Origin of the sequence: Streptomyces sp. NPDC057623 (assembly GCF_042800355.1) — a bacterium.
Taxonomy (GTDB): domain Bacteria; phylum Actinomycetota; class Actinomycetes; order Streptomycetales; family Streptomycetaceae; genus Streptomyces.
Genome location: NZ_JBHVGZ010000019.1, coordinates 52,063 through 150,708, shown reverse-complemented (window position 1 = coordinate 150,708; position 98,646 = coordinate 52,063). Strand labels below are relative to the sequence as shown.

Annotated in this window: 84 protein-coding genes, 1 pseudogene and 1 riboswitch; of the genes and pseudogenes, 50 read left to right on the top strand and 35 right to left on the bottom strand. The window is 71.2% G+C overall.

Features of this window, described 5'->3' with window-relative positions; genetic code table 11:
* Positions 1-95: 95 nt before the first annotated feature.
* Positions 96-638 carry a hypothetical protein gene (locus ACFU95_RS21545; protein ID WP_030048834.1) on the bottom strand — a complete coding sequence of 181 codons (543 nt, stop codon included), beginning with the start codon at positions 636-638 and terminating at the stop codon, positions 96-98.
* A gap of 309 nt (positions 639-947) precedes the next feature.
* On the opposite strand from ACFU95_RS21545, the gene fmt reads away from it, so the two are divergent.
* Both fmt and ACFU95_RS21535 read left to right on the top strand, forming a co-directional pair.
* Positions 948-1,880, top strand: coding sequence for a methionyl-tRNA formyltransferase (gene fmt, locus ACFU95_RS21540; protein ID WP_383829844.1), 933 nt, complete (start codon positions 948-950; stop codon positions 1,878-1,880).
* A 114-nt stretch (positions 1,881-1,994) separates the two neighbouring features.
* Positions 1,995-3,413, top strand: coding sequence for an RsmB/NOP family class I SAM-dependent RNA methyltransferase (locus tag ACFU95_RS21535; protein WP_383829841.1), 1,419 nt, complete (start codon positions 1,995-1,997; stop codon positions 3,411-3,413).
* A 61-nt stretch (positions 3,414-3,474) separates the two neighbouring features.
* Here ACFU95_RS21535 and ACFU95_RS21530 read toward each other — a convergent pair whose 3' ends face one another.
* Entirely contained in the window at positions 3,475-5,658 is a 2,184-nt protein-coding gene (locus ACFU95_RS21530; RefSeq protein WP_383829838.1) for an MMPL family transporter, read from the bottom strand.
* A 134-nt stretch (positions 5,659-5,792) separates the two neighbouring features.
* Between ACFU95_RS21530 and rpe the strand changes: the two genes are divergently transcribed.
* From rpe to ACFU95_RS21510, 4 genes are all read left to right on the top strand, one after another.
* On the top strand, positions 5,793-6,479 hold the full coding sequence (gene rpe, locus ACFU95_RS21525) for a ribulose-phosphate 3-epimerase (protein ID WP_383829835.1): 687 nt from the start codon (positions 5,793-5,795) through the stop codon (positions 6,477-6,479).
* A 78-nt stretch (positions 6,480-6,557) separates the two neighbouring features.
* A complete protein-coding gene (locus tag ACFU95_RS21520; RefSeq protein WP_383829832.1) occupies positions 6,558-7,601 on the top strand; it encodes a sugar-binding transcriptional regulator in 1,044 nt (347 codons plus the stop codon).
* Positions 7,602-7,679: 78 nt separating this feature from the next.
* Positions 7,680-7,991 carry a barstar family protein gene (locus ACFU95_RS21515; RefSeq protein ID WP_383829829.1) on the top strand — a complete coding sequence of 104 codons (312 nt, stop codon included), beginning with the start codon at positions 7,680-7,682 and terminating at the stop codon, positions 7,989-7,991.
* Between the two features lie 131 nt (positions 7,992-8,122).
* Complete coding sequence (locus ACFU95_RS21510) at positions 8,123-9,565, top strand: GuaB1 family IMP dehydrogenase-related protein (RefSeq protein ID WP_383829865.1); 1,443 nt, start codon at positions 8,123-8,125, stop codon at positions 9,563-9,565.
* A gap of 140 nt (positions 9,566-9,705) precedes the next feature.
* Here the strand turns inward: ACFU95_RS21510 and ACFU95_RS21505 are convergent, their stop codons facing one another.
* The gene (locus ACFU95_RS21505; RefSeq protein ID WP_383829868.1) at positions 9,706-9,840 is read right to left on the bottom strand and encodes a hypothetical protein; all 135 of its coding nucleotides are present in this window, start codon (positions 9,838-9,840) and stop codon (positions 9,706-9,708) included.
* Here ACFU95_RS21505 and ACFU95_RS21500 point away from each other — a divergent pair.
* Together ACFU95_RS21500 and ACFU95_RS21495 are read left to right on the top strand one after the other, a co-directional pair.
* A complete protein-coding gene (locus ACFU95_RS21500; RefSeq protein ID WP_383829827.1) occupies positions 9,829-11,316 on the top strand; it encodes an amino acid permease in 1,488 nt (495 codons plus the stop codon). The genes ACFU95_RS21505 and ACFU95_RS21500 overlap by 12 nt on opposite strands.
* A 10-nt stretch (positions 11,317-11,326) precedes the next feature.
* A complete protein-coding gene (locus tag ACFU95_RS21495) occupies positions 11,327-11,779 on the top strand; it encodes an Lrp/AsnC family transcriptional regulator (RefSeq protein WP_048581051.1) in 453 nt (150 codons plus the stop codon).
* Between the two features lie 4 nt (positions 11,780-11,783).
* Here ACFU95_RS21495 and ACFU95_RS21490 read toward each other — a convergent pair whose 3' ends face one another.
* Positions 11,784-12,212 carry a hypothetical protein gene (locus ACFU95_RS21490; protein ID WP_383829823.1) on the bottom strand — a complete coding sequence of 143 codons (429 nt, stop codon included), beginning with the start codon at positions 12,210-12,212 and terminating at the stop codon, positions 11,784-11,786.
* Positions 12,213-12,455: 243 nt separating this feature from the next.
* On the opposite strand from ACFU95_RS21490, the pseudogene ACFU95_RS21485 reads away from it, so the two are divergent.
* Positions 12,456-13,651 (top strand): annotated as a pseudogene (locus ACFU95_RS21485) (MFS transporter).
* Here the strand turns inward: ACFU95_RS21485 and ACFU95_RS21480 are convergent.
* On the bottom strand, positions 13,620-14,159 hold the full coding sequence (locus ACFU95_RS21480; RefSeq protein WP_383829820.1) for a Repetin: 540 nt from the start codon (positions 14,157-14,159) through the stop codon (positions 13,620-13,622). The pseudogene ACFU95_RS21485 and the gene ACFU95_RS21480 sit on opposite strands and share 32 nt — an antisense overlap.
* Positions 14,160-14,468: 309 nt before the next feature.
* On the opposite strand from ACFU95_RS21480, the gene ACFU95_RS21475 reads away from it, so the two are divergent.
* Both ACFU95_RS21475 and ACFU95_RS21470 read left to right on the top strand, forming a co-directional pair.
* Positions 14,469-15,257, top strand: a complete 789-nt coding sequence (locus ACFU95_RS21475; RefSeq protein ID WP_383829817.1) for a carbon-nitrogen hydrolase family protein — start codon at positions 14,469-14,471, stop codon at positions 15,255-15,257.
* 49 nt (positions 15,258-15,306) lie between these two features.
* Positions 15,307-17,019 carry a flavin monoamine oxidase family protein gene (locus ACFU95_RS21470; protein ID WP_383829814.1) on the top strand — a complete coding sequence of 571 codons (1,713 nt, stop codon included), beginning with the start codon at positions 15,307-15,309 and terminating at the stop codon, positions 17,017-17,019.
* Here the strand turns inward: ACFU95_RS21470 and ACFU95_RS21465 are convergent.
* On the bottom strand, positions 16,980-17,909 hold the full coding sequence (locus tag ACFU95_RS21465) for a hypothetical protein (protein ID WP_383829811.1): 930 nt from the start codon (positions 17,907-17,909) through the stop codon (positions 16,980-16,982). The two genes, ACFU95_RS21470 and ACFU95_RS21465, sit on opposite strands and share 40 nt — an antisense overlap.
* A gap of 74 nt (positions 17,910-17,983) precedes the next feature.
* Entirely contained in the window at positions 17,984-18,670 is a 687-nt protein-coding gene (locus ACFU95_RS21460) for a DUF5995 family protein (RefSeq protein ID WP_383829808.1), read from the bottom strand.
* 174 nt (positions 18,671-18,844) lie between these two features.
* Here ACFU95_RS21460 and ACFU95_RS21455 point away from each other — a divergent pair, with 174 nt between their 5' ends.
* Positions 18,845-19,984, top strand: a complete 1,140-nt coding sequence (locus tag ACFU95_RS21455) for a glycoside hydrolase family 6 protein (protein WP_383829862.1) — start codon at positions 18,845-18,847, stop codon at positions 19,982-19,984.
* Here the strand turns inward: ACFU95_RS21455 and ACFU95_RS21450 are convergent.
* A complete protein-coding gene (locus ACFU95_RS21450; RefSeq protein ID WP_383829805.1) occupies positions 19,966-21,375 on the bottom strand; it encodes a uracil-xanthine permease family protein in 1,410 nt (469 codons plus the stop codon). The two genes, ACFU95_RS21455 and ACFU95_RS21450, sit on opposite strands and share 19 nt — an antisense overlap.
* A gap of 111 nt (positions 21,376-21,486) precedes the next feature.
* On the bottom strand, positions 21,487-22,698 hold the full coding sequence (locus ACFU95_RS21445; protein WP_383829802.1) for an MFS transporter: 1,212 nt from the start codon (positions 22,696-22,698) through the stop codon (positions 21,487-21,489).
* Between the two features lie 172 nt (positions 22,699-22,870).
* Here ACFU95_RS21445 and ACFU95_RS21440 point away from each other — a divergent pair, with 172 nt between their 5' ends.
* Positions 22,871-24,166: an ROK family transcriptional regulator gene (locus ACFU95_RS21440; RefSeq protein ID WP_383829799.1), complete on the top strand. Its 1,296-nt coding sequence runs from the start codon at positions 22,871-22,873 to the stop codon at positions 24,164-24,166.
* 81 nt (positions 24,167-24,247) lie between these two features.
* On the opposite strand, the gene ACFU95_RS21435 is transcribed toward ACFU95_RS21440, so the two are convergent.
* The 3 genes from ACFU95_RS21435 to ACFU95_RS21425 all read right to left on the bottom strand — a co-directional run bounded on the left by ACFU95_RS21435 (position 24,248) and on the right by ACFU95_RS21425 (position 28,435).
* A complete protein-coding gene (locus ACFU95_RS21435) occupies positions 24,248-25,003 on the bottom strand; it encodes an SDR family oxidoreductase (RefSeq protein WP_383829796.1) in 756 nt (251 codons plus the stop codon).
* Positions 25,004-25,117: 114 nt separating this feature from the next.
* Positions 25,118-26,005: an RNA polymerase sigma-70 factor gene (locus ACFU95_RS21430; protein WP_383829793.1), complete on the bottom strand. Its 888-nt coding sequence runs from the start codon at positions 26,003-26,005 to the stop codon at positions 25,118-25,120.
* A 93-nt stretch (positions 26,006-26,098) separates the two neighbouring features.
* A complete protein-coding gene (locus tag ACFU95_RS21425) occupies positions 26,099-28,435 on the bottom strand; it encodes a chitinase C-terminal domain-containing protein (protein ID WP_383829791.1) in 2,337 nt (778 codons plus the stop codon).
* Positions 28,436-28,610: 175 nt separating this feature from the next.
* A riboswitch (FMN riboswitch) is annotated at positions 28,611-28,741 on the top strand.
* 147 nt (positions 28,742-28,888) lie between these two features.
* Here ACFU95_RS21425 and ACFU95_RS21420 point away from each other — a divergent pair.
* The 9 genes from ACFU95_RS21420 to ACFU95_RS21380 all read left to right on the top strand — a co-directional run bounded on the left by ACFU95_RS21420 (position 28,889) and on the right by ACFU95_RS21380 (position 36,324).
* The gene (locus ACFU95_RS21420; RefSeq protein ID WP_383829788.1) at positions 28,889-29,506 is read left to right on the top strand and encodes a riboflavin synthase; all 618 of its coding nucleotides are present in this window, start codon (positions 28,889-28,891) and stop codon (positions 29,504-29,506) included.
* Positions 29,503-30,144 (top strand): nicotinamide riboside transporter PnuC, encoded by a 642-nt coding sequence (locus ACFU95_RS21415; protein WP_383829785.1) that lies wholly within the window; start codon positions 29,503-29,505, stop codon positions 30,142-30,144. The genes ACFU95_RS21420 and ACFU95_RS21415 overlap by 4 nt, the downstream gene beginning before the upstream one ends.
* On the top strand, positions 30,141-31,505 hold the full coding sequence (locus tag ACFU95_RS21410; RefSeq protein ID WP_383829783.1) for a bifunctional 3,4-dihydroxy-2-butanone-4-phosphate synthase/GTP cyclohydrolase II: 1,365 nt from the start codon (positions 30,141-30,143) through the stop codon (positions 31,503-31,505). Before ACFU95_RS21415 ends, ACFU95_RS21410 begins: the two co-directional genes overlap by 4 nt.
* Positions 31,506-31,530: 25 nt before the next feature.
* Positions 31,531-32,016, top strand: a complete 486-nt coding sequence (ribH, locus tag ACFU95_RS21405) for a 6,7-dimethyl-8-ribityllumazine synthase (RefSeq protein ID WP_383829780.1) — start codon at positions 31,531-31,533, stop codon at positions 32,014-32,016.
* A 34-nt stretch (positions 32,017-32,050) separates the two neighbouring features.
* A complete protein-coding gene (locus tag ACFU95_RS21400; RefSeq protein ID WP_031486114.1) occupies positions 32,051-32,323 on the top strand; it encodes a phosphoribosyl-ATP diphosphatase in 273 nt (90 codons plus the stop codon).
* A gap of 50 nt (positions 32,324-32,373) precedes the next feature.
* The gene (gene hisG / locus ACFU95_RS21395; RefSeq protein WP_383829777.1) at positions 32,374-33,234 is read left to right on the top strand and encodes an ATP phosphoribosyltransferase; all 861 of its coding nucleotides are present in this window, start codon (positions 32,374-32,376) and stop codon (positions 33,232-33,234) included.
* A gap of 19 nt (positions 33,235-33,253) precedes the next feature.
* Positions 33,254-33,712, top strand: a complete 459-nt coding sequence (locus ACFU95_RS21390) for a PH domain-containing protein (protein ID WP_383829774.1) — start codon at positions 33,254-33,256, stop codon at positions 33,710-33,712.
* A 201-nt stretch (positions 33,713-33,913) separates the two neighbouring features.
* Complete coding sequence (locus ACFU95_RS21385) at positions 33,914-35,239, top strand: hemolysin family protein (protein WP_383829771.1); 1,326 nt, start codon at positions 33,914-33,916, stop codon at positions 35,237-35,239.
* Positions 35,236-36,324, top strand: coding sequence for a hemolysin family protein (locus ACFU95_RS21380; RefSeq protein WP_383829768.1), 1,089 nt, complete (start codon positions 35,236-35,238; stop codon positions 36,322-36,324). The genes ACFU95_RS21385 and ACFU95_RS21380 overlap by 4 nt, the downstream gene beginning before the upstream one ends.
* 25 nt (positions 36,325-36,349) lie before the next feature.
* Here ACFU95_RS21380 and ACFU95_RS21375 read toward each other — a convergent pair whose 3' ends face one another.
* Together ACFU95_RS21375 and ACFU95_RS21370 are read right to left on the bottom strand one after the other, a co-directional pair.
* Positions 36,350-38,206, bottom strand: coding sequence for an AAA family ATPase (locus ACFU95_RS21375; protein ID WP_383829765.1), 1,857 nt, complete (start codon positions 38,204-38,206; stop codon positions 36,350-36,352).
* A gap of 437 nt (positions 38,207-38,643) precedes the next feature.
* The gene (locus tag ACFU95_RS21370) at positions 38,644-39,297 is read right to left on the bottom strand and encodes a uridine kinase (RefSeq protein ID WP_383829762.1); all 654 of its coding nucleotides are present in this window, start codon (positions 39,295-39,297) and stop codon (positions 38,644-38,646) included.
* A gap of 231 nt (positions 39,298-39,528) precedes the next feature.
* Between ACFU95_RS21370 and ACFU95_RS21365 the strand changes: the two genes are divergently transcribed.
* The 5 genes from ACFU95_RS21365 (at position 39,529) to ACFU95_RS21345 (ending at position 44,672) form a co-directional block, all read left to right on the top strand.
* Complete coding sequence (locus ACFU95_RS21365) at positions 39,529-40,482, top strand: hypothetical protein (RefSeq protein WP_383829760.1); 954 nt, start codon at positions 39,529-39,531, stop codon at positions 40,480-40,482.
* 38 nt (positions 40,483-40,520) lie between these two features.
* On the top strand, positions 40,521-42,059 hold the full coding sequence (locus tag ACFU95_RS21360) for an amino acid permease (protein ID WP_383829757.1): 1,539 nt from the start codon (positions 40,521-40,523) through the stop codon (positions 42,057-42,059).
* Between the two features lie 249 nt (positions 42,060-42,308).
* Positions 42,309-43,679: a peptidase C39 family protein gene (locus ACFU95_RS21355; RefSeq protein ID WP_383829754.1), complete on the top strand. Its 1,371-nt coding sequence runs from the start codon at positions 42,309-42,311 to the stop codon at positions 43,677-43,679.
* A gap of 46 nt (positions 43,680-43,725) precedes the next feature.
* Positions 43,726-43,866, top strand: coding sequence for an SCO1431 family membrane protein (locus ACFU95_RS21350; RefSeq protein ID WP_383829751.1), 141 nt, complete (start codon positions 43,726-43,728; stop codon positions 43,864-43,866).
* Between the two features lie 146 nt (positions 43,867-44,012).
* Entirely contained in the window at positions 44,013-44,672 is a 660-nt protein-coding gene (locus ACFU95_RS21345) for a TetR/AcrR family transcriptional regulator (RefSeq protein ID WP_383829748.1), read from the top strand.
* A 90-nt stretch (positions 44,673-44,762) separates the two neighbouring features.
* On the opposite strand, the gene ACFU95_RS21340 is transcribed toward ACFU95_RS21345, so the two are convergent.
* Complete coding sequence (locus ACFU95_RS21340) at positions 44,763-46,007, bottom strand: glycoside hydrolase family 18 protein (RefSeq protein ID WP_383829745.1); 1,245 nt, start codon at positions 46,005-46,007, stop codon at positions 44,763-44,765.
* A 331-nt stretch (positions 46,008-46,338) separates the two neighbouring features.
* Here ACFU95_RS21340 and ACFU95_RS21335 point away from each other — a divergent pair, with 331 nt between their 5' ends.
* Complete coding sequence (locus ACFU95_RS21335; RefSeq protein WP_383829741.1) at positions 46,339-47,511, top strand: acyl-CoA dehydrogenase; 1,173 nt, start codon at positions 46,339-46,341, stop codon at positions 47,509-47,511.
* Here the strand turns inward: ACFU95_RS21335 and ACFU95_RS21330 are convergent.
* Positions 47,474-47,653, bottom strand: coding sequence for a hypothetical protein (locus ACFU95_RS21330; RefSeq protein WP_383829738.1), 180 nt, complete (start codon positions 47,651-47,653; stop codon positions 47,474-47,476). The genes ACFU95_RS21335 and ACFU95_RS21330 overlap by 38 nt on opposite strands.
* A 270-nt stretch (positions 47,654-47,923) precedes the next feature.
* On the opposite strand from ACFU95_RS21330, the gene ACFU95_RS21325 reads away from it, so the two are divergent.
* Both ACFU95_RS21325 and ACFU95_RS21320 read left to right on the top strand, forming a co-directional pair.
* Positions 47,924-48,970, top strand: a complete 1,047-nt coding sequence (locus ACFU95_RS21325) for a hypothetical protein (RefSeq protein ID WP_383829859.1) — start codon at positions 47,924-47,926, stop codon at positions 48,968-48,970.
* Positions 48,971-48,982: 12 nt separating this feature from the next.
* The gene (locus ACFU95_RS21320; RefSeq protein WP_383829735.1) at positions 48,983-50,080 is read left to right on the top strand and encodes a phosphotransferase family protein; all 1,098 of its coding nucleotides are present in this window, start codon (positions 48,983-48,985) and stop codon (positions 50,078-50,080) included.
* Between the two features lie 40 nt (positions 50,081-50,120).
* On the opposite strand, the gene ACFU95_RS21315 is transcribed toward ACFU95_RS21320, so the two are convergent.
* Positions 50,121-50,555 (bottom strand): hypothetical protein, encoded by a 435-nt coding sequence (locus ACFU95_RS21315; RefSeq protein WP_062722519.1) that lies wholly within the window; start codon positions 50,553-50,555, stop codon positions 50,121-50,123.
* Between the two features lie 268 nt (positions 50,556-50,823).
* Between ACFU95_RS21315 and ACFU95_RS21310 the strand changes: the two genes are divergently transcribed.
* From ACFU95_RS21310 to fxsA, 4 genes are all read left to right on the top strand, one after another.
* Positions 50,824-51,264 carry an Lrp/AsnC family transcriptional regulator gene (locus ACFU95_RS21310; protein WP_016434164.1) on the top strand — a complete coding sequence of 147 codons (441 nt, stop codon included), beginning with the start codon at positions 50,824-50,826 and terminating at the stop codon, positions 51,262-51,264.
* Positions 51,265-51,367: 103 nt separating this feature from the next.
* On the top strand, positions 51,368-52,981 hold the full coding sequence (locus tag ACFU95_RS21305) for an amidohydrolase (RefSeq protein WP_383829731.1): 1,614 nt from the start codon (positions 51,368-51,370) through the stop codon (positions 52,979-52,981).
* Between the two features lie 552 nt (positions 52,982-53,533).
* The gene (locus ACFU95_RS21300; protein ID WP_383829728.1) at positions 53,534-54,346 is read left to right on the top strand and encodes a polyprenol monophosphomannose synthase; all 813 of its coding nucleotides are present in this window, start codon (positions 53,534-53,536) and stop codon (positions 54,344-54,346) included.
* Between the two features lie 100 nt (positions 54,347-54,446).
* Positions 54,447-55,001 carry an FxsA family membrane protein gene (fxsA, locus tag ACFU95_RS21295; protein ID WP_383829726.1) on the top strand — a complete coding sequence of 185 codons (555 nt, stop codon included), beginning with the start codon at positions 54,447-54,449 and terminating at the stop codon, positions 54,999-55,001.
* 190 nt (positions 55,002-55,191) lie between these two features.
* Here the strand turns inward: fxsA and ACFU95_RS21290 are convergent, their stop codons facing one another.
* From ACFU95_RS21290 to ACFU95_RS21275, 4 genes are all read right to left on the bottom strand, one after another.
* Positions 55,192-55,566 (bottom strand): RNA polymerase-binding protein RbpA, encoded by a 375-nt coding sequence (locus tag ACFU95_RS21290; RefSeq protein WP_003977404.1) that lies wholly within the window; start codon positions 55,564-55,566, stop codon positions 55,192-55,194.
* Positions 55,567-55,844: 278 nt separating this feature from the next.
* Positions 55,845-57,227 carry an MFS transporter gene (locus tag ACFU95_RS21285; RefSeq protein ID WP_383829721.1) on the bottom strand — a complete coding sequence of 461 codons (1,383 nt, stop codon included), beginning with the start codon at positions 57,225-57,227 and terminating at the stop codon, positions 55,845-55,847.
* A 54-nt stretch (positions 57,228-57,281) separates the two neighbouring features.
* Positions 57,282-58,052, bottom strand: coding sequence for a glycerophosphodiester phosphodiesterase (locus ACFU95_RS21280; protein WP_383829718.1), 771 nt, complete (start codon positions 58,050-58,052; stop codon positions 57,282-57,284).
* Positions 58,049-58,798: a YitT family protein gene (locus tag ACFU95_RS21275; protein ID WP_383829715.1), complete on the bottom strand. Its 750-nt coding sequence runs from the start codon at positions 58,796-58,798 to the stop codon at positions 58,049-58,051. Before ACFU95_RS21275 ends, ACFU95_RS21280 begins: the two co-directional genes overlap by 4 nt.
* 29 nt (positions 58,799-58,827) lie before the next feature.
* Between ACFU95_RS21275 and ACFU95_RS21270 the strand changes: the two genes are divergently transcribed.
* Complete coding sequence (locus ACFU95_RS21270) at positions 58,828-60,327, top strand: PLP-dependent aminotransferase family protein (protein WP_383829712.1); 1,500 nt, start codon at positions 58,828-58,830, stop codon at positions 60,325-60,327.
* A gap of 52 nt (positions 60,328-60,379) precedes the next feature.
* On the opposite strand, the gene ACFU95_RS21265 is transcribed toward ACFU95_RS21270, so the two are convergent.
* Both ACFU95_RS21265 and ACFU95_RS21260 read right to left on the bottom strand, forming a co-directional pair.
* Positions 60,380-62,014 (bottom strand): hypothetical protein, encoded by a 1,635-nt coding sequence (locus tag ACFU95_RS21265; protein ID WP_383829709.1) that lies wholly within the window; start codon positions 62,012-62,014, stop codon positions 60,380-60,382.
* A gap of 40 nt (positions 62,015-62,054) precedes the next feature.
* Positions 62,055-62,249, bottom strand: a complete 195-nt coding sequence (locus ACFU95_RS21260) for a hypothetical protein (protein WP_004002760.1) — start codon at positions 62,247-62,249, stop codon at positions 62,055-62,057.
* Positions 62,250-62,576: 327 nt separating this feature from the next.
* Here ACFU95_RS21260 and ACFU95_RS21255 point away from each other — a divergent pair, with 327 nt between their 5' ends.
* From ACFU95_RS21255 to ACFU95_RS21235, 5 genes are all read left to right on the top strand, one after another.
* Positions 62,577-62,969: an ankyrin repeat domain-containing protein gene (locus tag ACFU95_RS21255; protein ID WP_383829706.1), complete on the top strand. Its 393-nt coding sequence runs from the start codon at positions 62,577-62,579 to the stop codon at positions 62,967-62,969.
* A 301-nt stretch (positions 62,970-63,270) separates the two neighbouring features.
* Positions 63,271-64,689, top strand: coding sequence for a HEAT repeat domain-containing protein (locus ACFU95_RS21250; protein ID WP_383829703.1), 1,419 nt, complete (start codon positions 63,271-63,273; stop codon positions 64,687-64,689).
* A gap of 256 nt (positions 64,690-64,945) precedes the next feature.
* A complete protein-coding gene (locus ACFU95_RS21245) occupies positions 64,946-66,076 on the top strand; it encodes a glycosyltransferase family 4 protein (RefSeq protein ID WP_383829700.1) in 1,131 nt (376 codons plus the stop codon).
* 20 nt (positions 66,077-66,096) lie between these two features.
* Positions 66,097-67,260 carry a glycosyltransferase gene (locus tag ACFU95_RS21240; RefSeq protein ID WP_383829856.1) on the top strand — a complete coding sequence of 388 codons (1,164 nt, stop codon included), beginning with the start codon at positions 66,097-66,099 and terminating at the stop codon, positions 67,258-67,260.
* A complete protein-coding gene (locus ACFU95_RS21235) occupies positions 67,257-68,222 on the top strand; it encodes an SGNH/GDSL hydrolase family protein (protein ID WP_383829697.1) in 966 nt (321 codons plus the stop codon). Before ACFU95_RS21240 ends, ACFU95_RS21235 begins: the two co-directional genes overlap by 4 nt.
* Before the next feature lie 22 nt (positions 68,223-68,244).
* Here the strand turns inward: ACFU95_RS21235 and ACFU95_RS21230 are convergent, their stop codons facing one another.
* From ACFU95_RS21230 to ACFU95_RS21210, 5 genes are all read right to left on the bottom strand, one after another.
* Positions 68,245-69,114 (bottom strand): biotin-dependent carboxyltransferase family protein, encoded by an 870-nt coding sequence (locus ACFU95_RS21230; protein WP_383829695.1) that lies wholly within the window; start codon positions 69,112-69,114, stop codon positions 68,245-68,247.
* Positions 69,111-69,728, bottom strand: a complete 618-nt coding sequence (gene pxpB, locus ACFU95_RS21225) for a 5-oxoprolinase subunit PxpB (protein ID WP_383829692.1) — start codon at positions 69,726-69,728, stop codon at positions 69,111-69,113. Before pxpB ends, ACFU95_RS21230 begins: the two co-directional genes overlap by 4 nt.
* A complete protein-coding gene (locus ACFU95_RS21220; RefSeq protein WP_383829689.1) occupies positions 69,725-70,483 on the bottom strand; it encodes a LamB/YcsF family protein in 759 nt (252 codons plus the stop codon). The genes pxpB and ACFU95_RS21220 overlap by 4 nt, the downstream gene beginning before the upstream one ends.
* An 86-nt stretch (positions 70,484-70,569) precedes the next feature.
* Positions 70,570-71,385 (bottom strand): putative hydro-lyase, encoded by an 816-nt coding sequence (locus ACFU95_RS21215; RefSeq protein WP_383829853.1) that lies wholly within the window; start codon positions 71,383-71,385, stop codon positions 70,570-70,572.
* A 29-nt stretch (positions 71,386-71,414) separates the two neighbouring features.
* Positions 71,415-72,713, bottom strand: a complete 1,299-nt coding sequence (locus ACFU95_RS21210) for an MFS transporter (RefSeq protein WP_383829686.1) — start codon at positions 72,711-72,713, stop codon at positions 71,415-71,417.
* 142 nt (positions 72,714-72,855) lie between these two features.
* Here ACFU95_RS21210 and ACFU95_RS21205 point away from each other — a divergent pair, with 142 nt between their 5' ends.
* From ACFU95_RS21205 to ACFU95_RS21190, 4 genes are all read left to right on the top strand, one after another.
* Positions 72,856-73,548: a GntR family transcriptional regulator gene (locus ACFU95_RS21205; RefSeq protein ID WP_383829683.1), complete on the top strand. Its 693-nt coding sequence runs from the start codon at positions 72,856-72,858 to the stop codon at positions 73,546-73,548.
* Positions 73,549-73,637: 89 nt separating this feature from the next.
* Positions 73,638-75,164: a hypothetical protein gene (locus ACFU95_RS21200; RefSeq protein WP_383829681.1), complete on the top strand. Its 1,527-nt coding sequence runs from the start codon at positions 73,638-73,640 to the stop codon at positions 75,162-75,164.
* Positions 75,165-75,195: 31 nt separating this feature from the next.
* Complete coding sequence (locus tag ACFU95_RS21195; RefSeq protein WP_383829678.1) at positions 75,196-76,077, top strand: hypothetical protein; 882 nt, start codon at positions 75,196-75,198, stop codon at positions 76,075-76,077.
* A 62-nt stretch (positions 76,078-76,139) separates the two neighbouring features.
* Entirely contained in the window at positions 76,140-80,846 is a 4,707-nt protein-coding gene (locus tag ACFU95_RS21190) for a hypothetical protein (RefSeq protein ID WP_383829675.1), read from the top strand.
* Between the two features lie 99 nt (positions 80,847-80,945).
* On the opposite strand, the gene ACFU95_RS21185 is transcribed toward ACFU95_RS21190, so the two are convergent.
* Positions 80,946-82,505: an APC family permease gene (locus ACFU95_RS21185; RefSeq protein WP_383829672.1), complete on the bottom strand. Its 1,560-nt coding sequence runs from the start codon at positions 82,503-82,505 to the stop codon at positions 80,946-80,948.
* A 70-nt stretch (positions 82,506-82,575) separates the two neighbouring features.
* Between ACFU95_RS21185 and ACFU95_RS21180 the strand changes: the two genes are divergently transcribed.
* On the top strand, positions 82,576-82,821 hold the full coding sequence (locus ACFU95_RS21180; protein WP_383829669.1) for a hypothetical protein: 246 nt from the start codon (positions 82,576-82,578) through the stop codon (positions 82,819-82,821).
* A gap of 498 nt (positions 82,822-83,319) precedes the next feature.
* On the opposite strand, the gene ACFU95_RS21175 is transcribed toward ACFU95_RS21180, so the two are convergent.
* Entirely contained in the window at positions 83,320-83,967 is a 648-nt protein-coding gene (locus ACFU95_RS21175) for a hypothetical protein (protein ID WP_383829667.1), read from the bottom strand.
* A 422-nt stretch (positions 83,968-84,389) separates the two neighbouring features.
* On the opposite strand from ACFU95_RS21175, the gene ACFU95_RS21170 reads away from it, so the two are divergent.
* From ACFU95_RS21170 to ACFU95_RS21150, 5 genes are read left to right on the top strand one after another with little or no spacing between them, the layout of a single operon-like run.
* Positions 84,390-87,251 carry a nitrate- and nitrite sensing domain-containing protein gene (locus tag ACFU95_RS21170; protein ID WP_383829664.1) on the top strand — a complete coding sequence of 954 codons (2,862 nt, stop codon included), beginning with the start codon at positions 84,390-84,392 and terminating at the stop codon, positions 87,249-87,251.
* Positions 87,248-87,685, top strand: a complete 438-nt coding sequence (locus ACFU95_RS21165) for a roadblock/LC7 domain-containing protein (protein WP_383829661.1) — start codon at positions 87,248-87,250, stop codon at positions 87,683-87,685. The genes ACFU95_RS21170 and ACFU95_RS21165 overlap by 4 nt, the downstream gene beginning before the upstream one ends.
* Positions 87,686-87,694: 9 nt before the next feature.
* Positions 87,695-88,090, top strand: a complete 396-nt coding sequence (locus ACFU95_RS21160; RefSeq protein WP_383829658.1) for a DUF742 domain-containing protein — start codon at positions 87,695-87,697, stop codon at positions 88,088-88,090.
* Between the two features lie 24 nt (positions 88,091-88,114).
* Positions 88,115-91,765, top strand: a complete 3,651-nt coding sequence (locus tag ACFU95_RS21155) for a hydantoinase B/oxoprolinase family protein (protein WP_383829655.1) — start codon at positions 88,115-88,117, stop codon at positions 91,763-91,765.
* Positions 91,746-92,351, top strand: a complete 606-nt coding sequence (locus ACFU95_RS21150) for an ATP/GTP-binding protein (RefSeq protein ID WP_383829652.1) — start codon at positions 91,746-91,748, stop codon at positions 92,349-92,351. Before ACFU95_RS21155 ends, ACFU95_RS21150 begins: the two co-directional genes overlap by 20 nt.
* 140 nt (positions 92,352-92,491) lie before the next feature.
* On the opposite strand, the gene glpK is transcribed toward ACFU95_RS21150, so the two are convergent.
* From glpK to ACFU95_RS21125, 5 genes are all read right to left on the bottom strand, one after another.
* Positions 92,492-94,003: a glycerol kinase GlpK gene (gene glpK, locus ACFU95_RS21145; RefSeq protein ID WP_383829649.1), complete on the bottom strand. Its 1,512-nt coding sequence runs from the start codon at positions 94,001-94,003 to the stop codon at positions 92,492-92,494.
* Between the two features lie 22 nt (positions 94,004-94,025).
* Complete coding sequence (locus ACFU95_RS21140) at positions 94,026-94,751, bottom strand: MIP/aquaporin family protein (RefSeq protein WP_383829646.1); 726 nt, start codon at positions 94,749-94,751, stop codon at positions 94,026-94,028.
* 480 nt (positions 94,752-95,231) lie between these two features.
* Positions 95,232-96,881, bottom strand: a complete 1,650-nt coding sequence (locus ACFU95_RS21135; protein WP_383829643.1) for an EAL domain-containing protein — start codon at positions 96,879-96,881, stop codon at positions 95,232-95,234.
* Positions 96,882-96,987: 106 nt separating this feature from the next.
* Positions 96,988-98,178 carry a lipid-transfer protein gene (locus ACFU95_RS21130; RefSeq protein WP_383829640.1) on the bottom strand — a complete coding sequence of 397 codons (1,191 nt, stop codon included), beginning with the start codon at positions 98,176-98,178 and terminating at the stop codon, positions 96,988-96,990.
* Positions 98,175-98,600 (bottom strand): Zn-ribbon domain-containing OB-fold protein, encoded by a 426-nt coding sequence (locus ACFU95_RS21125; RefSeq protein ID WP_383829850.1) that lies wholly within the window; start codon positions 98,598-98,600, stop codon positions 98,175-98,177. The genes ACFU95_RS21130 and ACFU95_RS21125 overlap by 4 nt, the downstream gene beginning before the upstream one ends.
* Between the last annotated feature and the right edge of the window lie 46 nt (positions 98,601-98,646).

Here is a 98,646-nt window from a genome sequence, read left to right as displayed (position 1 = left end):
ACCACCCCCCGGGTCATGGTCGACAGGGGGCAAAAGTCATGCCGGGCCAGAAGGCCGGGAGCCCCAAGATCGGGGCCGTCTAGAAGGTAACGGGGTCAGCCGTTGCGAGGGCCGGGGAACGCCGTGGGCCTGGCCTCGTCGCGGAGGCCGGGGCTGCCGGCCGTCGGCTGTGTCGGCATCGAGCGGGCCGCGGGGACCGTCGGCACCGTGGGAAGAGCCGTGGAGACGTTGACCGTCCGGGTGCCCGCGGGCTCGGTCGTCCGCTCGGCCTCGGCCGCCGCCTGGGTGGCGGCGCGGCGCGCGCCGTAGCGGCGATGGACCGCCTGCTTGGTCACGCCGAGGGCGGAACCCACCGCGTCCCAGGAGAAGCCGAGTGAACGGTCGAAGTCCACGGCTGCCGTGACCAGGGTCTCGACACTGTCCCGCAGCTCCTGGGCGAGACGGACCGTCGGGGCGGGGGCGCGTCCGTAGACGACGAAGCCCGTGGAGGGGCCGGAGCGGCGCGGGCGGTAGACGTTGCCCAGCTGGGCGGTGAGCGTACGCAGTGCGTCCACCTGCCGGCGGACCCGCTCGATGTCCCGCACCAGCAAGTGCAGGCTGGCCCGAGCCTGGGCGTCGTGGGTTGCGTGGTCGGCCATGAACAAGCCTCTCGAACCGGCGTTGAAAAGGAGAGGGCCGCGGAGACGGTGTGTGCGGCCCGTTGTGGTCAACTCTTTCTTGACCAACGCGGGAGCGGTCCGCGGGTCACGCAGTGGGGGCGTATGGGCATATGCCTACGCCCCTGCGCGGGGGGCGTGCGCCTCGGCTTTCGTCGGCTGTCGGTTCGTGGCGGGACGAAGTCCGGCCGGTGCGAGCGTTCATGGTGTTCCCCATGTGAGGCCCGTCCCGGGCACCCATAGACTTGTGTGTTGCCCAACCAACCCCGCCCGAGAGGCCCGTGCCCACCCATGAAGCTTGTCTTCGCCGGTACCCCTGAGGTCGCCGTTCCCGCTCTGGACGCTCTGATCGCCTCCGGGCGGCACGAGGTGGCCGCCGTCGTCACGCGGCCGGACGCGCAGGCCGGGCGGGGGCGCCGGATGGTGGCAAGTCCGGTGGCCGAGCGGGCCGAGGAGGCCGGGATCGAGGTGCTCAAGCCGGCCAGGCCGCGCGACCCCGACTTCCTGGAGCGGCTCAGGGAGATCGCGCCCGACTGCTGCCCCGTCGTCGCGTACGGCGCCCTGCTGCCCCGCGTCGCCCTCGACATCCCGGCCCAGGGCTGGGTCAACCTGCACTTCTCGCTGCTGCCCGCCTGGCGTGGGGCCGCGCCCGTGCAGCACGCCATCATGGCGGGCGACGAGATCACCGGGGCCTCCACGTTCCTCATCGAGGAAGGACTCGACTCCGGGCCCGTCTACGGCACCGTCACCGAAGCGATCCGGCACACCGACACCAGCGGCGACCTGCTGACCAGGCTCGCCTTCGCCGGCGCCGGGCTGCTGGCCGCGACCATGGACGGGATCGCGGACGGCACGTTGAAGGCCGTGCCGCAGCCGTCCGAGGGGATCACCCTCGCGCCGAAGGTCAACGTCGAGGACGCCCACGTCGACTGGGCCACCCCTTCCCTGCATGTGGACCGTCTCGTGCGCGGGTGCACCCCTGCCCCGGGTGCCTGGACCATCTTCCGCGGTGAGCGGCTCAAGCTCATCCAGGTGCAGCCCGTGCCCGGGCGCGACGATCTCGCCCCCGGCGCGCTCTCCGTCGGGAAGAACAACGTCTACGTCGGGACCGGCTCGTACGCCGTCGAGTTGCTGTGGGTGCAGGCGCAGGGCAAGAAGCCGATGCGCGCCGCGGACTGGGCGCGTGGCGTGCGGATCGGGGACGGGGAGAGCCTCGGGGGCTGACCGACGGGGTCGGACGACCGCCATGGCCTCGGGGCGTGACCAGCCGTACGCCCGGGCGGCGGTGCGACGTAGGCTGGTCGTACATCTCATCCAGCAATCCGGAGCACCTTTTTCGTGAGCGACACCTCCCGTCGGCCCCGCAAACCCGGCAAGCCCTACCGACGGCCCAAGAAGGACCCCGTCCGCGTCCTCGCCTTCGAGGCGCTGCGTGCCGTGGACGAGCGGGACGCGTACGCCAACCTCGTGCTGCCTCCGCTGCTGCGCAAGGCCCGCGAGAAGGGCGACTTCGACGGGCGGGACGCCGCGCTCGCCACCGAGCTGGTGTACGGGACGCTGCGGTGGCAGGGGACGTACGACTCCGTCATCGCCGCCTGTGTGGACCGGCCGCTGCGTGAGGTCGACCCGCCGGTGCTCGATGTGCTCAGCCTGGGCGCGCATCAGTTGCTCGGGACGCGGATTCCCTCGCACGCCGCCGTTTCCGCGTCCGTGGAGCTCGCGCGGGTCGTGCTGGGGGACGGGCGGGCCAAGTTCGTCAATGCCGTGTTGCGCAAGGTGGCGCAGGACGATCTCGACGGGTGGATCCAGCGGGTCGCCCCGCCCTACGACGACGACCCCGAGGACCATCTCGCCGTCGTGCACTCGCATCCGCGGTGGGTCGTCTCGGCGCTGTGGGACTCGCTCGGCGGTGGGCGGGCCGGGATCGAGCGGTTGCTGGCCGCCGACAACGAGCGGCCCGAGGTGACGCTGGTCGCCCGGCCGGGGCGGGCCACGACCGAGGAGTTGCTCGGCGAGGAGGCCGCGGTGCCGGGGCGGTGGTCGCCGTATGCCGTGCGGTTGGCCGAAGGCGGGGAACCGGGGGCCGTGGAGGCCGTTCGGGAGGGCCGTGCGGGCGTGCAGGACGAGGGGAGCCAGCTGGTCGCCCTCGCCCTGGCCAACGCGCCGCTGGAGGGGCCCGACGCGAAGTGGCTCGACGGGTGTGCCGGGCCCGGCGGCAAGGCTGCGCTGCTCGGCGCGCTGGCCGCCGAGCGGGGAGCCATGCTGCTCGCCTCCGAGAAGCAGCCGCACCGGGCGGGGCTCGTGGCGAAGGCCCTCGACGGCAATCCCGGGCCCTATCAGGTCATCACCGCGGACGGGACGCGGCCGGCTTGGCGGGCCGGGAGCTTCGACCGGGTGCTGATGGATGTTCCGTGTACCGGGCTGGGGGCGTTGCGGCGGCGTCCGGAGGCCCGGTGGCGGCGGCGTCCGGAGGATCTGGACGGGTTCGCTCCGCTCCAGCGCGGGCTGCTGGGGTCAGCTCTTGACTCGGTGCGGGTGGGCGGGGTCGTCGGGTACGCCACGTGCTCGCCTCATCTCGCGGAGACGCGGGCGGTGGTCGAGGACGTGTTGAAGCAGCGGGGTGGGGCCGAGCTGATCGATGCCCGGGCGTTGCTGCCGGGGGTGCCGGATCTGGGGGAGGGGCCCGATGTACAGTTGTGGCCTCATCTGCATGGGACGGATGCGATGTATCTGGCGCTGATTCGGCGGGTGGGCTGAGGGGCCGTGGTGTGCGGCGGCGGGTGGGCCGGCCCCGCTTCGGGCCGAGCGGTCTCGTCTCTCAAGCGCCGGACGGGCTGGAAGGCCCGCCGGGCGGCGTTTCTCCGTCGTCCCGGGCCAGGCGGTGGGGCCACCACACCTTCGCGCCCACGTCCAGGAACAGGGACGTCACGAGGACCGAGCGCACGATGAGGGTGTCCAGGAGGACGCCCAGGGCGACCGCGAAGCCGATTTCCGCGAAGGCGACCATGGGGAGGGTGCCGAGGGCGGCGAAGGTGCCTGCCAGGACCAGGCCGGCGGATGTGATGACCGCGCCGGTGGCGGCCAGCGCTGTGACCACGCCGGTGCGGGTGCCCTGGTGGGTGGCCTCCTCGCGGATGCGGGTGGTCAGGAAGATGTTGTAGTCGATGCCCAGCGCCACCAGGAAGACGAAGACGAAGAGGGGGAAGTCGGTCGACTCGCCCGCGTAGTCGAAGAGGTGGCGGAAGGCGAGGGCGCTGATGCCCAGCGCCGCCGTGAAGGACAGGATCACCGTGCCGATCAGCAGGAGCGGGGCGATCAGCGCGCGGAGCAGGGCGACGAGGATCAGCAGGACCACCAGCAGCACCAGCGGGATGATCAGTATGTTGTCGTGCGTCGTCGCCTCGTCCATGTCCAGCAGGGCCGCCGTACCTCCGCCCACCTGGGCATCCGCGTCCGGCACCGCGTGGACGGCGTCCCGGACCCGTTCGACGGTCTGCTTCGCGGCCTCGCTGTCGGCGGGAGCGGTCATCGTCGCCTCGAAGAGCACCTGGCCCTCGTAGGAGGGCTTCGTGCCCGGTGGCAGGCCCAGTGAGGTGGGGACGACACCCTGTGTCGCGGCGACCGCGCGGCCCACCTGTACGGCCTGGGCCTGATTGCTGATGATGACCAGGGGGTCGCCGCTGCCGGCCGGGAAGTAGCGTTCGGAGATCTCCTGGCCGGTGATGGAGTCCGGTTTGTCGGTGAAGGCGTCGGCGTTGCTCAGGCCCTCGGCGCGCAGTTGGATCAGGCCGAGGGAGCAGACGGCCAGGGCGATCGCCGTGACGGTCCAGACCATGCGGGGGCGGTGCGCGATACGGCGGCCCATGCGGGCCCAGACGCCTCGCTTGTCCGGGTTCTCCGTGCCCAGGTGCGGGATCACCGGCCAGAAGATCCAGCGGCCGAAGATGACCAGGAGGGCGGGGAACAGGGTCATCATCGCGATCAGGGCGACCGCGACTCCGATCGCCGCCACCGGGCCGAGGCCCCTCGTCGAGTTCATCTCGGCCGCCAGCAGGACCAGCATGCTCAGGACGACGGTCGCGCCGGAGGCTATCACCGCCGGGCCCGCGCGGTGCAGGGCCAGGGCCATCGCCTCGTGGCGGTCCTCGTGACGGCGCAGTTCCTCTCTGTAGCGGGCCACGAGCAGGAGCGCGTAGTCCGTGCCCGCGCCGAAGACCAGGACCGTGAGGATGCCGGCACTCTGCCCGTTCACCGTCAGGCCGCCGTGTTCCGCCAGGAGATAGATGAATGCCTGTGCGGTGAACAGGGCGACGATCACGGCGACGAGGGGCACCAGGAGCAGGGTCGGGCTGCGGTAGGTGATCAGGAGCATGACGATGACGACCGCCATCGCCGAGAGGAGGAGTGTGGAGTCGATGCCCTCGAAGGCTTCGGAGAAGTCCGCGGACGTACCGCCGGGACCGGTGATGTGCACGGTGAGCCCGGCGCCGCCGGTTCCGGTGACGTCCCGGATCGAGTCCACCGCGGGCGCGATGCGCTCCCAGCCCTTCTCGTCCATCGTGATCGGGACCTGGACCTGGGCCGCCCGCGGGTCCACCTCGCGGTCGAAGACCGGGCCCCGGGTCTCGGCGCCCCGGATGCCGTGGTCGGTCAGCTGCTTGAGCCGCGCCACGTCCTCGGTGATCGCCGCCCGGTCCTGGAGCGTCAGCCCGCCGTCACGGGCGTAGACGACGATCGCGGGGATCTGCTCCGGCCTGAAGTTCTCGGAGACTTCCAGGACTTGAGTGGATTCCGCGGACCCCGGCAGCCAGGAGGCCGCGTCGTTGTCCTGCGCGTCGGTCAGCTTCTGCGCGAAGGGCGCCGTCAGGAACAGCACCGCCAGCCACAGGACGAGCACCACCCACTTGGCACGTCGCCCGCAGACCAGATGCGCGATGCCCCGCTGCCCCGACCCGGTCGGCCGCGGCCGCTCCGGCCACCGCTTGTCCTGGATCTCCGTCATGGCCACCCCCGCAGCCGCACAACGATCCGGTCGGCCGCCCAGCATGGCACGGGCGAACCGGACACAACATCCGATGAACGTCTCAGGTCTGTACCGGCGCGAACATTCGTGCTCCGGCATGGCAGTCTTGGGTCATGGCCGCGCAGATCAACCCCAGCATCCTGTCCGCCGACTTCGCCCGCCTCGCGGACGAGGCCAAGGCGGTCGAGGGAGCCGACTACCTCCACGTCGACGTCATGGACAACCATTTCGTCCCGAACCTCACGCTCGGCGTGCCGGTCGTAGCGTCTCTGGCCCGTGCGACGGACACCCCGCTGGACTGCCATCTGATGATCGAGGCCCCCGATCGGTGGGCGCCCCAGTACGTGGAAGCGGGGGCCTCTTCCGTCACCTTCCATGTCGAGGCCGCCGCGGCCCCCGTGCGGCTCGCCCGGGAGATCCGGGCCAAGGGCGCCCGTGCCTCCATGGCACTCAGGCCCGCGACCCCCATCGAGCCGTACGAGGATCTCCTCCCCGAGCTCGACATGCTGCTGATCATGACGGTCGAGCCGGGCTTCGGTGGTCAGGCGTTTCTCGACATCATGCTTCCGAAGATTCGCCGGACCCGCGAGTTGATCAGCAAGCACGGCCTTCAGTTGTGGCTCCAGGTCGACGGCGGGGTCTCCGCCTCGACCATCGAGCGGTGCGCCGAGGCGGGCGCCGATGTCTTCGTCGCCGGTTCGGCGGTGTACGGGGCCGAGGACCCCGCCGAAGCGGTCCGTGCGTTGCGTGCGCAGGCGGAGGCGGTCACGAAGACCGCGGCCTGGGCATGCGACCACTGAGCCAAGGGAACGTGAACGGCGCCCATCAGGGCGGATCAAGAGCGCCGGATCTGCAAGGATGAACGGCGAATCCAGAGTGTGAACAGCAGTGAGGAGATCGCCGTGTCGGGTATGTCGGCGGGCCGGTCAGCCATGCGGATGGGACCCGCTGAGCTGGTGCAGGCGGCGGCCATGGCCCGCCGCTTCTACCTCGAGGGCAAATCCAAGATCCAGATCGCGGAGGAGTTCGGCGTCAGCCGCTTCAAGGTGGCCCGGGTCCTGGAGACCGCTCTCGAACGGGATCTGGTGCGCATCGAGATCCGTGTGCCGGCCGAGTTGGACGCGGAGCGCTCGGACGCGCTGCGCGCCCGCTACGGCCTCAGGCACGCCGTCGTGGTGGAGTCCCCGGCCGAGGCCGAGGAGACGCCCGACCCCGAGAACCTGGGAGAAGTGGCCGCCGACCTGCTCGGCGAGCTCGTGAACGAAGGTGATGTGCTGGGCCTGGCCTGGGGCCGGTCCACCATCCACATGGCCGCGGCCCTGGACCGGCTGCCGCCCTGCACGGTGGTGCAGTTGACGGGTGTGTACGACGCCGGGACCGCCGAGCGCGGTTCCGTGGAGGCGGTGCGCCGGGCCGCGCAGGTGTCGGGCGGCGACGCCCACCCCATCTACGCGCCGATGCTGCTGCCGGACGCGGCCACCGCGACGGCGCTGCGCCACCAGACCGGGATCGCCCGGGCCTTCGAGTACTTCGACAAGGTCACGGTCGCCTGTGTCTCCATCGGCTCCTGGGAGCCGGGCATCTCGACGGTGCACGACATGCTCAGCGACGAGGAGCGGGCGCACTACGCCTCGCTCGGCGTCGCCGCCGAGATGTCCGCGCACCTCTTCGACGCCGAGGGACGCCGGGTCGGACGGGACCTCGGGGAGCGGTGCATCACCGTGAAGGCGGACCAGCTCCGCCGTATCCCGGAGGTCGTCGCGATCGCCGGCGGGGCGCGCAAGGCCGCCGCGATCGACGCGGTGCTGCGGTCCGGGCTCGTCACCAGCCTGGTGACGGACACATCGGCGGCGGACGTGCTGATGACGGCGGGGCCGACCCCGAGGTCGACGCTCAACAGGGCTGACCCGGACGGGCAGTGACAGTGTGTCAGGAGGGGGCGGCCCGGTGGCCGTCCCCTTCGTACATCGACGATCCACTAGGGACTTGGCGGTACTGAGATGACCGACCTCGCGGTCACGCTGGACCTCGAGGGGGTCATGGACAAGGCGGGTCTGATGGACCGCTGTGTCCTGACCCTGGAGCTGCCCGACTGGTTCGGCCGCAACTGGGACGCCCTCGCCGACAGCCTCTCCGATCCCTCGGTGTGGCCCAAGGACGCCGCGGACGGACTGCTGGTCGTCGTACGGAACTGGCAGCCGTACGCGAAGGCGCGGCCCGAGGAGTGGGAGATCGCCCAGGAGGTGTTCTCCGCCGCCGCGGACCGGGCGCCGTCGCTCAGCGTGATGCTCGCTCTCGGAGGATCCTCCTAAGGCCCATCTGACCTGCTCGTATGAAGCGACCGTGTATCGCATTCCGGTCAGCATGGGACAATGAAGTACGTGCTCTTCCCCCTGGCTGACCTGTCCGGGGGCCACCTCTGATCGACTGGGATGTGCAGCACGTGCGTTTCCTCAACGACATCCAGCCCGCGTACGACCTGACGTACGACGATGTCTTCATGGTCCCGAGCCGCAGCGCGGTCGGCTCGCGGCAGGGCGTGGACCTCAGCTCCCCGGACGGCACGGGCACCACGATCCCGCTGGTCGTCGCCAACATGACCGCCATCGCGGGCCGCCGTATGGCCGAGACGATGGCCCGGCGCGGCGGCCTGGTGGTCATCCCGCAGGACATCCCGATCGAGGTCGTCACCGAGGTCGTCTCCTGGGTGAAGAGCCGCCACCACGTCCTCGACACCCCGATCGTGCTGGCCCCGCACCAGACCGTCGCCGACGCGCTGGCCCTGCTGCCCAAGCGCGCGCACAACGCCGGTGTGGTCGTCGACGACGACTTCAAGCCGGTCGGCGTGGTCACCGACTCCGACCTGTCCGGCGTGGACCGCTTCACACAGCTCGAAGTGGTCATGTCCCGGGACCTGCTGCTTCTCGACGCGGACCAGGATCCGCGCGAGGCCTTCAACACCCTCGACCACCACAACCGGCGCTACGCCCCCGCCGTCGACAAGGACGGCCGTCTCGCCGGCATCCTGACCCGCAAGGGCGCCCTGCGCGCCACGCTGTACTCGCCGGCCGTCGACGCGAACGGCAAGCTGCGCATCGCGGCCGCCGTCGGCATCAACGGCGATGTGGCGGGCAAGGCCAAGCAGCTCCTCGACGCGGGCGTCGACACGCTGGTCATCGACACGGCGCACGGCCACCAGGAGTCGATGATCGCCGCGATCCGGACGGTACGGGCGCTCGACCCGCAGGTGCCGATCGTCGCGGGCAACATCGTCGCCGCCGAGGGCGTCCGCGACCTCATCGAGGCCGGTGCCGACATCATCAAGGTCGGTGTCGGTCCGGGCGCGATGTGCACCACCCGGATGATGACCGGCGTCGGCCGGCCGCAGTTCTCCGCCGTGCTGGAGTGCGCGGCCGAGGCGAAGAAGTACGGCAAGCACGTGTGGGCCGACGGCGGTGTCCGCCACCCGCGCGACGTCGCCATGGCGCTCGCGGCCGGTGCCTCCAACGTGATGGTCGGATCCTGGTTCGCGGGCACCTACGAGTCGCCGGGCGACCTCCAGCAGGACGCGGGCGGCCGCCTGTACAAGGAGTCGTTCGGCATGGCGTCCGCGCGAGCCGTGCTCAACCGTACGTCCGAGGAGTCGTCCTACGACCGCGCCCGCAAGGCGCTCTTCGAGGAGGGCATCTCCACCTCCCGCATGTTCCTCGACCCGGCCCGCCCCGGCGTGGAGGACCTGATCGACTCGATCATCGCGGGCGTGCGGTCGTCCTGCACCTACGCGGGCGCCGGCTCCCTGGAGGAGTTCGCCGAGAAGGCCGTCGTCGGCATCCAGAGCGCCGCCGGCTACGCGGAGGGCAAGCCGCTGCACGCCAGCTGGAGCTGACGCTCCAACTGCGCGACCGGCCCCCTCGGAGCCGCACCCTGCAACGGTCGAAAGCCACCGCGCAACGAACACCCACCGAGCCCCCAGGAACGCAATGATCTTGCGAGTACACGCAAGGTTGCTGCATTTCACCAGCAACGTCACTCCTCGTAGGCTGTCGCCTCGTACGTGGCGTGGCAGGGACCCCGCTCGGTGGGTTCCTGCTGTCGCAGGGTGCCGACCGTCCCCGCCGCGCCGAGAGGCAGCGACGAAGGAGTCAGCGCGTGCTCGATCAAGGCGCACCCCCGCAGGACCGCACCCAGTCAGGCCCACCGTCCCCGGGTGTCGGCGTGCGCCTCATGCGTCGCAAGCCCGTGGAACACCTGGTCGCAGAGGGTGGCCAGGGTGAGGGAGGGTCCCTGAGACGCTCCCTCGGCATGTGGCAGCTCACCATGATCAGCATCGGTGCCACGCTCGGTACCGGCATCTTCGTCGTCCTCGGCGACGCCGTCCCGGAGGCCGGTCCCGCCGTCACCCTCGCCTTCGTGATCGCCGGCCTCACGGCCCTCTTCTCGGCCCTGTCGTACGCCGAGCTGGCCGGCAGCATTCCCGTCGCCGGCTCCTCCTACTCGTATGCGTACGCAACGATGGGCGAGCTCGTCGCCTGGGTCTGCGGCTGGTGTCTGGTGCTGGAGTACGGCGTCTCGGTGGCCGCCGTGGCCGTCGGCTGGGGCGAGTACCTCAACGAGCTGCTCAACGGGACCATAGGCGTCACCGTGCCGGCCGTGCTGTCCTCGGCTCCCGGTGAGGGCGGCATCATCAACCTGCCCGCGCTGATCGTCGTCCTGCTGGCGATGGTGTTCCTGCTCGGCGGCGTCCGCGAGTCCGCCCGCGCCAACACGATCATGGTCGCGGTCAAGATCGCCGCGCTGGTGCTGTTCTGCGCGGTCGGCTTCACGGGCTTCAAATCCGGCAACTACGAGGACTTCATGCCGCTCGGCATGGCGGGCGTGAGCGCCGCGGGTGCGACGCTCTTCTTCTCGTACATCGGCTTCGACGCCGCCTCCACCGCCGGTGAGGAGGCCAAGGACCCCAAGCGGGACCTGCCGCGGGCGATCATGCTCTCGCTGATCATCGTGACCGCGCTGTACGTGCTCGTCGCGGGTGTCGCCGTCGGCGCCTGGAACTGGACCAAGTTCGAGGGCTCCGAGGCCTCCCTCGCCGCGATCATGAACGACGTCAGCGGCCAGGGCTTCTGGGGCACCCTGCTCGCCCTCGGCGCCGTCATCTCCATCGCGAGCGTCGTGCTCACCGTGCTCTACGGCCAGACCCGCATCCTGTTCGCGATGTCCCGTGACGGACTGGTCCCGAAGGCACTCGGCAAGGTCCACCCGAAGACCGGTGCGCCGCGCCTCAACACGATCATCGTGTCGCTGTTCTGCGGGGCGCTCGCCGCCCTCATCCCGCTGGGCAAGCTCGTCGACGCCACCAGCATCGGCACGCTGTTCGCCTTCGCCCTGGTCAACATCGCGGTGATCGTCCTGCGTTACCGGCGACCCGAGCTCGAGCGCACGTTCAGGGTGCCGTTCGGGCCGGTGCTGCCGGTGCTGGGCTTCCTGTTCTGCGCGTACAACATGTTCAGCCTCGACACCGTCACCTGGGTCGTCTTCGGGTTCTGGATGGCCGCCGGTCTCGTGGTCTACTTCGGGTACGGCTACCGCCGTTCGCGCCTCGCCACAGCGGGCGCCCCAGTCGCACCAGAAGTGAAGTGAACCACCCGCAGTGCTGAACGATCTCGACGAACGCATCGTGCACGCCCTCGCCGAGGACGCCCGCCGCTCCTACGCGGACATCGGGCAGCTCGTCGGCCTGTCCGCGCCCGCCGTGAAACGGCGCGTGGACCGGCTGCGCGCCACCGGGGCCATCACCGGATTCACCGTCCGGGTGGACCCCTCGGCGCTCGGCTGGGAGACCGAGGGATTCGTCGAGATCTACTGCCGGCACAACACCTCGCCGGACACCATCCGGCGGGGCCTGGAGCGCTACCAGGAGGTCGTGGCCGCCTCCACCGTCACCGGGGACGCCGACGCGGTCGTGCAGGTCTTCGCCTCGGACATGCGGCACTTCGAACGGGTCCTGGAACGGATCGCGGGGGAGCCGTTCGTGGAGCGGACCAAGTCGGTGCTGGTGCTCTCGCCCTTGCTGCGGCGGTTCTCGTCCGGGTCGCCGACGTAGTGGATCAGCCGCTGGCCGGTGGGGGCTTGTCGCGCCCCGTGGCGGAGCCGCTTTCCGACACGGCCCCGCGCCCCTCGAGGGCGTCTTCGCCGGCCTTTCTCACCATGCGCCGGACAGCCCATGCGTGGCCGCGCGTTCCGATCACCAGCAGCCGGTAGAGGCGGCCCGTCGCCCCGGGAAACGCGGCCCTGCTCTCGGCCTCAACCCGGGTGCGGTCGGCTCCCGCCTCTTCCAGTCGGAAGACCAGGACGTACGTCGAGAAGCGATGACTTCCGGCGAGGGCCAGCTCCCTGCCCGGCACCGAGGTGACCACATGGAACCCGGGGTGGTCGAAGGTCTCGCCGAGGGCACGCCAGACGGCGTCAGGCGACGCGGCGACGAGCGACGTGTGCGTGTCGATGTACGGCAGGTCGAAGATCTCGGTGGCGTCCATGCAGGGAGTCTGGCGCGCGGGCTCGCGCCTCGGCGTCCTCCCGGGGGCCGACGTCGGTCGCCGCTCGGCGGAGGCGCCCGGCCCGCCGCTCCTCCCTGCCGATGATTTCGGCTGCGCTCCCGCGCCCCGCCCGCCTACCATCGATGCCATGACCTGGCGACATTGATCCACCAGCCGTGCCTCCCGAGGGCCGCCTCGGACGCCGTACCCCCGGTGTCCGAACAGTCCCTGCGGGAAGGCCTCATGACACTCTCACCTGCGCGTGTGCCCACCACCGGTGTCCGGCGGCTCACGGCCACGCTGTACGGCTACTCGTTCCTCGACGACTTCGTCCTGCTCTACCCGGTGTACGCGCTGCTGTTCGCCGACACCGGGCTGTCGCTCTGGCAGATCTCCTCCCTGTTCGCCCTGTGGTCCATCACCGGCGTCGTGCTGGAGGTTCCCTCCGGCGCCTGGGCCGACACGGTCTCGCGACGGCGGCTGTTGTGGCTCGGCCCGCTGCTCACGGCCGTCGGCTTCGGGCTGTGGGTGCTGCTCCCCTCGTACGGGGCCTTCGCCCTCGGCTTCGTCCTGTGGGGTGCCGGCGGAGCGCTCGGTTCCGGTGCGCTGGAGGCGCTGGTCTACGACGAGCTGGACCGCCTGGGTGCCGCCGACCGGTACGCGCGGGTGATGGGCCGCGCCCGGGCCGCGCGACTGGTGGCCACGATGGCCTCCGCCGGCCTCGCCGCACCCGTCGTCGCGCTGGGCGGCTACCCGGCCGTAGGTGCGGCGAGCATCCTGGCCTGTGTGCTGACCGCCGCCACGGCGACCCGCTTCCCGGAGCACCGGGCGCGGCCGGAGAAGGGGGAGGACAGCTGGGCGACGACCCTGCGGACCGGGCTCGCCGAGGTCCGCGCGGACCGTTCCGTGCGCGGTGCGCTGCTGCTGGTCCCCGCCGTCGCCGCCGTGTGGGGCGCACTCGACGAGTACACCCCGCTGCTGGTCCGGGACATCGGCGTCGCCGAGGCCACCGTCCCCTATCTGATCCTGCTGATCTGGGCCGGCGTCACCGCCGGAAGCCTCCTGGCCGGACCGGCCGAACGCCTCGGCACGCGAGGGCTCGCGGCGCTGCTCGCGGGCGCCGCGCTCGCCCTGGCCGTGGGAGCCGCGGCCGGCACACTGGCCGGCATCGCCCTCGTCGGCCTCGCCTTCGGCGGGTTCCAGCTGGCGGAGGTGCTGGCCGACGTCCGTCTCCAGCACCGGATCGACGAGTCCCGCCGGGCCACCCTGACCTCGGTCGCGAGCCTGGGCACCGAGCTGGTCACGGTCGCCACCTTCGGCCTGTACGCGCTGCTCGGCACGGGGCGGCGCACAGCACGGTCTTCGCCGTGCTGGCGATCCCGTACGCGGTGACCGCGCTGGCGCTGGCTAGAAGTCGGGCCGCCAGGGCACGACCGTGAAGCCCCCGGTGCCCTTCCTGACCTTCTCGAAGGGCGCCGAACTCACGCACTTGGGCAGCTCCTTGGTCTCGACGGGGTTGCCCGTCGAAGCCCAGCTGTAGCCCAGCCGGTCGTGCCGGCCGAGGTCGTGGACGGTCACGCCGACCCGTTTGCCCTCGGCGCCCGGCAGGTCGGATTCAGTGATCACACCGGAGACGACGGCCACCTTGCCGCCGGTCAGCAGGCAGTCGACCCTCGCCTTCGCCCGGGCGCCCTCACCGTCCAGGTAGTGGCTGAACTCGAACGTGCCGGTGGCCTTCGTCGGGTCGGCCGTGTCCTTCGCCGCCAGATGCGCGTCGAAGGAGAAGGTGATGTCGTCACCGGCCGAGCGGTACAGCTTGGCGGTGCCGGTGAGGGCCGCGGCCTCCCGCCGGCCCGGTTCATCCGACGCGGTGGCGACGGCCGAGGCGGCCCCGGCGGTGAGCAGCAGTGCGCAGCCCAGCACGACGATCTTCGTACGGCGGTTCATCGCGGTCCTTTCCGCAGGTCAATCGGACACGCACCACTCTCCCGACGCCGCGCCCGCAGTACATCGCGCCGGGGGCGGGACCCCGCCTCCGCCGTCCGGCGGGGATGCCGCCCCGCCCTGCGCCCCCAGGACGAGTGGGCCTACGCCCGCGGTCGCGCAACGAATCGCCGTCCACCCCTCGTCGCACGCAACGAACAGCTCACCGGCGCGCAACGGCTCCTTCTTGTCCGCCCCGCTCGGCCGCCCGTACCGTCTACGTGGCCCCTACACGGCACTCCTGCCCCCCCTTCCTTCCGGTGAGGAACACGCATGCGCACCGCACTGCTCCAGAGCTCCGGCCGCCCCGGCTCCACCGTCGAGAACCTCAAGGTCCTCGACGAGGCCGCGGGCCGTGCCGCCGCCGCGGGCGCCGGGCTGCTGGTCGCGCCGGAGATGTTCCTGACCGGGTACGCGATCGGCGACGACATCGCCCGCCTCGCAGAGCCCGCCGACGGCGAGTGCGCGGACGCGATCGCCGAGAGCGCGACACGGCACGGTCTGGCGATCGCCTACGGCTACCCCGAGCGGGCCGGAGACACCGTCTTCAACTCCGCCCAGCTGATCTCCGCCGACGGCACCCGGCTCGCCAACCACCGCAAGACCCACCTCTTCGGCTGCTTCGAGCGCGACCACTTCACGCCGGGCGACGGGCCGGTCGTCCAGGCCGAGCTCGACGGCCTCCGCGTCGGCATCCTGATCTGCTACGACGTCGAGTTCCCGGAGAACGTCCGCGCCCACGCCCTGGCCGGAACGGACCTCCTGATCGTGCCGACGGCGCAGATGCACCCGTTCCAGTTCGTCGCCGAGTCGATGATCCCGGTGCGCGCCTTCGAGAACCAGATGTACGTGGCGTACGTCAACCGGGTCGGCCGGGAAGGGGAGTTCGAGTTCGTCGGCCTCTCCACCCTCGCCGGACCCGACGGGGTCGCGCGCACCCGTGCCGGGCGCGGGGAGGAACTCGTCCTCGCCGACACCGACCCCGTCTTCCTCGCCGCCTCCCGTGAGGAGAACCCGTATCTGAAGGACCGCCGCCCCGGTCTCTACGGGTCCCTGATCTGAGCCTCCGCCCCCCCCCGCAGCCCCTGTTTGTGCAAGGAGTCCGTACCCCATGACGTCCACGGTGCCCAACGCCGTCCAGCACGCCGACGAGCAGCAGCCGCCGATCACCATGTTCGGCCCGGACTTCCCGTACGCGTACGACGACTTCCTCGCCCACCCGGCGGGGCTCGGCCAGATACCGGCGACCGAGCACGGCACCGAGGTCGCGGTCATCGGCGGCGGGCTGTCCGGCCTCGTGGCCGCGTACGAGCTGATGAAGATGGGCCTCAGGCCCGTCGTCTACGAGGCGGACGAGATCGGCGGCCGACTGCGAACCGTCGGCTTCGAGGGCTGCGACCCGGCCCTGACCGCCGAGATGGGCGCGATGCGCTTCCCGCCGTCCTCCACGGCCCTGCAGCACTACATCGACCTGGTGGGCCTTCGGACCCAGCCCTTCCCGAACCCGCTCGCCGAGGCCACCCCCTCGACCGTCGTGGACCTCAAGGGCGAGTCGCACTACGCCGAGACCGTCGACGACCTGCCCCAGGTCTACCGGGACGTCGCCGCGGCCTGGAACAAGTGCCTGGAAGAGGGCGCCGACTTCTCCGACATGAACCGGGCGATGCGCGAGCGGGACGTGCCGCGCATCCGTGAGATCTGGGCGCAGCTCGTCGAGCGGCTCGACAACCAGACCTTCTACGGCTTCCTCTGCGACTCCGAGGCCTTCAAGTCCTTCCGGCACCGCGAGATCTTCGGTCAGGTCGGCTTCGGCACCGGCGGCTGGGACACCGACTTCCCCAACTCCATCCTGGAGATCCTGCGCGTCGTCTACACCGAGGCCGACGACCACCACCGCGGCATCGTCGGCGGCTCCCAGCAGCTGCCGCTGCGCCTGTGGGAGCGCGAGCCGGAGAAGATCGTCCACTGGGCGTACGGCACCTCGCTCGCCAAGCTCCACGACAACGGCGAGCCCCGCCCGGCCGTGACCCGGCTGCACCGCACGGCGGGCAACCGGATCACCGTGACCGACGCGAACGGCGACATCCACACCTACCAGGCGGCCGTGTTCACCGCCCAGTCCTGGATGCTGCTGTCGAAGATCGCCTGCGACGACTCGCTCTTCCCGATCGACCACTGGACGGCCATCGAGCGGACCCACTACATGGAGAGCTCGAAGCTCTTCGTGCCCGTCGACCGGCCGTTCTGGCTCGACAAGGCCGTCGACGACAGGGGAAACCAGACCGGCCGGGACGTCATGTCGATGACGCTCACCGACCGTATGACGCGCGGGACCTACCTTCTGGACGACGGTCCGGACAAGCCGGCGGTCATCTGCCTCTCGTACACCTGGTGCGACGACAGCCTGAAGTGGCTGCCGCTGTCCGCGGGCGAGCGCATGGAGGTCATGCTGAAGTCGCTCGGCGAGATCTACCCGAAGGTCGACATCCGGAAGCACATCATCGGCAACCCGGTGACCGTGTCGTGGGAGAACGAGCCGTACTTCATGGGCGCGTTCAAGGCCAACCTCCCCGGCCACTACCGCTACCAGCGGCGCCTGTTCACCCACTTCATGCAGGACCGGCTGCCCGAGGACAAGCGGGGCATCTTCCTCGCCGGTGACGACATCTCCTGGACGGCCGGCTGGGCCGAGGGCGCGATCCAGACCGCGCTGAACGCGGTCTGGGGCGTCATGCACCACTTCGGCGGGGCGACCGACGCGACCAACCCGGGGCCGGGTGACGTCTACGACGAGATCGCGCCGGTGGAACTCCCGGAGGACTGACGGGCTCGGGCCGCGCGGGCGGCTCGACCGAGGCGTGAGCGCGCCCGCCGCACCCGCCGCACCGGTCGTGGTGGCGGGCGGCGCCCGACGTCCGGTACCGGATCGGGGGTGTCGGCGTCGTTGTCCCGCCCTTCGGCCGGCGGTCTGCGGCGGATCACCAGGGCGATCGCGGCGGCGATGGCGCTGACGGACACGGCGAGTCCGCCCAGGCCGTTGATCGCCTCGGTCACCTGCCGCCACAGGTCTCTGGCCCACGAGAGCCAGTCGTCGTCCTCGGGCGGCGCCGCGTCCACGCTCCAGATCAGGGGCGGCTTCTCCACCAGCACCGTGTCGGTGTCACGGAAGTAGGAGGTCATGGTGAGCGCGATGCTGAACGTCCCCGCACGCTCGGCCCGCACCTCCCACACCCAGACGGCGACGTCCTCGCGGGTCAGAACGTGTTGGCGTTCCGACGACAGTGGCGTGCACCGCACACCGGCACCGGAGCAGTGCAGCTTCATCCCTATCTGGGTACCCGCGCTGACGACCGCCTGGGACTCGCCGGGGCCGGCGGCGGCCCGGGTGCCCGGAATCTCGACTCGGAACCGGCGTGGTGGAGCACCTGCCACGAGCCCCAGGGCCGGCGGGTTCGTGTGGACGACGGTGACGTCGAAGAGACGGCGACGCTCCCCCTCGATCTGCTCGGCATAGGAGAACTCGTCGGGCGGGGGCGCCTTTCCGGTCGCGGCACTACCGGGCCCGTCCTCGCTTCGCGTGACCACCCCGACGAAGCTCCCCCAGACCAGGGCGAGCAGCAGCCCGAGCGCCATCCAGGACACGCATCCCAGGGCATCGAGGACCAGGAGCACCGAGCTGCGTCGACGAGTCACCCACGCGCGTAATCCGACCATGCGCGCACAGCGTAGTGAACGACCCTGTCACCCCGGCCCGCGTCCGAAGCCGGCGCTCGGGCAGGAGAGCCGGGTCAGCTCGGCAGCGGGGTGAGCAGCATGCGTCCCGCGAACCCCACCGCCGCGTCCAGCCGCTCGGTGAACTCCTCGGCGACATCCGGCAGTCGGCGCAGCGCCCACAGCGCCCGCGCCGCCGACCAGGTGGCGTCCCGGGCCCGCTCCAGGCTCCAGGAACCGAGCAGATGGGTGAGCGGGTCGGCGATCTGGAGCAGGTCGGGGCCCGGCATCAGCTCTTCGCGGATGCGCTCCTCCAGCGAGACGAGGAGATCACCCACCCGATCGAACTCGTCCTCCAGATCGACGGGTTCGCAGCCGAGACTACGGCAGGCGTCCACCACGGCGAGCGCCAGATCGTGGCCGATGTGCGCGTTGATGCCCGCGAGGGCGAACTGCAACGGACGTACGCCGGGATGCCGGCGCATCTGGAACAGGGGCCGCCAGCAGGCGGGCGGGCGCCGCTCGTCCTCGGCTCTCTCCACCGCCGCGAGATACCGCTCCGCGAACCGCACGTCCAGCGCGATCGCCGCCCGCGCGTCCGGGAACCGACCGCCGTCGATGTGCCGGTCGACGGCCTCCGTGACGGTGAGGTAGACGCGGTTGAAGACCGCCACTCCGTCGCGTTCGGGCAGGGTCGCGTGGAGGGCGCGCATACGGGAGATGACGGCGTCCACGGGTGTGGTGAATTGTTCGCATTGCGCCATGGGGGCAGAGTCCCAGCTTTAGGCTGGCACAAGTGTCGGCGGGCCCGGCGCTTCCCCAGAACGGGGGAACGCGCTCGCTGTTGGGGGAGGGGGAGCAGGACCGTGCCAGGCTTACGTGCCCAGCGACTGGCCGCACGCAGGTCCGAGCGCAGGAGGGCGGCCCGGCGCCAAGCCATGGTCGTGGCGGCCTGTGTCGTGGTCGCCGTCGGCGCCGCGACCGGCATGATCTCCGCGCTGGACGACAGAGGACGCTCCGACGAGGCCAGGCCGCCCGAGGTGACGCGCTCGCCGAGCCTTGAGTCCCTGCCGCTCGTGCCCTCGCCGTCCCCCTCGGCCACGAAGTCCCCCTCGCCGACGCCCGCTTCACCGACCCCGAGGAAGAAGGCGGGCCCCTCGAGCCCCACGCCTTCGCCGACCAGGACCGAACAGACCCGGCAGCCGCCCGCTCCGTCCGCGCGTCTGTACCGCCACCCCGACTCCCAGGTGCTGGAGTGGGTCCGCGGCAACTCCGGCGACCCGCGGTACGCCGTCATCGAGGCCCGTATCGCCGCCCAGCCGGCCGCGGTGTGGTTCGCCGACTTCACGCCGGACACCATCACCGCCCGGGTCCGCGCGGTCACTTCGGGCGGGTCGGCGCTGGGGCGGGTGCCGGTGGTCGTGCCGTACGCCATCCCGGACCGGGACTGCGGCGGGTACTCCCAGGGCGGGGCGCCCGACCTCGACGCCTACGACGCCTGGATCGACAGGTTCGCCGCCGGGCTCGGCTCCGGCGACGTCATCGTGATCCTGGAGCCCGACTCCGTCGCCCAGTCCGAGTGCCTCTCCGCCACTGAACGCGCGGACCGCTTCGCCTCGTTGGCCCGCGCGGGCCGCGCCTTCAAGACGGCGAACCCGAAAGCGCGCGTCTACTACGACGCCGGGCACTCCGGCTGGAACGCGCCCGGCAAGCAGGCGGAGTGGCTGCGGCGGGCCGGCGCCGCCTCGGCCGCGTCCTCCGACGGCGTCTTCAGCAACGTCTCCAACTTCCACGCCACCACCGACGAGATCGCCTACGACCGACAGGTCCTCGACGCCCTCGGCGGCCCCGCGAGCCTCGGCGCCGTCATCGACACCAGCCGCAACGGCGCCGGGGCCCCGGCCGACGGCGAGTGGTGCGACCCCGCCGGCCGCAAGCTGGGCCGGGCGCCCACCCTCGGCACGGGGGAGTCGCGGATCGACGGCTACCTGTGGGTGAAGCTGCCGGGGGAGTCGGACGGGTGCAAGGGGCGGCCGGGGACCTTCACGGCGTCGTACGCCTACGACTTGGCGCGCTGAGTCCCGTCGCCGGTGCGGCCCTCCTCGTCGTACGACGACGTGCCCTCGTCGAGCAGCGGGTGCTGCGTCTTGAGGTGGGCCGGGGCGAAGGCCCGCAGCGCGTGGTAGCCGGTGATGACGACGAGGGTGCCCAGCGCGATGCCGCTGAGCTGGAAGGTGTCGGTGAACTCCATGGTGACGTCGCCGACGCCGATGATGATGCCCGCTGCGGCCGGGACGAGGTTGAGCGGATTGCGCAGGTCCACCCCGGCGTTGATCCAGATCTGCGCGCCGAGCAGGCCGATCATGCCGTACAGGATGACGGTGATGCCGCCGAGCACGCCGCCCGGGATGGCGGCCACGACCGCGCCGAACTTGGGGCAGACGCCGAAGAGCAGCGCGAAGCCGGCGGCGGCCCAGTAGGCGGCGGTCGAGTAGACGCGGGTCGCGGCCATCACGCCGATGTTCTCGGAGTAGGTGGTGTTGGGCGGGCCGCCCACCGACGTGGAGAGCATCGAGGCGACGCCGTCCGCGGAGATCGCGGTGCCCAGCTTGTCGTCCAGGTTGTCGCCGGTCATCTCCCCGACCGCCTTGACGTGCCCGGCGTTCTCGGCCACCAGGGCGATGACGACGGGCAGCGCCACCAGGATCGCCGACCACTGGAAGGACGGGCCGTGCAGATCCGGCAGGCCGATCCAGTCGGCCTTGCCGACGCCGGAGAGGTCCAGCCGCCAGTGGTCGGTGAGCTTGCCGCTCGCGTCGACCGAGTGGATCCGGCCGAAGATCCGGTCGAAGGCCCAGGAGATGCCGTAGCCGAAGACCAGGCCGAGGAAGATCGCGATGCGGGACCAGAATCCGCGCAGGCAGACCACCGCCAGACCGGTGAACAGCATCACCAGCAGCGCCGTCCACTGGTCCTGCGGCCAGTAGGTCGAGGCCGTCACCGGGGCGAGGTTGAAGCCGATCAGCATCACGACGGCGCCGGTGACGATCGGGGGCATCGTGAGGTGGATGATCCGCGCGCCGAAGCGCCGCACGGCGAGCCCGACCAGGAACAGCACGGCGCCCACGACCAGGACCGCGCCGGTGACGGTCGCGCTCGTACCGCCGTCGGCCCTGATGACCGCGGCGACACCGACGAAGGACAGGGAGCAGCCGAGGTAGCTGGGCACCCGGCCACGGGTGGCGAGCAGGAAGACGAGCGTCGCGACGCCGGACATCATGATCGCCAGGTTGGGGTCGAGCCCCATCAGGACCGGCGCCACGAAGGAGGCGCCGAACATGGCCACCACATGCTGGGCGCCGAGCCCGACGGTGCGGGGCCACGAGAGCCGTTCGTCGGGGCGGACCACCGCTCCGGGCGCCGGCGTGCGTCCGTCGCCGTGCAGTTTCCAGCGGACGCCGAGATCCATGATGCGGTTTCGCTTTCGTCGTGCCTGTGGGTGACCGGACCATTGTCAGGTACGTGGAGAGTCGTTCCGGCCGGGGCTGACCAGGACCGATCGCGCTGTGGAGCGAGACCTTCAGGGGCGCGGGTCGGCGACCGCCGCGTCCGGGCGGCCGACCTTCGGGCGGTCGCGGTCCCCGGCGCGCAGGACGCGGGCGAACACCACGAGGCCCGAGGACAGCACGGTCACCAGGCAGAAGGACACCAGCAGACTGGTGGCCTGGGCGATTCCACCGATCGCGCTCGGGGCGATCAGCCCCGAGGTGTAGGTGATCGTCGCGACGCCCGCGATGGCCAGTGAGGGGTTGCTGCCGCTGCGGCCCGCGGCGGCGAAGCACAGCGGCACGACCACCGCGATGCCCAGACCCAGCAGCGCGAACCCTGCCATCGCGGGGGCCGGTCGGTCCGACAGCACGATCAGCAGTCCGCCGAGCGTCGCGAGGAAGCCGCTGCACCGGACCGTGCGCACCGCGCCGTAGCGGTCCACCACCCGGTCGCCGACGAACCGGGCGAGCGCCATGGTGAGCGTGAAGCCGGTCGTGCACGCGGCCGCGAGACCGGCCGAGGTGTCCAACTGGTCCCGCAGATAGACCGCCGACCAGTCCAGGCTCGCGCCCTCCGCGAAGACCGCGCAGAACCCGACCGCGCCGATGAGCAGCGCCGACCGGGGCGGCAGCGCGAACCGGGGCGGCGGCTCCTCGTCCTCGGTGGGCTGGAGGTCGAGCACCCACTGACAGGCCACGACGCCGAGGGCGGTGAGGGTCACCGCGGCGAGCGCGTGGTGCAGCCGGGCGTCCGAACCGAGGTGCGCCGCGAACGTGCCGGCGGCCGAGCCGATCAGGGCGCCCGCGCTCCACATGCCGTGCAGCCCGGACATGATCGACCGGCCGAGGCGGTTCTCGACCTCGACGCCGAGCGCGTTCATCGCCACGTCCGCCATGCCCGCCGTGGCGCCGTAGACGAACAGGGCCAGGCACAGCGTCAGCAGGTTGGGGGCGAGGGAGGGCAGGGTCAGGGCGAGTGTCCACAGCGCGATCAGTCCGCGCAGGGCGTTGCGGGCGCCGAAGCGGTGCGTGATGCTGCCCGCCAGCGGCATCGCGACGGAGGCGCCGAGGGCCGGGAAGGCGAGCGCCAGTCCCAGCTGGCCCGCGCCCACCCCGGCGTGGTCCTGGATCCAGGGCACGCGCGTCGCGAACGAGCCGGTGACCGCGCCGTGCACGGCGAAGACGGCCGCCACGGCGTACCGGGCGCGCCGCACCTCGCGCAGTTCGTGGACCACCTCACTCATTGTCCGGCCCCTCCCGGTCTTCGCTGTCCGCTCGTCACTCGCGGGTCGTTCCTCGCCCTGTGCCGACGTCGCTCGGACGCCGCGCGTAAACTATCAGGGTCCCTGCCTGATAGATAGGGGACATCCCGGTCATCCCAACCGCACGGCTCCGCTGATCTGGAAGGATCCCGGCATGCCCGCATCCCCGAGTACCGCCCGGGTCATCAACGACCGGCTCGCCCTGCGACTGCTCCAGCAGGAGGGCCCGTTGACGGCAGGGCAGTTGAAGCAGCTGACCGGCCTGTCCCGGCCGACCGTCGCCGACCTCGTCGAGCGCCTCACCGACGCCGGACTCGTCGCGGTGGTCGGCGAGGCCGGGGAACAGCGGCGCGGGCCGAACGCCAGGCTCTACGGCATCGTCGCCGACCGCGACCATCTGGCGGCGCTGGACGTGCGTACCGAAGGGGTCTCCGTGGTGGTGTCCGACCTGGTCGGGGCCGTGCTCGCCGAGGCGTCGGTGCCGATCGGCGGTGACACGGGGACCGGGCCCGCGGTGGAGCAGGCGGTGACGCTGGTGGAACGGGTCGCGAAGGAGGCTGGGGCGGACCGGCTCCACACGGTGGGTATCGGCGCACCTGGCCTGATCGACCCGGCGACCGGCGAGCTGCGCGACTCCTCCGGCCTGCCCGCATGGCACCGCCGCCTGGTGGCGGCGCTCCAGGAACGGTTCCCCGAGGCCCGCGTCAACGTCGAGAACGAGACCAACCTCGCCGCCCTCGCGGAACAGCGCGACGGAGTGGCCCGGGACCGCGACACCTTCGTGCTGCTGTGGCTCGGCCACGGCACGGGCGCGGCCGTGGTCCTCGACGGCGCGCTGCGCCGGGGAGCCTCCGGCGGAACCGGAGAGATCGGGTTCCTGCCGGTGCCCGGGGCGTCGGGACCACCGTCGGCGGTGGACTGCGCGGGCGGGTTCCACTCACTGGCGGGGTCGGCGGCGATCGTGGAGCTGGCGTGGACGTACGGCCTGACCGTCGAGGGCGCCTCCGTGCACGAACCGCCGGCCGCCGGCGTCGTCAGGGCGGCTGTGGGGCTGGTGACGGAGGCGAGCGCGGCGCACGCCGACGCCGGCAGGGCCTGCGAGGCGTCCGGCGAGCCGTCCCGCCAGGCCGACGGCGTCGTCTCCCCGGGAGCCTGCGGCGACACCGCCTCGGCCGAGCGCTTCCTCGACGCCTTCGCCGACCGCCTCGCCCTCGGGGTCGCCTCCGTCGTCGCCATTCTCGACCCCGGCTGTGTGGTCCTCGGCGGGGAGGTCGGGCGGGCCGGCGGGGAGGTGCTCGCCGGGCGGGTGGAGGAGCGGGTCCGGCGGATGTCGCCGCTGGCGACGGCGGTGCGGCCCACCGCCCTCGGCGGTGGCGCGGTCCTGCGCGGAGCGCTGCTCACCGCGCGGGACGCCGCGCAGGACGAGCTGTTCGCGCCGCCGCAACGGTGACCCGTCCGGCGGCGCCACCTCGCCCGGCTGTCCGTCGCAGGCGCCGTTCGGCCGACGAGGCGGCCTCCCGGAAGCCTCGGGTCAGCGGGCTCCGCCCACCGCGGACCGGCGCTCCAGGTACTCCTCGAACGTCCCCTTGCCCACCGCCTGCTCCGGCGCCAGATGTCCACCCGAGCGGAAGCCGTCGTACGCCTTCCCCCGCAGCGGCACGCGCAGTACGAGCCGCCTGCGCCCGGTTGCCCTGAGATACGCGCGGGCCAGCGAGTCGAAGGTCCGTACCTCGGGGCCGCCCATGTCCTCGACCCGCCCGGCCGGGGCGCTCAGGGCCAGTTCGGCGAGCCGGTCCGCGACCTCGGCGACCTCGACGGGCTGGTCCTTCACATGGGCCGGCAGCAGCACCACAGGTGACCTGGACAGGATCCCCAGCACACGCACCAGCAGATCGTGGAACTGGGTCGCGCGCAGCACCGTCCAGCCGAGCCCCGACTCCTCGACCAGCCGCTCCACCGCGAGCTTGGTCTTGTAGTAGCCGAACGGCACCCGGTCGACGCCGACGATCGAGATGTACACGAGATGCCGTACGCCGCCCCTGCGCGCCGCGGCGATCAGGTGCGCCGCCGCCTCCTCGTCACCGCCGCCCGTCGAGGTCGCGCAGTGCACGACCGTGTCCACGCCGTCCATCGCCGCGTCCAGGACGGGGCCGCCCTTGCGCAGGTCGACGGCGTACGGCTGGGCGTGCCGGCTGAGCACCCGCACCTCGTGCCCGTCCGCCCGCAACCGCTCGGTGACGAGCCTGCCGAGTGTGCCGGTACCGCCGGTCACCAGGATCGTGGTCATGCCGTTCAGCCCCTTCGGACGCCGGGCGCTCCCGACTGGAGCGCCCCTCACCAGCTGGGACCGAGTACCCCACGTGAAATGTGACAGCCGCGGACGGTCTTTCCGGCGACTTCGCTACGCCCGCGCCAGCTGACGGCGTACGAAGTCCAGCTTGTCCGGGTTCACCACGGCCCACGCCCGCGCGACCAGCCCGTCCCGCGCCTCGAACGTCACCACCGAGAGCAGCGCGTCGCCCTCCCACGCGGCCAGCGCGGTCGCTCCATTGATCTCGACCGCCGTGAAGTGCACACCGGTCAGGAACGTCCGCGTCGCACCCGCCAGGAAGCGGAACACCTTGTCCCGGCCCTCGATCGGCCGCCGGGCCGCGCTGACCTTGCCGCCGCCGTCGCTCGACCAGACGACGTCGGCCGCAAGCAGCTTCTCCAGCCCACCGAGATCACCGTCACGGGCCGCCGTGAGGAACGAGCGGACCAGCTCCTCCTGCCGCTCGGGAGTCGACTCGAACCGCGCCCGCTCCTCACCCACCCGCCGGACCGCCCGCCGGTACAGCTGGCGGCAGTTGGCCTCGGCCAGATCCAGCGTCTCGGCGATCTCCCGGTGGCCGTACGCGAACGCCTCCCGCAGCACATACACGGCACGCTCGGTCGGGGTGAGCCGCTCCAGCAGCACCAGCATCGCCATGGACACGGCATCCCGCTGCTCGGCGGATTCCAGCGGCCCGAGCACGCCGTCCGAGGTGACCACGGGCTCCGGCAGCCAGGGCCCGACGTACTGCTCGCGCCGGGCCCTCGCCGAGGTCAACCGGGTGAGGCAGAGGTTGGTGACGACCTTGGCGAGCCAGGCCGCCGGGTACTCGATGGCGGTACGGTCCGCACCGCTGAAGCGCAGATACGCGTCCTGGACGGTGTCCTCGGCCTCCTCGGCCGAGCCCAGCATGCGATAGGCCAGGCCGAACAGCCGGGGGCGATGGGTCTCGAACTCGTCGGCGATCGCGGCGGTCATGCCCTCACCCTGCCAGAACCGCAGGTGGCGGGTTGGGAGACCCGGCGGCGGGCAAGGGCCGTCGTCACCGCCGCCGGGCCGACTGCGCGGGGCTCAGCAGGCTCCGAGGTCCTGCCACACGCCCCACTCGCCGGTGGTGCCGGGCTGCTCGCCCTTCGTCCACCACCTGGCCTTCCACGAGTGCCCCGCATGGGACACCGTGCTACCTCCGCCGTACTCCGTCGTGGCGTTCCAGGCGGAATGCGCGCACCGTCCACTGGAAGAGGTCGGGGAGGGGGACGGGGTTCCCGCGCCCGGCTCCACGACGGTCGTCCCGCGTGCCAGGTCCCCGGCCAGCGCGTACGTCCTCCCGCCGAACGTCACCGTCCAGTTGGACGGCGTCGACACCGGCAGGTAGTACACGAGGTCCAGCTCCACCGACGCCCCGGGAGCCAGCGTCTGCCGGCCCGGCAGCTTCAACGACACACGGTGGTGGTCGCCCTTCAGCCCGCCGACGTTGCTCCCCGAGTGGTCGCTGCGGATCACCGAAGTCCCCCAGCCCGACTGGTCCTTGGCGTTTCCGGGCGCTGAGGTGCCGTAGTCGAACTGGAACTCCGTGCCGCCGGGCAGCGTCGCCGTCGAGTGGTTGGTGATCCTCAGCTTGGGGCTGATGGGGTAGTTGGAGTCGCCGAGCGGGAACTGCCCGAACTCGACGTCGATGTCCAGTGCCTCGGCCGGCAGATCGACCGTCGACCGCTTCGCGCCGTACGGGGAGGCTGACTTGAACTTCTCGTACATCGCGGAGGTCAGCGCCGCCCCGGGCTCGTACTGCCCCTTGCCCGCGTTCCAGCCGTAGTCGCCGGCCAGCTCCCACACCATCGTGCCGCCGATGCCGTGGTCGACGACGTAGTCGGCCTTGGCGTTCACCGACTGCTCGTCCTCGGTGGACAGGAAGACCTTCTTCTCGGCGTTCCACAGCCAGGACGCGACCAGGGTCGAGTCGTACTTCCGCGCATACGTGCCGGTCAGCTGAGTGCCGGCCGGGAAGCCGTACCGCGTGACGTAGTCCCCGACGACCCCCTTCTCCAGGTTCTTGGCGTGCCACATCGGGTTCGAACCCGCCGGCGACTCCTTGCCGTCGGTGTCGAGGTCGTGCCAGAGGTTGTCGATCCCGACGGCTCCGTCACCGCACTTGGTCAGTCCGGAGCCCGCCGGGCAGGCCGTCGAGGGAGCCCTGCCCCACAGACCGTCCGTGCCGCCCGTGACGTTCTTGAACCCCCTGGTGTAGTAGGGGAGCCCGATGTTGATACGGCCCGCGGGCATCGAACCGCGGAAGTAGTGGTACGCCCAGTCGGTGTTCAGATAGCCGATTCCGCCGTACTGGGACGTGGAATAGACACCCGCCGCCGCGAGTTCGGCGTCCTTTCCGTCGTCGAAGAGGGAGGCGTTCGGCCCGACGTACTCGTTCCAGGCGCCGTGCAGGTCATACGACATGATGTTGACGTAGTCCAGGTACTTCTGGACCTGGAACGTCTCCATGCCGCGCAGTAGATATCCGGAGGAGGGCGCCGCGACGGAGAGGAGATAGTGGACGCCGTCCGCCGCGCCCGCGCGGTCGAGCTTCTCGCGCAGGGTCTTCATCAGGGCGGCGTAGCCCTTGACCAGGCCGGACCGGCGGGCGTTGGACAGGGACCAGTCGAGCGGGTGGCCCGCGTCCTTCATGGACGTCGGGTACTCGTAGTCGATGTCGACGCCGTTGAAGCCGTACTTCCTGATGAACTCGACCGCCGAATCGGCGAACGTGTCGATGCCGGGCTGATTGACCGAGCCGTCGGCTTTCGTGGCCATCGAGTAGAAGCCGCCCGAGTTCACGCGCGTGCCGCTGTCGTCGAAGTATCCGCCGGTCTCGGCCCAACCGCCCACCGAGATCAGCGTCTTGACGTCCGGGTGCTGCTTCTTGAATTTGTTCAGCAGATTGAAGTGACCCTTGTAGGGGAACTCCGGGTCCGTCTCCGCGCCGCTCACACCGGGCCAGGTCATGCCCGTCGCCGGATTGGCCGCGCCGTCCGTGCCGACGGAGATCCTGTCGCTGCCGTCGATGTGCGCGAAGGCGTAGTTGAGGTGGGTGACCTTGTCCCACGGGATGTCCGGGGCGAGGTAGGCGGGTGTGCCGTCCCTGCCGGTGCGCCAGCCGGTGAAGTAGCCGATCACCCGTCGCTGGTGGTCGGCGCCCATCTTCTCCCGGCCGGCCGCGTCGTAGACCGAGCAGTAGGGGACGTCGACGCCCGGCGTCCGGTAGAGGCCGTCGGGGCGACAGGACTCCTGGCCGGCGGCGTGCGAGACGGTCGCCGGGAGGCCGGCGAGGACCAGGCCGGCGACGGTGCCGAGGGCGGCGAGCAGGGCGGGTCTCGTCCGGTTGCGTGAGGCTCGGTTGCGTGAGGGGGACAGCAAGTCGGTTCCTCTCCACGGAAGTTGCGCAGACCCTAGAGAGGACTAGACCAGTGAGTCAATAGGTATGGACCAATCCGGGAGTGGAGAAGTCCAGCCAGGTGGCCTGTGAGCCACCCCACAGAATTCGTCCGTATGGACGCCGATCAGGCGTGGCACACTGGCTCTGTACCAGAAGCAGCGCACTCCGGGGTCGGTGAAAGTCCGAACCGGCGGTTACAGTCCGCGACCCGGTCGCTTCCAGCGGCCGGTTGACCAGGTGAAATTCCTGGACCGACGGTTAAAGTCCGGATGGGAGGCAGTGCGCGGCGGGCGGGCATTCGTGCGCGCCGCCGTATTTGGTTCGCCCTCGTGGCGAGCCCTGTCCGGCGTCGCCCTCGGTGTTCCTGCTCGTACGTTCTGTCGTCATCGACAGCCCCGGAGTCCGTGCCCGAATGAGGCAGGAGGACCCGGGAAGTGTTCACCGGAATCGTCGAAGAGCTGGGCCACGTCACGGCTGTCGAGACCCTCGACGACGCCTGTCGCTTCCGACTTCGCGGCCCCGTCGTCACCGACGGCGCGAAGCACGGCGACTCCATCGCGGTCAACGGCGTCTGCCTCACGGTCGTCGACCACGAGGGCGACGAGTTCACCGCCGACGTCATGGCCGAGACCCTGAACCGCTCCAGCCTGGGCGTTCTCGCCGTGGGCTCCCGCGTCAACCTGGAGCGCCCCACCGCCGTGGGCGCGCGTCTCGGCGGGCACATCGTGCAGGGGCACGTCGACGGCACCGGCGAGGTGCTGGAGCGCAAGCCCTCCGAGCACTGGGAGATCGTCAAGATCTCGCTCCCCGCGGACCTCTCCCGGTATGTCGTCGAGAAGGGCTCCATCACCGTCGACGGCATCAGCCTCACCGTCGTCGACGCCGGGCCCGACTACTTCACCGTCAGCCTCATCCCGACCACCCTCGACCTGACCACGCTCGGCCTGAAGCAGCCCGGCGACCCGGTCAACCTCGAGGTCGACGTCATCGCCAAGTACGTCGAGCGGATGCTGGGCGACCGGCTCTCCTCCGAAGGGGCGACGGCCAAGTGAACTCGCTGAACTCCGAGGCGTTCGCCCTGTTCGGCCAGCACATCCTCTGGTCGGACATGATCGGCAACCTCTTCGGCCTGGCCGCCCTCGCCCTTGGCTGGCGGCGGTCCATCTGGACCTGGCCCGTGCAGTTCCTGGCCGGCCTGATCCTCTTCGGGGCCTTCTTCGGCCACCTCACCGGCAGCGCGGGCAAGCAGGCGGTCGTCATGGTCGTCGCCCTCTTCGGCTGGTGGCAGTGGCAGCGCGGCAAGGGGCAGACGGAGGACGGCCACATCGCCGTACGGTTCGCCACCTGGCGCGAGCGCGGCGCGATGATCGCCGCGGCCGCCGTCGGCACCGTCGCGGTGGCGCTGCTCTTCAAGGCGTACCCCACCCTGTCCTGGGACCCCTGGCCCGACGCCTACATCTTCGTCGGCACCATCGTCGCCATGTACGCCCAGGCGCGCGGCATGGTCGAGTTCTGGTTCGCCTGGCTGCTCGTCGACCTGGTCGGCGTGCCCCTCAACTTCGCCAACGGCTACGCCTTCTCCGGCTTCGTCTACGTCATCTACGGCGCACTCGTCCTGTGGGGCATGCGCGACTGGTGGCTGCGCTCCCGCAGGAACGCGCGGCCCGTCCTGGAAGGAGCGCCGGCATGACCACGGCAGCGACCCTGTACAGCACCGAAGGTTTCGAGGACCTCCGCCTCGACCCGATCGAGCAGGCCATCGCCGACATCGCGGCCGGCCGCCCGGTCGTGGTCGTCGACGACGAGGACCGGGAGAACGAGGGCGACCTCGTCATCGCCGCCGAGCACGCGACCCCCGAGATCGTCGCCTTCATGATGAGCGAGTGCCGCGGCCTGATCTGCGCCCCCATGGAGCCCGAGGAACTGGAGCGGCTGGGGCTGCCGCAGATGGTCGAGGACAACACCGAGTCGATGAAGACCGCGTTCACGGTCTCGGTGGACGCCTCGGGCGCACACGGCGTGACCACGGGCATCTCGGCCTCCGACCGGGCCACCACGCTCCAGCTCCTGGCGAGCGGCAGCGCGCAGGCGTCCGACTTCGTCCGCCCCGGCCACATCTTCCCGCTGCGCGCCAGGCCCGGCGGCGTCCTCGTCCGCAACGGACACACCGAAGCGGCCGTCGACCTCGCCCGCCTCGCGGGGCTGCGCCCGGCCGGCGCCATCGTCGAGATCGCCGGCGAGGACGGCGAGATGCTGCGGCTGCCCGAGCTGATCCCGTTCGCCCGCAAGCACGGCCTGACGATCGTCTCCATCGAGGACCTGATCGCCTACCGCCGCGGCGCCGAGCGCCCGAAGCCGGCCCAGCAGGAGCCGTCCGCCTCCGCCGAGCAGCGGCTGCCGGCCCCGTCGAGCGTCCGCCGCGAGGCCGAGGTCCACCTGCCCACCGCCCACGGCGCCTTCACGGCGTACGGCTACCGCACCACCCTCGACGGCGTCGAGCACGTCGCCCTCGTCCACGGTGAGATCGGCGACGGCGAGGACGTCGTCGTCCGCGTCCACTCCGAATGCCTCACCGGCGACGTCTTCCACTCCCTGCGCTGCGACTGCGGCCCCCAGCTGGAGGCGGCCCTGGAGCGCATCCAGGCCGAGGGCCGCGGAGTCGTCGTCTACCTGCGCGGACACGAGGGCCGGGGCATCGGCCTGATGTCCAAGCTGCGCGCCTACGAACTCCAGGAGCGCGGCCGCGACACCCTCGACGCCAACCTCGAACTCGGCCTGCCCGCCGACGCCCGCGACTACGGCGCCGGCGCGCAGATCCTGGTCGACCTGGGCGTGCACAGCGTGCGCCTGCTGACCAACAACCCCGACAAGACCGACGCGCTCACCGGCCACGGCCTCAAGGTCACCGAGCGGGAGCCGATGCCCGTACAGGCGGGCGAGCACAACCTGACGTACCTGCGCACCAAGCGCGACCGGATGGGGCACGACCTGCCCTGGCTGGACCCGGCTCCCGGGGCCCCGGCCTCCCTGTCCACCTGCACCAACCAGTAAGAGCACACCGAGGAGACTCAAGAACGTGAGCGGCAAGGGCGCACCGGAGCTGTCCGTACGCAATGTGGGCGACCTGCGGGTCGCGGTCATCGCGGCGCAGTGGCACGAGAAGGTGATGGACGGTCTGGTGGACGGCGCGCTGCGCGCCCTGCACGACCTGGGAATCGACGAGCCGACCCTGCTGCGGGTCCCCGGCAGCTGGGAGCTGCCGGTCGTCGCCAAGGTCCTCGCGGGCCGCGGCTACGACGCGATCGTGGCCCTCGGCGTCGTCATCCGCGGCGGCACCCCGCACTTCGAGTACGTGTGCCAGGGCGTGACTCAGGGCCTCACCCAGGTCTCGGTGGACACCGGAGTCCCCGTCGGCATGGGCGTCCTCACCTGCGACACCGAGGAGCAGGCCCTGGACCGGGCCGGCATCGAGGGCTCCAGCGAGGACAAGGGCCACGAGGCGGTGACCGCGGCGGTCGCCACCGCCGCGACCCTCCGCTCAGTATCTGAACCGTGGCGTTAGGTGGACCGGCACTACGCGTAAAGTGGGCGCCACCATGTCCAAGAAGACGTTCGAGGAGCTGTTCACCGAGCTCCAGCACAAGGCCGCAAACGGCGACCCCGCCACTTCCCGCACCGCCGAGCTGGTCGGCAAGGGCGTCCATGCCATCGGCAAGAAGGTCGTCGAGGAGGCCGCCGAGGTCTGGATGGCCGCCGAGTACGAGGGCAAGGAAGCGGCCGCCGAGGAGATCTCGCAGCTGCTGTACCACGTCCAGGTGATGATGGTCGCTCGCGGCATCTCCCTGGACGACGTGTACGCCCACCTCTGAGCACCAGCACATCCGCACACCCGTAAGAGCGAACGAAGGAAGCCGACCTCATGCTGCGCATCGCCGTCCCCAACAAGGGTTCCCTGTCCGGCCCTGCGGCGGAGATGCTGCATGAGGCCGGCTACCAGCAGCGCCGCGAGTCCAAGGAACTGCGGATCGTCGACCCCGAGAACGACGTCGAGTTCTTCTACCTCCGCCCCCGCGACATCGCCATCTACGTCGCCTCCGGGCAGCTCGACATCGGCCTCACCGGCCGTGACCTGCTGATCGACTCCGGCGCCAACGCCGAGGAGATCCTGGCGCTCGGCTTCGCCCGCTCCACCTTCCGGTTCGCCACCAAGCCGGGCATCGTCGGCGACGACCTGGCGGACCTCAACGGCAAGACGGTCGCCACCTCCTACGAGGGCATCGTCGCCAAGCACCTCGCCGACCACGGCGTCGACGCCTCCGTCGTCCACCTCGACGGCGCCGTCGAGACCGCCATCCAGCTCGGTGTCGCCCAGGTCATCGCGGACGTCGTCGAGACGGGCACCTCGCTGCGCAACGCCGGCCTGGAGGTCGTCGGCGAACCGATCATGAAGTCCGAGGCCGTCGTCATCCGCCGCACCGGCGCGGACGGCGAGGAGGCTGCGGAGTCGAAGGTTCAGCAGTTCCTGCGCCGCCTCCAGGGCGTCCTGGTCGCGCGGACGTACGTGATGATGGACTACGACTGCCGGGTCGAGCAGTTGGAGAAGGCCGTGGCCCTCACCCCGGGCCTGGAGTCGCCGACCGTCTCGCCGCTGCATAACGAGGGCTGGGTCGCCGTCCGGGCCATGGTTCCGGCCAAGGAAGCCCAGCGCATCATGGACGACCTGTACGACATCGGCGCGCGGGCCATCCTGACCACGGCCATCCACGCCTGCCGCCTCTGACCCGAGGGGCCGTACACCGATGTCCTCCGAACTGCCCACCCTGCCCGTCACGTTCCGGCCGGGCCGCACCCGGGCCGTCCTGCTCTGCGCCGGCACCGCGATCTTCGTCGTCATCACGGCGGTCGCGCTGCTGCTGGAGAAGCTCGGCCCCGGCGAGCGCCTCAGCTTCATCTTCACCGGCGCCCTGATGTTCGGCGTGCTGGCCATGCTGGCGCGCGTGAAGGTCGTGGCCGAGGAGACCGGCGTCACCGTGGTGAACATCGCCACCAGGCGCCGCCTGGAGTGGGCGGAGATCGTTCAGGTGAACCTCCGTCCGGGCGACCCCTGGGTGTTCCTCAACCTCAGCGACGGCACCAGCCTGCCCGCGCTCGGCATCCAGCCGGGTATCGCCAAGCAGCGCGCCATCGCCGACGCACGCGCGCTGCGGGCGCTCGCCGAGGCCCGTGCCATCAAGGATCCCGAGGAGCACCAGGACTGACTCGGAGGCGTTCACCCTGCCGAAAATCCCGATGTCTTGATTAATCTGTTGGCGGAGGCGTTTTCTGGCGCCTCCGCCCCTGATGTTCCATCCGGTCCTCAGAGGCCCCCTGCAACCCGAGGAGTGATTCCTTCCAGCGATGGACGGATCGTCCTGTAGTACCTGCGCCGCCCCCTCCCGACATACCGGGGCGGCGGCATCATGAGCGTCTCCTTGCTGCTTCTGGCAGCCGCGTTCCTTCTGATTCTCGCCAACGGCTTCTTCGTGGCCGCCGAATTCGGCCTGGTCACCGTCGAGACGACGGACGCCGAGAAGGCAGCCGCCGAGGGTGACCGCCGCGCCCACCGGGTCGTCGAGTCCCTGAAGGAACTGTCCTTCCAGCTCTCCGGCACCCAGCTCGGCATCACCATCACCTCCCTGGTCGTCGGCATGCTCGCCGAACCGGCGCTCGCCGGGCTGCTCGGCGGGCCCTTCACCGCGATCGGCGTTCCCGAGGGCGCGGTGTCCGGTGTGGCCGTGGTCGTCGGCATGCTGCTGGCCTCGGCCGTGCAGATGGTGATCGGCGAGCTCGTGCCGAAGAACTGGGCGGTGTCCCGGCCGATGCAGGTCGCGCGCTTCGTCGCCGGCCCGCAGCACGCGTTCGCGCGGCTGTTCCGCCCGGTGATCGCCGGGCTGAACTCCGTCGCCAACCGGCTCGTACGCGCCATGGGCATCGAACCCGCCGAGGAGCTGGCCTCCGCCCGCACCCCCGGCGAACTCGTCTCCCTGGCCCGTCACTCCGCCCAGGCCGGCGCCCTGGAACAGGACACCGCGGATCTCTTCGTGCGGACCCTGTCACTCGGCGAGCTCACCGCGCAGCACGTGATGACCCCGCGCGTGAAGGTCAGCGCGCTCCAGTCGTCGGCGACGGCCGAGGACGTGGTGAACCTCACCCGCGCCACCGGTCTGTCCCGCTTCCCGGTCTACCGCGAGAAGATCGACGAGATCGTCGGCATGGTCCATCTGAAGGACGCGCTGGCGATCCGTTCGAGTGATCGTCTGCGCACCCCGGTCGGCCGTATCGCCCGTCCGGCGCTGCTGGTCCCCGAGACCCTGCCGGTCCAGCCCCTCCTCGCCCAGCTGCGCAGCGAGCAGCCCATCGCGGTCGTCGTGGACGAGTACGGCGGCACGGCCGGTGTGGTCACGCTGGAGGACATCGTCGAGGAGATCGTCGGTGAGGTCCGCGACGAGCACGACGGGCAGGACGTGCCCGAACTCGCCGCCGCCGCGCCGGAGGACGGCCGGCCCGCCTGGGACGCCGACGGCAGCTGCCGTGTCGACATCCTCCAGCGCATAGGACTCGACGTGCCCGAGGGGCCGTACGAGACCGTCGCCGGACTCGTCGCCGACCTGCTGGGGCGCATTCCGGCCGTCGGCGACAAGGCGGATCTGCCGGGCTGGCGGCTCTCGGTGCGCCGGGTCGGCCACTACCGCGCCGAGCGGGTCCGGCTGGTCAGGACCGGCGCCGTGGTGGAGGTCGCCCGATGAGCGTGCTCCAACTCCTCTTCGCCGCGCTGCTCGTGCTCGCCAACGGATTCTTCGTCGGCGCCGAGTTCGCGCTGGTCTCGGTCCGGCGCAGCCAGATCGAACCACTGGGCACGGCACGGGCCCGACAGGTCCTGTACGGCCTGGAACGGCTGCCGCAGATGATGGCGGCGGCCCAGTTCGGCATCACCGTCTGCTCGCTGACGCTCGGCGCGGTCGCCGAACCGACGGTGGCGCACCTGCTGGAGCCGCTGTTCGAGTGGATCCACCTGCCGCAGGGCATGATCCACCCGCTCACCTATGTCATCGCGCTCGCCGCGGTGGTCTTCGCCCATCTGGTCATCGGCGAGATGCTGCCGAAGAACCTGGCGATGGCGGCCCCGGAGAAGGTCGCGCTGTGGCTCAGCCCCGGCCTGGTCTACTTCGCCCGCTTCTGCCGGCCGATCACGGTGGCCCTCGGCGCCGTCGCCCGGGCCATCCTGCGGCTCTTCCGCGTCGAGCCGAAGGACGAGGTCGAGGCGGTGTTCACGAGCGAGCAGCTCAACCGGCTCGTCGAGGACTCCGGCCAGGCGGGCCTGCTCGACCCTGAGGAGCAGGAACGTTTGGGGGACGCCCTGGAACTGGGCTCCCGCCCGGTGACGGACGTGCTCCTCAAGCGCGAGTCCCTGGTCACGGTCAGCCCCTCGGTCACCCCCGGCCAGATCGTCGCGCTCACCGCCCGCACGGGCTACTCCCGCTTCCCGGTGGTGGCGGAGACCGGCGCCTTCATGGGCTACCTGCACGTGAAGGACGTACTCGACCTGGAGGAGTCGGAGCGCGCGGTGCCGCAGCACGTCTGGCGCCCGATGACGACCCTGCGCTCGGAGCTCCCCCTGGACGACGCGCTCACGGTGATGCGCCGCGCCGCGACCCACCTGGCCCAGGTGGCCGACGCCTCCGGCAAGGTGCTCGGCCTCGTCGCCCTGGAGGACGTACTGGAACTCCTGGTCGGCGAGGTCCGCGACCCCGCCCACCGGGAACTGCCGGAGGTACGGGTCACGGCGCCACGGCTGAGCAGCGGTGAGCCTGAAGGGGCGCTGGCCGGCTAGACGGTGCCCGCAGGGTGCGCCCGCCTCACAGGGCGGACGGATCCTGCGGGCCCCTGCCCGACAGCACTTCCCCGTACGCCTGCATCAGATCCGGCAGCCGAAGTGTCGACAAGTCGTCCCTCGTCAACGCTCCCGGATAGGTCGACAACCGCAGATCCCGGTACGCACAGCTCTTCTCGTACAGCGTCCGCAGGAACCGCCCGTTGCCCAGCTCGTCGATCCAGCCCTGGTCGACCACGTGCCCGGCGATGGACCGCAGCTCGTCCAGCGCCTCCTCGTCCCAGACGTCCCCGTTCTCCGTGGCGAGCACCTCGCCGATCGACGTCAGTTCGAGGGGGCGGTACGAGGGGAAGTCGACGCGGGTCGTGAAGCGTGAGGACAGGCCGGGGTTCGCGGCCAGCAGCCGGTCCATGCCCTCCGGGTAGCCGGCGAGGATCACCACCAGGTGGTCCCGGTTGTCCTCGGCGCGCTTCAGCAGTACTTGCAGGGCCTCGTCGCCGTACGCGTCACCCTTGCCGTAGCCGGTGTTGGAGAGCGAGTAGGCCTCGTCGACGAAGAGGACCCCGCCGAGCGCGGAGTCGATGAGCTCGTTGGCCTTCACGGCCGTCTGGCCCAGATACTCGCCGACCAGGTCGGCCCGCTGGGCCTCGACGAGATGGTCGCCGCCGAGGAGCCCGAGGGCGTAGAAGACGCGGCCCAGGATGCGCGCGACCGTGGTCTTGCCGGTGCCCGAGGGGCCGGAGAAGACGAAGTGCCGTTTGGGCGGCTGTACCGGCAGTCCCTGCCCGGCGCGCAGCCGGGCCATGTTCAACTGGGCGGACAGCGCCTTGACCTGCCGTTTGACGGGTTCGAGGCCCACCATGCGCTCCAGCTCGGCGAGCGCCTCCTCGAGTAACTGCGGGTCGGTCGGGCCGGCCGGCAGCGGCTGCGACGACACGGGCGTCTTCTCGCGGACCGTCGGATCGACCACCGACGGCAGCGGACCGGCCGGCGGCAGGTCCGGGTCCGACAGCTTCAGGTCCCGCCCCTCGATACCGAAGAGCGGGTCGAGCCCGTCGGCCATGTCCCCGCCGAAGCCGGTGAGCGTGATCGCCGCGAGGTCGGCGGTGTCGTCGTATCCGTCGCCCTCGGCGATGGCCGCGAGCCGGGCCGAGGTGTCCATGAAGGCGGGGTCGACGCGGTGCACCGCGCGGTAGAGGGGGAGCGCGGCGGCGGAACGGCCCGTGCCCTCATGGGCCCGCGCCAGCCAGTACCGCAGCTCCTTGCGCTGCGGCTGCTCACTGCGGCACCGCATCAGCGCGGCCGACAACAGCGGCTCGGCCTGCCCGTACGTCTCCAGCCGCACCCGCGCCATGCCGCCGAACAGGCCCGCCTCGATGCCGAGCAGCGCGTCGTCGAGCAGCGGGTCGGTGTGCCGGACGAGCTGCTCCCAGTCCTTGACCAGATAGGCGCGGCAGGCGTGCAGGAAGCGGACGTGGTGGTCGGTGTCCACGGGCGGCAGTCCGGCCAGAGCTCGGTCCAGTTCCGGCACATGGCGGCCGTCCAGCCAGTGCGAGGCGTGCGCGAGCAGCAGATCGCGCGGGCTCTCCAGCACCGGCTGCACCCACCAGCCCAGCCAGTACCAGGAGTTGATGGTCCGGCGATGCCGGGCGCGCTGTTCCCCGAAGCGCTCCCGGTGCCGGAACATCCGCAGCAGCGCGGTCGTCGTGTCCACGCGCAGCGCGTGCAGCCCGAGCCAGCCGTCGGCCATCCCGGGATCGATCCGTACCGCGGTGCGGAACTCCTCCTCCGCCTGCGGATAGGCCCCCATCGTGTAGGCATCCACACCTCGCAACCAGGCGAGGTCGGCCGGGGCCTCGGGGCCCTGCGTGCCGAAGTCCATCACGTCCCCCACAAACCGTGCCCCCGTCGGTTGGCCGGTGCTCGCCCGTCGGCCGACTTGATCAGCTTGATCGAACCACCGTGCCACGGACCGGAGTTGCAACGGTGCGCGGAGCAGCCGTCGGTAGGTCGCACCGAGGGCATCGTACCTGCGAGGGAGCCGCCCGCCCCAGGGTGCCGCACCGGCCGTTTGGCGAGGTGGGAGCAGATCGGGCGGAGCGCGCTCGGTGACCGAGGGTGAGCGAATCGCGCCTCTCGGCGCCCGATTCGGGGAGTCCGGGCAGAACGAAGCCCCCGATCACGGGGGAACAACCGGGGGCTTCGCGTAAGGGGGCGGCTTCGCATAGCCGCACATTGAGAACGTAAGTCCTGTACGGCCCCCGGGTCAAGCAGAGTTGAGGCACTCCGCGAACTTGCCCGACAGGGCTCTTCACAAGTTCAGCACATTGCCGATGGACCGTCACCGTGCGTGATGGACTGGTCCGGTCCAATGGTCCCGGCAGGCCCAGGAACCACCTCATATCCCTTGCCGCACTGCCGAACCAGAAGGTCGGCGAAGGGCCGGGACGGGTCCTCGGTGAAGTGCCTCAGCTCCGCCCTGACCCACCCGTCCCAGAACTCCCGCTGCTCCTCCCCGTCCCGTGAGCGACCCCGCGTCCAGGACTCCTCGTGGGGGAGGTCCATCCACAGCAGCTGGGCGAGATGCGGGCGCAGCGCGCGGCGGCCGGCGCCGACGCCCTCGACGACGATCACCGGGGCGGGCGGAACGGCGAGGGGCGGTCCGAAGTGGCGGGCCCGCCAGTCGTAGGGGGCGTAGAAGGCGCTCTCGCCCCGTGCGAGCGGTTCGATCACCTGGGCCAGCAGGCGCCCGGTCCACTCGAACAGCTCGTCGTGGCTCGCGATGTCGTCGAGGCGCAGCACGGGGGCGTCGCCCAGTTCCCGGGCCAACCGCCCGGCGAACGTGGACTTTCCGGAGCCGGCGTGCCCGTCGACGGCGATCAGGCGGACCGGGCCGCAGGACGCGGGGAGGCGACGGAGTCGGGTGGCGAGGTTATGAATCGTTTTTCCTGAAGTGGGAAGGGGGGTGGGCATATTTCTTTGGAACATTCTAGTAGGGGTGAAAGCGGTTGTGGGGGCGGGGCGGGCGGGAGAGCGAGAACGAGATGAGAAAAGGTGTCACTTTGAACTAGCTTCCGGATGTCCGCAATGCCGCCGAAAAACTCCGGCCACCCCGGTGAAATCTACGTTCCGGTTGAGCCGCACGCTGAGTAAGGTGCCTTGAGTGCAACTGTGAGGCGCCGTAACGGGGATGGGCTGGGACAGATGGCCGCGGGGTTATTCGAAGGGCAGTATGTGTGGCATCCGGCGGCCGACGACCGCGTGCTCGCGAGCGTATGCGTCGATGTCCGGGCGGGCCGATATCTGAGCTCCCTCGACGCCCTGGCCGAAACCCGTGGCGACTTCGCGCTGCGTGCCCACCGCTCCCTCGTGCTCGCCTCGGAGGCCGCCGACTCCGACCTGGTCGAGCGCTGGCTGGCCGAGGAACCCGGCCCCGAGGCGGCGCTGATGTGGGCGCGGGTGGCCGTGCTGCGGGCGCTGCGCGCGGCTGATGCCCGCGACGCCCGGACCGAGGCGCTGGAACGGATAGCGCTGGCCGCCTGCGCCAGGGCCGCCGAGGCGGACCCGGCCGACCCCACGCCCTGGGTGGCCAAACTGGCGATGGCCCGGCTGCACCGGCTGCGCGACCAGGCACCGCGCGGGCTGCTCACGGCGCCGGCCGGACCCTGGCGCCTGTTCGCGCACATCCTCTCGCTCGACCCCTGGCACCGCGAGGCCCACCACCGCTTCCTGGCCTGCTTCTTCACCCGCTACGGCGGCTCCGTGACCGCGGCCTGGGACGTCGCCGCCTTTCTCGGCCAGAGAGCGCCGGCCGACTCACCGCTGCGTCTGCTGCCGCTGGTCGCCCTGGTGGAGTGCTACGACCCGACCAGGCTGCTCGCCGACCGGGTCTGGGAGCAGCCGCAGTGGCACTCGACCTCCCTGTCGATCCACCAGCACTGGCTGCCCACGGTGGCCGACTACGCCTTCACTCCGGTCCTCGACCTGGCCTACCTCGCGCACGCCCTGGTCATGGCCCGGCGTGCGGACGAGGCACGCGCCGCCTTCACGGCTATGGGGCCGTACGCCTCGCGCATGCCCTGGTCCGTCTTCGGTGACCCGGCCGCGCAGCTGTCCCGGGCGCGCCGCGTCTGCGGCCTGCCCGTACCGAGCGCCTGACGGACCGCAACCCCCCACCGAAGAGAAAGGTCCGACCCGTGTCAGAACGGATATCCCCGCGTGCCCGAGCACGCGGGGGAGCGGATCCGATCGCGCTCGACGACGACGCGACCCTGCATGCGATGGGTTATCCCAGAAAACTCACCCGCCGTTTCGAGGCATTCGACAATTTCGCCATCTCCTTCACCATCATCAATATCATCTCGGGTATCTTCTCGGGCTTCGGATTCGGTCTGAACGCGGGTGGCCCGAGCATTCTCGTATTCGGCTGGATCGGCGTCTCCGTCATGGTGCTCTTCGTGGGAGCATCGATGGCAGAGGTCGCCTCCGCCTATCCGACGAGTGGCGCGCTGTATTTCTCCGCGGGAAAGCTCGCCAGGCGACACAAGGGCGCCTGGTCCTGGTACACCGGCTGGCTGAACTTCGTGGGCCAGGTCGGCGGCACGGCGGCCACCGGGTACGCCGCCGCCACCTTCCTCCAGGCCTTCTGCGCCCTCCAGTGGCCCTCGTACGAGCCGACCGGGCACCGAACGGTGCTGATCACAGCGCTCATCATCGTGCTCCAGGGGCTCGCCAACACCTACACCGTGCACCTGGTGGCCGTACTGAACCGGATCTCCGTGTGGTGGTTGCTGTGCGGACTCGTGATCATCGTGAGCGCCCTGATGGTGATGCCCGATCACCATCAGCCGGCGTCGTTCGTCACGCATTTCGCGAACAACACCGGTTTCACGAGCGGCCTTTACGGCGGGATGCTCGGTCTGCTGGTCACCAGCTGGACCTTCACCGGCTTCGACGGCAGCTTCCACATGTCGGAGGAAACAGTCCGGGCCACGGTCAATGCACCGCGGGGGATCACGCGGGCGATCGCCTACTCGGCGATTGCGGGAGCGCTGCTGATGCTCGCATTGGTCTACAGCATTCGTGACTACGACCGGGTGGCGCGCGCCGACGCACCACCCGTGCAGATCCTGATCGACGGGCTCGGCACGGGTACCGCGAAGGCGCTGCTGCTGATCGTGATCGGCGCCATGCTCTTCTGCGGCCTCGCCAATCTCACCAGCAACACCCGGCAGATCTTCGCCTTCTCCCGGGACGGCGCGATGCCCGGTTCCCGCTGGTGGCACTCGGTCTCGCCGCGTACCCGCACGCCCGTCAAGGCGGTGTGGCTGGCGGTCGCCTGCTCGCTGGCGCTGGTGGTGCCCGGCTGGTGGTCGCACACGGCGTTCACCGCCATCGTCAGCGTCAACGTCGTCGGACTCTTCCTCGCGTACGCCGTCCCGATCCTGCTCCGGCTGCGACTCGGGGACGATTTCCAGCCGGGACCCTGGCACCTGGGCCGCTGGGGCCGGCCGGTCGGGGTCGTCGCGGTGAGCTGGATCCTGCTCAGCAGCGTCCTGTTCATGCTGCCGCACGCCTCGCCGGTCACCGTCGACACCTTCAACTACGCACCGGTCGCCCTGGCCGCCGTCCTGGCCGTGGCCACGGTGTGGTGGTTCACCACCGCCCGCCGCCGCTTCCACGGCCCGGTCAGCTACGGCCGTCCGGATGAGGTCGCGGCGATGGATCTCGTCTGACGCCACGTCACCCGTCCCGGCGTACGCCATCGCGGTGGCGTACGCCGGGATCATCGGCGCACCCATCCCGCCCCGCACGTACAGCGGTTGGACCGGGCGGCCTCCTCCCGGTTCATGCCAGTGGTCGACACCAATATTCGTAGACGCGCCCGGCCCGAAGTGCTGGCAGACGATGCCCACGGCGGCCATAGTGGGCGGACATCCGCGCACTGGACCCGCCCGACTCGGACACCTGGGGGTCTTCCGCCCATGAGCAGAGCCGAACAGCCGTCCCGCAGAATCGTTCTGGCGGCGGCGGTCGCCACGGCCGTCACCGTCACCGGCAGCGCGGGCCCGGCGGCCGTCGCCGACGTCGCCGTCGATGCCGGGCTTCCCGCGCCGGCCGCGGCCCCCACCGTCGACAACCGCGCCTGGGTCAGGTACGCCGACTGGCGCAGCGGTGCGGCTCAGGGCACGCGGGCCCGCGCCGGTGCCCGCCCCGGCCTCGTGATCGCCCAGGCCGCCGGCACCCGCGACTACCCGGACCCGCACACCGGCGAGCGCGCCACCTGGGAGTACGCGACCTGGACGTCCCCCGTCCACCGGCTCACCGTCCCCGCGAGCGAGGTGATCGCCTCCTGGAACGCGCACACCCCCGACGGCACCTGGATCCAGATCGAGCTCGAGGGGACGTACTCGGACGGCACCGCCACCCCTTGGTACGTGCTGGGCCGTTGGGCAGCCGGCGACCAGGACATAAGGCGCACCTCCGTCGACGACCAGAGCGACGGCAGGAGCAGCGTCTGGACGGACACGTTCGCCATCGACGATCCCGCCACCGGACTGCGCCTCACCTCCTACCGGCTGCGGCTCACCCTGCACCGCAAGCCCGGCACGAAGCTCACCCCCACCGTGTGGCGGGCCGGCGCGATGGGCTCCGACGTCCCCGACCGCTTCACCGTCCCGGCCTCCACCCCCGGCCTCGACCGGGAGCTGATCGTCCCGCGCTACTCGCAGGAGATCCACATCGGCCAGTACCCGGAGTACGACAACGGCGGCGAGGCCTGGTGCAGCCCCACCTCCTCGCAGATGATCGTCGAGTACTGGGGTGCCCGCCTCACCCCCGAGCAGCTGGCCTGGGTCGACCCGTCCTACGCCGACCCGCAGGTCTGCCACGCGGCCCGGTTCACCTTCGACTACCAGTACGACGGCTGCGGCAACTGGCCCTTCAACGCCGCCTACGCGGCCACCTTCAAGGACCTCCAGGGCGTCGTGACCCGACTCGGCTCGCTCACCGATCTGGAGACCCTGATCGCGGCGGGCATCCCGGCCATAACGTCCCAGTCGTTCCTGAAGGAGGAGCTGAGCGGGGCGGGGTACGGCACCGCCGGGCATCTCATGACCGTGATCGGCTTCACCGCCGACGGCGACGTGATCGCCAACGACCCGAACTCGCCGAGCAACGAGGCGGTGCGACGCGTCTACAAGCGGCGCGAATGGGAGAACATCTGGCTGCGGACCAAGCGGTACAACGCCGACGGCAAGGTCGTCTCCGGCACCGGCGGCATCTGCTACCTCTACTTCCCGGCGCGTCCGACCCCGCGCCAGCGCGCGGCACTCGCGGCCGTGGGAGTGCTGTGAGCAACGTCTCCGCCGTCGACGCCGCTCCCGGTGGCAAGGTGGGCCCATGACCACGCACTCCGCCACCGCCGCCCGCGTCCGTACCGGCGGCCCCGAGGAAGACGGGCCCAAGATCCTCGAACACGTCATGGGCTGGACCCTCGTCGTGGTCGTCGCCATGCTCGTCACACAGCTCGGACTGCTGTGAGCTGACACACACAGGGCCCTTTGATCGGACATATGCCGACCTTTTGGCGAGTGGCCCCATCAAAGTCGATCAGACTCGAACGAGCAGCTGGTGCAGGTCTGCCATACTGCGGATGTCCCGCCGCCCGTTGAACAACAGGGTCTAAATTGAATATTAGTCAACAGCGCGACGTGGCCCGACCCCGGGCACGCGGCACCGAGCGCTCGATGGCGCGCCGTGCCGAACTCATCACCATCGGGCGGAAGCTGTTCGCCGACACGTCGTACGACGCGCTCTCCATGGACGACATCGCCCGGCAGGCCCATGTCGCCAAGGGGCTCATCTACTACTACTTCCAGTCCAAGCGCGGCTACTACCTGGCGATCATCCAGGACTCCGTCGCCGACCTGGTCACCTTCGCCGCGGGCGGCATCGAACTCCAGCCGGTCGACCGGGTCCACCGCACCATCGACAGCTACCTCCGCTACGCCGAGCACAACCAGGCCGCCTACCGCACCATCGTCAGCGGCGGCGTCGGCTTCGACACCGAGGTGCACGCCATCCGGGACGGTGTGCGCGCGGCGATCGTGGCGACCATCGCCGAGGGCGCCTACGGCCGTAGTGACATCGCCCCGCTCGCCCGCATGGGCCTGCTCGCCTGGGTGTGCAGCGTGGAAGGCGCCACCCTCGACTGGACGGAGCGCCCCGAACTTCCCCGCGACACCATGCGCGAACTGCTGGTGAAGACGCTGGGCGGCGCCATGCGCTCCATCGAGGAGATGGACCCCGCCTACCCCGCCCCGGAGCCCGCGCGCCGGGAGGGCTGACACGGCAGGGGCCGGTCCGGCGTGATCCGCCGGACAGGCCCTTGGGGCGGAGGCTCGTGGCCCTCCGCCCCAAGTTCCCTGTGGGACCCGCTACTTGATGGACCTGATCAGTTCACCGTTGGACGTGTCCCCGCTCAGCTCCCAGAAGAAGGTCCCGCCCAGCCCCTGCTGGTCCTTGTACGTCATCTTCGTCGCGACGGTCGCGGGGGTGTCGTAACTCCACCACTCGTTCCCGCACTTGGCGTACGCCGTCCCGCCCACGGTCCCGGTCGCCGGACACCTGGCCTTGAGCACCTTGTAGTCCTCGATGCCCGCCTCGTAGGTGCCGGGGGCCGCCCCGGTCGCGGTACCGCCGGGTGCCGACTGGGTGACGCCGGTCCAGCCGCGGCCGTAGAAGCCGATGCCGAGCAGCAGCTTGGCGGACGGGATGCCCAGGCCCTTGAGCTTGGCGATGGTCGCCGAGGTGTGGAAGTCCGCCTTCGGGATGCCGGAGTAGGAGTTCAGCGCCGAGTGCGGAGCCGTGGGGCCGCTCGCGTCCCAGGCGCCGAAGAAGTCGTACGTCATCGGGTTGTACCAGTCGACGTACCGCGCGGCGCCCGCGTAGTTCGCCGCGTCGATCTTGCCCCCGCTCGTCGCGTCGGCCGTGATCGCCGCGGTGACCAGGTTGCCGGAGCCGAACTTGGCGCGCACCGCCGCCATCAGGTTCCTGAAGGACTCCCGGCCGCTGGTGTCGCAGGTGGCGCCGCAGGCGTTCGGGTACTCCCAGTCGATGTCGATGCCGTCGAAGACGTCCGCCCACTTGGAGTTCTCGACCAGGTCGTAGCAGGACTGGGCGAACGCCGCCGGATCGCGCGCGGCCTCACCGAAGCCGGTCGACCAGGTCCAGCCGCCGAAGGACCACAGGACCTTGAGGCCCGGGTGCTTCTTCTTGAGCTCGCGCAGCTGGTTGAAGGTGCCGCGCAGCGGCTGGTCCCAGGTGTCGGCGACGCCGTCCACGGACTCGGCGGCGGTGTAGGTGCGCTCGGTCGCGGCGTAGGAGTCGCCCATCGCGCACTTGCCGCCGGTGACATTGCCGAAGGCGTAGTTGATGTGGGTGAGTCTGGCCGCCGAGCCGGACGTCTCGATGTTCTTGACGTAGTACTTCCGGTCGTACGTGCCCCATTCGGTGAAGTAGCCGACGACCTTGGAGCCGGCGGCGAGCCTGGGTGACGGGGCCGGGTCGGCCGCGGCGGTGCCGGCGCCGGCACCGGCGAGCAGCCCGGCGCCGAGGACGGTCGCGCACGCGGCGGACACGAGCGCCCGGAACCGGGCGCGGGGGCGGTGCGAGAGGTGCATCGGGTGTCTCCTCGTGGGGGAGAGGAACGGGCGCCGATTGGCATGAACGCGATAGGCGTTGGTGGGCCACAGTAGGAGGACTAGACCACTACGTCAATGGTTCGGACCACTTTCCGGCGTCCGGACGCGTTGTTCGACACTTCTTGAAGTAAGCGGTCGTTAACTGGTGACTCGATGCCCCTCATCGGGCATACTCACCGCAGAGCCGCTGGTCAGCAGCTTCCGCGATCCGGGAGTGGAGCATCGGCCGGCACCCGTGAGACACCAGGCGGAGCCGCCCCACCCAAGGCGGGACACCGCCGACGTTCCCGAAAGGGAGGAGAGCGTCGCCATGCCCGACCGCGCCCCGCAGCCGGTGGACCGTCAACTGCCCACGGACGAGGCCCGGGATCTGATCTCGCTCGTCCGTGACATCGCGCAGCGTGAGATCGCCCCGAAGGCGGCCGAGGAGGAGGAAGCCGGACGCTTTCCGCGTGAGGTGTTCACCCTGCTCTCCGAAGCAGGTCTGCTCGGCCTGCCGTACGACGTCGAGTACGGCGGCGGGGACCAGCCGTACGAGGTCTACCTCCAGGTCCTCGAAGAGCTCGCCGCGGTCCGTCTCACCGTCGGCCTCGGGGTCAGCGTGCACACCCTGGCCTCCTACTCCCTCGCCACCTACGGCAGCAAGCAGCAGCAGGTCGAGCACCTGCCCGCGATGCTCGGCGGCGGGCTGCTCGGCGCGTACTGCCTGTCCGAGCCGGCCTCCGGGTCCGACGCGGCCTCGCTGCGGACGAAGGCGGTGCGCGACGGCGACGACTGGGTGATCACCGGCACCAAGGCCTGGATCACCCACGGCGGCATCGCCGACTTCTACACGGTCATGGCGCGCACCGGCGAGGACGGTCCGCGCGGGATCACCGCGTTCCTGGTCCCGGGTGACGCGCAGGGGCTGAGCGCGGCGGTGCCCGAGAAGAAGATGGGCATGAAGGGCTCGCCCACGGCGCAGGTCCATTTCGACGGCGTCCGGGTCTGCGACGAGCGGCGCGTCGGGGAGGAGGGGCAGGGCTTCGCGATCGCCCTGTCCGCGCTCGACTCCGGCCGGCTCGGCATCGCGGCCTGCGCGATCGGTGTGGCCCAGGCCGCGCTGGACGAGGCGGTGGCGTACGCGACCGAGCGACGGCAGTTCGGCAAGCCCATCGCCGACTTCCAGGGTCTGCGCTTCATGCTCGCCGACATGGCGACCCAGATCGAGGCCGGCCGTGCGCTGTATCTCACGGCGGCGCGACTGCGCGACGCGGGCCGTCCGTTCGCCAAGCAGGCGGCGATGGCCAAGCTGCACTGCACCGACACGGCGATGAAGGTCACCACCGACGCCGTCCAGATCCTCGGCGGATACGGCTACACCGCGGACTTCCCGGCCGAGCGCTTCATGCGCGAGGCCAAGGTCCTCCAGATCGTCGAGGGCACCAACCAGATTCAGCGGATGGTCATCGCCCGTCACCTAGCAGGTCCCGAGGGACGCTGAACTGACCGTGCTTGACCTGCGGCGCCGCGAGCCGGATCCACTCCGGGTCGTGGCGCCCGGGCAGGGTGCGGCCACGGTCGGCCCAGGTGCGCATCAGCTCGCGGTAGATGGGCGGATCCGGCTGCTGCGGAGGCGCCGGCACAAGCGCTCCCGCGGGTCGCGGCACGAAGAAGCGGCGCTGGGATCCGGTCGCTGAATAGGTGGGGGGCATACCAGGGCAACGCGGAGGTGGGGGACAAGTCACCGCTCGCCGGAATCGGTAATGGGTTCGCGGCCGTCCGGCTCCCTCTCTGGCCACGTGCCGCCGTCTGACATACCGTCAGCGCACCCGCCTCCAGGGAGGTATGCCGTGGCCGTGGACGACCGCCCCGTGGCGCTCGACGAGTACCCGGTGCACCAGGTGCCCCTCTCCATGAAGTACGTCGCCACCAGCGACCGGAACGCCTACGACCGCTGCATCTTCCACGTCCTCGACCATCAGGGGCGTGCCCTGCTGATCCTCGGCCTCGGGGTGTATCCGAACGCAGGGGTGATCGACGCGTACGCCACCCTGCGGGCGGGGGACACGCTGCACGCGGTGCGGGCCTCGGACGCGCTCGGCGAGGACCGGATGCGGCTCGCCGTCGGGCCGCTGCGCATCGAGGTCGAGGAGCCGCTCCGACGGTTCCGCCTGACCTGCGACGACGAGGAGCTGTCGTACGACCTCACCTGGACCGCCGACTTCCCCGCCCTCTGGGAACCCCACCACCTCCAGCGCCGCGGCGACCGGCTCACCCTGGAAGGGCGCCGCTTCGTCCAGGCGGGCGGTGTGGCGGGTGTCGTGCGGGCGGGCGGCGAGGAGTACCGCGTCACCCCCACCGAGTGGACCGGCGCGCGTGACCGCAGCTGGGGCGTGCGTCCCCTGCCGGGCGAGGAGGGCGGGCGGTTCGCCGAGGAACACCCGACCGAGGGCTTCCACTGGATCTGGTGCCCGGTGCGCTTCGCGGACCGGTTCGTGATGGTGATCGTCCAGGAGGACGCGGACGGACATCGTTCGCTGAGCGAGGCGACGATGGTCCGCCCCGGTCAGCGCGACCGCCAACTGGGCTGGCCCCAGGCCGAGATCGCGTACCGCCCGGGCACCCGGCATCCCCAAAGCGCCCTCGTCCACCTCGGTGACGTCCGCAGACCGCAGGAGCTGGAGGCGGAGATCCTGACCTCCTCCCCGCTCGCGGTCGGCGCCGGCTACCCGCCCGCCGACGACTGGCAGCACGGCACCTGGCGGGGGCGCGGGTGGACCGACCGCCGCACCTACGACCTCTCCGATCCCACCGCCCATCCCCGCGCCGCCTACGGGGTCACCGACCATGCGGCGCGCTTTTGCCTGGACGGCCGGGTCGGGTACGGCATCTTCGAGCACGGCTCGTTCGGGCGGCACGACCCGAGCGGGTTCACGGACTTCAAGTCGGTTGCACCGTAGGGGGTTTGTGACATGGCAGCCACGGCACCCCGCCCTCGTACGACCACGCGCGACCCGGACGAGATCACCCGCCGGCTCGCCGCCTGGCTCGGTACCCGGCTGCCGGGTGCCAAGGCCGTCGGCGTCACCGTCCCCGAGTCGAACGGCCTGTCCAGCGAGACCCTGCTCTTCGACATCGAGCACCCCGAACCACCCGTGCGGGCCTGTGCGTTGCGGCTCGCGGCGGACCCGGCGGCGTACACCGTCTTCCCCGTGTACGACATGCCGCGCCAGTACCGGACGATGCGTGTCGTGGCCGAGCAGACGGATCTGCCCGTGCCGAAGCCGGTGTGGCTGGAGGAGGACCCCGGCCTGCTGGGGGCGCCCTTCTTCGTGATGGAGCGCGTCGAGGGGCGCGTGCCGCCGGACGTCATGCCGTACACCTACGAGGGCAACTGGCTGCATGCGGCGAGCGACGAGGAGCGTGAACGCCTGGAGGCGGCCACGATCGGACTGCTGGCGCGGCTGCACGACCAAGTTCCCTCACGGGAAGCCGAGTTCCTCACCCTCCCGGGCGGGAGCGAGGCCCTGCGAGGCCACGTCACGGCCCAACGCGCCTACTACGAATGGGTGGTTGACGGGCTCGCCCGGTCACCGCTCATCGAGGACGCGTTCGACCGCCTGGAGGAACTCTGGCCACGCGATCCGGGCACCCCCGTACTCAACTGGGGCGACGCGCGCATCGGCAATGTCGTCTACGACGGTTTCGAACCCGCGGCCGTCCTCGACTGGGAGATGGCGGCACTCGCCCCGCGCGAGGTCGACCTCGGTTGGACCGTCTATCTGCACCGCTTCTTCCAGGACCTGACGGTCGCCTTCGGGCAGCGCGGGCTGCCGGACTTCCTGCGCCGCGACCGGGTCGAGGCCCGCTATGCCGAACTCACCGGTCACACACCACGCGACATGGACTTCCACACGCTGTACGCCGCCCTGCGGCACGCCATCGTGATGCTGCGGATCGCCTACCGGCAGGCCCACTTCGGCGAAGTCGCCGTCCCGGCGGACCCGGACACACTGATCCTGCACCACGGCAGACTGCGAGCCATGGTGCAGGGCAGCTACTGGGATTGACCGATGCGGCGGTGGTGCCGCCGCGCGGGGTGGTCCGCGCTCAGGCGGCTTGGCGCCGCATGACCGGGACCCTGATGGGGCGCGAGCCCGGGCCGCCGACGTGCGAGAAGGGCTGGGTGCGCCAGTCGAGCCCCTGAGGGAGCGTCAACAGGAGGGCGGTGTCCTGCTCCTGAGGTTCCGGCGACTCGTCCGCGGAGCGGGCCTCGGCGGCCCTGCGGCCCGTGCCCGCGCAGACCGTGAGGCCGAACGGATTCCACGGGGAGGCGCACAGCGCGTGCTCCGGGAGGACCTCCTCGTCCGCCAGCAGGGCGATGGGCTGAGCGCAGTCCGGGCAGATCACCCGGAACATCTCGAAGGTGTCGTACGCGTCGAGTTCGTCGTCGAAGGCGTCGGGTTCGACGCCCTCCGGCTCGGGCTCGACGACCGCCTGGAGGCGCTTGGGTGCGGTACGACCAGGGCGCTTAAGACTCTGCATTGGGTTCTCCCCCTCGGACTGGGCCGTGAAGGCACTGCGGCCTCGACCACAGCAAGCACTTCCCGTCCGGTCTCGGCGGTAATCACGAGAACATCACGGAGCCTGTTCGGGGCCTGTGGCGTTCGTCACATGCCGCCCGCAGGTGCCCGTGGCGGCCGGTTTGTCCCTCAGGCGGCACACAGTGGCCTCTCGGACACCTCACAAACCGGGCATGACCTGGGCTGCTCAGGTATCCGTGGAGATCAGCCGCACGGTAAGTTCTTGCGCCATGGAGGAGCTGGACCGACAAATCGTGCAGCTGCTCGTCAAGGACGGGCGGATGAGCTACACCGATCTGGGCAAGGCCACGGGCCTGTCCACCTCAGCCGTGCACCAGCGGGTGCGGCGGCTGGAGCAGCGTGGCGTCATCCGCGGCTATGCCGCGGTCGTGGACCCTGAAGCGGTGGGGCTGCCCATGACCGCGTTCATCTCGGTCAAGCCGTTCGATCCGAGCGCGCCGGACGACATCGCGGACCGGCTCGCGGGTGTGCCCGAGATCGAGGCCTGCCACAGTGTGGCGGGCGACGAGAACTACATCCTCAAGGTGCGGGTGGCAACGCCCCACGAGCTGGAGGAACTGCTGGCCCGGCTTCGGTCGCTGGCGGGGGTTTCCACGCGGACGACCGTGGTGCTGTCCACGCCGTACGAGGCGCGGCCACCGCGGGTCTGAGGCCCGTGCGGAGCCGCGTGGTGACACAGCCCCGCGGCCCCTTCGGGGCGCTCAGGGCGCCCCCTGTACGGAGCGCGCGGTGCGAGGCGGGAAACTGGTCCCCATGAGTGAGCGCAGCGCCCAGCCGAAGACCGTCCTCCTCCGTCGAGGAGAAGTCCACAGCCCCGCCGACCCCTTCGCCACCGCGATGGTCGTGGAGCGCGGGCAGGTCGCCTGGGTCGGGTCCGAGGGGGCCGCCGACGCCTTCGCGGACGGGGTGGACGAGGTCGTCGACCTGGACGGAGCCCTGGTCACGCCCGCCTTCACCGACGCCCATGTGCACACCACCGCCACGGGCCTCTCCCTCACCGGCCTCGATCTGTCCGGTGCCCCCTCGCTGGAGGCCGCCCTCGCGCGCGTGCGGGAGTTCGTCGCCGCCCGTCCGCACGACCGTGTCCTCCTCGGGCACGGCTGGGACGCCTCCCGCTGGCCCGGTGGCCGCCCTCCGACGCGCGCCGAGCTCGACGAGGCCGCCGGTGGCCGCCCTCTTTACCTCTCGCGCATCGACGTCCACTCGGCGGTCGTCACGACGGCCCTGCTGGACCTGACGCCGGGCGACCTCGGCGCGGTCGACGGCCCGCTCGTCGCCGGCGCCCACCACGCCGTACGCGCCACCGCGCTCGGCGCCATCACCCCCGCCCAGCGCGTCGAGGTCCAGCGCGCCGCCCTCGCCCACGCCGCCTCCCTCGGCATCGGCACCGTCCACGAGTGCGGCGGGCCGGACATCTCCTCCGAGGACGACTTCACCGGTCTGCTCCGGCTCGCCGCCGAGGAACCCGGCCCGCGGGTCGTCGGCTACTGGGCCGAGGGGGCCGCGGAAGGGGTCGACAAGGCGCGGGAGCTGGGCGCGGTCGGCGCGGCCGGTGACCTGTTCGTCGACGGCGCCCTCGGCTCGCACACCGCCTGTCTGCACCAGCCGTACGCCGACGCGGGCCACACCGGCACCTCCTACCTCGACGCGGCCGCCGTCGCCGCCCACGTCACCGCCTGCACCGAGGCCGGCCTCCAGGCGGGCTTCCACGCGATCGGTGACGCCGCAGTCGCCATCGTCGTCGAGGGCGTCCGCGCCGCCGCCGAGAAGCTCGGCCTCGCCCGTGTGCGTGCCGCACGCCATCGCGTCGAGCACGCCGAGATGCTCACCCCCGAGACGGTCGCGGCCTTCGCCGAGCTGGGCCTGACCGCCTCCGTCCAGCCCGCCTTCGACGCGCTGTGGGGCGGCGAGGACGGCATGTACGCCCAGCGCCTGGGCGCCGAACGCGCCCGCTCCCTCAACCCCTTCGCGGCCCTGTTGCGCGCCGGCGTACCCCTCGCGTTCGGCTCCGACAGCCCCGTCACACCCCTCGACCCCTGGGGCACGGTGCGCGCGGCGGCCTTCCACCACACGCCCGAGCACCGGGTCTCCGTGCGCGCCGCGTTCACGGCGCACACGCGCGGCGGCTGGCGGGCGATCGGGCGCGACGACGCGGGAGTTCTGGTGCCGGGCGCGCCCGCCGACTACGCCGTGTGGCGCACCGGCGAACTGGTGGTCCAGGCCCCCGACGACCGGGTCGCGCGCTGGTCCACCGACCCCCGCTCCGGCACCCCCGGCCTGCCCGACCTGAGCCCGGGCCGGGAACTCCCGACCTGCCTGCGCACGGTGGTGGGCGGACGAACGGTCTTCGTACGGCCGGGCGAGTGATCTCCCGGGGTGGCGCGAACCCGATCACCGCGCGCCGCCCCGTCGCGCGACCTGCGCATCCTCTGCGCTGACCAGCGAAATGGGTGAATATCCGCAGGTCAAACGGCTGTTGACAGGCGGAGGTCCGGGGCCGGTAGGTTCGGCCGGGTCCACCACCGGACGCCCGACCGGGGAACCGCGGAACTTCCGGGAACCCGTCGCACCGCCGCTGGGTCAGGGACGGTGTGCCGCACCGGGGCACCGTCACTGGGAGCCAGGCTCAGTGTCCGCGCGGCGACGACGGAACGTTCCGGCCGGTCGGGGAGGTGTGACCCGGGTGGGGCCCGGGCGCTCAGTAGACAACGGCTTTCGGTCGACCCGCAGCCAGCGGGCCCCAGGTCGGCCCGAAGGGCGCCGGGCCCCCATCCGCAGGAGGCGTGCGGCGTCATCCGGACGCGGAAAACCCATGCTTACCCCGCTCTTGTGGAATCGACACCACCATACGAACGTGCTGTCGCGTCAGCGCAGGCCGCGACCACTATGGTGGACGTCTACGGACATGAAGGGGCAGCAGTGAACGACGGCGACGGGACCCTCGGGGCACAGCACCGGGGGAGGCAGTTCGGGCCGCTCGGCACGGCGTTGGTGATCATCCCGACCTACAACGAGGCGGAGAACATCAAGAGCATCGTCGGCCGGGTCCGCAAGGCGGTCCCGGCGGCGCACGTGCTCGTGGCCGACGACAACAGCCCCGACGGCACCGGCAAGCTCGCGGACGAACTGGCCGTCGAGGACGACCATGTCCAGGTCCTGCACCGCAAGGGCAAGGAGGGCCTCGGCGCCGCCTACCTCGCGGGCTTCCGCTGGGGTATCGAGAACGGCTACGGCGTACTGATCGAGATGGACGCCGACGGCTCCCACCAGCCCGAGGAACTGCCCCGTCTGCTGACCGCCCTCAAGGGTGCCGACCTGGTCCTCGGCTCCCGCTGGGTGCCCGGCGGCCGGGTCGTGAACTGGCCCAAGTCCCGCGAGTTCATCTCCCGCGGCGGCAGCCTCTACTCCCGGATCGCCCTGGACCTGCCGCTGCGTGACATCACCGGCGGCTACCGCGCCTTCCGCCGCGAGACCCTCGAAGGTCTCGGCCTCGACGACGTCGCCTCCCAGGGCTACTGCTTCCAGGTCGACCTCGCCCGCCGCGCCGTCAAGGCCGGCTTCCACGTCGTCGAGGTGCCGATCACCTTCGTCGAGCGCGAGCTCGGTGACTCGAAGATGAGCCGCGACATCCTGGTCGAGGCGCTGTGGCGGGTCACGTCGTGGGGCGCGCGGGAGCGGGTGGGCAAGTTGATGAGCCGTACGAAGCCGTCCTCGCCGCCGCGGCCGTCGTAGCGGACACGGGGCGGGGGCGCCGCCGCAGGATGACGAACGCGCAGGCGGCGTCCGTCGTCCGCTTATCCCGCTCTGAGCCGGGCCCAGGCACACTGGACGCATGACGACTGGCGCACCGACCCCCACCTATCCCGCCCGGCCCCGGCGCTCCCGGCTGCGTACCTTCCTGCCGCTGGCTGTCGCCGCCTGGCTGGTGCTGGAGATCTGGCTGCTCACCGTGGTCGCGGACGTGGCGGGCGGGTTCGCGGTGTTCCTGCTGCTGATCGCCGCTCTCGTGCTCGGCACGGTGGTGATCAAGCGGGCCGGCCGACGCGCTTTCCAGGCGCTGAACGAGGCGCTCCAGCGGGGCGGTACCCCCGCGAGCGGCGGCGGCAACGGGCTGATGATGCTGGGCGGCCTGCTGATCATGCTGCCGGGTCTGATCTCGGACGCGCTGGGCCTGCTTCTGCTGATCCCGCCGGTCCAGAAGGCCCTGAGCCGGCGCGCGGAGCGCACGTTCGAGCGGAAGCTGCGCGAGGCGAACCCGGGCTCGCTCGGTGACGCCTTCCAGCAGGCTCGCATGCACCGCCCCGACGGCAAGGTCGTCCAGGGCGAGGTCGTCAGGGACGAGCCGGGGGACGCCCCGGAGGGGCCGAGGCCGCCGCTGACACGCTGACATGCCGCTGACGCGCTGACGCGCTGACATGCCGAGAAGCCCGGTGCCACCGAGCACCGGGCTTCTCTGCTTCGCGTACCCGGCTTCTCTGCTTTGCCGGGCACGCCAAACCGCGGGCGTCGTACGTCACGTTCACGTACGACGCCCGCGGTTACTTGTGCCTGGTAATTCCGCCCAAGCCCCTGCGGGGCTAAGCGGACTTTCGGCTGTCCCGGGGGTGAACCGCGATGTTCATCGCCCCGGAGCGGAGAACGGCGAGACGTTCCTCGAGGACCTCTTCGAGTTCCTCGCGGGTCCGCCGCTCCATCAGCATGTCCCAGTGTGTACGCGCGGGCTTGGCCTTCTTCTCTTCAGGGCCGTCGCCGTCCACCAGGAGTGCCTGGGCCCCGCAGACCTTGCACTCCCACTCCGGCGGGATCTCCGCCTCGACCGAGAAGGGCATCTCGAACCGGTGCCCCTTCTCGCATGCGTACTCCACGGCCTGGCGCGGGGCCAGGTCGATGCCGCGGTCCGTCTCGTAGCTGGTCACCACGAGGCGCGTGCCGCGAAGAGCTCGCTCACTCATGAATCGTGCCTCCCGGGCTTGTCGCCCACAGGACAGGTGTCGCTGTCGTCGTCATCCGGTCAACGTCCGGTCGGCGGTAAAGATTCCCGTCCCGTGTCCCGTTCTGGGTGATGCGTCGCCGTCGTAGCCGCAGCCTTGCTGACCAATGTCGTACCCACCGGCGCCCGGTTTGTCACATCTGCTAGCAGATGTAACCCAGCGTTTCGGCATCTTTGACGCGCAGTAACGGTACGCCTGGCAGGCCAAACGCGTACACTACCGCCCTTTCACTCGGAACGCTAAATCGTTGTCGGCACCGGATTGCCCGCGTCGCTGATCGCCCGGCGCACCGGAACCCTCGCGAGCAGGGCGAATCCGATGACGAAGAAGGCCACCAACGAGATGATCGCGGCTCGGTAACTTCCGGTCAGCTGGTAGGTCAGGCCGAACAGGAGCGGGCCGAGCCAGCTCATGCCGCGGTCGCTCATCTCGTAGGCCGAGAAGTATTCGGCCTCCTTCCCCGGCGGGACGAGATGCGAGAACAGGGACCGGGACAGGGCCTGGCTGCCGCCGAGGACCAGCCCGATGCCGGCCGCCAGCGCGAAGAACCACAGCGGTGCCCCGGCCGGCAGGAAGTACCCGGCGGCCAGCGTCACCGTCCACGCGACCAGCGAGCCGAGGATGGTGCGCTTCGCGCCGTACGTCCGTGCCAGCCGCCCCATCGTGAGGGCCCCCGCCACCGCCAGCACCTGGACCAGCAGCACGGCGCCGATCAGCGTCGACTGTCCGAGGCCGAGTTCCTCGGAGCCGTAGATCGACGCCTGGGAGATCACCGTCTGGATGCCGTCGTTGTAGACCAGGTAGGCGAGGAGGAAGGCGAGCGTCAGCGGGTGGCGGCGCATGTCGCGGATGGTCGCCGCGAGCTGACGGAAGCCGGCGGCGGTCGGCTTCCCGGCCGCCTCGTGCGTACCGCTCGCCCCGGCCGTGTCCTGCCGGGACCCGCGGTCGCGCAGCCGGCGTAGCGGGATGAGCGCGAAGGCGCCCCACCACAGGCCGGCCGACGCCAGGCAGATGCGGACCGCCATGCTCTCGGAGACGCCGAAGGAGTCGTGGGCCAGATACAGCACCAGGTTCACGACCAGCATCAGCGAGCCCGACGCGTAGCCGAAGGCCCAGCCCCGGGAGGAGACCGCGTCGCGCTCCTCGGGTGGGGCGATCTGCGGGAGGTAGGAGTTGTAGAGCATCATCGCGACCGACTGGGCCGCGTTCGCGACGATCAGCAGGAAGCCGCCGAGCAGATAGCGGTCGCCGTCCAGGAGGAACATGGCCGTGGTGGCCGTGGCTCCCACATAGGCGGCGGCCCCGAGGAGCGGCTTCTTGCGGCCGGTGCGGTCGGCGGCCGCGCCCACCAGGGGCATCACCAGTACGGCCACGATCACCGACAGGGACACCGAGTAGGCGAAGAAGGAGCCGGCGCGCACCGGAATGCCCAAGGGGTGGACGAATCCGTCCGCGTCCGCCGCCTCCTCGGCGACCGACGTCAGATAGGGGCCCAGGAACACGGTGAGCACGCTCGTCGAGTAGACGGAGCAGGCCCAGTCGTAGAAGTACCAGCCGCGCTGCTCGCGCCGGCGCCCGGCGGACTCGTCGGCCGCCTCCGTCCGCACGGTTCCGATGCCCACCCCGCGCCCTCGCTTCCCCGTGATGATCCCGCGCGCGGGTGGAGACGGGCGGGGTCAGACCCAGACGCCGCGGTCCTCCATGACCTTGCGCAATGTGTCGATGTGATCGGTCATGATGCCATCGACTCCCAGGTCCAGGAGCCGGTGCATCGCATCGGGATCATTGATGGTCCACACGTGCACCTGGAGCCCGCGCGCGTGGGCGGCCCGGACGAAGCGGTGGTCCACCACCTGGATCCCGGACTGCGCCTCGGGAACCTGGGCGGCCACCGCCGAGCGGCGCAGCGTGGCCGGCACCCCCCAGGAGCGCAGCCGCAGATTGAGCACGCCCCGGGTGCCGTACGACGTCGCCAGGCGCGGCCCGGCCAGGCGCTGGGCGCGGATGACGCGGGCCTCGGAGAAGGAGCCGACACAGACGCGGTCCCAGGCGCCGGTGCGCTCGATCAGCTCCAGGAAGGGGTGCAGCGCCGGCTCCGCCTTGAGGTCGACGTTCCAGCGCACCTCGGGAAAGGTCTCCAGGAGCTCTTCGAAGAGCGGTACCGGCTCCTTGCCGCCCACGCGCGCGTGCCGTACGTCGGCCCAGGACAGGTCCGCGATCCGGCCCGCACCGTCCGTGACCCGGTCCAGAGTCGAGTCGTGGAACGCGACGAGCTTGCCGTCGCGGGTGGTGTGGACGTCGGTCTCGATGTACCGGTAGCCCTGTTCGACCGCGCGCCGGAACTGGAACACGGTGTTCTCCAGGCCGTCCGCCGCCCCGCCCCGGTGGGCGAAGGGGATCGGGCCGGGATGGTCGAGGTAGGGGTGGCGTATCCGCGTGGTGCTCACGGACGCAGTATCGCGCGCCGGGGTTGCCCGGCGGCAACGACCGTGCTGCCGTCCGATGCCGACGGGACGGCGAACACACGCAGGAAGAGCTGGGCGAGCGGGCCGATGGAGACCGCGTAGAGGACGGTGCCTATGCCGACCGTGCCGCCCAGGGCGAAGCCGCTCACGACGACCGCGATCTCGACGGCCGTGCGCATCAGGCGGATCGAGCGGCCGGTGCGCAGGTTGAGCCCGGTCATCAGGCCGTCCCGGGGACCGGGTCCGAAGCGGGCCGCGATGTAGAGGCCGGTGGCCACGCCGTTGAGCACGATGCCGGCCAGGAGCAGGACGATCCGTACGGCCAGGGTGTGGGCCTCGGGAAGCAGGGCGAGGGTGCCGTCCATGGCGATGCCGACCACGAAGACGTTGGAGACCGTGCCGAGGCCCGGGCGCTGGCGCAGCGGGATCCACAGGAGCAGCACGGCCGCGCCGACGATGATCGACACGACGCCGATCGTCAGGCCGCTCCGTTCGGCGAGGCCCTGGTGCAGCACGTTCCAGGGCTCCATGCCCAGGCCCGCCTCGACGAGCAGCGCCGAGCTCGCGCCGTACAGCGCGAGCCCGACGTAGAGCTGTGACAGCCGCCGGACGAGATGCCCGTGCGTGAGCCGTTTCGCGGGATGCCCCTGCGTGGACAAGACCTGCCCCCTGTGGTGGTAGTGGACTGCTGCATGACACCCTGTGGCTTGGGAGGCAGTGTCCTCCATGGCCAATTCGGGGAAGGTGGACTGGAATCATGGCGCAGTGGACTTCCGCGGTGGGTGCCGCGCAGCTCGCCCGGCTGCTCACCTCCCAGCAGGACCGCCCCGCCGGGCCCGGCACCAGGCGTCCGCCCGCGTACCGGTCCCTGGCCGACGGCATCCGACTGCTCGTCCTGGAGGGGCGGGTTCCGGTCGCCGCACGGCTGCCCGCCGAGCGGGAACTGGCCCTCGCCCTGTCGGTGAGCCGCACGACCGTGGCCGCCGCGTACGAGGCGCTGCGCACCGAAGGATTCCTGGAGTCGCGGCGCGGGGCCGGCAGCTGGACCGCCGTGCCGGCCGGGAACCCGCTGCCCGCCCGTGGCCTGGAGCCCCTGCCGCCCGAGGCGCTGGGCTCGGTGATCGACCTGGGCACCGCGGCGCTGCCCGCCCCCGAGCCGTGGCTGACCCGTGCCGTCCAGGGCGCCCTGGAGGAGCTGCCCCCGTACGCCCACACCCACGGCGACTATCCGGCCGGGCTGCCCGCGCTGCGCGCGATGATCGCCGACCGGTACACGGCCCGCGGGATCCCGACCATGCCCGAGCAGATCATGGTGACCACCGGGGCGATGGGCGCCATGGACGCGATCTGTCATCTGTTCGCGGGGCGCGGTGAGCGGATCGCTGTCGAGTCGCCGTCGTACGCCAACATCCTCCAGCTGATGCGGGAGGCGGGCGCCCGGCTGGTGCCCGTCGCCATGGCCGAGGGGCTGGCCGGCTGGGACGTGGACCGCTGGCGGCAGGTGCTGCGGGAGGCGGCGCCCCGGCTCGCCTATGTGGTCGCCGACTTCCACAACCCGACCGGGGCGCTGGCCGACGAGGACCAGCGGCGGCGGCTGGTGGACGCGGCGCGGTCGGCGGGAACGGTGCTCGTCGCCGACGAGACGATGAGCGAGTTGTGGCTCGACCCGGACGTGGAGATGCCGCGCCCGGTGTGCGCCTTCGACCCCGCGGGGTCGACCGTCGTCACCGTCGGGTCGGCCAGCAAGGCCTTCTGGGCGGGGATGCGGATCGGCTGGGTGCGGGCGGCTCCGGATGTGATCCGCAGTCTCGTGGCCGCGCGCGCCTACGCCGATCTGGGCACGCCCGTCCTGGAGCAGCTGGCCGTGAACTGGCTGTTCGGTACCGGGGGTTGGGAGCAGGCCGTGGAGCTGCGGCGCGGACAGGCCCGGGAGAACCGGGACGCGCTCGTCGCGGCCGTGCGGCGGGAGCTGCCCGGGTGGGAGTTCGAGGTGCCGCGGGGCGGGCTCACGTTGTGGGTCCGCACGGGCGGCCTGTCGGGGTCGCGACTCGCGGAGGTCGGGGAGCGGGTGGGAGTCCGGGTGCCGTCCGGGCCCCGGTTCGGGGTGGACGGGGCCTTTGAGGGGTATGTGCGGCTGCCGTTCACCGTGGGGGGCGCGGTGGCGGAGGAGGCCGCGGCACGGCTGGGGGCCGCGGCGCGGCTGGTCGAGAGCGGGGTGACGGGGGCGGGGGAGTCCTCGCGGCCGTTCGTGGCGTGACGTCGCCCCGGCATCGGCGCCGGGAGGCTCGCACGGCCCGGCACCGACGGGACTACGACGACTCCGCCACCACAGCCTCCGCCGGCACCGGCTCCGGTTCCTGCTCCGCCTTCTCCAGCGTGCCCAGCGACTCCGCCTCCACCGGCGTCGTCCGCGCCGGCAGCAGGTCCAGGACGGCCTGCCGGTGTGCGTCGCTCGTGGCGTCGTCGTACGGGTCCGGGGTCGCCGGGACCTGGAGGCGGTGGACCGGGCCCGTGCCCAGGCGGGCGTAGCCGCGGCCGGCCGGGACCTCGGCGACCGGGGTGGTGTGCGGGGGCGCGCCCAGGGCCGTCCGCAGTTGCTCCGCCGTGGCGGGGCCGAGCACGACACGCGCGCGTGTGTGCTGTCGTACGGCATCGCTCAGCGCGTCCAGGGCGTCCCACTGCTCGGCCACGACCACCGTGACGTTGGCCGCGCGGCCGTGCCGGAGCGGGACCTGGAGCAGGGACTGCGGGTCCTTGCGGTTGTCCGCGGCGGCGAGGTGGGAGAACGCCGTCGGGCGGTCCAGGAGGATCCACAGCGGGCGCTTGGTGTCCTCCGGCGGCGGGTTGCCCGCCTGGCGGGCCCGGTTCACGGCGATCAGGCGCCGCTCCGTCTCCGTCGCCGCCCACTCCACGCTCGCCAGCGCCCCGGCCAGCCCGCACTCGACCGCCAGGACGCCGTCCCGGCCGGTCAGGCACGCGTACTCGCCGGTGGCGCCGCCCTCGACGATGACGACGTCGCCGTATCGCAGGGCCTGAAGGGCGATGGAGCGCAGCAGGGTCGAGGTGCCGCTGCCGGGCTGGCCCAGGGCCAGCAGGTGGGGCTCGGTGGAGCGGATGCCGGTGCGCCAGACGACCGGCGGGACATCGCGCTGTCGCTCGCCGTGGGTGAGGGGGAGCGTGCGCTGGACCCGGGTGGGGTCGGTGAAGCCGAGGACCGTCTCGCCGGGGGCCGTGACGAAGCGCTGGGCGGCGATGTCGGTGGGCAGCGGCGCGAGGGCGGTGACCGTGACCTCGTTGCCCTCCTCGTCCCAGGCGAAGTGGTACTCCCGGCCGCGGCCGGACTTCGCGGTCAGCAGGTACTCGATCCGCGCGCGGGCCTGCGCCTCGCCGTCGGTGAAGTAGGCCGGGTAGCGGACCAGAAGGCTGCTGATCCGGCTCGTGCCGTCGAACTCGTACTCGGGGAAGGCCTTCTCCCACTCGCCGCCGTGGGTGTAGAGCGGGGCCGGGTCGTCGGCTGCCGAGAAATATGGGACCAGCGCCTCGTACAGCGATCTCAGCCGCTCCGTCTGGGACTCGTCCGGTCCCTCGGGCGTCGTCGGCGCGCGGTCCCGGCCCTGCCAGGCTGCCGCCGCCATCAGGGTGATGACGGCGAGCAGCGGACCGTACGGAACCAGCGCCACGACCAGGATCACCGAAGCCACCAGGAACAGCAGCGGTCCGCGCTTGTCCTTGGGGGTGTCGGCCCACTTGCGCCGCCCGGCCGAGGCCAGCCGGCGCAGACCGCGGGTGACCGTGATCAGTGGATGGAGAACGTCAGAGGCGCTGTCGCTCGCCGTCCGGGCCAGCTCCCGGCTTCGGGTGAGCTGCGCCCGGGCCAGCTCCCGGCTTCGGGCGATCTGCGCGCTGCCTGTGCTCAGGATGCGGGGGAGGGGGCGGCGGGCCACTGCGGTCTCCTGGAGGTGCGTACGGGCTGGACGGGCGGTGTCAGAACTGGATGCCGCCCAGGAGGCTCGCCAGGCTCTCGCCGCCGGCCTTGATGCTCGGGGCGATGGCCGTGCTTGCCAGATAGAAGCCGAACAGCGCCGAGATCAGGGCGTGGGACGCCTTCAGCCCGTCCTTGCGGAAGAAGATGAAGACGACGATGCCGAGCAGAACGACGCCTGAGATGGAGAGGATCATGTGAGTGCTCCTGGTTCGGGTGGGGACAGTCACCATGAGTACTTCCAGGCTCACAGGATGTATCCATACGATAAAAGGTGCAACTGGGTGAAATTCGGCGGATTTCCTTCGGATGGCGGAGTGTCCTTGACCGGATGAGCTTGGGCTTCGCGTCCGGCCGTGTCTGCGATGATCTTTGCCTCGGACGCATCGGGTCATGTGCCGCGCGAGCCAGTACCCTGGCGAATCACTCGTACGGCCGACACCGCTCGCCGGTCGTACCCGTGCTCCCCGTGGTTTCCGTAGTTCCCGCAGTCCCCGTGTTCGTAGTGAGAGGCGGTCCGGCCGATGACTGATGCCCCCGACCCCGAGGTCGTGGAGCTGGCGACCAAGATCTTCGATCTGGCCCGGCAGGGGCAGACCGAGGCGCTCGTGGCGTATGTCGACGCGGGCGTACCAGCCAACCTCACCAACGACCGCGGCGACTCCCTCGTGATGCTCGCCGCGTACCACGGCCACGCCGACGCGGTGCGCGCCCTGCTCGCCCGGGGTGCCGAGGGGAACCGTGTCAACGACCGGGGCCAGACACCACTCGCCGGTGCCGTCTTCAAGGGGGAGGCGGAAGTGATCAAGGTCCTGCTGGAAGCCGGCGCCGACCCGGCCGCGGGCACCCCTTCGGCCGTCGATACCGCACGGATGTTCGATAAGGCGGACCTGCTCGAGCTGTTCGGCGCACACTGATCCGAATGTTCTGACCAGCTGAAACACGGAAAACGGGGGAGGCGGTACAGGGCCGCCGAAATTTCGGTCGCGGCAGACGGAAGTGCCGAGTCATCATGACGTCGTGATTCACGGACGCGATGGCTGGGCAGGTGTTGCCGCACCGCGCGGGCCGTGAAGCGGTCCGCATGGGCCACCGACGAGAGGCAGAGGAAGATGGTCTACAGCAAGCAGGAAACGGCGGGCGCCCCGACGTGTTGTCACGCGGCCAGGTGAAGCAAGAACCCCGGTTGCGTCGACGCTTGATGTGAGGCTGTTTCCCATGTTCGAACCGGTCATAGCGCCCAGCGGTACGCTGCTCGGCCTGCTCCAGCGGGGTCGCGGCGACGGCACACTGCACGCGCTCACCGCCCCGCGAGCCGAGGCGCTCGCGGCCCTGAACCACTGTGTGCTGCGGGACCCCCGCCACGACTGGCAGGTGGAGAACCGTTCCCTGTACTACGCCCGTCTCTACCTCGACCTGAACGGCGAGCTGGACGAGATCGAGGCGCACCTCTTCGACGTCGATGACGCCCTCGACACCGAGGAGTCACGCACGGGGCTGGCCCTGGCCGTCCTCGGCCACCTCGCCTCCTACGGCAGGCTGGACGCCCTGGAGCTGCTGCGCAGGTACGCCGCCACGGGCTCCAACTGGGCCTGGGCCCTGGACGAGCTCGCGCTCAGGGACGACGACGCGGGCCTGCGTGCCCTCGCCGCGCCCGTCCTGGCGCGCTTCTCGGCCGATCCCGAGGGCGAGGCCGAGCTGGCCACCGCCGTACGCGATGCTTTCGAGCCACGGCCGTGGCGGCTGTGGGCCGAGGATCCGCGCGAATCGATCGCCACGCGTGTGCGTGCCGCTCACGAGGCCGGCTGCTTCGACCGCTGGCAGCGGCAGATGCGACCTACCGGGCCCCGTCCGGGGTGGAGCGTGCAGGCGGTCTTCGAGTGGGCGCAACAGGGCATGGAGCGCGGAGCCGCCCTCCATGTGCCCGCCGCGCGGTGCCTCATGGCCGTCGCGGGCCCCGAGGACCGGCCCGAAATCGTCGCCGCCGCCAAGGACGGCACCGACGGCGCCCGCTGCACCGCCCTGCGCTACCTCGCGGACAGCGATGATCCCGAGGCCCTCGACCTGATCGAGGCGGCCGTGATCACCGGCTCGTCGGCGGTCGTGGACGCCGCCGTCGACGCCTTCGAACGGATGCGCAGCATCGCCGCCGTGGACCACGCGCGCGGCTGGGCCCGACGGCCCGATCCGCTCGGCGCCGCCGCCGGACGCGTGCTCGCCTGCCGGGGCGGAGCCGAGGACAAGGACCTGGTCCTCTCGGCGCTGCGCGAGGCCGTACGGGGTGAGGGACCCGACGCCCCGACCCTGTGGACCCTCGTCGACGGCACCGGGCGGCTCGGTATCGCCTGCGCCGCCCCGGTCCTGCGTCATATCTACCGCGAGACCGCCTCCTCCCATCTGCGCGGCCGCACCGCCCGTGCCCTGGCCGCCACCGACCCCTCCTTCCCGGCCGGCTTCGCCGTCGAGTGCCTGTGGGACTGCGAGGAGACCACCCGCGAGATCGCCGCCCGGCACGCCGAGACCGGTGACACCCGCGTGGTCGAGCGGCTGCGCCGGCTCGCCGCCGACCCGGCCGAGGAGGCCGAGGTGCAGACGGCCGTACGCAGTCGGATCGGACCGGACATGACAACCGGTTGATCATCGGGCCCGCCATGGCCTCCGACTGGCCGTCGAGCGGGACGTGACCCGCGACCGTGCCCCCGGGCGGGACGTGTGTTCGTGCCGTGAACGTCGGGGAGATCCGCCCGCCGGGTGAACGCGGGATGACCTGCGGGTCAGGTGCGCATGGACGTGACCTGACCCGCCCGGGGGTGCAGCGAACGCTCATGGGACGTTTGTCGTTCGGAAAGATCCACTTTGACGCGGCCACGTCCAGCACGGCGACAACACGGGTATGCGTGTCGTCATCGTGACCGAATCCTTTCCCCCCGATGTGAACGGCGTGGCCCACTGCGCGCTCCAGACCGCCCGACACCTCGTCGATCGCGGTCACGCTCCCCTCGTCGTCGCTCCGGCTCCCGCTCCCGGGAACAAGGCGGCCGCCGCTCTGGCGCCCTGCCCCGTCATCCATGTCCCCTCACTCCCGCTCCCCGGCTATCCCCAGGTCAGGGTCGCGCTCCCCAGCCGGCGCCTCGCCGCGGCGCTGATCCAGCACCAGCCCGACGTGGTGCACCTGGCCAGCCCCTTCGTCCTCGGCGTCCGCGGCATGGCCGCCGCCGCCCGGCTCGGCATCCCCGCCGTCGCCGTCTACCAGACCGACCTGGCCGGATACGCCCGCACGTACATGGGCGCCGGTGAGGCCGCGGCCTGGCGGCGCATACGCTCCGTCCACTCCGCCGCCGACCTCACCCTCGTCCCGTCCAGCGCGTCCATGCGCGATCTGGAGACCCAAGGCGTGCCCCGGCTCAGGTTGTGGGCCCGCGGCGTGGACACCGCACGCTTCCGCCCCGGACTCCGGGACGAGGCCCTGCGCCGCGAACTCGCCCCGAACGGCGAGGTCATCGTCGGCTACGTCGGGCGGCTCGCCCCGGAGAAGCAGATCGAACTGCTCTCCGGCGTCTGCGGCATGCCGGGCGTGAAGGTCGTGATCGTCGGTGACGGGCCGAGCCGGCCCGCACTCGCCGAAGCGCTGCCAGGCGCGGTCTTCCTGGGCCGGCGCGGCGGAGACGACCTCGCCCGGCTCTTCGCCTCGTTCGACGTCTTCGCCCACACCGGCCCGTTCGAGACCTTCTGCCAGACCGTGCAGGAAGCCATGGCGAGCGGCGTCCCCGTCGTCGCGCCCGCCGCCGGAGGCCCGCTCGACCTGGTCGACCACGGCCGCACCGGGCTCCTGGTGCCTCCGCGCGACGCCGACGCCGTACGCGACGCCGTGCGGTCCCTCGTCACCGACCCCGCACTGCGGGCCACGTACGGGGCCGCCGGACGCGCCACGGTCGAGGGCCGCACCTGGGCGACCATCGGCGACCAGCTCATCGCCCACTACGAGACCGTGCTCAAGGCACGGAGGCCGGCGGTGGCGGTATGAACACTGCACCCCGCGACGGTATGAACACCTCGCTGCGCATCGTCCGGCTCGCGAACTTCGTCGCCCCCGCCTCCGGCGGGCTGCGCACCGCGCTGCGCGAACTGGGCAAGGGCTTCAAGCTGGCGGGTCACGACCCCGTCCTCGTCGTGCCCGGTGAGAAGTACGGCGACTGCGAGACCGAGCAGGGCCGGGTGATCACCCTGCCCGGCCCGATGCTGCCCGGCACCGGCGGCTACCGCGTGCTCGTCGACAAGCGGCGGGTCGCGGCCCTCCTGGAGGAGCTCGCCCCCGACCGCCTGGAGGTCTCCGACCGTACGACGCTGCGGTGGACCGGCAGGTGGGCCCGCCGCGCCCGGGTTCCCGCCGTGATGGTCTCCCACGAGACCGCCGACGGTGTGCTGCGTACCTGGGGGCTGTCGGAGAACCTGTCCCGGCGTGCCGCGGACGCCCTCAACGTCCGTACGGCCCACACGTACTCGAAGGTCGTGTGCACCACCGAGTTCGCCGAGCGGGAGTTCGTGCGGATCGGCGCCCGCAACGTCGTACGGGCTCCGCTGGGCGTCGACCTGATGAACCGGCGTCCCACCCTGCGCGACGCGGCGCTGCGCGAGACACACGCGCGTGCCGACGAGAAGCTCCTCGTGATGTGCTCCCGGCTCTCCGTGGAGAAGCGCCCCGGCACCGCGCTGGACGCCCTGGAGTCGCTGCGGGGGCGCGGTGTGCGGGCGGTGCTCGTGGTGGCCGGAAACGGCCCCCTGCGGGCGCGGCTCGAACAGCGGGCGCAGGAGCGCGACCTGCCGGTGACCTTCCTCGGGCACGTCGCCGACCGCAGCCTGCTCGGCGCGCTCCAGGCCTCCGCCGACATCTGCCTGGCTCCCGGGCCCGCCGAGACTTTCGGGCTCGCCGCGCTGGAGGCCATGGCCTGCGGGACGCCCGTGGTGGCCAGCGCGTCGTCCGCGCTGCCGGAGGTGATCGGCTCCGCCGGGGCCACCGCGGCGGACCACGGGGACGCCTTCGCGGACGCCGTGGAGATGCTGCTCGACCGTCCCGAGCGCGAGCGCCGGGAGGCGGCACGCGCGCGTGCGGAGTGCTTCGGCTGGGGCACGGCGGTGGACGCCTTCCTCACCGCACACGACGCCGCGGTGCCGGTGCGTCCCTTCGTGCGTGCGGAGGGCGCGGCATGAGACCGCTCCGCTACGTCGCCCTCGGGGACTCGCTGACCGAGGGGGTGGGAGACCCCGTGGGGGACGGGTGGCGTGGCTGGGCCGCGCTGCTCGCCGGCGGACTGTCCGAACCGACCGCCGAGTTCACCAACCTGGCCGTCAGCGGGGCGCAGACGCGGGACGTGCTGGAGGTTCAGCTGCCGGCGGCGCTGTCCCTGCGGCCCGACGTCGCGTCCGTTCTCGTGGGCGTCAACGACACACTGCGCGGCACCTTCGACATAGAGAAGATCGCCGAGCGCCTCGACAAGGTCTACGCGTCGTTCACCCGTCAGGGCACGTGCCTGCTCACTGCCTGTCTGCCCGACCCGGGCACGATGCTGGGACTGCCGGGAGTCCTGGGCAGCCCGCTGGCCCGCAGGCAGCGGGCCGTCAACACGGTCGTCCACACGTTGTCCGAGCGGTACGGGGCGGTGCATCTGCACGCGGTCGACGACGTGTGGATCATGGACCGGGCGATGTGGAGCTCGGACCGGCTGCACCCCGGGGAGCGCGGGCACCGGCAGATCGCCCTGCGCTTCCACGCGATGCTGGCGCACCGGGGCATCGCGACCCGGCCGGCGCCCTCGCCCGAGCCCGAGTTCCCGCCGCCGGCCAGATCGGCGAGCCTGTGGTGGCTGGCCACCGCGGGGACCGCGTGGGTCGTCCGGCGGTGCAACGACCTGCTGCCCCAACTGCTGCGCCTCGCCGTCGACGAGACGCGGCACCGGGTGAAGGGCACCTGCGGCCGGCTCGACCTGCGCGCGGCACAGTCGGCGTCCGCCGCCTTGGCCTCGCTGCCGGTGCCGGAGCATCGGCCGGTGCCGGAGTCGGTGAGGGTGCCCGAGCATCGGCCGGTGCCGGGCCGGCGGTCCCTGCCCGAGGGACTGTTGCTGCCCGGACAGCGCCCGGTGCCGCAGCAGCGGCCCGAACCGGAGGCGGCGTAGCGGTACGCGCGCGTGGTGGGCGTCAGCGACGCCGTACGGCGACGAAGCGGATCGGCGTGCCCGGTACCGCCTGGGCGGCGGCGGGGAGGTCGGCCGCGCGGACGACGGCGATCACCGGGTAGCCGCCCGTGGTCGGGTGGTCGGCCAGGAACACGACCGGCCTGCCGTCGGGCGGGACCTGGACCGCTCCCAGGACCACGCCCTCGCTGGGGAGCTCGCGGGTGGTCGCCCGCTCCAAGGCCGGGCCTTCGGTGCGCAGCCCGATGCGGTTGCTCGCGGGGGAGACGAGGTAGGCGCGGGAGGTGAAGGCATGTACGGCCGCCGGCGTGAACCAGTCGTCGCGAGGGCCCGGCATCACGCGCAGGACGAGTTCGGCGGGCGGCGACGGCTGCGGGGCCACGTCCACGCACGCGTGGAGCCGCGTCGCCCGGCCCAGCGGCAGCACCGTCCCGTCCGCGAGGGGCGGTGGGCCGAGGCCGGACAGGAGGTCCGTGGAGCGGCTGCCGAGGACCGGCTCGACGGTGATGCCGCCGGAGACGGCCACGTAGCTGCGTACGCCGGACATGGCCGCGCCGACCTCCAGGAGCGCACCGGCGGGCACGCGCACCGGGGCGCCCCAGGCGACCGGGCGTGAGTCCACCGCGACACGGCAGGGCGCGCCGCCGACCGCGACGGTCACCGTCGAACGAGGCCGCACCGCACAGCCGTTGAGCGTGGTCTCCAGTACGGCCGCCTCGGGGCCGTTGCCGACCAGTCGGTTGACCAGCGCCGCCGCCGGCCCGTCCAGGGCACCCGAGCGGGGCACGCCGAGGTGGGCGTGTCCGGGACGGCCGAGATCCTGCACGGTGGTGAGCGCCCCGGCGCGTACGACGCAGAGCGCGCGGTCGGTCATGAGCGCCCCACCGGAACGAAGCGCACGCGCGTGCCCGGTGACAGCAGCGCGGCGGGCACACGCGTGGGGTCCCACAGCACGGTGTCGGTGGTGCCGATCAGCTGCCAGCCGCCCGGCGACGAGCGCGGGTACACGCCTGTGTACGGGCCCGCCAGCGCCACCGCACCGGCGGGTACGGCCGTGCGCGGAGTGGCCCGGCGCGGGACGTCGTAGCGCGGCGGCAGGCCCGTGAGATAGCCGAAGCCGGGGGCGAATCCGCAGAAGGCGACGCTGAATTCGGTGTCCGCGTGGACGCGGACCACCTCGTGCGGCGAGACACCCCAGTGCGCGGCGACGTCGGCCAGGTCCGGGCCGTCGTAGCGCACCGGGAGTTCGACGACCTCACGCGCGCGCGTGGGAGCGGGCGGGACGTCGGCGGTGGTCAGTTCGGAGGCCAGGCGGGCCGCGTCCGCGAGGCCGTCGAGCAGGACGGTCCGGGCCGCGGGGACGATCTCGCGGACCGACAACGAGCCCTCGGTACGGCGCCGCAGCAACTCCGCGTGCAGTGCCTGGGCCTCCTCGCCCGAGGCCACCTCGACGAGCAGGGCGTCGTCGCCGACGGGCAGCGCCCTCATACGAAGGCCTCCACCCGGACACCCGACTCCCCCAGCCGCGCCCGCACCCGGCGGGCCAGCTCGACGGCGCCGGGCGTGTCCCCGTGCAGGCACAGGGAACGCGCGCGCACCTCGATCTGGGTCCCGGCGCTGGAGGTGACCACGCCCGAGCGGGCCAGGCCCACCGAGCGTTCCACGACGGCCTCCGGGTCGGTGACCACGGCGCCGTCCTGGCCGCGCGGCACGAGCGTGCCCCGGTCGGTGTACGCGCGGTCCGCGAAGGCCTCCGTGACGGCCGGGAGGCCGGCCTCGGCGGCCAGCTCCAGCAGCCGCGAGCCGGGCAGGCCGAGCACGGGCAGCGTGGCGTCCGCCAGGAGCACGCCGTCGACGACCGCGCCGGCCTGCTCCTCGTCGTGCACGACACGGTTGTAGAGCGCGCCGTGCGGCTTGACGTACGACACGCGCGTGCCGGCCGCTCGCGCGAAGACCTCCAGGGCGCCGATCTGGTAGGCCACTTCGGCCGACAGTTCGGCGGACGGCACATCCATCGCGCGCCGCCCGAAGCCCGCCAGGTCCCGATAGGAGACCTGGGCGCCGATCCGTACTCCGCGCTCGGCCGCCTGCTCGCACACCCGCCGCATGGTGGCCGCGTCCCCGGCGTGGAAGCCGCAGGCCACGTTGGCGCTGGTGACGACGGACAGCAGCCGTTCGTCGTCGGTGAGCTGCCAGCGGCCGAAGCCCTCGCCGAGGTCGGCGTTCAGGTCGATGGAGGTCATCGGTCCGTCGGTTCTCCCTGTCTGCGATTCAGTGGTTCTCAGAGTGCTTCGGAGTTCTGAGAGTTCTCAGTGGTTTTCACTCGTGCTCAAGCGATGCGGTACTGCTCGTCGCGGGCGTCGGTGAGGAACATCTGGCCCGGTGCGTGGGTGATGGCGAAGGGTGGGCGCGAGGCCATCACGGCGGCCTGCGGGGTCACTCCGCACGCCCAGAACATCGGGATGTCGTCCGGCTCGGCGTCCACCGGATCGCCGAAGTCGGGGCGGCCGAGGTCGGCGATTCCCAGGGCCGACGGATCGCCGCAGTGCACGGGGCTGCCGTGCACCGCCGGCAGGAGGCTGGTCTCCCGCAGTGCCGCCGCCACGTGGACCGGCGGCACCGGGCGCATCGACACCACCATCGGGCCGTGCAGCCGTCCCGCCGGACGGCACTGACGGCCGGTCACGTACATCGGGACGTTGCGGCCCTGCTCGACATGGCGGATCGGTACGCCCGCCTCGGCCAGGGCCCACTCGAAGGTGAAGCTGCACCCGATCAGGAACGACACCAGATCGCTCCGCCAGTGGCCGCGCACGTCCGTCGGCTCGTCCACCAACTCGCCGTCCCGCCACACCCGGTAGCGCGGCAGATCGGTGCGCAGGTCGGCGCCGTCGGCGAGGACGGTCGTCCAGGAACCCGCGTCGGTGACGTCGAGGACCGGGCAGGGCTTGGGGTTGCGCTGGCAGAACAGCAGCATGTCGTACGCCCAGTCGGCGGGCACCGAGATCAGGTTGGCCTGGGTGTGGCCCGCCGCGACCCCGGCCGTGGGGCCCGTGAGGCCCTCCCTGAAGCGGGCGCGGGCGGTTGTCGGGCTCCACGCGTGCGCGTGCTCGTCTACGAGGGCGAGCGGGCGGTCTTCGGTCACGAGGGTGAGCGCCCGGTTGTCCGTACGGTTCACGCCAGCTCCTTCCCGCGCGTCTCCGGCAGCCCGAACAGGGCCAGCGCGGCGATGCCGTAGCCGATCGCGCCGAAGACCAGTGCGCCGCCCACACCCCAGCTGTCGGCCAGGAAGCCGACCGTGGTGGGGAAGACTGCGCCCACCGCGCGGCCGGTGTTGTACGTGAAGCCCTGTCCCGTCCCGCGCACGGCCGTCGGGTACAGCTCGCTCAGGTAGGAGCCGAAGCCGCTGAAGATCGCCGACATGCAGAACCCGAGCGGGAAACCGAGTACCAGGAGCAGGGTGTTGGCGCCGTCCGGGATGTTCGCGTACGCCAGGATGCAGACGGCCGAGAGCAGTGCGAACAGCCAGATGTTGCGCCGGCGGCCCAGCCGGTCGGTGAGGTAACCGCCGGTCAGATAGCCGATGAAGGCGCCGGATATGAGGAACGTGAGATAGCCGCCGGTGCCGACGACCGACAGGTCGCGCTCGGTCTTGAGATAGGTCGGCACCCAGGTGGCGAGGGTGTAGTAGCCGCCCTGGACCCCGGTGGACAGCAGCCCCGCGAAGATCGTCGTCCGCAGCAGTCCGGGCTTGAATATGGTCGCGAACGAGCTCTTCTCCGTGCTCTGTTCGCGTACGGCCACCGCCTCCGGGGCGTCGTGCACGCGGCGACGCATCCAGATGACGAGCAGGGCGGGCAGCGCACCGGTCCAGAACATCACACGCCAGGCCAGGGCGTCGTCGACGAACGAGAAGACCAGGGTGTACATGATCGCGGCCAGTGCCCAGCCGACGGCCCATGAGCTCTGGATCGCGCCGAGCGTGCGGCCCCGGTGCTTGGCGCTCGCGTACTCGGCGACCAGGATCGCGCCGACCGCCCACTCGCCGCCGAAGCCGAGGCCCTGGAGAGCGCGGAAGACCAGGAGCGTCTCGTAGTTCGGGGCGAAGCCGCAGGCGACGGTGAAGACCGCGTAGGTGATGACCGTGATCATCAGCGCCTTGACCCGGCCTATCCGGTCGGCCAGCACACCTGCGAGCGCGCCGCCGACCGCGGAGACCACGAGTGTGACGGTGGTGAAGAGGCCGGTCTGGCCACTGTCCAGGCCGAAGTACGCGGCCAGCGCGACCATGCTGAGCGGCAGCGTGAAGTAGTCGTACGAATCCAGGGCATAGCCGCCGAAAGCGCCCGCGAAGGCGCGGCGGCCCCGCGGACCCAGGGCGCGCAGCCAGGCGAACGCGCCGTCATCGGCGGCACGTTCGTCGGTGCTGGGGTTGGTGTCGGCCAGGGCTTGCGGTGGAGGGGTCGTGCTCATGGGCACCTCGCAGAGGGGGACGGAGGGTGCGGAACTGAGCTGAACGGTGAACAGGAACCGTGAGCAGCAAGGTAGAGGATCGTTGAACGATCCTTCAATACCCGTGTTGTTTCGTTCTCGTGTCTGCGGTTGAATTCCGGGCATGGCAGAGCAGCTGGGCGGACTGGCCGACGACCGTGCCCTCCTGGGGCGTACGAGCACGGCGGAGCGGGTCTCGGACATCCTCAGAAGCCGCATCGCCGAGGGCTTCTTCCCGCCCGGCACCCGGCTGTCGGAGGACAGCATCGGAGGGGCTCTCGGTGTGTCCCGCAACACACTGCGCGAGGCGTTCCGGCTGCTCACCCATGAACGACTGCTCGTCCACGAACTGAACCGGGGTGTGTTCGTGCGGGTCCTGACGGTGGAGGACGTCGAAGACATCTACCGCACCCGGCGCCTCGTAGAGTGTGCCGTCGTGCGCGGGCTCGGCGAACCCCCGTACCCCTTGGAGGGGCCCGCCCGAGCGGTCGCCGAAGGCCGGCGCGCGGTGCGCGAAGGTGACTGGAAAGGGCTGGGGACGGCCAACATCCACTTCCACCGGGAGCTGGTCTCGCTCGCCGGGAGCGCCCGCACCGACGAGCTGATGCGCAGCGTCTTCGCGGAGCTGCGGCTGGCCTTCCACGTGGTGGACGATCCCCACCGGCTGCACGAGCCCTACCTCGCGCGCAACCGGGAGATCCTCGGGGCCTTGGAAGCGGGCGACAAGGGAGAGGCCGAGAAGCTCCTCGCGGTCTATCTCGACGATTCGCTGGAACGGGTCGTGGAGGTCTACCGGCGGCGGGTCAGCGCCCCGTAGGGGCACGACCGGCGCGACCTGCGCTTCAGGCTTCCGGCGGTACGCGTTCGTTTGGGTCGTTGTCAGACCTAGGACCTAGTCTGTGCACCGTGACTTCGCCTGCATCGACGGACCGTGTTCCGCCCCAGCTCGGCGCGGGGCCGCGCCCGGCTCCGGGCCCGGCCGCCGACGAGGGGCTGGCGCGACGGCTGCGCGCGCTCGCCTGCACCGCGCCGCTGCACGACCTCGACGCGCGCAAGGCGAACCTCGCGGGCGAGTACTCGGTGTACGGCATGGCGGAGGTGGCGCTCGCCGCCATCGACCTGGTCACACTGAACATGGACTTCGACACGGGCGCCGACCACGACCAGATCGTCGCCCGCCTCATCCCGCGCATCGCCGCCCAGGCCCCGCACCGCCCGGTCGCCGAGCACGAGCGGGTGGCCCGCTGGGTCCTGGAGAACCTGATCAACGTCGGGAGCGTGGACCGCGGCTTTCGTGCCGTTTACGGCACCTTCGCGCCGGACGGCAGCTATGTCCGCCGCGACTACGACTTCAAGCTGATCGAGGAGGTGCCGGGACCGGGCGGCACGGTGTACCTCCGTACGACGGACGAGGCCGTCAACGTCCTGGTCGGCGCCCTCGACACGGACGTCACCAGCGCCCAGATCGCCGCCGAGGTCAAGCTGGAAGTGCTGATCAACCGGGGCCGTCTCGCCGACGCCCAGCTGGCCGCCGAACAGGCCCGGTACCGGACCGTGCAGTACTCGGAGACGCTCCGCAGGGCCCTGGACGCGACCCGCCGCAACGTCCGCGCGGTCGACTGGCTGAACGCCGTACCGGACATGATCGCCGAAGCGCTCGACCACGTCGCCGACCGGTACCGCCACGAGAACGCGATCCTCACCAACATCCGCAAGGCACGCGACGAGACCGAGGACCCCGAGCACAAGCGGCGTGCCGCCGAGCTGGTCGACATCGTGAAGGACTGCATCCGGCGCCATACGCAGTTGCAGTCGCGGTTGCTGGAGGCCGGTCCGCTCTTCCGCGCCGAACAGGACCGGCAGGCCTTCGCGACACCGATGACGACGTCGGGGACAGACCTGTACGGGCATCTCCTGGCGCCTGTGCTGCCCTTGGCGCTGGAGCGGGCCGTCCGGGTCACGGACGCCTTCTTCGCGCGCGGGACCGGATTGCGTACACCGGTCTCGGTGCGGGTCGGTGATCTCGTCGACATACTGCTCACGCCGCCCGTGGAGCGGGAGCACCTGGGCGCCGAGATGCCCGAGCCCGACCTCATCGCGACGCCCGACGACAGCCGGTTCAGCGAGGAGCAGTTGGCCGCGGCGATGGAGCTGCTGGATCTGCCGGCCGACGCACCGCGACGGCTGTCGGGCCTGCTGGCCCAGGCGCGTCGACAGGACGCGGACCTGCCCTATCTCGTCGCGCTGCTGGCCGTTCACGCGGCCAGTCCGCCGGTCGGCACCGCCTATCGGCAGGGCGAGGAGAAGCTGCTGTTCGCCGTGGACGACGGGACCGAGCTGGACGATCACGAGTTCGGCGGAGCCGATCTCATCGTCGGTACGGCCCTGCTGGACGCGGCGGGGATGGCGGCGGACAGGACGGAAGCAGCATGAGTGAGCGACAGCGCAGCAAGGAGCCCCGACCGTGAGCGAGCACGTCGAGTGGAGTGACACGGAGGCACCCACCCCGTCGGCGACCGCCGCCGTCACCCCCGCCGACGCCGCCGACGCGGCCCGGCTGGTCGCCTTCGGCCTCCAGCCGAAGCTTCAGCCCGCACGGGACCAGGAGTACGCGGAGCTGCTGCGGCGGTACCGGGAGGACCCGCCGTTCGCGCGGCTCGCCGATGCCGTGGCCGCCGGGCTGGGACTCATCGTGCTGGAGGTGTCGCCGCGGGCGGGGATGGCGGTGACCGCCGCCGAGGACTCGGTGTTCGCCGTGCGCATGGGTGACTACGCGCGTCGTACGTCCGCCGACGGCAGCGACCGTTTCCTGCACGGACTGGCCCATCTCGCCATCGCCGCGATGGCGTTCCCGCGGCCCGAGGACCTCGCCGACGACGGCTACATCGGACGTGTGACGGTCAACGGCGTCGACGCCTTCGTACGGCAGGCCTGCCGACGGCTGGAGGAACGGGCCGACGAACAGGGCGAGAACACCGACCCGGCGACGGACGCGCCCGGCCTCGAGGCCGCCTGGCGCATCTGGGTGAGACGCAGCGCGACCGGCGCCACCAAGGACGCGCGCAGACTCGCCGGTTCCACTACCGGCATCGTCGGCAAGGCGGCCGCCTTCCTCACCGACTCGGGGTTCCTGCAACGGACGGGCGACGACAGCGGCGGCACCTACCGCACGACCGCCCGCTACCAACTCCAGGTGCGTGACATGGCGGGCAGCGCCGCCATGGCCGAGCTGCTGGAGCTGGGCGTGGTCCCGGTCACCGACGGTACGCCGACGCTGCTGGCCGCCGAGGAAACGGACGACCTGGAGCTGGTGGCCGACGCCGGGCTGCCGTTCCACTCCGCCTGAAGCCCCAGCACCTCCCTGATCCGACCACCCCCTGATCTGACGAAGACTTACGAGAGTCCGCCATGTACGAGCTGTCCCGGGTCCGCCTCTACTCCATCGGGCCGGCCGGTGCGCGCTACGCCGACACCGTGCTCGACCTGCGCGGTGTCGGCGCGCCCGTGCCCGATCCCGCGCCCATGCAGGCGGAGTTCTTCGAGGAGGAGCCCGTCGGACCACCGCGCCGCCCCGCTCCTGCCGGCGTGCTCTTCCTGGAGAACGGCGGCGGCAAGTCGGTCCTGCTCAAGCTGATCTTCTCCGTGATGCTGCCGGGCCACCGCAACACCCTCGGCGGCGCCAGCTCCGGTGTGCTGCGGAAGTTCCTGCTCGCCGACGACTGCGGGCATGTCGCGCTGGAATGGCAGCACACGCTCACCGGTGAGTGCGTCGTGGTCGGCAAGGTGAGCGAGTGGCGAGGGCGCCAGGTCTCCAACGACCCGCGCAAGTTCGCCGAGGCCTGGTACTCGTTCCGGCCCGGACCCGGGCTGAGCCTGGACAACCTGCCCGTCGCCGAGGCCACCGCCGTACGGGCGCCCGTCGAGGGCCAGTCGGGCGCACAGGGGCGTCGCCGCACCATGAAGGGCTTCCGGGACACCATCACCGAGGCGGGCAAGGCGTATCCGCATCTGGAGGTGCACTGGGAGGAGATCCACGACCGCTGGATCGAGCACCTCGGCGACCTCGGCCTCGACCCCGAACTCTTCCGCTACCAGCGGGAGATGAACGCCGACGAAGGTGAGGCCGCCGGCCTCTTCGCCGTCAAGAAGGACTCCGACTTCACCGACCTGCTGCTGCGGGCCGTGACGGACACACGTGACACCGACGGCCTCGCCGATCTGGTCAGTGGCTTCGGCAACAAGCTCGGCCGGCGCGCCGAGTTGATCGCAGAGCGGGACTTCACCGCCGGGTCCGTCGACCTGCTCGGGCGGATCGTCGAGGCCGCCGAGGCACGCGCGCGTGCGCGTGACATCCACGCCGGCGCCGAGCGGCGGACCCGGACCCTGGCACGGCGGCTGTCCGCGCGCGGTGTCCAGGAGCGGCTCAGGGCGGGCGACCTCGCCCAGCGGGTCACCGCCGCCGCCTACGCCGTCACCCATGCCGAGGCGGCGCGGGAGCGCAGCGCGCTGATCGCCGCCGAACTCGCCTACCGGCACGCCTCGTTGGCCCTCGCGGCGGCCGAGAAGACGGCGGCCGCGCAGAAGCGCGAGCTCGCCGAGGCGCGCACGCTGCACTCCGCCTGGCAGGCCGCCGAGATCGCCCTGCGCCACCGCGCCGCCGCCGACCGCGTCGCGCGCGTGGCCGCCGCCATCCAGGAGGCCGAGCGCGACGCGGCTCCCGCGCTGGCCGCCCGCGCCAAGGCCGCCGTCGATCTCGTACGGGCCTTGCAAGCGGCCGCGCAGAGCGCGGAGACCCTCGCCAACGAGGAGGAGGAGCGGTCCGCCGCGCTCCAGGAGGTCAGCGACTCCGCCTACCGCGACTCCACCGCCGCCGCCACCGAGGCGCAGCGGGCCCGCAGCGAGGTCGGGCACCTGCGACAGCGGCTGTCGGAGGTCGAGCAGGAGACCGCCGAGGCCGTACGGGCGGGCTGGCTCGACGACAGCGCGCCCGACGCCGACCCGGCCCGCGCCGCCCTCGCCGCGAGCGACGCCGAGAAGACGGCCGTCGCCGCCTGGGACACCGCTCGCGAGGCCTCCAGGCGAGCCTCGGAGCACGCGCGCGAGGCGGCCTCGACCGAGTCCCGCGCCGAGCTGACGGCGGCTCGTGCGGCGGACGCGGCGACCGCCGCGGAGCGTGCCCATGACGCCGAGCGCCGTCTCGCCGAGGGGCTGGCGGCGGAGGAACGGCTCGCCGAACTGATCGGCCTGACCGGCGAGTCCGCCGAGGCCGGCGATCCCGGTGCCAGGCGCGGAGCGGTTCCCGCCCCTCGAACCGGCGACGACGCCAAGGGGACCACGACCGCGCGCGGCGGGGCGGAGCCGGTCGCCCCGGGTGCCGCCACCGAAGGCGCCCTCACACCGGAGCAGCTGGACCGGTTCGCCGACGAGCTGCGTGAGCTGCTCGACGACACCGTCTCGTCCGCCGAGCGGCAGCTCTTCGAACTGCGTACGGCAGCCGCCGACGACTCCCGGATCCTGGGCGCGCTCGGTGACGGCGGGCTGCTGCCGCCCGGCCCGGACGTGCTGGCCACCGTGGAGTTCCTCGGCGAGCAGGGCATCCCGGCCCTGCCCGGCTGGCGCTATCTCGCCCAGGCGGTCGACCCGGCCGACCACGCGCGCGTGCTGGCCGCCCGGCCCGAACTGGTCGACGGCGTGATCATCACCGACCCCGACACGCACGCGCGTGCCCGTGAGGCGCTGGGTGACGCGGCCCTGCTGCCCCGGTCGGCCGTCGCGGTGGGCACGGCAGCAGCCCTCCTGGCCCCGACCCCGGCGCCCGACGCGGGGAACGGGGACGTCTTCCTCGTACCGCCGAACCCCGCCATGCACGACGAGCACGCCGCCGACGAGGAGCGGCAGGCGCTGCGCGCGCGGGCGACCGAGCGGGACGACGAGATCCGCACGCTCGCCGCGCGACTCGGCAAGGACCGGGAGCTGGCGGCGCGGCTCGCCTCGTGGCGGACCGGCTGCCCGGCCGGCCGACTGGTCGAGCTGGCGCAGGCGGCCCGGGACACGCGGGCGTTCGCCGAGGAGTCCGAAGCCGAGCTGGCCGAGGCACGGAGCGTGCGCGTCGAGGCCGACGAAGCCGCCGCCGAGGCCGCCCAGGTCCGTGACGAGCGGCAGGAGGCCGCCCAGAAGGCCCGGCGCGCCGCCGACGCCCTGGCCGGGCTGGCCTTCCGGCTGCGCGAACGCGCCGGCTGGCAGGTCAAGCTGCGCGAACTCGCCGACGAGGCCACCGAGTCCGAGGCCCGGGCCCAGGTGTGCCTGGAGCGGGCCCGTGCCGCCGACGAGGACCGCCGTGCCGCCCAGCGCGCGGCGGACGACGCACGCCGCACCGCGCGTGCCCTGCGCGCCGAGCGCTCCGAGATCGCGGGCGCTCCCGACGACGTTCCGGACACGGATACGGACGCGGATGCCGATGCCCCGAGGGCGTCCCTGCCCGCGCTGCGCGAGGCGTACCGGGCGGCCTCCCAGGTGTACGAGAAGGTCGGCGTCGGCGCCGATCTGCGGGCCGAGCAGGCCCGGGCGGAGAGCGACGAGAGCGCGGCCCGCGCGGAGCTGGACCGGCTGAGCAACAAGGTCCGCACCCGGGCCGAACAACTCCTGCAGTCGCCCGACGGCTCCGACGGACCGTCCCGGCAGGCGGCCGCCGCTCGCGCGGAGGAGCTGGTCCAGCTCCTGGAGACCCGTATGTCCAGCGCCAGCGAGCAGCTCGGACGGCTGCGCGGCGAGGCCGAGCGGCACGCTCCGGAGGACGGAGAGGCACACACCGAGCTGTCCGAGGAACTCCGGCCGCGCGACGCCGAGCACGCGCAGGCCCTGCTGCGCACGGCGACCGCGGAACTCGCCTCCCGCACGGAAGCGTTGACGCAGGCCCGTGAGGCACACGCCGAGCTCCTCGAAGCGCACCGCGCCGCCGAGGACGCGGCAGGCGGTTTCGACGAGATCGCCGCGATGCTGCGCGACCTGCTGCGGGAGCACACCTCGGACGAGGAGCAGGAGGCGCCGGAGCCGTACCCCGGCAGTCCGGAGGAGGCCCGGCAGGCCGCCGCCGAGGCCCGCCGGTCGCTGCGTGGTTGTGCCGCCGACCTCTCCGCCGCCGAGGCCGCCGTGCGCGAGGCGAGCGACGTGCTCGTACGGCATGCCAACTCCACGCGCTACGAGCAGGTCCGCACCCCCGCTCGTCAGCAGATCCGCGAGCTGCCCGCCTCCGCGCTGCCCGAGCACGCGCAGAAGTGGGCGGACGCCTTCGCGCCCCGACTCCGCGTCCTCACCGACGAGTTGGCGCAGCTGGAACGCAATCGCGACTCGATCGTGGACCGGCTGCGGGGTCTGGTCGAGTCGGCGCTGACGACGTTGCGGTCCGCCCAGCGGCTGTCCCGACTGCCGGAGGGGCTCGGCGAGTGGTCCGGCCAGGAGTTCCTGCGCATCCGCTTCGAGGAGCCCGACCAGGTCACCCTCACCGAACGGCTGGGCGAGGTCATCGACGAGGCGACACGGGCGGCGGTGAAGAAGAACTCGGACATGAGACGGGACGGTATGTCCCTGCTGCTGCGAGGTGTCGCCGCGGCGCTTCAGCCCAAGGGCATCGCCGTCGAGATCCTCAAGCCGGACGCTGTTCTGCGTGCCGAGCGCGTGCCCGTCGGGCAGATGGGCGACGTGTTCTCCGGTGGCCAGTTGCTGACGGCCGCCATCGCCCTGTACTGCACGATGGCCGCGCTGCGGTCGAACGACCGGGGCCGGGACAAGCACCGGCACGCCGGGACGTTGTTCCTGGACAACCCGATCGGCCGTGCCAATGCCACGTACCTGCTGGAGCTCCAGCGGGCCGTGTCGGACGCGCTCGGCGTCCAGCTCCTGTACACCACGGGCCTGTTCGACACGACCGCACTGGCAGAGTTCCCGTTGGTCATCAGGCTGCGGAACGACGCCGACCTCAGGGCCGGCCTGAAGTACATCAGCGTGGAGGAACACCTCCGCCCGGGACTGCCGCAGCAGCCCCAGGCGGGGGAGGCGGGGCACAGCGAGATCACCGCTACCCGGATGTACAAGCGCCCGGCATCGGCAACGCAATGACGGGCACGGGGCCGCGCGGACAGGCGGCTCCGCCGCCAGGCGCGGAGACGATGCCCGGGGTACGGCCGCCGACCACGGCACGGTCGACCCCGTCGAGTGTCACGGCGAGTTGACCTCCTTGGCGGGGGCGGCTGCGCCTTCCAGGCTGTGTTCGGCGAGGACGCCCGTCCGATGGCGCTGGATGAACCAGTAGTAGGCGAAGCCGCCGCCCGCGATGACCGCGACGAACAGCACCGCGCCCCAGCGCAGATACCAGTGGTACGGAGCCGTCGCGTTGTAGACCGAGGCGCGCGGCCAGATCAGGTTGAGGGTCATGCCCGCGCCCCACACCACGGCGACGATGTTGACCGGCAGCCCCCACCGGCCCAGGGAGAACTTGCCGTCGCCCGCGGGCTGCCACCCGCCGCGCAGCCGCGCCACCAGCATCGGGGCGGTGACCCCGAGGTAGGCGAGGTAGATCATGATGATGCCGATGCTCGTGACGACGGTGAAGATCTGCGGTTGACGGATGTTGACCACCAGGATGGCGAGCGCCAGGACGCCGATGATCACGGTCGGGAGAATCGGCGTCTGGAAGCGCGGGCTGACCCGCGCCAGCAGTGAGGACGCCGGCAAATTGTTGTCCCGGGCCATCGCGAACGCCAGCCGGATCGCCGCCGTGTGGACTGCCAGGGCGCACACCGTGACGGCGATCAGCACACACCACAACATCGCCTTGCCTGCCGTCGGGCCGAGAACGTTGAGCACGACGTACTGGAGGCCGTCCGTCGACAGCTTCTCGCCGTTCAGGCTGGAGACGCTCATCAGCGCGAGCAGCAGGATCAGACCTCCCAGGACGAAGGAGGCCACGATGGCGCGGATGATGGCGCGCGGCGCGTTGCGGGAGGGGTCCAGACACTCCTCACCGAGGGAGGAGGCCGTGTCGAAGCCGTACATGACGTACGCGGACGCCAGCGACGCCACGAGGAACGCACCCAGGTACCCGGTGCCGTAGTCCGCGCCGGTGCCGTTCGTCTCCATCACCACCTGCGGACCGCGGGTGATGTGGACGGCGAACAGGACGATCAGTACGACGGTGGCGATCAACTCGATGAACACGCCCGCCGTGTTGATCCTCGCCATCAACTTGACTCCGAAGGCGTTCACCAAAGTGGTGAAGAAGATCAACACCGCGGCCAGGATGACCGCGTTGGTCGCCACGTCGTAGGTGCCGGTGCCGTCTCCCACGAGCTGGAAGGCCGACGAGATCTGTGGCAGCGTCAGCTGGTAGGCCAGCGCCACGGCCGATATGGACACTATGGACGCGACCAACATCATCCAGCCGGCGAGCCAGCCGAGATGCGGATTGCCTATCTTCTTCGACCAGTTGTAGACGGAGCCCGCGACGGGATAGCGGGCGGCCAGCTCCGCGAAGCACAGGGCGACCATGAACTGGCCGACGAAGACCATCGGCCACGACCACCAGTAGGCGGGGCCGCCACTGCCGTAGCCGAAGTAGAACAGCTGGAACGTGCCGGTCAGGATCGAGATGTAGCTGATCCCGGCGGCGAAGGTGTGGAAGTTGCCGAGTGTGCGCTTGAGTTCGGGTTTGTAGCCGAACTCGGCGAGTTCGGCGTCGTCGTTGCCGTGTGGTCCGGTCGGTTGCTCTGTGGTTGGCATGAGCGGACTCCTCGTGGGCCGGGGAAGGGGAGAGAGCGGCTCGTGGGGGCGCCGGGATCAAGGACAAGTGATGAGCCTGCTGTTACCCGCGAGTCAGGCCAACCACCCCTGCGGTGGGGGATTGGTGTCGCGCCGGATGCGCTTCGCCGCCCGGTACTCGGCGATGCGGGAGGGGCTGAGCGCGCGGCCGTCGCCCGACTACTGGAAGGTGATGCGTTTTCCGAGGACGGGGTTCCCGAGCGTTGCGTCCACAGAGCGCACCCGGCTCAGCGAGACGGGCGCTGAGGACGGCGTTGAGGCCGCGATGAGGCCCTGATGAGGCTGGGGAGATCCGGTGCGCCGCGGGGAGTGGGGGCTCCGCACCGGGTGTCGTCACATGGGAGTTCCGCACGGGGGCGCTGCGCCGAGGCGGGCGCGGCGAAGAGGCCGATCGGGTGCTCGGTGGTGCCGGTCAGGGTGAGGTCGGCGAGGATCCCGCCGACGACGGGCATGGACGTGATCCGCGCCCGGAGAACCCACAGGCCACGGTGCCCGAACCCGGGGGCGCGGGGTGGCGGCCGACGACGAAGTGCTCGACGGGGGTGATGGAGTGCATGCGGGTCGCGGCCTCGACACGAGTGCCGGGCAGGTCCGGGACGCAGCCCGGCATGTGGTCGCCGATCCGTCCGCCACACATCCGCACCCACCCGACGCCCCGCCGCGTCCTGGAGGAGCCTGGCCGGGCCGGTACAGCGGCGTCCTCGCCGGGAATCGGCACGGTCAAGCTCTTAAGGCCGCGCGCGCAGCCTCCCGGCGCCCCGCCGCTCGACTGTGCTCAGGAGTGCGACAACTGCCCGGCCCCGCCCTGTCGGCGTATTCGTTCCTGTGCGCGCTCGGCCTGCCGTGCCTGTCGTCGAGCCCGGCGCCGCTCACGCCGCAGGGCCCGTGCCGTGCTGCTCGGGGTCGAGACGACGCCATGGCGCTGCTTCCACACCTGGCGGGTCACCCAGACGTCCAGGGCGCCCCAGGTGGCCACCACGGTGCTGACCACACTGCTGATCACCATCGGGAAGGCCAACCACGATCCCGCCAGAGTGCACAGGAAGGCCACCATCGCCTGGATCAGCGTCACCGCGATGATCAGCACCGCCCGCACGGCCGCCGTACGCACCGGATCCGGCATCCGGGGCCGCGGGGCGGGCTCCTCCACCCACAACGGCCGGTAGCCCGGCCACGCTGGGTCTGTCCCGCTGTCGACAGCCCCGGCCGCGCTCTCTTCCCTCGCGGCCCTCACGCCAGAGCCGGTCCTTGCATCGTGCTCGTCCGCTGTCACCGCACTCGCGTCCGCCGGAACATCTCTCCCGTCCGTCGCCTCGCGTCCGTCCGCCGGATTGTCGCGATCCAGCGCTTCAGGGTCGCGCCGTGCCGTCACATGCGTCGTGGCGCCGTCCTCCGGCGCCTCCTGCCGCTCTGCCGTGCCCATCACCGTGTCACTCCCCACCGCCAGCAGACCGCTTGCCCGAGCCCGAAGACCTGGCTCCCCAGCGGATGCCCGGCTTGCGCTGTTTTACGCCGCCCGGGGACAGGATGCGGCTCCTGTGGCCCATTCCGCCCCCATCTCCCATACAGAAGGACGACCGACGCGTCCTGAAGATTCCCGAGAAAGATAAATTTCCGGCCAACTGACCCTGTGGACCGGCTGGATCCGTTCGTAGGGGCGCCGTGGGATCACGGGAGGCAATCTCCCGCAATGCCCGGACAACTCCCCATGTCTCGTCGGCCGTGCGGAAGTTCAGCTTCCGGATCACTCTTCGAGTTACTTGTGCGTCGGTAGTAGGCTCGCGCCAATTGTTGACGCACAGGTGTGCCCCCATGACCGGTGGGGGGTTTGAGCTGGGGGAGGCCATGCGCTTTCGCGGGAAGTCGATCCGCCGGAAGATGGTGGCGCTGCTTCTCGTGCCGCTGGTGTCCCTGACCGCCATCTGGGGTTTCGCCACGGTACTCACGGGGCGAGGTGTGGCCCAGCTGTTCACGGTGTCGTCCCTCGTCGAGAAGATCGGTTACTCCACCGAGGACGCCGTCCGCGTCCTTCAGCAGGAACGCCGTCAGGCGCTGGTGTATCTCGCCGATCGCCGCGCCTCGGACGCGCTGTCCGCACTGCGGGCCACTCGGAACGCCACCGACAGCGCCGTCGCCGAGATCCGCGAGAACGCCAAGGACCCGGACGTCCGCGACGGGTTGGACCAGGGCGACAGTGAGCGTCTGACCGCCGTCCTGGACGCCTTCGAAGGCATCAACCCCTTGCGCCGCAGCGTCGAGGACGGAACGGTCACCCGCGCCAAGGCCCTTGACCTCTACAACCGGCTTGTCGACCCCTGTTACGCCCTGCTGGGTTCCCTCGACGGGATCGACAGCGTGGCGATGGACAAACAGGCCCGCGCCCTGCTCAACGTCACCCGCGCCCGCGAACTGCTCTCCCGCGAGGACGCGTTGCTCAGCTCCGCCCTCGTGGTCGGAAGGCTCTCCCGGCAGGAGATACACGGCGTCTCCGACCTCGTGGCCCAGCGCACGCTCATGTACGACATCAGCCTGGCTGACCTGCCCTCGTCGGAGCGTGAACGCTACGAGCGCTTCTGGAGGAACGCCTCCACGGCTCCACTGCACACCGCCGAACAGGCCGTCATCGCCACCCAGCCCGGCAGGTCCAGCACGGTCGACGCCAAGAGCTGGGACATCGCGGCCGGCAGTGTCCTGGACGAGCTCAGCCAACTCAACGACGAGGCGGGCACCCGCTATCAGGACCGAGTCCGCCCCGTCGCGATGGGCGTCATCATCAAAGCCGCCATCGCCGGCGTCCTCGGTCTGCTCGCCCTGATGTTCTCGCTCTTCCTGTCCGTGCGCATCGGCCGCGCGCTCATTCGCGATCTGCGCCAGCTGCGCCTGGAGGCCCACGAGGCGTCCGGTGTCCGACTGCCCAGCGTGATGCGCCGCCTCTCCGCCGGCGAACAGGTCGACGTGGAGACCGAGGTCCCCCGCCTGGAGTTCGACAAGAACGAGATCGGCGAGGTCGGCCAGGCTCTCAACACCCTGCAGCGCGCAGCCGTAGAAGCAGCCGTCAAGCAGGCCGAACTGCGCGCCGGCGTCTCCGAGGTCTTCGTCAACCTCGCCCGCCGCAGCCAGGTCCTCCTCCACAAGCAGCTCACGCTCCTCGACACCATGGAACGCCGCACCGAGGACACCGACGAACTCGCCGACCTGTTCCGCCTGGACCACCTGACCACCCGCATGCGCCGGCACGCCGAGGGCCTGGTGATCCTCTCCGGCGCCGCACCCTCCCGGCAGTGGCGCAAGCCCGTGCAGCTCATGGACGTCGTCCGTGCCGCGGTGGCCGAGGTCGAGGACTACGAGCGCATCGAGGTCCGCCGCCTGCCGCGCGTCGCCGTCACCGGCCCGGCCGTCGCCGACATCACCCACCTCGTGGCCGAACTCCTGGAGAACGCCACCGTGTTCTCCCCGCCGCACACCGCTGTCCAGGTCCTGGGCGAGCGGGTCGCCAACGGCTTCACCCTGGAGATCCACGACCGCGGTCTGGGTATGACGGCCGACGTCCTGCTGGACGCCAACCTCCGGCTCGCCGAGACACCCGAGTTCGAGCTGTCCGACACCGACCGGCTCGGCCTGTTCGTGGTCAGCCGGCTCGCCCAGAGGCAGAACGTCCGGGTCTCGCTTCAGCCGTCGCCGTACGGCGGAACCACCGCCGTCGTCTTCATCCCCGACGCGCTGCTCACCGACGACGTCCCGGACACCAACGGCATCGGATTCCGCCTCGACCGCCCGACGCCCTCCAAGGAGGCCGAGCTGGAGGAGGCGCGCCGAGCCGCGCTGTCCCACGTGCCGGTTCGCGTGCCTGGTCTGCCCGCCTCACTTCTTGACGGCCCGGTCGAGCTAGAGGCTCCCGTCGATCTCGACGCCCTCAGCGACTTCCCGGACCGGCTCGACGACGAGGACAGCGAACGCGGCGGTCTCTTCCGCTCGCGACGCACTCTCGCCTCGATGGAGGACGAGTCGGCAGGCCGGGTCGGCGAACAGCGTCCGGTCTCCGACATCCATGGCGGACCGGCCCAGATCGGCCCGGACGGCGATATGAGCGCCCCGGTCCCGCTGCCCCGCCGCAGCAGGACACCCAAGCTGGTCAGCTCGCACGGACGTCCGGTCACCGAGCAGCGCTCCCGGCGGGAGAAGCCCGACTCGGAGCCTTCGGCAAGCCCCAGCCGCCCGGAACCGGAGCCGAACGGCCTCGCCCCGTTGCCGACCCGCCGCCGCGGTACGGCAGACCGTGGCGAGGGAGCCGGCGTATCCGACCGGACAGGTGACCGTGCCGACGCTCCGTCCGCCACCACGTACGGCCGTGGTGAGCCACCGGAGCCCCCGGCTCTCCCGAGGCGAGCACGGCGTCCCGCCATCGCGTCGAGTGGCTCCGACGACCCCGCCCCGAGCCGGGCCGCTGGACAGGGGGAAACCGGCTCCGGCGTGGGAGCGTTGCCCCGACGCGTACGACAGGCCAACCTCGCTCCGCAGCTCAGGCAGGGCCCCGCACCGCGCGCCGAGGACCCTGCGGCGCTCGCCGAGCGGGACGCGGACGAGGTACGCAGCCGCATGGCCTCGCTCCAGCGCGGCTGGCAGCGCGGCCGCCAGGAGAACGCCGCGGGCGAGGACGCCCACAGCGGCACAGCACCACAACGAACGACTAAGGGGGACGGTCGATGACCGCACCGAAGGCGACCGGCCACACCGCGACCAACCAGTCCGGCGAGCTCAACTGGCTTCTCGATGACCTGGTGGACCGCGTCGCCAGCATTCGCAAGGCCCTCGTGCTCTCCGGCGACGGCCTGCCCACGGGCGTGTCCGGGGACCTGACCCGCGAGGACAGTGAGCATCTGGCCGCCGTCGCATCCGGCTTCCACAGCCTTGCCAAGGGCGTGGGCCGCCACTTCGAGGCGGGCAACGTCCGGCAGACCGTCGTCGAGCTCGATGACGCATTCCTGTTCGTGACGGCCGCCGGCGACGGCAGCTGCCTCGCGGTGCTCTCGGACGCCGACTCCGACGTCGGCCTGGTCGCGTACGAGATGACGCTCCTCGTCAAGCGTGTCGGGGTGCATCTGGGGTCCGCTCCGCGCACCGATCTGCCCGCGGGCGGGTAGAGGGATGGCATGAGCGCTGACGGTCAGGGAAGAAGCCACTGGTTCGACGACGAAGCCGGACCGGTTGTCCGTCCGTACGCCATGACGCGTGGCCGCACCACCAGTGCGGCCCAGCACCGCCTCGACCTGATCGCGGTGGTCGTCGCGGAACCGCACGCGGACGATCCGGAAGCGGACTCGACGCTGTCCCCGGAACACGTGGACATCGTCGGGCTGTGTCGTGACGCCCCGCAGTCCGTTGCCGAACTCTCCGCTGAGCTCGATCTGCCCATCGGAGTTGTACGCGTCCTCGTCGGGGATCTCGTGGACGCGGAATTCGTCCATGTGAACCGGCCAGTACCGCCTGCGGAGCTGGTGGACGAGAGTATTCTGCGCGACGTGATCAACGGCCTGCGGGCGCTGTGAGCGGCGCGGAAGCGGGGTAGTGACGTGACAGGCTGGCAGTTCTGGGTCGACCGAGGCGGCACCTTCACGGACATCGTCGCGCGACGCCCGGACGGCCGTCTGCTGACGCACAAGCTCCTGTCGGAGAACCCGGCCCGCTACTCCGACGCGGCCGTCGCAGGCGTGCGCGAGCTGCTGGACAGTTCCCAGGACCCCATCGAGGCGGTCCGCATGGGCACGACGGTCGCCACCAACGCCCTGCTCGAGCGCAAGGGCGAGCGCACCCTGCTCGTCATCACCCGGGGCTTCCGCGACGCCCTGCGTATCGCCTACCAGAACCGCCCGCGCATCTTCGCGCGCCGTATCGAGCTGCCCGAGCTGCTGTACGAACGGGTCCTGGAAGTCGACGAGCGCATCGCCGCCGACGGCACCGTCGTACACGCTCCCGACCTGAAGGCTCTCGCCGGCCCCCTCCAGCAGGGGTACGACGACGGGATCCGCGCCGTCGCCGTCGTCTGCATGCACAGTCACCTCCACCCCGCGCACGAACAGGCCGTCGGGCAGCTCGCCGCCAACATCGGCTTCCCGCAGATCTCGCTGTCCAGCGAGGTCAGCCCTCTGATGAAAGTCGTCCCGCGCGGGGACACCGCCGTCGTCGACGCCTACCTCTCGCCTGTGCTGCGTCGCTACGTCCAGCACGTCGCCGAGGAACTCGAAGGCGTGCGGCTGATGTTCATGCAGTCCAACGGCGGCCTCGCCGAAGCCGGGCAGTTCCGCGGCAAGGACGCCATCCTCTCCGGCCCCGCCGGAGGCATCGTCGGCATGGCGCGCATGTCGCAGCTCGCCGGCTTCGACCGCGTCATCGGCTTCGACATGGGTGGCACCTCCACCGACGTCTCCCACTTCGCCGGCGAATACGAACGCGTCTTCACCACGCAGATCTCCGGCGTCAGGCTGCGCGCCCCCATGCTGGACATCGACACCGTCGCAGCGGGCGGCGGCTCGGTCCTCCACTTCGACGGCTCCCGCTACCGCGTAGGGCCGGACTCGGCGGGCGCGGACCCGGGGCCCGCCTGCTACCGGGGCGGCGGCCCGCTCGCGGTCACCGACGCCAACGTCATGCTCGGCCGCATCCAACCCGCCCACTTTCCCAGGGTGTTCGGCCCCGAAGGCGACCAGCCGCTCGACGAAACCCTCGTCCGTGAGCGGTTCACCGCTCTCGCGCGTGAGATCCGGGAGCGGACCGGTGACGACCGCATGCCCGAGCAGGTCGCCGAGGGCTACCTCCAGATCGCGGTCGCCAACATCGCCAACGCTGTCAAGCGGATCTCCGTCCAGAAGGGTCACGACGTCACCCGCTACGCCCTCACCACCTTCGGTGGTGCGGGTGGCCAGCACGCGTGCATGGTGGCCGACTCGCTCGGCATCCGCACCGTCCTCGTCCCGCCCATGGCAGGCGTCCTCTCCGCTCTCGGTATCGGCCTCGCCGACACCACGGCCATGCGCGAACAGTCCGTCGAGGCCCCCTTGCAGCCCACCTCGATGCCCGACGTCCTGAAGACGGCGAGCGACCTCGAAGCAGCCGCCCGCACCGAACTCCTCGACGAGGAAGTCCCCGAGAAGCACATCAAGGTCACCCGCCGGGCCCAGCTCCGCTACGACGGCACCGACACCACCCTCACCGTCGAGCTCACCGAGCCCGACACGATGAGGCGCGCCTTCGAAGATCGTCATCGCGCCACGTACTCCTTCACGCTCGACCGCCCGATCGTCGTCGAAGCCCTTTCCGTCGAAGCCACCGGCATCACCGAACCCCCCGATCTCTCCGCTCTCGCCCCCTACGAAGCCACCCCTGAGGGCAGCCCGGCCACACCGGAAACAGTCCGCCTCCACACGGGCGGAGCCTTGCGCGACGTACCCCTCCACCGACGTGAGTACCTGGCTCCCGGCGAAACCGTCACCGGCCCGGCGATCATCACCGAGGCCAGTGCGACAACCGTCGTCGACGACGGCTGGCAAGCCGCGACGACCGACGACGGGCATCTGGTCATGGAACGCACGGCGATTACACAGAGTTCCGATCTCGATACAAAAGCCGACCCGGTTCTTCTCGAGGTCTTCAACAACCTCTTCATGTCCATCGCCGAACAGATGGGCGCCCGCCTCGAATCCACCGCCCAGTCCGTCAACATCAAGGAACGCCTGGACTTCTCCTGCGCGCTCTTCGACCCGGACGGAAACCTCGTGGCCAACGCTCCACACATCCCCGTCCACCTGGGCTCGATGGGCACCAGCGTCAAGGAGGTCATCCGGCGCCGCGGCTCCCGGATGCGCCCCGGCGACACCTACGCGGTCAACGACCCCTACCACGGCGGCACCCACCTCCCCGACGTCACCGTGATCACGCCTGTCTTCGACACGGGAAGCGTGGCGAATACGGAGGGTGAGCAGGGAATCCTCTTCTACGTCGCCTCACGCGGCCACCACGCGGAGATCGGCGGCATCGCTCCCGGCTCCATGCCCGCGAACAGCCGCACCATCGACGAGGAGGGAATCCTCTTCGACAACTGGCTGCTCGCCGAGAACGGCCGATTCCGTGAGCAGGAGACCCTCCGGCTGCTCACCGAGGCGTCCTACCCCTCCCGCAACCCGAAGACCAACCTCGCGGATCTGCGCGCCCAGATCGCGGCCAACCAGAAGGGCGTCGACGAAGTCGCCCGGATGATCGAAAACTTTGGCCTCGGCGTTGTCCAGGCGTACATGAAGCATGTCCAGGACAATGCTGAAGAAGCGGTACGCCGGGTCATCGAGGCCCTGGACGACGGCGAGTACGCCTACGAGACCGACTCGGGCGCGATCATCCGGGTACGCGTGCGCGTGGACCGCGAGAACCGCTCCGCCACCGTCGACTTCACCGGCACGTCCCCGCAGCTGGCCACGAACTTCAACGCCCCCTTCTCGGTCGTCAACGCGGCCGTCCTGTATGTCTTCCGGACCCTTGTCGACGACGACATCCCGCTCAACGACGGTTGTCTGCGCCCACTCGACATCATCGTGCCGCCCGGTTCCATGCTCGCTCCCGAACCTCCGGCAGCGGTCGTAGCGGGCAACGTGGAGACCTCCCAGGCCATCACCGGCGCCCTCTACGCCGCACTGGGCGTCCAGGCCGAGGGCTCCGGCACCATGAACAACGTCACCTTCGGCAACGAACACCACCAGTACTACGAGACCGTCGCCTCCGGATCCGGCGCCGGCGAAGGGTTCCCCGGGGCGCCCGTCGTCCAGACCCACATGACCAACTCGCGGCTCACGGATCCCGAAGTGCTGGAGTGGCGACTGCCCGTACAGCTCGACGAGTTCGCCGTACGGCGCGGCAGCGGCGGGGCCGGGCAGTGGCGCGGCGGCGACGGCGCCCTGCGCCGCATCCGGTTCCACGAGCCCATGACCGTCTCCACGCTGTCCCAGCACCGCCGGGTCCCGCCGTACGGCATGGCGGGCGGCGAACCCGGTGCGCTGGGAGCCAACCGCGTGGAACGCGCGGACGGCACGGTCACCGCACTCGGCGGAAGCGACTGCGCGGACGTCGGACCCGGCGACGTACTCGTCATCGAAACCCCTGGCGGCGGAGGCTACGGCCGACCGTCGCACGACCCCCATCAAGCAGGAGAAGAGATCGATGATCTTCGGGCGTTCTGAGCGCGGGAAGCCTCCGGTCGAGCCCGTCACGCTCAAGATCCTGGTGGCCGGCGGCTTCGGCGTGGGCAAGACGACCCTCGTCGGCGCGGTCAGCGAGATCAGGCCGCTGCGCACCGAGGAGCTGCTCACCGAGGCCGGACGCCCGGTCGACGACACGAGCGGTGTCGAGGGCAAACGCACCACCACCGTGGCCATGGACTTCGGCCGGATCACCTTGCGCGAGGACCTGGTGCTGTACCTCTTCGGTACGCCCGGCCAGGAGCGGTTCTGGTTCATGTGGGACGAGTTGTCCGAGGGCGCGCTCGGTGCCGTCGTGCTCGCCGACACCCGCCGCCTCGAGGACTGCTTCGCGGCCGTGGACTACTTCGAACGGCGCTCCATACCCTTCCTCGTCGGCGTCAACTGCTTCGAGGGAGCCGACCGGTACCCGGCGGAGGCCATCCGGCAGGCCCTCGACCTCGACAGCGACGTTCCGCTGCTTCTGTGCGACGCCCGCGACAGGGAGTCGGTGAAGGAGACCCTCATCGGTGTCGTCCAGCACGCGATGGCCTTCCAGGCGGACCGCCGCGAGGCCGTGACCACCTGAGACCGGGCTACGGGCACGGCCCGTACCCCCGCCGACCGGGGTACGGGCCGTGGCTCATGGGCACGCGCGCGTGGCTCACGCGGGACGCACGCACGCGTGGACCGCTCTTCGGTTCCAGCCTTGCGCTCCTGCCGTCTCCGTCAGCCTTCGCCGTCCTCCAGCCAGCCGAAGCTCTTCTCCACCGCCTTGCGCCAGTTGTGGTACTCGCGGTCACGCGCATCGGCAGGCATGGCGGGCGTCCACTCGGCATCCTTCGCCCAGTGCGTCTTGAGCTCGTCCAGGTCGTTCCACACCCCGGTGGCCAGACCTGCCGCGTACGCGGCGCCCAGGCAGGTCGTCTCGGAGATCTTGGGTCGGATCACCGGTACGTCGAGGACGTCTGCCTGGTGCTGCATGAGCAGGTTGTTCTTCGTCATGCCTCCGTCGACCTTCAGGGTCGTGATCTCGACGCCGGAGTCCTGGTACATGGCGTCCACGACCTCGCGCGTCTGCCAGCTCGTCGCCTCCAGCACCGCGCGGGCGAGGTGCGCCTTGGTGACGTACCGTGTCAGTCCGGTGATCACCCCACGCGCGTCGGAACGCCAGTACGGCGCGAACAGGCCGGAGAAGGCGGGCACGATGTACGCGCCTCCGTTGTCCTCGACACTCGCCGCCAGGGGCTCGATCTCGTCGGCGGTGCGGATGATGCCGAGCTGGTCGCGGAACCACTGGACCAGCGCGCCCGTTATGGCTATCGCCCCCTCCAGGCAGTACACCGGCGCCTCACTGCCGATCTTGTAGCCCATCGTGGTCAGCAGCCCGCTCTTCGACGGCACCGGCCGGTTGCCGGTGTTGAGCAGCAGGAAGCTGCCCGTGCCGTAGGTGTTCTTCGCCGTGCCCACGTCGTAGCAGGCCTGCCCGAACACCGCCGCCTGCTGGTCGCCCAGGGCCGAGGCGACCGGTACACCGGCCAGCTGCCCGACGGCGGTCCCGTACACCTCGGCCGAGGACTTGATCTCCGGAAGGACGGCCTCCGGCACGCTCATGGCGGAGAGGATCGAGGAGTCCCACTGGAGGCTCTCCAGGTTCATCAGCATGGTGCGTCCGGCGTTCGTCACGTCGGTGACGTGATGCCCGCCCTCCGTGCCTCCGGTGAGGTTCCAGATCAGCCAGGAGTCGATGGTGCCGAAAGCGATCTCGCCGCCCTCGGCACGGGCCCTGAGGCCGGGCACGTTGTCCAGCAGCCAGGCCGCCTTGGGCCCGGAGAAGTAGCTGGCCAGCGGCAGGCCGGTCTGCTCACGGAAGCGGTCCTGCCCGTCCGAGCCGCCGAGCTGGTTGCACAACGCTGCCGTACGCGTGTCCTGCCACACGATTGCGTTGTGCACCGGCTTGCCCGTCGCGCGGTCCCACAGGACCGTCGTCTCTCGCTGGTTGGTGATGCCGAGCGCGCTGAGCTGGTCGGCACGCAGCCCGGCCTTGGCGATCGCGCCGGCCACCACCGCCTGCACCTTGGACCAGATCTCGGTGGCGTCGTGCTCCACCCAGCCGGGTTTGGGGAAGATCTGGCGGTGCTCGCGCTGATCGACGGCCACGATGGCGCCGTCCTGGTTGAAGATGATGCAGCGGCTCGAGGTGGTGCCCTGGTCGATGGCGGCGACGAACTTGTCCGTCATGACGTCCCCTTCGTCGGTTCCTTCAGAAGGCTGCGTTGAAGATGAGCCCGGACAGCACCCCGCCGATCAGCGGTCCCACGACCGGGATCCACGCGTAGCCCCAGTCCGAGGTGCCCTTGTTGGGGATCGGGAGGAGGCTGTGGACGATGCGCGGGCCCAGGTCACGGGCCGGGTTGATGGCGTATCCGGTGGGGCCACCGAGCGACAGACCGATCCCGACCACCAGGAAGGAGACGATCAGAATCGCGGTGCCGGACACGCCGAGCCCCTTGGTCAGACCGAAGGCGAGGATCGGCAGCACCAGCGCGATCGTCGCGATGATCTCGGTGATGAGGTTCGCCACGACGTTGCGGATCGCGGGTGCGGTGGAGAAGATCCCGAGGGTCGGCTGAGCGATGTCCTTGTCGGCGTTGGCCTGGAACTGCGCGAAGTAGACCAGCCAGCACAGCACCGCGCCGAGCATCGCGCCGACGATCTGCCCGCCGATGTAGATGTGGACCTTGTCCCATACCCCGGTGTCGATGGCGATCCCGAGCGTCACGGCCGGGTTGAGCTGCCCACCGGACAGCGGTGCGGCGGTGTACGCGCCGGCCATCACTCCGAAGCCCCAGCCGAAGGCGATGACGACCCAGCCCGCGTCCTTGGCCTTGGAGTAGTTGAGTACGACGGCTGCGACCACTCCGGCTCCGAAGAGGATCAGGATCGCGGTACCGATGACCTCACCGAGGAAAATGTCTCCGTTGCTCATGGCGGCTCCTAGGCCCTGACCGGGACGATCGGCCCCGGGTTCTTCGTGCGGGGTGCGTTTCCCATGGCGACTTCAGCCGAGGGCAGGGAGGTCCCGCGTCCTGCCCGGCGTCCGTGACGAGCGTGCCGTCGCAGTCGATTCGCCCGTGGGGGGAGGGCGCCTTGGTACAGGCGGAACCGCGCGGCCCAGTGCGTGGATACGCCAAAAATGTACGGCGATGTCGACTGACACCGGGAAGTGTTCACCGGCGTCCAGGAGGCGTCAAGGTCGCCGACGCCAACGGTTGGGGGCGTGCCGACGGGTCACGGACCCACGCTGACCGTGCTCCTGGCGCGCCCGCTGAGCGGACTGGGCACCAAGGCCCTGCTGAGGCAGGCAGGCAGACCCGTTCCTGCTGGCCCCGGCGAGGCCGAGGGGTCGTGGCTGTACTCAGGCCTGCGGTCACCTTTCAGCCACCGCCGACCACGTGGGGAAAGCGTCTCACCCCCTGCCCGGCTCCGCCACCGCGCACTCTGCCTGGGGCGGGGTGGCCTCCACCCCGCGAAGAATCTCCAGTCCGGGCAGCCCCGCGCGGCCCAGCACCCAGCTTGCCCCGCTCAGTGATTTCGCCGCCTTCTTCAGCGGGGCCAGACAAGAGGCCGCCTGCCGGTGGTCCGTCACGCTTCCGGGTTCACACAGGACCGTGGCCAGGGACAATGTGACGGGACGCCCGGCCGCGGACCAGGGCGCGTCCAGGACCGAGGCGGCCAGCGGATTCAACCCCTCCGGATCCGCCAGCACCAGGAAGTCGTCCCCTCCGATGTGGCCCACGCGCGTACTGTCGGACGCCGCGTGCTGAAGGGCCCGCCCCACCGACCTGATCAGCTCGTCGCCCGCCGCGAAGCCGGCTCCGTCGTTGACCTGCTTGAAGTGGTCCACGTCCAACCAACTCAGAGCGAACGTCCGCCCGTCCGCGATCCGCCGGTCCACCTCACCGGTGATCGCGTCCGAGCCCGGCAGCCGGGTCAGTGGGTTGAGTCCGGCGGCCTCCTCCACCCGGGTCTCGGCCAGAGCCCGAACGAGGTCCGCGAGCCGTACGACGCCCACGCACCGGCCGTACCGGTCGACCACGGCCACATCGTCCGATGTGCGGCCCCTGTCGCCGTCCGCGACGACGTCCAGCACCTCCCACGCTGTGGCGTCGACGCCTACCGTGCGCGGCTGATCTCCGAGCTTGGCCGCAGGCCGGTCCGCGTACAGGGCGTGGCCGTAGCGGCCCGACATCGACAGCAGGAAGCGGGAACGATGCACCGATCGCACCGGCACACCGCCCCTGTCCACCAGCAGGACCCCGGACACGTCCGGCGACCCGGTGAGCAGTGCCCGAACCTGGCCCGCCGAAGCGGTGGCGGGCAGCAGTGCTGCGGGCCGCACGAACTCCCGCACCGAAGGCCCCGACGGTGTCGCCGCCAGTCCGGGGGAGCGTGGCGGAACGTATACCTCCGTTGTGGGCAGCCGAGCCGGCGGAGCGAACAGCTCGCCCTGAGCCAGCTGTGCGCCGGCCGACCGCGCGGACGCGCACTGCAACTCCGTCTCCACGCCCTCGACGCACAGGAGCGCTCCCAGCTGCTCGCAGAGCGTCCGCATAGCCCGTACTCCCGCGGGTCGTGCCAGCAGGGAGGCGTCGAGCTTCACCAGGTCCGGGCCCATGTCCGTGAGCAGCCGCAGCGGGAGGTCTCCGTCGCCCACGCCGTCCGCGCAGATCCGGAAGCCCTGGTCACGAAGCGCGCTGATCGCCTCCAGCAGCGCCTGCTGAGGCACGTGGGTGTAGGGCGGGCCGATGTCGATCGTCACCTCCCACGGCAGTCGGCCTGCCGCCCGCACCGCGTCGTGGAGCGGTGTGAGTCCGCCCAGGTCGGCGAGGGTCCCGGCGAACACGTTGACGTACAGGGGCAGCAGTGTCTCCTTACGGGCCGCCGCACGGAACGCCAATACGGCCAGCCGGCCGTCGAGTTCGGGATCGCGGCGGGCCTCGGCCAGGACGTCGCCGGTCTCCGGCCGGGCGAGTATCTCCAGCCCCGCGACTCCGCCGGTCGTCAGATTGACCACCGGTTGGAAAGCGAAGCGGAGAGTATCCGTCCAGAAGTCCACGGCAGCATGATGGCGCCGACGACGAACGCCCGAGCCCAGTTCATAAGACGTTCACGCAGGATTCCGGGTTGCTCACGCACCGTAGGCGGAGTCTGATCGCCCCGTCTCATCGGATCGCGACCACCGCGGACCCGTGTCCGAACAGCCCTTGGTTGGCGGCGATGCCCACGCGCGCGCCGGCGATCTGCCGATCTCCCGCGCTTCCTCTCAACTGCCAGGTGAGTTCGCAGACCTGGGCGATCGCCTGGGCCGGAACCGCTTCGCCGAAGGACGCCAGGCCGCCGCTCACATTCACGGGTATGCGTCCACCCAGCGCCGTCGAGCCCTCCCGCAGCAGCTTCACGGCCTCTCCCCGGCCGCATAGCCCCAGGTCCTCGTACCACTGCAACTCCAGGGCGGTGGACAGGTCGTAGACCTCCGCGAAGGACAGGTCCTCGGGGCCGATGCCGGCCTCCTCGTAGGCGGCGCGCGCGATCGACTCCCGGAACGTCTCGCCCGCCGGCTGCACCGCTGCCGCCGAGTCCGTCGCTATGTCGGGGAGGTCCAGGACGGTGTTGGGGTAGCGCGGTGTCACGGTGGACACGGCCCGGATCCGCACCGGGTCCCTGACGCCGTGCCGACGTGCGAATTCCATGCCGGCCAGCACGAGCGCCGCCCCTCCGTCCGAAGTCGCGCAGATCTCGAGCAGTCGCAGTGGGTCCGTCACCACGGCGGAGGCGGCCACCTCCTCGGGGGTGACCGGCTTGCGGTAACGGGCGTAGGGATTCAGCGCCCCCAGGGCGGCGTTCTTCACCTTGACCTGTGCGAAGTCCTCCGGTGTGTCCCCGTGCACGGCCATCCGCCGGCGCGCGTACAGCCCGAAGTACGCGGGATTGGTCGCACCGAGCACTCGGAAACGGAGCCAGTCCGGATCGTCGGGCCGGTCACCGCCCGCAGGCCGGAAGAAGCCCTTGGGAGCCGCATCGGCACCCACCACCAGCACGACATCCGCCAGCCCCGAAAGTATCTGCGCCCGCGCGGTGTTCACGGCCTGCGCCCCGGACGCGCACGCCGCGTACACGCTGGTGACGCGGGCACCCTGCCAGCCGAGCGCCTTCGCGAAAGTCGCCCCGGCCACATAGCCCGGATAGCCGCCCCGCACGGTGTCCGCGCCGACGATCGCCCCGATGTCCCGCCACTGCAGTCCCGCATCGGCGAGTGCCGCGCGGGCCGCCACCGCGCCGTACTCGACGAAGCTGCGCCCCCACTTGCCCCAGGGGTGCATGCCCGCGCCGAGCACCGCCACCTCTGCCGTCATGACGTCACCCCCGTCGGTCGCCATTGCCAGGTCGTGCAGATCGTCTCGGCATCCTCGTGCAGCACGCCTGCAACGACCTCCACCTCCATGCCCACCGTCAGATCGGCGACGGTGACCCCGGGAACCGCCTGTCCCAGCACCACGATGCGTTCGGACTCCAGCTCCACAGCGATCAACGCGTACGGCTCCCAGGGAAGTTCCGGGTTGGTCACATAGGGTGACGGTGGCCGATACCGGGCGTCTGTGTACGACCAGACGCGCCCCCGCCGCGAGAGCGGGACCTCCTCCAGATCTGCACCCGAGCAGTCCGGGTTGCGACAGTGGGCGTCCTCGCGCGGGAAGAAGACCGAGGAGCAGCTCGAGCAGCGGGTGCCCAGGAGCCGGAAGTCGTCCCCGTCACCGGCGAACCACCCGGCGACCACAGGTGTGCGCGTGCGTGGCATAGTCCCTCCCGAGAGACTTATCTGA

Bases quoted from the DNA above. Each gene is read 5' to 3' on its own strand.
- ACFU95_RS21310 (WP_016434164.1), top strand. From the start codon at position 50,824: ATGGAGGAGCTGGACCGACAAATCGTGCAGCTGCTCGTCAAGGACGGG.
- ACFU95_RS21470 (WP_383829814.1), top strand. From the start codon at position 15,307: ATGACGTCCACGGTGCCCAACGCCGTCCAGCACGCCGACGAGCAGCAG.
- ACFU95_RS21255 (WP_383829706.1), top strand. From the start codon at position 62,577: ATGACTGATGCCCCCGACCCCGAGGTCGTGGAGCTGGCGACCAAGATC.
- ACFU95_RS21180 (WP_383829669.1), top strand. From the start codon at position 82,576: ATGAGCCTGCTGTTACCCGCGAGTCAGGCCAACCACCCCTGCGGTGGG.
- ACFU95_RS21275 (WP_383829715.1), bottom strand. From the start codon at position 58,798: ATGGAGGACACTGCCTCCCAAGCCACAGGGTGTCATGCAGCAGTCCAC.
- ACFU95_RS21245 (WP_383829700.1), top strand. From the start codon at position 64,946: ATGCGTGTCGTCATCGTGACCGAATCCTTTCCCCCCGATGTGAACGGC.
- ACFU95_RS21530 (WP_383829838.1), bottom strand. From the start codon at position 5,658: ATGACGGAGATCCAGGACAAGCGGTGGCCGGAGCGGCCGCGGCCGACC.
- ACFU95_RS21475 (WP_383829817.1), top strand. From the start codon at position 14,469: ATGCGCACCGCACTGCTCCAGAGCTCCGGCCGCCCCGGCTCCACCGTC.
- ACFU95_RS21490 (WP_383829823.1), bottom strand. From the start codon at position 12,212: ATGGACGCCACCGAGATCTTCGACCTGCCGTACATCGACACGCACACG.
- ACFU95_RS21240 (WP_383829856.1), top strand. From the start codon at position 66,097: ATGAACACCTCGCTGCGCATCGTCCGGCTCGCGAACTTCGTCGCCCCC.
- ACFU95_RS21455 (WP_383829862.1), top strand. From the start codon at position 18,845: ATGGTCGTGGCGGCCTGTGTCGTGGTCGCCGTCGGCGCCGCGACCGGC.
- ACFU95_RS21380 (WP_383829768.1), top strand. From the start codon at position 35,236: ATGAGCGTGCTCCAACTCCTCTTCGCCGCGCTGCTCGTGCTCGCCAAC.
- pxpB (WP_383829692.1), bottom strand. From the start codon at position 69,728: ATGAGGGCGCTGCCCGTCGGCGACGACGCCCTGCTCGTCGAGGTGGCC.
- ACFU95_RS21160 (WP_383829658.1), top strand. From the start codon at position 87,695: ATGAGCGCTGACGGTCAGGGAAGAAGCCACTGGTTCGACGACGAAGCC.
- ACFU95_RS21150 (WP_383829652.1), top strand. From the start codon at position 91,746: ATGATCTTCGGGCGTTCTGAGCGCGGGAAGCCTCCGGTCGAGCCCGTC.
- ACFU95_RS21410 (WP_383829783.1), top strand. From the start codon at position 30,141: ATGACCACGGCAGCGACCCTGTACAGCACCGAAGGTTTCGAGGACCTC.
- ACFU95_RS21465 (WP_383829811.1), bottom strand. From the start codon at position 17,909: ATGGTCGGATTACGCGCGTGGGTGACTCGTCGACGCAGCTCGGTGCTC.
- ACFU95_RS21515 (WP_383829829.1), top strand. From the start codon at position 7,680: ATGACCGACCTCGCGGTCACGCTGGACCTCGAGGGGGTCATGGACAAG.
- glpK (WP_383829649.1), bottom strand. From the start codon at position 94,003: ATGACGGACAAGTTCGTCGCCGCCATCGACCAGGGCACCACCTCGAGC.
- ACFU95_RS21175 (WP_383829667.1), bottom strand. From the start codon at position 83,967: ATGGGCACGGCAGAGCGGCAGGAGGCGCCGGAGGACGGCGCCACGACG.
- ACFU95_RS21235 (WP_383829697.1), top strand. From the start codon at position 67,257: ATGAGACCGCTCCGCTACGTCGCCCTCGGGGACTCGCTGACCGAGGGG.
- ACFU95_RS21385 (WP_383829771.1), top strand. From the start codon at position 33,914: ATGAGCGTCTCCTTGCTGCTTCTGGCAGCCGCGTTCCTTCTGATTCTC.
- ACFU95_RS21340 (WP_383829745.1), bottom strand. From the start codon at position 46,007: ATGCACCTCTCGCACCGCCCCCGCGCCCGGTTCCGGGCGCTCGTGTCC.
- ACFU95_RS21335 (WP_383829741.1), top strand. From the start codon at position 46,339: ATGCCCGACCGCGCCCCGCAGCCGGTGGACCGTCAACTGCCCACGGAC.
- ACFU95_RS21220 (WP_383829689.1), bottom strand. From the start codon at position 70,483: ATGACCTCCATCGACCTGAACGCCGACCTCGGCGAGGGCTTCGGCCGC.
- ACFU95_RS21450 (WP_383829805.1), bottom strand. From the start codon at position 21,375: ATGGATCTCGGCGTCCGCTGGAAACTGCACGGCGACGGACGCACGCCG.
- fmt (WP_383829844.1), top strand. From the start codon at position 948: ATGAAGCTTGTCTTCGCCGGTACCCCTGAGGTCGCCGTTCCCGCTCTG.
- ACFU95_RS21320 (WP_383829735.1), top strand. From the start codon at position 48,983: ATGGCAGCCACGGCACCCCGCCCTCGTACGACCACGCGCGACCCGGAC.
- rpe (WP_383829835.1), top strand. From the start codon at position 5,793: ATGGCCGCGCAGATCAACCCCAGCATCCTGTCCGCCGACTTCGCCCGC.
- ACFU95_RS21435 (WP_383829796.1), bottom strand. From the start codon at position 25,003: ATGACCACGATCCTGGTGACCGGCGGTACCGGCACACTCGGCAGGCTC.
- ACFU95_RS21290 (WP_003977404.1), bottom strand. From the start codon at position 55,566: ATGAGTGAGCGAGCTCTTCGCGGCACGCGCCTCGTGGTGACCAGCTAC.
- ACFU95_RS21430 (WP_383829793.1), bottom strand. From the start codon at position 26,005: ATGACCGCCGCGATCGCCGACGAGTTCGAGACCCATCGCCCCCGGCTG.
- ACFU95_RS21370 (WP_383829762.1), bottom strand. From the start codon at position 39,297: ATGCCCACCCCCCTTCCCACTTCAGGAAAAACGATTCATAACCTCGCC.
- ACFU95_RS21230 (WP_383829695.1), bottom strand. From the start codon at position 69,114: ATGACCGACCGCGCGCTCTGCGTCGTACGCGCCGGGGCGCTCACCACC.
- ACFU95_RS21170 (WP_383829664.1), top strand. From the start codon at position 84,390: ATGCGCTTTCGCGGGAAGTCGATCCGCCGGAAGATGGTGGCGCTGCTT.
- ACFU95_RS21185 (WP_383829672.1), bottom strand. From the start codon at position 82,505: ATGCCAACCACAGAGCAACCGACCGGACCACACGGCAACGACGACGCC.
- ACFU95_RS21480 (WP_383829820.1), bottom strand. From the start codon at position 14,159: ATGAACCGCCGTACGAAGATCGTCGTGCTGGGCTGCGCACTGCTGCTC.
- ACFU95_RS21210 (WP_383829686.1), bottom strand. From the start codon at position 72,713: ATGAGCACGACCCCTCCACCGCAAGCCCTGGCCGACACCAACCCCAGC.
- ACFU95_RS21260 (WP_004002760.1), bottom strand. From the start codon at position 62,249: ATGATCCTCTCCATCTCAGGCGTCGTTCTGCTCGGCATCGTCGTCTTC.
- ACFU95_RS21440 (WP_383829799.1), top strand. From the start codon at position 22,871: ATGCCCGCATCCCCGAGTACCGCCCGGGTCATCAACGACCGGCTCGCC.
- hisG (WP_383829777.1), top strand. From the start codon at position 32,374: ATGCTGCGCATCGCCGTCCCCAACAAGGGTTCCCTGTCCGGCCCTGCG.
- ACFU95_RS21365 (WP_383829760.1), top strand. From the start codon at position 39,529: ATGGCCGCGGGGTTATTCGAAGGGCAGTATGTGTGGCATCCGGCGGCC.
- ACFU95_RS21305 (WP_383829731.1), top strand. From the start codon at position 51,368: ATGAGTGAGCGCAGCGCCCAGCCGAAGACCGTCCTCCTCCGTCGAGGA.
- ACFU95_RS21315 (WP_062722519.1), bottom strand. From the start codon at position 50,555: ATGCAGAGTCTTAAGCGCCCTGGTCGTACCGCACCCAAGCGCCTCCAG.
- ACFU95_RS21190 (WP_383829675.1), top strand. From the start codon at position 76,140: ATGTACGAGCTGTCCCGGGTCCGCCTCTACTCCATCGGGCCGGCCGGT.
- ACFU95_RS21270 (WP_383829712.1), top strand. From the start codon at position 58,828: ATGGCGCAGTGGACTTCCGCGGTGGGTGCCGCGCAGCTCGCCCGGCTG.
- ACFU95_RS21165 (WP_383829661.1), top strand. From the start codon at position 87,248: ATGACCGCACCGAAGGCGACCGGCCACACCGCGACCAACCAGTCCGGC.
- ACFU95_RS21400 (WP_031486114.1), top strand. From the start codon at position 32,051: ATGTCCAAGAAGACGTTCGAGGAGCTGTTCACCGAGCTCCAGCACAAG.
- fxsA (WP_383829726.1), top strand. From the start codon at position 54,447: ATGACGACTGGCGCACCGACCCCCACCTATCCCGCCCGGCCCCGGCGC.
- ACFU95_RS21355 (WP_383829754.1), top strand. From the start codon at position 42,309: ATGAGCAGAGCCGAACAGCCGTCCCGCAGAATCGTTCTGGCGGCGGCG.
- ACFU95_RS21445 (WP_383829802.1), bottom strand. From the start codon at position 22,698: ATGAGTGAGGTGGTCCACGAACTGCGCGAGGTGCGGCGCGCCCGGTAC.
- ACFU95_RS21130 (WP_383829640.1), bottom strand. From the start codon at position 98,178: ATGACGGCAGAGGTGGCGGTGCTCGGCGCGGGCATGCACCCCTGGGGC.
- ACFU95_RS21545 (WP_030048834.1), bottom strand. From the start codon at position 638: ATGGCCGACCACGCAACCCACGACGCCCAGGCTCGGGCCAGCCTGCAC.
- ACFU95_RS21390 (WP_383829774.1), top strand. From the start codon at position 33,254: ATGTCCTCCGAACTGCCCACCCTGCCCGTCACGTTCCGGCCGGGCCGC.
- ACFU95_RS21375 (WP_383829765.1), bottom strand. From the start codon at position 38,206: ATGGACTTCGGCACGCAGGGCCCCGAGGCCCCGGCCGACCTCGCCTGG.
- ACFU95_RS21250 (WP_383829703.1), top strand. From the start codon at position 63,271: ATGTTCGAACCGGTCATAGCGCCCAGCGGTACGCTGCTCGGCCTGCTC.
- ACFU95_RS21205 (WP_383829683.1), top strand. From the start codon at position 72,856: ATGGCAGAGCAGCTGGGCGGACTGGCCGACGACCGTGCCCTCCTGGGG.
- ACFU95_RS21140 (WP_383829646.1), bottom strand. From the start codon at position 94,751: ATGAGCAACGGAGACATTTTCCTCGGTGAGGTCATCGGTACCGCGATC.
- ACFU95_RS21350 (WP_383829751.1), top strand. From the start codon at position 43,726: ATGACCACGCACTCCGCCACCGCCGCCCGCGTCCGTACCGGCGGCCCC.
- ACFU95_RS21325 (WP_383829859.1), top strand. From the start codon at position 47,924: ATGAAGTACGTCGCCACCAGCGACCGGAACGCCTACGACCGCTGCATC.
- ACFU95_RS21460 (WP_383829808.1), bottom strand. From the start codon at position 18,670: ATGGCGCAATGCGAACAATTCACCACACCCGTGGACGCCGTCATCTCC.